Genomic DNA, 92,788 nt, shown 5'->3' with positions numbered 1-92,788 from the left:
CGTCGCGGCTGTCGCGCCTGCTTCGAAAGCAGCGCCGGCCGCAGCGGTCGCCTCACCTGCCGCAGCGACCCCGACCGCGCGCAAGAAGCTCTCGTACAAGGAACAGCGGGAACTGGAAAGCCTGCCGGCCAAGATTGCAGAGTTGGAAGCGGAACAGACCGAAATCAGCAAGGCGCTGGAAAGTGGTGCCCTCTACGCCAGTGATCCGGCCCGTGCGGCGCAACTGGGTGCGCGTCACGCCGAAATCGAAGAGGCTTGGCTCGCTGCGATGGAACGCATGGAGTCGCTTTGCAGCGCCTGATCTTCGCTTGGCTCAACGATCAGCAGTCAAGCGACTGAAAACCCGCCAGAACGTAGCGTCCTGGGTTGTGGTGAAGTTGATGCGCATGAGGGTGCTGGGCGCTCGGGCTGCGTGAAACAGGGCCCCGGGCGCGATCAGGTAGCCCTCGTCGAGCATGCGTTGGGACAGCGCATCGGTGTCTACCCCGGTGTCCACCCAACCGAACAGTCCGGAAGGCTCCGCCTTGAGCTGGCAGCCAGCGGCCAGCGCCAGTTTGACACTGCGATGGCGCGCCGCATCGAGCCTGATGCGGATGCGTTCGGCGTGTCTGCGCAACTGGCCCTGTTCAATGCAGTGCGCCAACGCCCGTTCCAGCAGACTGGGCGTGGTCAAGGTACTCAGCAACTTGGTATCCAGCAGGCGCTCCACCCAGGCGGTCGGGGCGGCCATGTAGCCCACCCGCCAGTTCGGCGCAAGGATCTTGGCAAAGCCGCTCACGTAAATGGTGCGCTGCAGGCCGTCCAGCACGCTCATGCGGGTAGCGTGCTCCGGCGCGATGTGGCTGTAGGTATCGTCTTCCACCACACAGAAATCGTGTTGCTGGGCCAGTTGCAGCACGCGATGGGCACTGGTGGGCGAGAGGCAGTAGCCGGTGGGGTTGTGCAACACACTCACGCTCACGAACAGTTTGGGCGCGTGGGCTTCGCAGTAGCGGGCCATCACGGCCAAGTCGGGCCCCGACGGACCACGCGGCACCGGCAGGATGCGCATGCCCAATGCGCCCAACCGCGCAAACTCCACCGCCCAGCCGGGCTCTTCCACCATCACGGCATCGCCGGGTTTGAGCAGGGTGCGGCTGACCACATCCAGCGCGTGAGTGGCCCCCACCGTGGTGATTATCTGGCTGGGCTCGACGGGCAGGCCAATGCCTTGCAGTCGGCCTGCGAGCACCCGACGCAGGTGACTGTCGCCCAAGGGTTCGCCATAACGAAGCGAACTGTCGGCCAATGCCTTGGCGCCCGACACCCGCCGCACCGCCGCCGCCATGAATGTGCCCTCTAGCCAGTCTGGAGGGAACACACCCATGCCCGGCTGCGGCCGTTCACCCGAAGGATGAAACATGCCGCGGATCAGCGCGGCGGCATTGATGGGAGCGGCCATGCGGTGACTGTCTTCTCCTGCAGAGCGAATCGGACGTTCCACGGTGGCGGCTTCGCCATCGTCACCGCGTGTTCTTGCAGGAGCACGCTCGCGAACAAAGTAGCCGCGGTTGCGCCGGGCTTCCACCAGGCCTTGCGCCAGCAGCAAGTCGTACGCTGAAACGACGGTGGAAGGGTTCAGACCGTGCTGGGCGGCACACTGGCGGACGCTTGGAAGGCGCGCACCAGGCGCAAGCAGGCGGCTGCGGATTCGGCCTGCAAAACGCTCGGCCAATTGCTCGGTCAACGTCTGGGCGGCGGTTCGCGAGAGCTTCTGCGGCCGCAGGGTGGGCAAGGTATCGTGATCGAGTGGCGGTTCGGTGGTCATGATCTGTATGGTCGAAAACAGCCACACAGATTCGGTTTCTGAACCACCCATCTGTATGGCCTGTGTATGGATACAAAGGATAGAGTAGCGACCATGTTCCAGCAAGCCCCCTCTCGAATCCACATGCGTGTGTCGACACCCCGCCAGGTTGACATCCGACGTGGCGTTGACACAGGTGGGCGTCAATGACGGGCGCCGAATTCAGCGCACTGCTGGTGCTCGCGACGGCCACGAGTTTCACCCCAGGCCCCAACACCACGTTGTCCACAGCCCTGGCAGCCAACCTCGGCCTGCGCCGGTCGCTGCGATTCGTGTTTGCAGTGCCTGTGGGCTGGGGCCTTCTCCTGGCACTTTGCGCAGGAGGCCTGGGTTCGATGGTGGTGGCCTGGCCAGCCTTGCACTGGGCGATTCTGTGGGGTGGCGTGGGCTACCTCCTGTGGCTGGCGTGGCGGCTGGCGGGCAGCAAGCGGCTGAGCGATGTGGATCAGGCCCGGCTGAACGTGACGTTCGCCCAGGGCGTGATGCTGCAGTTCCTGAACATCAAGGCCTGGATGCTGGCACTGTCCATCACGGCGGGCTGGATCGCCGGGCAGCCGGATGCCGTGATGCGCTTTGCACTGGTGTTTCCCTTGATGCTGGGATTCGCTTTCTTCAGCAATCTGGCCTACGCCAGCGCCGGCTCGCTGTTGAGGCACTGGCTGGCAGGCCCTTTCGAAGATGGCGTGGCCACCGGACGCCGCCTCCAGGCGTTCAACCGCTTGATGGCGCTGGCACTGGGGTTGACCGCCCTATGGATGCTGGCCAGCGGAACAGGCATGACGCCGTCGATGTCGACCGGAGGTGCCCCATGAAAAGCGCCACGCAAGCTGCCCGCCTGCTCACGCCCCGGAACACGACACGGCGCGAGACCATGGGGCTGTGGCTGGGTCTGCTGGGGGTGTTCGTGTTTGCCCTCACCCTGCCCATGACACGACTGGCCACCGGCAGCGCCGAACATCCCCAACTCTCACCGTGGTTCGTGACTTGGGGGCGCGCGGCGCTGGCGGGTGCGTTGTCGGTGGTCTATCTGCTGCTGACACGTTCACCATGGCCCACACCTGCGCAGCGCAAGCCCCTGACCATGGCCTTACTGGGCAATGTGATTGGTTTTCCGCTGCTGCTGGGTTCGGCGCTGAGGCATGTGAGCGCGAGCCATGCGGCCGTCGTCATTGCCCTGCTTCCCCTGGCCACCGCAGCGGCCGCAGCCTGGTTGCTGCACCAACGCGCACGGTTGGGCTTCTGGGTCTTTGCGGTCCTGGGCAGCCTCCTGGTGGTGGCGTACTCACTGGTGCGCGCCTACCACCAGACCGGCGGCTTCGGATGGGCCTGGGCGGACTTGTTGCTGGTGGGCGCAGTGATTGCGGCTTCACTGGGCTATGTGTACGGCGCACAGGTCACTGCGACGCTGGGAGCGGAACGGGTGATTTGCTGGGTATGCGTGATGGCATTGCCCATCACTGTGCCAGGCACCTGGCTCACCTGGCCAACGCACGCCGTCGCAGCTTCGGCATGGATGGCTCTGCTGTACGTCGGGGTGTTCTCCATGTGGGCAGGCTTTTTTGCCTGGTTCCGGGGCCTGGCCATGGGCGGCGCCCTGCGGGTGAGTCAGACGCAATTGCTGCAGCCGTTCATCAGCATCCTCGCGGCGGTGCCGCTGCTGGGTGAGCCGCTCGACATGATGACGCTGGGCTTTGCCCTGGCCGTGGTCGCCACCGTCTTCACGGGCAAGCGCTACGCCATTGCACCCAGCGGCTTGCAGCGATGAACAGCGGAGAACCTGCATGACCACCCTCAGCACCATGCCCATCCGGCGACCCTCTGAACCTCGCCACCCGAGCCGCATGGCCTCAGATCTGCACAGGCTGCTGGCGCAACTGCCTGGTCCGGTTGATGGGACCTACCCCAACGGCCAGCCATTTGTGACGGCACTGGCACACGGATCCATGCGGGTTGAACTGTTTGTGCCGGCGGCATCCGGGCTTGGTCGAGACGTGCAACAGCCCCACGCCCAGGACGAGCTGTACCTGGTCCAGCATGGTCGTGCGCGCCTGCTCATCGCCAACGAAGAACACGCCTTGAGAGCGGGCGATGTGCGCTTTGTTCCGGCGGGCGTCGAGCACCGATTTGAAGAATTCAGCCAAGACTTTGCAACTTGGGTCGTTTTCTACGGCCCGCATGGAGGAGAGCACGCATGACCTGGACCCTGGCCCGCCGGGCCCACAAGATGAACCCCTCGGTGATCCGCGAGATCCTGAAGGTCACAGAAAAACCCGGGATCATCAGTTTCGCGGGTGGCCTGCCGTCGCCGCAGACCTTCCCCATTGATGCCTTTGCGAAGGCCTGTGACCAGGTGCTGCGTGGTGGCGGTGCCGACAGCGCGCGAGCGTCGCTGCAATACGCCGCCAGCGAAGGTTACCGGCCGCTGTGTGAATGGGTGGCGGCCAGCCTGCCCTGGGACGTGTCACCCGACCAGGTGCTGATCACCACCGGCAGCCAGCAGGGCCTGGACCTGGTCGCCAAGGTATTGATCGATGAAGGCAGCCGCGTGCTGGTGGAGACCCCCACCTACCTGGGCGCCTTGCAGGCCTTCACCCCCATGGAGCCACAGATTGTGGGTGTGTCCAGCGATGCCGAAGGCGTGGATGTGGACGACCTTGAAAGGCAGGCTGCCCCCACAGACGGCGCAATTGAAGGCGCACGATTTTTCTACGTGCTGCCCAACTTCCAGAACCCCACCGGTCGCAGCATGAGCGAGGCTCGTCGTGCCGCCCTGGTGGAGCGCGCGGCGGCCATCGGTCTGCCCCTGGTGGAAGACAACCCCTACGGTGATCTGTGGTTCGACCATCCACCGCCACCGCCCCTGACCGCACGCAACCCCGAGGGTTGCATCTACCTGGGTTCGTTTTCGAAGGTGCTGGCACCTGGTCTGCGGCTGGGCTTCATGGTCGCGCCCAAGGCCATCATGCCCAAACTGCTGCAGGCCAAGCAGGCGGCTGACTTGCACAGCCCCAGCTTCAACCAGCGCGTGGTGGCCGAGGTGTTGAAGGACGGATTCCTGGACCGGCATGTGCCCGGCATCCGTGCCCTGTACAAGGCGCAGTGCGGCGCCATGCTGACCGCCTTGCAAACCGAGATGGCCGGCCTGGACGTCCAGTGGAATTCACCGGATGGTGGCATGTTCCTGTGGGTGCGGCTGCCTGAGGGAATGAATGCGGCGGAGCTGCTGCCCCGCGCGGTGGCGCACAACGTGGCGTTTGTGCCAGGCGCGGCATTTTTTGCGGCGGATCCGGACCCGCGCGCGCTGCGTCTGAGCTTTGTGACCGCAAGCGAGGAGCAGATCCGCACAGGGATTGCCGCACTGGCGCAAGCCATTCGTGAGCAAGGCCAGGGCTGACCGACATGCTGCACCTGTGGGGCCGGCTGAGTTCGATCAATGTGCGCAAGGTGGTGCTGTGTGCGCAGGTGCTCGGGCTGGAGTTGCCACGCACCGACGCAGGCCTGGCGTACGGCGTGGTGGACTCGCCCGACTACCGGGCCCGCAATCCCAACGGGCTGGTGCCACTGCTGGTGGATGGTGACTTCACGCTGTGGGAGTCGAACACCATCGTGCGCTACCTCTGCGCAAAGACAGGCAAGCTCTACCCCCAGGATCTCCAGCGCCGCTTTAACGCCGAGCGCTGGATGGACTGGCAGCAAACCACGCTCAATCGCGCCGGCAGCCCCGCCTTCGTGCAGTGGTTCCGCACGCCTGCCGAACAGCGTGACGCCTCGTTGACTGCGCAGTCAATAGCCGCCACCGAGCCGCTGTTTGCGATGCTTGACGCCCATCTGGCGCAACACGCCTGCATGGCCGGTGACGAACTCACCATGGCCGACATTCCCATCGCCTGCGAAGTGCATCGCTGGTGGGGCCTGCCACAGGCGCGCCCGGCCTGGCCCAACCTGGAACGCTGGTACGCGCGGTGGCTGAGCCTGCCCACGAGCCGTGGCGTGCTCGACCTGCCTTTGTCCTGACAGACCGGAGCCCTTTCATGATCCTGCGCCCTTTCCAGCAAGTCGATGTGTTCACCGACACCCCCTACCGAGGCAACCCCCTGGCGGTGGTGCTGGACGGCAGTGGCCTGTCCACCGACGCCATGCAGCACTTCACCAACTGGACCAATCTGTCGGAGTGCACCTTTCTGTTGCCCCCTACGGCGGAAGGCCTTGCCGCCGGCGCGGATTACCGAGTGCGCATCTTCTGTCCGGGGCGCGAGTTGCCTTTCGCCGGCCATCCCACGCTGGGGAGTTGCCACGCCTGGCTGGCAGCGGGAGGCACGCCGCGTGGCGAGCACGTGGTGCAGGAATGTGGCGTTGGGCTGGTGAGAATTCGCCGGGAGGCCAACCGCCTGGCATTTGCTGCGCCGCCACTGATCAAGAGCGGGCCGTTGCCGGAGGAAGAGGTGCAACTCATTGCGCGTGGCCTGGGCGTGGCGCGCAGCGACATCGTAGAGCACGCCTGGTGTGACAACGGGCCGAACTGGCGCGGCGTGTTGCTACGCAGCGCCGAACAGGTGCTGGCCCTTCGGCCCGATGGTGCCGTGCTGGCCGGACTGGACATTGGCGTCGTGGGCCCGCGAGGAAAAGTGGGCGTGGCTGGAACGCGCGAGCAAGAGGACACGCAGTTCGAGGTGCGGGCCTTCTTTCCCGGCAACAACGGTCTGTGCGAAGACCCCGTGACCGGCAGCCTGAACGCGGCACTGGCGCAGTGGTTGATTGGCGCAGGGCTGGCACCTGAACGCTACGTGGCGGCACAAGGCACGGCCATGGCGCGCCGGGGTCGGGTTCATGTGGAGCGAGACGCCACCGGCACTATCTGGATCGGTGGCGCGTCCGTCACCTGCATTGATGGGCAGGTCAGGCTGTGACGGCGCAGATCGACCATCTGGTGGTGGCAGCCACCACCCTTGAAGCTGGCGTGGCCTGGTGTGAGCGCACACTCGGCGTGACACCCCGCCCGGGCGGAGAGCACGCCCTGTTCGGCACACACAACCGGCTGCTCAAGCTGCACAGCGATGCCGTGCCACCGGTCTATTTGGAGATCATCGCCATCAACCCGCTGGCGCAGCCCACGCGGGCGGGCGATCTGCGTCGCTGGTTCGACCTGGACGACCCCGCCCTGCGCCAGCGACTCCAACGCCATGGACCGCAGCTCGTGCACTGGGTGGCGCGCGTGCCCGCCATCGAACCTGCTGTTGCGGCGCTGAAGGCGCTGGGCATTGATCGTGGGCAGGTGCTGCCGGCCTCGCGCCCGACACCACAAGGTCTGCTGCAATGGCACATCAGCGTCCGGGACGACGGCCAGCGGCTGTTCGATGGCGCCTTGCCCACGCTGATTGAATGGGGTGAAACCCATCCCGCGCGCATGATGCCAGACAGCGGGTTGACGCTCACCGCGTTCGAGGTGAGCCATCCCCGGACCGGCGAGCTGCGGGATGCCTTGCAGGCGATCGGGCTGGCGGGTGTGCGGGTGAGCGATGAGCCGCCGACCCTGGTGGCGCAATTGCAAACGCCGAAAGGCCGCGTCACGCTGGCCTCCACAGGCTGAACCCGGATCAGACATGAGCGATACCCTGCCCGACCTGGCTTCCATCGAGGCCGCTGCCGAAATCGTCTACCGCGACTTCGCTGCCACGCCGCAGTACCGGTGGGCCACGCTGAGCCAGCGCCTGGGCACGGAATGCTGGGTCAAGCACGAGAACCACACGCCGGTGGGGGCGTTCAAGATCCGCGGCGGACTCACGTATTTCGACGCCCTGCGTCAGCGAGGCGCACTGCCGCGCGAAATGATCAGCGCCACGCGCGGCAACCACGGCCAGAGCATGGGGTGGGCGGCGCGCGCGCACGGCGTGGCCTGCACCATCGTCGTCCCTCACGGCAATTCGGTCGAGAAGAATGCCGCCATGCGCGCGCTGGGCGTGACGCTGATCGAACACGGCGACGACTTCCAGGACAGCCGCGAACATGCCATGCAACTGGCCGAACAGCGCGGGGCCCACATGGTGCCGAGCTTTCATGCCGACCTGGTGCGCGGCGTGGCCACCTACTGGTGGGAGTTCATGCGCGCCGTGCCGCAGCTGGACGTGGTGTACGTGCCCATCGGGCAGGGCTCGGGCGCCTGCGCCGCCATCGCGGCCAAGCGGGCATTGAATCATCGGGCTCGGATCGTGGGTGTGGTCAGCGCGCACGCCACCACCTATGCCGATTCCATTTCAGCAGGTCAGGTGATCGCCTCGCCGGTGACCACCGAACTGGCCGACGGCATGGCCTGCCGCGTGGCCGATGCGGCAGCGCTGGCGGTGCTGGCGCCAAACCTGGCGCGTATCGTGAAAGTCACCGACGACGAAGTGGCCGAGGCCATGCGCATGCTGTTCGCCGACACCCACAACGTGGCCGAGGGAGCGGGTGCAGCCAGTTTTGCAGCGGCCTGGCAGGAGCGCGATCAACTGGAAGGACAGGTGGTGGGCACCACCTTGTGTGGGGGTAACGTGGACAGCACGGTGCTCGCGAAGGTCCTGAACAGGGGATGAACACCCCCGCCGCGCCTGCTTGACATCCGGTGAAGGACCGATATCCCTGGCCTGCAAAGCCGGTTCCACGGCATCCCTGGAATGGGCTCCCTTGGCGCTGGAGATGTCAACTACCCTGCCAGCCGCGCCACCACCTCGCAGAACGACTCCACCGCATCGGTCTTGAAGACCACCTCGCGCACGCCGGCGGCCAGGGCCTCGGCCTGCAGTTCGTCGGTGATGTAGCCCGAGGCCACCGCCACCGGCAGCGCCGGACTCAATGCCAGCACCTCGCGCGCCACATCCAGGCCCGACATGCCGGGCATGTTGTAGTCGGTGAGCATGAGGTGGAAGGCATCCGGTTGCTGCCGCACCGCCTCAATGGCCTCTCTCTGGTCAGTAAAGGCCGTCACCCGGTGGCCGCGCCGCTCCAGCAACCGACGCACCAGAAACACCAGGGTGTCGTCGTCGTCGAGGTACAAGATGTGGCGGGCAAGGGCTGACGGGGTTTCTGCCATCGCAGATTTCTCCTGTTGAACAGACGGCGGATTCGGTGTCGCTGACGAAAGGGCACTGCCTGACGAAACAGGCAGGTCCAGAGGCATTGTGCCGTCAAGCGATGCCGGCGGGGTGCCAACTTTATCGCGCTGAACGCCACTCATGGCGCCCAGGGCCTCCATGGCGGGAAAGTACAGGCGAAATTGTGTGCCTTCGCCCAGGCGGCTGTCGACCTCGATCACGCCGTCGTGCGCCTGCACGATGCCCAGCACCACCGGCAGGCCCAGTCCGGTGCCCTGCCCGACCACTTTGGTGGTGAAGAATGGCTCGTACATGCGCTTCAGGGTGCCCTCCGTCATGCCACAGCCGCTGTCACTGACGCTGACCGATACCACGTCCACGCCGGCTGCCTGGCAGGCCTTGGACAGCTCGCGTGGCACGCGGGCGTCGTCATTTGAGAGGTTCTCAACCCGATATTCGATACGGCCGGGCCGGCCTTCCAGCGCGTAGATGGCATTGGTCCCCAGATTCAGCAACACCTGGCCGATCTGTGTGGCGTCGGCCCGCACGGGCAACAAGACCCCCCCGGCCTGGACGACCAGTTCGATCTGTGGCGTGATGGCCGTGCGCAGCAGGCGGCAGGTTTCTCCCACGGTGTGCCCCAGGTCGAGAGAGGTGCGCGCCAGGGGTTGCTGGCGGCTGAATGCCAGGATCTGTCGCACCAGTTCCCGACCTCGTCTGGCTGCGGTGCTGATTTCATGCAGGCTTTCCCGTGCCAGCGAGCCGGGCTCCAGGTCTTGTCGGGCCAGGTCGGCATTGCCCAGAATGGCCGCCAGAATGTTGTTGAAATCGTGCGCCACACCGCCGGCCAGCGTGCCCAGCGCTTCCATCTTCTGTGACTGGGAGAGCTGCTGCTCCAGCACACGGTGTTGATCCTGCGCCTCCTTGAGCGACGTGACGTCAACGAAGGTGAACACCACATGGCGCAGGCCACCCAGCACGTCGTTTTCAGGAAAGGCATTGCACAGCGCCCAGCGAACCTGCTTGTCGGCGCCGGCCTTCACACCCATCACCACGCTTTTCATGGGCTGGCCACTGGCCAGCACGCGCTCGAACGGCACTTCATGCCGGACCATCCACTGCCCGTCTTCCCGCATCAGGCGCCAGTCGCGGGCCATGGGTTCGATCATGGCGGTGCGGGCGGTTTCCTCGTTCCAGCCCAGAAACTCCCTGGCAGCGGTGTTGATCGTCACCACCGTCCGGTCGGGCCGCAGCACGATCACACCGGCGCTGAGGTTTTCAACCAGGGTGCGCAGCTCGACCTCGCGCGACTGCAGGTCCTTGCGGGCGCGGTCGCCCTCCTGGCGCAGCCGGTAGGTCACCAATGACCCATAGAGCACGACGCGCAACAGGCGCGCGAGCAGAAAGAAGAACAGGGCGACGGAGGCCGCAACGTCGAGCGGCACCTTGAGCACGGGGGTTGCCACCAGAAAACTCGCGAGGGCACTGGCTTCCAGCACGGACAGCCATTTCAGTGCCTGCAATTCGGGAACGCGCCGCTGCGGGTCGGACAGGACAATGTCCCGCATGGAAAGCACGATGATGGCGATCGACGTGAGTGCAAAGAAGGTCTGGCGCAGCACGGGCAGATCCCACACCAGCAGGAAAACCGTCTGCCAGGCCAGCAAGATCCCCAGCGCCAGGGCGATCCAGCCCGGCGGCCGAGGGAGGTGCAGGTAACTGCGCAGGCCCATCCACGCCAGCAGGGCACTGGCGGTGAGTGCAGAGTTGGCCATGCTCACGGTGAAAAACTCGGGCGCGCTGCCGCGCAGCCACAAGCCGGCCGATCCCACGATGGACACCAGCGCAGACACCGACCACCAGCCAGGACCGCCAATGGCAGGGTAACGGCGCATCAGGGCCCAAAACGCAATGGCGATGAGGGCGTCGACGCCGATCCGCAAGGCCAACAGGGTTGGCAGGTCAAACAAGGGGGTGGGCACAGGGTATCGGCTGTTGAAACTCCCGCCATTGAAGCACAGCCATCCAGCTCAAAAACCGGAGAAAAGCCCGACTAACACTTTGGATTTCTTCGGACCAGACCATAGACACCTGGGCGACTGCCAGGGGCGACCCAGGGGGTGAAACAGTCGCTGCCGAGACAAAGTACAGACAATTGCCTGTCACAGAATGCCTGTCATGGGAACCCTCTACCTCGTGCGCCACGGCCAGGCCTCGTTTGGCGCTGAAGACTACGACCAGCTCAGTGAGCGCGGCAGGCAGCAGAGCGTGCAACTCGGCCGCTACTGGGCCGCGCGCGGGGTCGTATTCGACGCCGTGATCACCGGCACCCTCCGGCGCCATGAGCAGACCTGGGCGGGCATCGCCGAGGGTGCCGGGCTGGACACCTCCGCCCAGCCCTGGCCCGGCCTGAACGAGTACGACAGCGAAGCGGTGATCCGCGCCATCTACCCCCACGAACTGGCCAAACCGCGGCACGCTGCGGAAGCGCCCGAGTTGTTCCGCCAACACTTCCGCCTGCTGCGCGACGGCCTGGCCCAGTGGATGGCGGGTACGGTGAGCCCAAGAGGCATGCCCAGCTACGAGGCCTTCGTGCAAGGCGTCACAAGCGCGCTGGACCACGTGCGCACCCACCATGTGGACCGCAAGGTGCTGATCGTGTCGAGCGGCGGGCCCATTGCCACCGCAGTGGGTCATGTGCTGGGTCTGAGCCCGGAACGCACCATCGACCTGAACATGCGCATCCGCAACAGTGCGGTGACCGAGTTCCAGTTCTCAGCGAAGCGGCACACCTTGCTGACCTACAACGCCCTGCCCCACCTTGATGGGCCGGACTTTGCGGACTGGATAACGTATGCCTAGCCCCCCTGCGCCGCTTTGCGGCTTCCCCCGGAGGGGGACGACCCCTTGGACCGGCGGAGCCGGATCTTCGGGGTCCCTGGATGGGCTTCCCCTCGTTGGCTTGACGTTCAGGAGTGCCAGCAGCTCAAACATCTCGCAAAAGCGGGGGCGCGAGCTTCCAGTGATGCGGTGGAACCGGCTTTGCCGGGCCACTCGCATCGCCCCCTGGGGGGTGACGCGAAGCGGCGCGGGGGGAGGCCATCACTCGAATGCGGTTCGGTGTGTAAGCGTGTCTGGCGGCAGGCGGTCGATTTCTGCCAGCAGTTGGGCCAGTGATCGGCCTGCCGCCTGCAGCACGGCCTGGCCCTTGGCGGCCGTGGCGGCGCTGGCATTGCCTACAGCGCCATCGGCGTTGTAGTCCTGCATCTGCCAGGCCAGTTTGGCGGTCTTGCCGTTGCCCAGGATGGGGAAATCCGGGGAACGCTCCTGTGAGGCCGAGCGGAAATAGCTGGCGTGGTCCATGTGTACCCGCTCTGGCGACAGCGCCAACAGGAGGGAGGTTTCGATTTCGCCGCCATGGATGCCAAAACGGTGCTCTTCGGCGCTGAACTGGGCATTCACGTCCTTGCCCTGCTCATCCATCAGCGGCAGGTGGAACCAGTTCACGCTGTAGACCAGCATGCCCAGCCTGGCCCGCAGGTCGCGCGCGACCACGTCCAGCAGGCCCACCTGCCCGCCGTGTGCGTTGAACAGCACCAGCTTCTTCACGCCGCTGGCGGCCACGCACTCGGCGATCTCGGTCCACAGGCGCAGCACGGTGTCTGCCTTGAGGGTGAGCGTGCCGCCAAACCGCGTGTGTTCCGGTGAAAAGCCCACGGCCTGGGTGGGAAGGAAGAGCGCGGGCAGGTCTTCGTCCAGGTGCGGCAGGGCCGCCGCAATCACGCCGTTGACGATGTCGGTGTCGACCGACAGCGGCAGGTGCGGTCCGTGCTGCTCGATCGCGGCCACGGGCAACACGGCAATGGCGCGCGACTTGTCCAGGGCGCTGAATTCGGCGGTGGTGAGATCAGACCAGAAACGGACGGGGCGGCTCATGGACGTCATCTTACGAGGCATTGAAGGTACGGGGGGCCGAGCAGACGGGTGACCGTTCAACGCGGGCGGTGCAGCATGACACGCTCGTACAGCGCCTGCGCCGCTGAAGACAGCGTCCGGTCTGCGCGGCGCACCAGAAACACCTGGCGTGTGAGACCCTCAGCGCGCACGCGGCGCGTGTGCAGGCGCTCACTCTGGAAGTGGAACAAGGTGAGCGCCGGTACCACGGTGATGCCCAGCCCCTGCGCGACCATGCCGGCCACCGTGCTGAGCTGGTCCAGCTCCAGCAAGGTGCGCAGGCGAGCCGGGTAAATGGCGGCATCCAGGTACTGGCGCACGCTGCTGGACCTTGCCAGCTGAATGAAGGGAAAGCTCGCCAGCGCCTTCAGCGGCACCGCCCGGGTGCCCCGGTCCAGCGCGTGTCCGACCGGGAACACCACATGAAAGTCGTCGGTGCAGAAACCTTCGGTCCGCAGCTCGGGGGCGTCCAGACGCGTGGATGCGAGCGCGAAGTCGGCCTGGCCGTTGCGCACGCGTTCAATGCACTGTTCCGACAGCACGTCGGCCACGTCCAGCTCAATGGCGGGATGGTCGCGGTGAAACGTGGCCAGCAAAGGTGGCAGCCACCCCGCTGCCAGTGACGGCAGCACTGCCACAGAAGCTCTGCCGCGTCGCCGCGCCACATGGTCGCGTACGTCTTCTGCAGCGGCCTCGGCATCGCGCAGCAGGTTTTCTGCTGCGCCCAGAAAGGCGGCACCTTCCGCGGTGAGTTCCACGTGACGCGTGGTGCGATGAAACAGGCGCGCCCCCAATCCTTGCTCGAGCCCGCCGATCAAAGCCGAGAACGCTGGCTGCGACAGATGGCACTGGGCAGCGGCACGGGTGAAGTTGCGTTGCTCGGCCAGCGACACGAAGGCGCGCAGTTCGCGGGTGGACAGATTGATCGGCATGACAGATGAATATATCTTTTTTTTCTATTTCACAGATCATGAACCGCTGCCTACAGTGGCAGCCATGGCTTCTACAGACATCCTCCGCATCGGCTGCGCCGCCGGCTTCTCGGGCGACCGAACCGACGCGGCTGGCCCGGTGGTTGACGAATTGATCCGTGGCGGCACGGCGGCCTGCCTGATTTTCGAGACACTGGCCGAACGGACGCTGGCGCTGGCTCAGCTGGCACGCCGCGCCGATCCTGAACAGGGCTTCGAGCCCTTGCTGGATGAGCTGCTCACCCCCGTGCTGTCCCGCTGCCTGCAGCACGGTGTGCGCATCGTCAGCAACATGGGTGCGGCCAACCCCCGAGCCGCCGCGCGGCGCATTCAGGCATTGGCGCAGGAACTGGGTCTGCCTCGCCCGCGTATCGCCGTCATTGAGGGGGACGATGTGTCCGGGCAAGCCTGGCGCGATGCGCTGACGAGCCAGGTCGGGGACGCCTTGCGCGACCGGCCTGTGGTCAGTGCCAATGCCTACATCGGTGCTGCGGCCATCGCCGATGCCTTGCGCGCCGGTGCCGACATCGTGATCGCAGGTCGCGTGGCCGATCCCGCGCTCGCCCTGGGTCCGGCAATGGCCCATTTCGGCTGGGCACTCGACGACTGGGACCGGATCGCCGGCGCCACCATGGCCGGTCACCTGCTGGAATGCGGCGCCCAGGTCACGGGTGGCTATTTCGCCGACCCCGGCTTGAAGGATGTGCCCGGTCTCGCCCACCTCGGCTACCCCATTGCCGACCTGGAAGCCGACGGCAGTTGCACCGTCGGCAAACCACCAGGCACCGGCGGCGTGGTCAACCGCCACACGGTCACGGAACAACTGCTGTACGAGGTGCACGATCCCGCAGCCTACCTCACGCCCGACGTGGTGGCCGACATCTCACAGGCCCGGCTGGACGACCTGGGTGGCGACCGCGTGCGCCTGAGCGGCGTGCGCGGCCACGGGCGCCCGGACACGCTCAAGGTCAATGTGTGTTTTGAAAGCGGCTGGCTGGCCGAAGGTGAAATCTCCTACGCCGGCCCGCGCGCCGAGGCGCGCGCCCGTCTGGCGGCACAAGTGGTGCGCGAGCGACTGGCTGGCGTGGCACCGATTCGCATGGACCTGATCGGTGTCAGCAGTGTGCTGGCCGACGACCATGGCCGATGGGTGGCCGGTCAAGCCCCCGGCGATGCGCTGGATGTGCGCCTGCGCCTGGCCCTGCGCCACGAACACCGCGCCACCGCGCAGCGCCTGCTGCGCGAGGTCACGGCCCTCTACACCTGCGGCCCGGCGGGCGGTGGCGGCGTGCGCACCGCGCTTCGTCCCACGCTGGGAACCTTGCCAGCCCTGCTGCCGCGCGATGCGGTGCCCGTGCGCTTTGAACTGACATGACAACCACCCCCACGCTCACTTCGTTCACTGCCCCCCGAGGGGGCGCGTCAGTGCCTTCGGGCGGCCGGGCGGCACTGACATGACAACTCCCTCTACCCATCTCACCGTGCCACTCTGGCAGTTGGCCCATGGCCGCACCGGGGACAAGGGCAACCGCTCCAACATCAGCGTGATCGCCTGGGAGCCCGCGCTGTACCCGTTGCTGCTTGAACAGGTCACAGCCGACAGCGTGGCGCGGCGGTTTTCCCACCGCCAGCCCTCCCGCGTCCAGCGTTTCGAACTGCCGCAACTGCGCGCGCTGAACCTGGTGCTCGACGACGCACTCGATGGCGGCGTCAATGATTCGCTCAACCTCGACAGCCACGGCAAGGCGCTGTCGTACTGGCTGATGGACCTGCCCATTTCGGTGCCCGCCGCGCTTCAGCCATTGCTGAGACGGCCTGCCAAATAGCCCGTTCCCTATCGGCTCCCCTCACCGCTCTTTCCACAACCACAACGGAGACTCTCATGCCCCATCCTCAACGCCGCCTTGTTCTCGCTGCCCTGGCCTCGCTCGCGCTGAGTGGCCCCGCCTGGGCCCAGGCCAACTACCCCGACAAGCCCATCAACTTCGTGGTGCCCTTTGCGGCGGCCAGTGCCACGGACTCTCTGGCCCGCGCGCTGGGTCAGTCCATCACCGAACAGACCGGGCAACCCGTGGTGGCGGACAACCGCGCCGGCGCCAGCGGCATGATCGCTGCGCAGTTTGCCGCCCGCGCCCCGGCCGATGGCTACACCGTGCTCATCACCACCAACACCACCCACGCGGCCAACACCCACCTCTACAAAAAGCTCTCCTACGACCCGGTGAAGGACTTTGTACCGGTGACCGGTCTGGGCAAGGGTGGTCAGGTGCTGGTGGTGCGCAGCGATGCGCCCTACACCAATGTGGTGGAGCTGCTGGACGCGGCGCGCCAGGCGCCCGGCAAGCTGTCGTTCGGCAGCGGCAGTTCGTCCAGCCGGGTGGCCGGTGAGCTGTTCCAGCAGATGGCCGGCGTGCAATTTCTGCACGTGCCCTACCGCAGCAACCCGCTGGGCATCACCGACCTGCTGGGCGGGCAGATCCAGATGATGTTCACCGATGCTTCCACCGGCGTGCCGCAGGTCAAGGCCAACAAGCTGCGCGCCCTGGGCGTGACCTCTGCGCAACGCATGCCGGTGTTGCCCGATGTGCCCACCATTGATGAGGCGGGTGTGAAGGGCTACGACATGGGCTACTGGTTTGCCGCCTACGTGCCCGCCGGCACGCCGGCCCCCGTGGTGCAGCGTCTCAATGCCTTGCTGCATCAGGCCCTGAAGAGCCCGGCCGTGCGCCAGTTCTTTGACAACAGCGGTGGCGTGGCATTTCCCACCTCGCCAGAAGAACTGGGCAAGTTCCAGGCCGCCGAAACCGACAAATGGGGCCGCGTGATCAAGGCCGCCGGCATCGAACCCGAGTGAGGTTCGCGTCAGGCTCAGGCGCCGCTGGCTATGATCCGCCCATGACCCAGGATCTCTTTCGCCAGGACGCCTATCTTCAGCATTGCACCGCCCAGGTGGTGGCGGTCACCGAACACGGCGTCGTGCTCGACCGCACCGTGTTCTACCCCCTGGGGGGCGGGCAGGCGGGCGACACCGGGGCGCTGGTGCTGGGCGACGGCACGGAGATCGCCATCGCCGACACGCGCAAGGCCAAGGACAGCGAAGGTCACCCCACTGCGGACATCTGGCATGTGCCCCTGGCGGGCCAGAACGATGCGCTGGCCCACCTGCAGCCCGGGGTCGAAGTCATCGCACGCATCGACTGGGCCCGGCGGCACCGGCTGATGCGTTTTCACACCACCACCCACCTGCTGTGCCATCTGGTGCCGGTGCCCGTGAACGGTTGCTCCATCACGGCCGATGCCGCTCGGCTCGATCTGGTGCTCACCGATCCCCTGGACAAGGATGCCCTGACCGAGGGCATTGCCGCCCTGGTCACTGCCAGCCTGCCCGTGACCATCGGCACCATCAGCGACGCCGAACTCGACGCACAGCCCGATCTGGTCAAGAGCATGAGTGTCTCGCCGCCCCGCGGCAGCGGGTCCGTGCGAACGGTGCGCATCGGCCAGGCCACCCAGATCGACCTTCAGCCCTGCGGCGGCACGCACGTGGCCAACACCGCCGAGATTGGGGGGGTGGTGGTGACCAAAATCGAAAAGAAGTCGGCCACCACGCGGCGGGTGGTGCTGGGCTTTAGCGACTGAGGCGCATCGGCAAAGCCCTTCAGCCCTCGTACATCCAGCGCCGCGACCAGGGCAGCTCGTCAGCCAACTGGCCGGCCGGCCGGCACAACACCTGGTAAATGGACACCTCGTCGTGTGCAAAAGCCCAGGCGCAGCCCGCCAGGTACACGCGCCAGATGCGCCAGCGCCTTTCGTCCACCAGCGGTTTGATGCGCTGGGTGTTGGCCTCGAAAGCGTCGCTCCACAACTGGGTGGTGCGCTGGTAGTGGCGGCGCAGGTTCTCCACATCGAAGGCCTCGAGCCCGCCTTCCTGCAAGGTGCGCAGCACGGTGCCAATGTGCGGCAGCTCGCCTTGGGGAAACACATAGCGGTCAATGAAGCTTCCGCCACCGTGGCGCGTTTCACCGTCGTGTGCATCGGTGCTGGTGATGCCGTGGTTCATGGCCCAGCCGTCTGGCTTGAGCAGCTTTCGCACCTGCGCAAAATAGTTGGTCAGGTAGTTGAGCCCCACGTGCTCGAACATGCCCACGCTGGTGATGCGGTCGAAGGGTTGGTCACTCACATCACGGTAGTCCTGCAACCGGATGTCGATGCGGTCTTCAAGGCCAGCAGCCCTGACCCGTTCGTGCGCCAGATCGAACTGGTTCTTTGACAGCGTGATGCCCACGCAGTGCGCACCGAAATGCTGCGCGGCACGGATCACCAGACCGCCCCAACCACAGCCGATATCGAGCAGGCGTTGCCCTGGCTGCAAACGGATCTTTCGCAGGATGTGATCGATCTTCTTCAGTTGCGCCTGGTCAAGGGTCTCGTCACCATTTTCGAAATACCCGCAGGAATACACCATGCTCTCACCCAGCCACTGCGCGTAAAAATCGTTAGACACGTCGTAGTGGTACTGGATGGCCTGGCTGTCGCTTTCCTTGGAGTGGGAAAAACGCCGGCGAATGCGGCCCAGCAGCCCGCCCTCCGGCTCGGCGGTTTCTGCCAGCCGGTGGGCCACCGCCAGAATGTCGGCCAAGGAACCGTCAACATCCACCATGCCCTCCACATAGGCCTGGCCCAGGGTATCGAGCCCGGGATTGATGAGCAATGGCAGCGCCGCCGTGTCGCGCACGCGGATGTCGACCTGGGGTTCCTCGAAATCACCCAGCGTGAGCGACGAATCACCCGTCTCACCCCAGCGCAGGCGAACCGGCAGATTCACCCGCGTCTTCACCCGTTGCGCCCACGGCAGCAAAGCGCGCTCCACGATCGATCCCATGCGTCAACCTCCTGGAAGAATGCCCCACCAAAATGAGAGGCCTCTTTTTTAAACCGCATGCGCCCGCGTGTGAAGTCCATGACGCATCAATGCAATTTATGAGGCCGATAGTCATAGGCCATGACTCTTCACCCTCCACCGACAATGTCGGGTGTCGTGACCTAATATCCCCGCCATTGCGCTACCAAGCTGACCGCACGGAACTTGGTCGCGTCGGGCTTCTCATATGTCAGCGCGGCGCACGCCGCCGGTAACCCGTGCCTGCTTGTTCACCGCCCCAGATGCCCCACCGCCCACCCTCATTTGTCATCTCGTCCTTGCGCCAGGGCATGGCTTTCTTGCTGACCCTGGTATTGCCATTGGCCGTGATGGCGCAAGGCGTGCTGGGGACGTCCCGCTTGCCGAGCAAGGTGGAGAGCGACCTGGTGCGCGCCGAACTCATGGCGCACGCGCCGCAAGGGGCAGGGCCCGGGCAGGAAGTGTGGGTCGGGCTGCAACTGACCCATGCGCCCGAGTGGCACACCTACTGGAAAAACTCAGGCGACTCGGGCCTCCCCACCGAGCTGCAGTGGACGCTGCCGCTTGGGGTGAGCGCGGGCGAAGTCGCCTGGCCCACGCCGCGCAAGTTCCCACTGGGCACCCTGGCCAACTACGGCTTCAACGGCACCGTGCTGCTGCCAGTGCCCTTGACCATCTCGCCCGAGTTTCGCGGCAGCCACATCGATGTGCAGCTGTATGCAGCCTGGCTGGTCTGCCGCAAGGAATGCATCCCCGAAGAAGGCAATTTTTCGTTGCGCATCCCGGTCGATGGCTCCACGGGGCTGAACGCCCAGGCGTTTGAAGCCACGTTTGCTGCCGCGCCCACGTCTCAGCCACCCGCGGACAGCGCCATCGCGCCTGAAGAAGGCTTCATCGGCGTCTCGCTGGACGGTCTGCCCGCGGCATGGCGCAACCAGATACTGGAGTTTTTCCCGGAAAGCGGCGGCATCATCGAACCCGGTGCAGGCTGGACGCAGGCATGGACCGGCGACCGCTGGACGGCACGTGTGCCGCTTTCGCCGCACCGCAGCGACAGCCCCACCAGCATGTCCCTGGTGGTGGCGCAGGCCACCCCTCCGGGCGAAGGCCCGGGCAGCCCGGGTGTGCAGATGGACGTTCCCGTGCAAGGCACCTGGCCTGCCCCTGCCGCCCTGCCGGTGGCGGTGCCAGACAACCTGAGCGCCGCCCTCGAAGCCAATGCTGCCCGCGCCGCGGCACAAACCCCACCGGCGAACCCGTCGGGCGTGCCCATCACCCTCTGGGCGGCGCTGCTGGGCGCGCTGATCGGCGGCATGATCCTCAACCTCATGCCCTGCGTGTTTCCAGTGCTGGCCATCAAGGTGCTGGCGTTTGCCCGCCACGGCGATGGCGCCGGGGCTCAGCGCGCGCACCGCGTCAACGGCCTGGCCTACACCGCTGGCGTGGTGCTTTCGTTCCTGGCGCTGGGCGGTTTGCTGCTGGCCCTGCGCGCAGCGGGCGAGCAGATCGGCTGGGGCTTTCAACTGCAAAGCCCGGGCGTGGTGGCCGCACTGGCCGTGCTGTTCACCCTGATCGGCCTGAACCTCGCTGGCCTGTTTGAAGTGGGCAACCTGCTGCCCAGCCGCCTGGCCACGCTGCAGGCGCGCAACCCCACCGCCGATGCCTTCCTCACCGGCGTGCTGGCCACCGCCATTGCATCGCCTTGCACTGCGCCGTTCATGGGCGCCTCGCTGGGGCTGGCCATTGGTCTGCCACCGGTACAGGCGCTGGCCGTGTTCGGCATGCTGGGCCTGGGCATGGCCCTGCCTTATCTGGCGGCCAGCTGGGTACCGGCCATCGCACGTGCCCTGCCCCGCCCCGGTGCCTGGATGCAGACCTTCCGCCAGTTGATGGCTTTTCCCATGTTCGCCACCGTGGTGTGGCTGCTGTGGGTGCTGGGCCAACAAAGTGGCATCGATGGCGCGGCCGCCCTGCTGATGCTGCTGGTGGTGCTGGCCCTGCTGGTCTGGGCCATGGGCTTGCGGGGACGCAGCCGCACCGTGCTGGCAGGTGCGTCACTGCTGGGCCTGGCCTGGCTGGCCTGGGCCGTGGGTCCCAACGTCACCCGCCTGCAGGACGCAGACCCCGGTGCCGTGGTGGCCACGTCCGTTCAGGGGGTGAGTTGGGAGCCCTGGAGCGTGGGCCGGCAAGAGGCCTTGCTCGCCGAAGGCAGACCCGTGTTCATCGACTTCACCGCCGCCTGGTGCGTGACCTGCCAGTACAACAAGCGCACCACGCTGGCCAACGAAGGCCTGCTGGCGGAGATGGCCAGCAAGAACATCGCTCTGCTGCGCGCCGACTGGACGCGCCGCGACCCCGCCGTGACCGAGGCCCTGGCCCGACTGGGCCGCAACGGAATTCCCGTTTATGCCATCTACAAAAATGGACAGCCGACCCAGGTGCTGTCTGAAGTGATCTCTGTGGAGGAGGTTCGTGCGGCCCTGACCAGCCTTTGAATATGTGGTGACTGGTGCCGTTCTGCTGGTTCAGCGTTCCCCGTTTCAGGAGTCTTCACCATGCAACGCCGTCCTCTGCTCGCCATGGGCGCCCTCGCCCCGTTCGCCTCCCTGCTGCCCCTCAGTGCCAGGGCCGCCAGTGTGGGTCAGCCAGCGCCCGACTTCACCCTGATGGACACCGCCGGCAGGCCGGTGCAGCTCTCCGGATTCAAAGGCAAGACGGTGGTACTGGAGTGGAACAACCCGGGCTGCCCGTTTGTGCGCAAGCACTACCAGGGCAACATGCAGGCGCTCCAGAAGGAGGCCGTCGACCAGGGCGTGGTCTGGCTGGCCATCAACTCCACCGAAAAAGCCGCCAGCGACCACATGGCGCCCGCGACGCTGGCCGCCTGGATGAGTGAAAAGAAGGCCAGCCCGAGCGCGACGCTGATGGACGAAGACGGCAAGGTCGGCCAGGCCTACGCGGCCCGCGTGACCCCGCACATGTACATCGTCAATGCCCAGGGTGTGCTGGTGTATGCCGGCGCCATCGACAGCATCGCTTCGGCCAGGGTGGGCGACATCGAAAAAGCCACCAACTACGTGCGGCAGGCACTGGGCGAGATCAAGGACGGCAAGCCGGTGAGCGTGGCCACCAACCGGCCTTACGGCTGCACCATCAAATACAAGAGCGGCGCGGCCTGAAGGGAGCGGCGGCGTCAATCGCCCCCTCTTTCATTCAAAGCGGTAGAAAGGAAAGCGCACCCGCGCAAACAGGCCATCTTCCGCGTCCAGCACCACATTGACTGACCACGCCCGGTGGCATCTACACCCCCAGGTAGCGCCCCGGCCGGTGGTTGAGGGTGAGGATGACGCCGATGGCCACCGCGCCCACCACCGACTGCAGCACCCGTTGCGGTGGCACGACCAGCAGCGCGGTGAGCACCACCGCGATGTCGACCGACATCTGCACCTTGCCGGCACTCAGGCCGCGCGACTGCTGCAGCCACTGCGCGAGGATATTCACGCCACCCACGCTGGCCTGATGGCGCAGCAAGGCCAGCAGCCCGAACCCGATCAGGAACCCGCCCAGCACGGACGCCACCCAAGGATTGAGCACCTCGAACCGCACCACGCGAGGCGCCAGTTCGGTGCAGATCGACACCAGCGCCACCGCCCCCAGGCTCTTGAGCGTGAACGTCTGCCCCAGGCGCTGCCACGACAACACAAAGAACGGCAAGCTGAGCACGAAGAAGCACAGCGCAAGGCTCCAGCCCGTGCCGTAGGTCAGCAGAAATGCGACGCCGGCCACCCCGCCGGTGAGCAAGCCAGCGTGGGCAAACATGGTCAGCCCCAGGGCCACAAACAACGATCCGGCCACCAGGGCGTGGCCGTCGTCCAGCCAGGAATGCACGAGCAAGGAAGATGGGGCATGTGACATGCTTTCAGCGAAGCACAAGGCGTGCCGAGGGCGCGGACCGGAGCGCTCAGCGCCCAGGCTCAGTCGCTACCGGGCAGCTCACCCTGGCCTTGTGTGGCGAGGAAGCGTAGCGCCGTCAGCCCGGGCAAAAAGAAGTAACCGCCGCCCACCATCTCGGTGAACGGCGGGATGTTCACCGTGCGCTGGCCCACTGCCGGGCCTTGTACGGTGAAGGCGTTGGCACCCCGACCACCCATGATGGGATCGTTCTCCCCTGCCAGGTCGGCGAACCGCGGGTTGCCGACCCAGCGCTGCTGCACGAATTCGAACTGGCGATCCAGGTCGGCATTGAGCGCGATGAAAAACAGCCCCTGGCCGCAATCCCGTCGACCGTCCGCATGACCGCAGCCACCCTTGCCGGCCTGCTGGCATTCACCGGCGTAAATGCGGGCGCGCCGGATCAGGCGATGCCGTTTGGACTGGGCCACACCGGACGCCACGTCAAACCCTAGCGTGTCGCGCGGGTTGCCGCGGCGGATGTGCGACCCCAGGGGGCACTGGAACCCTTCTGCATCGTCAACGCGGTAGCGGAAGGCGTCCGGGTCGGGCGGCGCGAACGGGCATTTCACCAGCGGCGTACCGTCGATGCGGCGTCCCACCATTTTCTCGACCAGGCTCGGCGTGGTTGCATCGGGCGCAGGATGCGCGGCCGCGAAAGCCTTGAACCGGTCCACGTGCTGGCGAATGTGCCGCACGGCCAGGTAGCTGCCGTGGGTGGCAAAGCGCTGGGGCGGTGCGCCTTCCAGGCGTGCCGCGCGCCAGCGGGCATCGTCTGGCGCATAGGCCGGGTCGCCGTATTCATTGGGCCAACCCAGAATGAACTCGCCATCGGCCACCACGCTGTCTTCGGCCAGGTCCCCGCCCACCTTTTCGCGTCGTTTCCGTTGCATGCGTGAATCGTCGGCGGTGCTTCTCAACACCGGCTGCGACAAGCCGTCGCGAAACCCGAAGGGCTCGAAGAGTTGCGTGCCCTCGCCGTCGTTCCGGATGTAGCTCGGGCAGGTCTTGACCATCCGCACCACTTCCAGTCCGCCGCGCTCCAACGCAGGCAATGACAATGGCCCCGACTCGGCTTCAAATGCCTCTTTGCGGAAGTGCGCCAGCAGAACTTGCACATGCTGGCGGACGTCGCCACCCAGGTCGCCCCAGGCCCATTCGTCGACGCTCCGGTCTGCCAGCGCCCGCGCGCGGTCGGGCTGGTTCATTCCCTCCCGGAACGCGGTGGGAAATGGGAAGTCGTGGTCCTCTTCCAACCCCATGGCCAGCAACCCGGCGTGTGTGAAGGCCACGGAAAGCGCTTCGTCCTGCGCGTCTTCACGCCGCAGATCGGCACCGCCTTTGACCAGGCCCAGCACCTCGGGTTGCCTCAGCCAGGCACGCGCGGCATCGGCATCGCGAATGCGCAGCAAGAGGTAGCGGCAATGGCGCAGCTGGGCGAACGATGCGTAGACCAGCGCCTGCACGTCGGGGTGTTTCATGACTCAACGGCCCTTGCAATGATGTCGTCGTTGACCGGGTTGCGGGGGCCGAACAGCGCGTCGCGCAGCGCGGTGGCCCGCTCGATTTCCGCCTGGCTGTGGGCATAGGCCTGGTACAGATACAGGTGCGGCAGCATGCTGTCGCGTGCATAGGTCTTGAACCACTGCTCATGTTCGCAGCCCCCGTGCCAGGCCAGGCACCGGGTGGGCGGAAAATCGCGGGCATGCTGCACGGCCGGATGCCCGGGGGCAGCGGCCCTGCGGGGCAGCAGCCGGGTGCGCCGCCAGAACAGGTTCACGCCGACCGTGGCACCGGCAATGAACTCCCCCAGGTAGCCGCCAAAGGAGCCGTCGTAGTTGCTGCAGAAAAGCAGCCGTCGGCCGCCGTCCACCACATGCCAGTGGCCGTACTTGATGCCCCTGGCCTTGCCCAGCACGCCGTTCACAAAGCACCAGCGACCGAACCAGGTGATGACCCCGAGCCACAGGCGCAGCCACACCCCATGCCAGACACAAGGTGACCGCAACTCCGTGAGACTCACGATGTGGTTGGGGCGCTCGATCAGTTCGGCCTCGCAGCGGGCCACCATGGGATGCACCTGGTGTGCGCGCGGCACTTCGCGGGTGGCGCGGGCGTGGCGCGCGCGGTCCCAGTGTTTCAGCGACTGGCTGACGGGCCGCCACGCCCTGCGCCACGCCGACAGGGCGGAAAGGGCCAGTGGCGATAACAGGAGTGCGGCCAGTGCAGCCACCACCACCACGGCCAAAGTCGTCAATACCAGTGCCGGCCACTGCCAGTACCACGCCAGGGCTGCCGATTTCAAACACCAGGCAGCGGCAAGCCCCGCCACCAGCAGCGCGGCCACACCCCCCAACAGCGCAAGCGCCCGTCCCAGGCCACCCCGGCGGAAGAAACTGCGCGGCGCCGGTGTGCGGGCCCAGACAAATTCGTCAGCTTCAACTGCCCAGAGCGACAATCTGCGCGCCAGCTCTTCGCTGTCAAGGCGCTGTTCGGTCGTCAGCCTGGTGGCCTGATCGCGCACCGCGCGATACAGCGCATGCTCGCTGTGGATCTGCCGCACCGTGCGGTCGCGTGCGCCCACAAAGCCACCGTTTGCACCATGGGTATGCTTGGTCAGCCAATGCCGCAACCAAGTGGCCCGTGCCTCGCGCGAGGCTGGCAGGTCCGCGTCGGCATGGGCGCCGTACAGTGGCCACAGCGCCTCCAGGCCACGGGCCACCAGCAGTTCGAGCAACAAGGGGGTCTGCATGCCTTCATCGATCGCCAGTTCCAGCATCAGCGATGGCAAGGCAGTGTCGGGCTCGCCGGGCCGCGGGGGCAGCAGGGCGATGCTCGCGAAATGCACGAAGCCGAGGCTGTCGAACAGCGCGTCCAGCCCGCCCTTGAGCGCGGGCAGGGTCTGCGTGTCGCCTGTCCAGCCTGGCGTCAGCACACAAAGCATCTGCTGTCGGACCATTGCACCCCTCGAAACCGCCACCGTCCCTGCGTTCGGTATGGCGCTCCGTCTTGTTCGAATTCAGAAAACCAGATGCAGGTGCGCTGCAGCCGGGCCGTCGTACACCATCGCCTTTCGCCCTGCCAGCCGGCACGGCCGTGGCAGCATCAACAAACCCACCAACAGACTGGTGAGCATTTCAAGCGCATGCTCCCTGCCCGGGCATCGGCGGTCTCCATGGCCAAACACCATGTAGCGATCGTCTTCGTTGCGCCAGCTGCGGTAAGGCAGGAAGTCGCCCGGTCGGTCCACGGCGGCGGGATCGAACATGGCGCCGATCACCATCAGCTTCAGGGATTGCCCCGCCTTGACCCGGGCCGGACGGTCATCACCCGCCTGAAAACACGTCGCGCGCGGCACATCCCTCACCACGATCGGGAACACCGGCCTGAAGCGCAGAAGCTCCAGGATCACGTGGCGGACATGTTGGCGCAAGCCGTCATCCAACAAGGCCTTCTCGCCGGCTTCCGCCACCTGCTGCCGCAGCTTCATGTGCCAGTCTTCGCGCTCGATCAGTTCCCACATGAGGTGCACGCCGGCCTGCACCGCCACGGGGTGGGAGACCCACATCAGTCCCACCGCGTTTCGATGAACGGTGGCCTCCGGTCGATCGGGCAGACGGCTGGCAAAAGCCTGCCGGACCACGTCCTTGTGGGCGTGAACACACTGGTTCAGCGCAGCGCCTGCGGCTTCGGCGCGGCACTGCACACCAGCCGGGGCCACACCCCCCACCACCAGGTGCGAGGCCACGTGCCGCAGGTGCATAAACAGCTGCTTTTCCGCGTCTTCAGGGGCGTGGGCACCCGGATGCCCCTTCGCCAGGGCGTCACCCGCGTCACCGTAGCAGCGCTTCATGGTGCGCCACACCAGCGGCCCGAGATAGTCGTCCACCAGATCGAAGCGGCTCGCCGATGCCCCCCGCTGCAGCGCTTCGACACGTTCGCGGGCCAGTTCGGCACTGGTGCGACCCAGTTCGCCGGGCAACAGCAGCATGGCTTCCAGCGTGGCGCGCTCGCTGCGGTAGCGGGGCCCGTCCGGCATGCCGATCGAGAACGGGCCCGCCACCAGGTTCGGCGCATGCGCGGTGTTGGAGAAGCTGGTCGAGCGCAAGAACGCCGCCACCACCGCGTCGCGCCCGGCCACGATGGGCAGCGTGTTGGCCACCATGGGCCAGCGCCTGACCGCTGCAGCAAGCACACGCAACAGCCGAGGCTGCCGCATAAGGAAACACCACACTGCGTACAGCAAGCCCGATCCGCTGCCGGGGCTGGCGGCGCGCTCCAGCGTGGCCTCAGTCATCGGCCAGCTCCGTGAGGGATGCCACCCTGGCCGGCTTGGCCAGTCGTTCGGACAGCGCCTGCGCCCGTTGTGTCACGCCTTGCATGCCGCATGCCTGGGCAGCTTTCCGTGCGGCGTCCAGATGAATGAGCGCGGACGAGGTGTCGCCGGCGCTGGCAGCCACCTCGCCCATGGCGAGCAGGGCGTCTGCTTCGTGCCCCCACTGCTCGTAGCGCACCGCGTGGGCCTGCGCAGCGCTGAACTGGGCCAGCGCCTGGGCATGCTGCTGTGCCGTGGCACAGGCCACGCCCCACCCATAACGCAAGTAGAACTCGCTGTACAGGCCGGCGAGCAGGTAGGACTTGTCGGCCAGCGCCTGCTCCACCATGGCCTGTGCCTCGTCGAACGCTCCGGCCCGTCCCAGGGCCTCGGCGAGCAGGCCAACGATGCAGGGCGTCATGGTGTGGATGTCGTGCTGCTGGCAGCTCACCAGGGTTTCACGCAGGAGCGGGATGGCCTGTGCATGCAGGCCCTGACGCAGCCAGAGGCTGGTCTGGGCAAAGTCCACCAGCGTGCGCGAAAAAGCATGGTCTTGCGCCTGCAGTTCGCGGTAGGCCTGGTCGCAGACCGCTTGTGCGGCTACCGTGTCACCCATGCGGGCCAGGGCATCGGCCAGAAACACCTTGAGATTGATCGAAGGCAGCGTGGCCCAGCCGCGCATGATGCGCCGCCCGCTCAGTTCGACGGCAAAGTCGCGCTCCACGTCCCGCGCCCGCTGCACCACCTCGGCGTAGCGCCCCAGCCCATGATGCAGCATGAGTTCCAGCTGGGCGGCCGTCATCTGTGCACCCCGGCTGCCGGCCCAGAGTGCGGCCGCCTTGGCCGCCTGCGCCGCCGCCAGACCTTGGGCCGCCTTGCCTCGGGTCCAGAACAAGCCCGCCATCTGCAAGGACACCGCCGCCTGGCGTTTGGGGTCGCCCATCTGCTCGGTGATGGCCTGGGCGCGCTCCAGATGAACGAACATGGCGTCGAAGTGGCCCAGCGGCCACAGCGGTCCCAGCGCTTCGCTGCGCAGGACCAGCTCACAGGCTAGACGGGTGGGTTCGTCGTCCACACGCTGCGCCGCGTCGAGCCCGGTGTCCAGCATGCGCAAGGCGTCGCGGTTGGCCGAGCGGGCCACCGAACGCACCATCGCTGCGGCCGAAAAGCGCGCCGCGTCCATCCAGAACCCACCCTGGTAAGCGTGATGGGCCAGCACGGAAGCACGCTCGTTGGCGCGGTCGCCCAGTCGCGCCACCAGGGCAGTGAAGGCCGCCTGGTGCAACAGCTTGCGGCGCGGGCGGGTGAGCGCGGCGGCCACCACCTCCTGCACCAGGGCATGGCGGAACGCCACGGAGGCCGCCGTGGACGACGCCGCTTCGCCCTCGCCCACCGGTTTGTCGCTCTGCTGGACAACGCCGGTCTGCACCAGCAGGCCAGACGCACAACCCAGGCGAAGGTGCAGATCCACCTCGGTCGCCGGCGCCCCCAGCATGGCGGCCAGCGTTTCTGCCGTGACCACTTCGCCGAGGATCGCCATCCCTTCCAGCGTCGATTTGGCGGCGGCCGGTAGCCGGTCCACCCGGGCGCCGATCACGGCAGCGATCGAGGCGGGCACCCGCAGCTCGGCGTCGGTGCCCTGAAAACGGTAGTCGCCCGGTGATCCCATCAGGCCACCGGTGTCCACCAGGGTCAGGCTCATCTGCTCCAGAAAGAACGGGTTGCCGTCGGCGCGCTCGATCAACATGGGCACCACCGCGCTCAACGACTCGTGGCGCCCCAGCAGCGAGGTGGCCAGCGCCTCCATGTCGCGCTGCGTCAACGGCGCCACCCAGACTTCCTCAAACCAGACCGGGTCGGCCCAGCGATGCACAAAATCCTGCCGGTAGGTGACGCAAAGCAGCACGGGCAGTTCGTCGAGCTTGCGCCAGAGAACCTCGAGCATGCGAAGACTGTCGCGATCGGCCAGGAACACGTCTTCCACCACGATGAGCAGCGGCCCATCGGTCAGACGGCCGGCGATCAGCCAGAGCAGGGCCTCGCCGATGCGTGCACGCCGCTGGCTGGGTGTGAGCGCCAGCCACGCTGACGGCAAGCTGCCCAGATCAAGCAGGTCCATGGCCGCAGGCACGTGCCGCTGCGCGGCCTCACCCCAGGAAGCCACCGCCTCGCGGGCCATGTCTCGCTCGTGCTCGGGGTCGATGTCTTCGCGCAGCCCCATCAGGGCGCGCATCAGGTCGGCCAGTGCGCTGTAAGGCAGGTGGTTGGTGTACGAACGCGTCGTCATGCCGCACACATCAAAACCCATGGTGCGGGCATCCACGCAAAAACGCGCCACCACCCGCGACTTGCCGATGCCCGCGTCGCCGCGCACACCCAGCACGCGCATGCTGCCGTTGGCCACCCGGGAGGCCACGGCATGCATGGCCGTCAGTATTGCCTCGCGGCCCACCAGCGGTGACAGGTGGCGGCGCTTGGCCAGCGGCGCGGCAGCCGAGCGCTGGCTCTCAAGCACCAGCTCATGCAGCTCCACCGGCTGGTCAAAACCCCGGATGGGCCGCAGCCCGATGACGCGCGACTCCAGTTCGCCGTCCAGCAAGCGCACCGTGGCGCCGCTTACCAGAATGCCGCCGGGTGGGGCGAGCTGCTCCAGCCGCGCCGCCAGGTGGATGGCCGCGCCGTCAAGCCGGTGGTGCGAAGTGAGCAGGTCGTGGATCGAACCCACCACCACCTCGCCCGAATGGATGCCGATGCGCACCTGGGGGGATGCGTCGAATTCGTCTGTCCCCTGCCCGCGCGTGCGCCGCTGCACCGCCAATGCCGCCAGGCAGGCGCGAAGGGCGTGGTCTTCCTGTGCGATGGGCGCACCGAAGACACCCACCAGGCCATCCCCCTGCAAGCGACGCACAGACCCGCCGTAGGTTTCCACGGCCTCGGCCATGGTTTTGAGGGCCCGGTCCAGAAACCCTTGTGCCTCTTCCGGATCGGCCCTGGCCACGTGGGCGGTGGAGCCGCACAGATCGGCAAACAGCAGGGTCACGAACTTGCGTTCGGCCAGCGTGTCTTCAAACTGCAGCCCACAATGGGCGCAAAACCGGTCGGCTTTGCGCCGTGGGTGCTTGCATCGTCCACAAACACCAGCGCCAACGGCATTTGAACGCCGTTCATGGATTTTCGCGCGGGGCGAATCGGGCGCAGGATGGGACATGCGTGGACGGCACTCCAGGGGCTGAACGGTCCGCCCCTGCATGCTCTTGCAAGCAGGGCGGCAAATGCGTCGACCTTTTTCATTATGTTGGAGTGGGCCCGCGCGGGCAAGACCGCTCCTTCAGCGTTCCGTCCATGATCCGCAGGAGGTCGACAGAAAACGCTCTAGGGCCTGTTCACACTATTTTTCCGAGATGCGTTGCGGATCAAGAAGGCCATGCGCAAGGCGCGAAACGCAGCCGGGGTCGCCCCCCGGCAAGGCTTCGCAACGCCGCGCATGGCCTTTTTGGCCGCAACCCGAAGGGAATGGGTTGAAAACAGCGCCACTCGTCGTTGCACTCCTAGGCCAGACGCCCAGTCTGGCCGTCGTCGCACGCCTAGATTAGCGCTGTTTTCAACCCATTCGCACTTGGAAAAATAGTGTGAACAGGCCCTAGCGGGCCCTCTACTCCCGCAGCTGCAGTTCTGCCGCGAGTGGTGCGTGGTCAGAGAGCTGGGCCCAGGGCTGGCGGGGCATGAACAACGGCCGGTCGCCGGCCAGGCCTCGCACGTAGATTCGATCCAGCCTGAGCAAGGGCCAGCGGGCGGGGAAACTGCGGGCGTTCTGACCGTCGGCACGGCGAAACACCTCCACCAGACCCACGGGGGCGAGCAGCGCATCGGCGCGGGAGCGCCAGTCGTTAAAGTCGCCCGCGAGGATCAATGGGGCTTCTGGCGGGACTTCGTTTTCCACCAGCGTGCGCAAGACCGAAAGCTCCTGCTGCCGATGGCGCTCGCGCAGCCCCAGGTGCGTGCACATCACATGCAGCGCAGCGCGGCCGGCACCCATGTCGAGAATGCAATGCAGAAGGCCGCGCGGCTCTCCCGGACCCATCGACAGCGCATGGTTGCGGTGAGAAACGATCGGAAAATTGGACAGCACCGCATTGCCGAAATTTTTTCCGGAGACCACCGCGTTGCGACCATAGGCGTGTTCCGGCCACAGCGTGTCCGCGAGAAATTCGTATTGCACCGGTTCAACATGCAGCACGGCCTCGTCTGCTCTCCCGGTGACTTCCTGAAGAAACACCAGGTCGCTCTTGACCTCACGAATGGCGTCACGCAGTTCATGCAACATGAAGCGGCTGTTGAACAAGGTATAGCCCTTGTGAATATTCACCGTGAGCACCCTCAGGGTGGTTTCGTCCTTTTGCATGTCTGGCCTTGGTGCAACGGCTATTGCACTGCGTATCGGATCGGTTGATCTGTTGGATAGCGAACAGACCACGCCATGCGCCTACTTTAATTTGACCCATCACACCAGCGGCACCGACGCGCTGCGTCGGCCACTCACCAAGGAAAAGTGATGACCAACCTCGCACACCTCCACAGATGGCATCTGCCGCTGATCGCCCTCACGGCGCTCCTGCTTGGGGCCTGCGGCGAATCGGCCAAATTGAAGGCGGACACAGGCTACGGCATCGACCCACCGCTGCCCGAGCCGGTCAGGACCGTGATTCCCACCGTGAAGGTGGCGCCTGCCCAGCCCTGGAAAGAAGGCCAATTGCCCACCGCTGCAGAAGGCACCACGGTACGCCAGTTCGCAGGCGGTCTCGATCACCCACGCTGGATTTACGTATTACCCAATGGCGACGTGCTCGTGGCTGAGACCAATGCGCCCAAACGCCCCTTGCGTGACGAACTGCTGGGCCTCAAAGGCAAAGTCATGGGCTTCGTGATGAAGCGGGCCGGCGCCGCCACCCCCAGCGCCAACCGCATCACCTTGCTGCGCGACGCCGACGGCGATGGCGTGGCCGAATTGAAGACCGTGTTCCTGGACAACCTCAACTCGCCTTTTGGCATGGCCCTGGTTGAAGGCGAGCTGTTCATCGCCAACACGGACGCCCTGGTGAAAGTGCCCTACCAGGAAGGCGACACCAAAGCCAGCGGCCCGGTGACATCGGTAGCCGAACTGCCCGGTGGACCGCTGAACCACCACTGGACCAAGGGCCTGGTGGCCAGCCCGGACGGCGCCCGACTGTATGTATCCGTGGGATCGAACAGCAATGTGGCCGAGCACGGGATGCAGCATGAAGAGGGCCGCGCGGCGATCTGGGAATTCGACCGCACCACCGGCAGAGGCCGCATCTTCGCCAGCGGGATACGCAATCCGGTGGGCATGGCCTGGCAGGGCGACACGCTGTGGACATCGGTCAACGAACGCGACGAATTGGGCTCCGACCTCGTGCCCGACTACATGACGTCGGTGCGTGACGGCGGCTTCTACGGCTGGCCCTACAGCTACTACGGTCAGAAAGTGGACACCCGCCCCCAGCCACCGCGCCCCGATCTGGTCGCCACGGCCATCAAACCCGACTATGCGCTGGGCAACCACACCTCGTCCCTGGGCCTGGCGTCGGCCCAAGGCAACGCCCTGGGCGGTCCGTTTGCCGAGAGCGGCATGTTCGTGGGACAACACGGCTCCTGGAACCGCAACCCGCCCAGCGGCTACAAGGTGATCTATGTGCCCTTTGATGACGCACAGCCCAGTGGGCCACCCATCGACGTGTTGACCGGGTTTCTGGACGCCGATGGCAACGCCCGGGGCCGCCCCGTCGGCGTGGCCATCGACACCAAAGGGGCCTTGCTGGTGGCCGACGATGTGGGCAACGTGATCTGGCGCGTCGAAGGCACGGACAAGCTCGCTCTGAGGGACCTCGCGCCACAGGCCGGTGGCGGGCTGCCCGCGCCGTTCGAACCCGTCGTCCTGTCTTTGCCGCTGGGGCCAGTCTCGAAAGCGCCGCGCTGAATCAGAGAGCCTGAGGCGATTCGTCACCGCCTGGGCGAGGCCTGCGCGCGCCCCAGCGGGGTGGCTTCCAGCGAGCCCAGCCAGCGCGAACCCGCCCACACGGTCACCAGCAGATACACCAGACCGCCCGGTACCCACATCACCAGGCCCGCCATCTGCTGGTCTGCCATGGCCGACTGGGCCTCGCTGTAGAGCGGCAGATGGGCAAAGACGAGCAGCGCGCCCAACATGCCTGTGTGCATCACGGTGAACAGCAGCGCGCCCGCAGCCGCCAGTGTGTGTGCCCGTCCGGGCCGCAGTACCGACCACCAGAAGAGCCAGCCGCTGAGCAGAAAACAAGCGTGTTCGGTGACGTGCCACAGTGGCGACGCCAGGGCGGCGAGATAGGGCCCGGGCAAATGCCAGAACCAGATCGCCACGGCGTGCAGCATGGCGCAGGCCATGGGTCGGCGGCTCAGGCGGTGCAGCGTGCGCCAGGCCGCGTCGGCCCGCGCGCCCAGCACGGCACGCCACTGCGGCAGGGGCCTCGCCAGCACCAGCAGGGGCGCCACCACCACCATCAGCAACATGTGCTGCACCATGTGCCAGGCCGCGCTGCGTTCGGACCATTCGTCGAGCGGGCCAAACAAGGCGAGGCCTGCCACGAGCATGGCGCTGTGCAAGGCCAACCGGGGACCGAAACGCGGGCGCTGGCGCACAGCGCCCAAGGCATACATGAGCCATGCCAACAGGAACAAGGCCTGCGTGAACCAGACCGGCGCCTGGCTCGCACCGCCTTCAACACCGTGCGCCAACCCCGCCGAAGGCCAGGCGCACAGCGACGCCAGGCATGCCGCCATGGCCCATCCGGTGTCGCCACGCGTTCGGGTCTTCACACACATGGCGGCAGCACCACCGCCGGCAAGGCCACCAAAAGGGTGGATGCCGCCGAGATGACATACAGGGCGGTGGCTGCGAAGGCAATGAACCGTTGGCGCGCCTGCGTCGCACTGCCCTTCGGGTACAGCGCCCCGCGCGCGCTCATCCATGCCGCGCCGACAAAGGCCAGCGTGCAGCTGACTGCGAGCAACAACACCGCCGCGTTGATCCAGGTCCAGGCCCCCTGCGCGGGCGATGGCGGCGCCCAGGCACAGGCCACGGCCACACCGCCATAAGTGGCGCAGAACCAGGCAAACCAGAGCGTCAGTCCGATCACAAGGTGCCAGGCGTTCGGTTTCATGGCTGCGCTCCAAACGCCATGGGAAGCAAGGCCATCAGCGCCCAGGCCAGGGCGGTGGCCAGCACGCAGAATTGCCACAGCATGGTGACCACACCCGGCTCATAGGGCGCCAGCACACTCACCCGCCCGCTGCGAACACGCAAGGCCTGCAGGGCAGACAGCACGGATGCCAAAGCTCCGTGCAGCAGCAGAAAAACCAGCGTGAAGCTCAACACCGCATCTTGGGCGCGAAGCGTGGGCCGCAGCCCTGCGGTCGCCGCCAACCACACAAGGCAGAGGGCGCCAGCCACGCCGAAGGCAAAGGCCATCCACAAATAACGCTGCAACCGGGCATCGCTGCCGCCGCGCAGGCGACGCACCGCGTCACGCATGGCCCAGAGCCCCGCACCCCACAGCACCGTCACCGCCGCCAGCGGCCAGATCCCGAGCGGCGAAACCGCGTCCGGTTGACCGCCCGGCACCACGGTCCAGAGGTAGAGCCAACCAAACAGCAGCGCGCCGTACAGCGCGGCATCGGCCAGCATGGTGAGCCCCATGCCCCACAGACCCGGACCATCGAAGGTGTGTGAGTGCAGTTTCAGCCCTTCGGGAAGGTCACCGGTTTCCCCTCGCACGGCGCTGGGGTGGGAGCCGTTCTCCCAGGACCAGCGCAGCAGCACCACCACAGCCACCAGCGACAACCCGATCGCCATCGGGTACAGCTTGAGCAGCAGCGCGAGGCACAGAAACGCCAGCGTGGCGCCAGCCCCAAGTGGCCACCAGGAGTTGCCGGGCAGATGAATCACCTCACGCACCCGGCCACTGACCGGGTCCACGCCCAGCGTTTCGCGACGGCCGTGTGCCGCGTGCGGCAGCGCGTGCTGGCCCGTGGCAATCGTCTCGGGCAGATCCGGCGCGTCCCACAGCGGATGGCGAGTCGTGATGCGCGGCAGGCTGGCGAAGTTGTACGAACGTGGCGGCGTGCCGCTGGCCCACTCCAGCGTGTCGGCATGCCAGGGATTGAGCGGCGCCTTTCGACCGTAACGCCAGTGCAGCACGAGGTCGAGCAGCAGCGTGGCGATGCCAAAGGCCATCACGAAACTGAAGACCGAAGAGATCAGGTTGGGCAGATCCCAGCCCAGACCGGCCTCGTAGGTGTAGACGCGTCGCGGCATGCCGATGAGCCCGGTCCAGTGCATCACCAGAAAGGTGCCGTTGAAGCCAATGAAGGTGAGCCAGAAGCCGGCCTTTGACAACCGCTCTGATGGCAGGCGGCCGCTGAAATGTGGCAGCCAGTGGTAGATGCCGGCAATCAGCGGGAACAGCATGCCGCCGATCAGCACGTAGTGGAAATGCGCCACCACAAAGTGTGTGTCGTGCACCTGCCAGTTGAAGGGAACAAAGGCCAGCATCACCCCGGTGAGCCCGCCCACCACGAAGATCAGCAGGAAGCCCGCGATCCAGAGCATGGGCACGCTCCAGACCGGGCGACCACTCCACAGCGTGGCGATCCACGCAAAGAGCTGGATGCCGGTGGGGATGGCCACGAGCATGCTGGCCACCGCGAAAAAGGCCTGCGACAAGGCCGGAATGCCGACCGCGAACATGTGGTGCACCCACAGACCAAAACTGATGAAACCGGTGGCGATCATCGACACCACCACCCAGCGGTAGCCCACCAGTGGCCGACGTGCGTACACCGGTACCAGCATCGAAACCACGCCGGCAGCGGGCAAAAAGATGATGTAGACCTCCGGGTGACCGAACAGCCAGAACAGGTGCTGCCACAGCACCGGGTCGCCACCGCGCGTGGGGTCGAAGAAGGCCCAGCCGGCCGCCCGCTCCAGCTCCAGCAGGATGCTGCCCAGAATCAGTGGCGGAAAGCCGACGATGACCATCAGCGAGGTCACCAGCATGGACCACGCGAAGATCGGCAACTGGTGCAAGCCCATGCCGGCCGCACGTGCGCGCAGGATCGACACCGTGATGTCGATGGCCGCGGCCATGGTGGCGATCTCGATGAAGGTGATGCCCAGCAACCAGAAATCAGCGCCTTTGCCCGGCGAGTAGGCGTTGCTGGACAGCGGCGTGTACATGAACCAGCCGGCGTCGGGGGCCAGGCCCACCAGCAGGCTGCTGGTGAAGATGAGGCCGCCGAACAAATAGCACCAGTAGCCGAAAGCCCCCAGGCGCGGAAAGACCAGGTCGCGGGCGCCCAGCATCTTGGGCAGCAGGTAGGCCGCCAGTCCCTGCTGAATGGGCACGGCAAAAAGGAACATCATCATGGTGCCGTGCATCGTGAAAACCTGGTTGTAGGCCTTGGCTCCCATGAATTCCTGCCCGGGCTGCGCCAGTTGTGCGCGCAGCAGCATGCCCAGCAGACCGGCGATGAGGAAGAACACGGCACCGGTGACGATGAAACGGTTGGCCACGCTGGTGTGGTTGACCACGCTCAGGGATCGCCATCCTTTCGGGTTGCCCCAGACGGCTTCAAACTCCGCGTGCAGTTCGGCAGCGTCGCGCGCAGGCGCGTTGCCTGTGGGCTCGGTCATGGTTTGCCCCCAATGGCCACGGCTTCCGACTGCGCCGCCAGCCAGGCATCGAACTCGTCGGCCGGCATGGCGATCACGGTCATCACCATGTGGGCGTGATTCAAACCGCAGAACTCGGCGCACTGGCCACGGAACGTACCCGCCTGATCGGCCTGCAGGCGAACCACGTTGATGCGACCGGGGATGGCGTCGATCTTGCCCCCCAGGCGCGGCACCCAGAACGAATGAATCACGTCCCGGCTGCCCACATGGATATCGACGGGCTGGCCCACGGGCAGCCGCAGCTCGTTGTGAAGCTGCACGCCGTTCTCAGGGTACCGCAGCGACCAGTCCCATTGCCGGGCCTCGACATCGACGCGCAGCGGCGCCGGGCCGCCGGCACCGGTCAGGGGCAGCGGCAACTGGTGAAACCCGGCCGACGTGCCGAACACCAGCAATACCGCGATCGTCACCGACGGCAACAAGATGCCTCCGCCGACCATCCAGCGCCACCCATGGCTGGTCGCGATGTCGTCGCTGGCGTTGGCCTGTGCGTTGCGACCGCGCCGCATGGCCAGCCACCCGGCCACCATCACGCCCGCCACCACCATCACGGCCACGCCCAGCATCCACCACCACACCAGCGCGATGGCCTGTGCGGAGGGCCCCGCCGGGTCCAGCATCGACTGCGAACCGGCGCAACCCGACAGACCCAGCATCGCGACCCATCCGCCCACCGTGCACTTTGTCAAGGCAGATGGCTTCACAATGACACCATGAACCCCAGCACCAAACCCATTCTGAGTCGTGCTGCCATCGCAGGGCATCCCATCCATCCCATGCTCATCCACTTTCCGGTGGCTGCGCTGATCGCACTGGTGGCCACGGACGCGACCTATCTGTACAGCGGCGATCCGTTCTGGGCACGCGCGGGTTTGTGGCTGGCGGGTGTGGGCGCCCTCGGCGGCTGGACCGCCAGTGTGGCCGGGCTCATTGACCTGCTCACCGTGCAGCAGATCCGGCGCCTCATCACCGCCTGGGGCCACGCCATCATGGCCGTGACGATGCTGTCCGTGGCCACGCTGAACTGGCAACTGCGCATGGGTGATGACCCGGGGCAGCTCGTGATGCCCTGGGGCATGGGGCTGAGCCTGCTCACTGGGGCGTTCATATCGCTGGCTTCGTACCTGGGTGGGCGCCTCGTCTACGAGAACGCGGTCGGTATCCACACCGACAACCCGGAGTGATCCGAGCCCTGTTCGGGCCGCGCCGTGCAGCGGGATGAACGTGTTCATCGTCCTCATGCCGGTTTGCGAAGAACGAGCCAGGCAATGGCCAGCAACACGAGCAGCATCAGCACGCTCAACACACGGCACATTCGACAGGCGCCCAGCCGACCTGCTTCGGCGCGAATCACCAGCATGCCGCACACGCCATGGCACAGAACCAGCAGCCCCACGGCAGCCAGCTTGTAGGTGAGCCAGGGCTGGACCAGTGCGCCTGCCACGAAAATCACGGTCCCCGAGGCAATGGCCACCAATGCCGCTGGCGTTGCCACCTCGATGAAGACCTTGCGCGGCCACTGCCGCCACGCAGCGCCGCGTTCAGGCCCAGGTGACGCACTGTGCCTGATCAGGGTGGGCAGATACAAAATGCTGCCGCACCAGATGATGACGGCGCTGATGTGCAGCAGTTTGAGCCAGGGCACGCGCTTGCCCGGCTAACGGGAAAAGCGAAAGCTTCGCCAACGCACCAGTGGCATGCCGTTCAAACCCGGGATCATCGTTTCGCCCGCCTAGTCTCGGGAGATCTCTTCCAGCGCCTGCGCACTGACCCGCATGTCCTCCACCTCCACCGCGAAGTCGCCCAGCGACACCATGCCCACGAGCCGTTTGTCCGCGTTCACCACCGGCAGGCGCCTGATCTGACACTCGCTCATTTTGCTGGCGCCCTGGGCCACGGTGTCGTCCTCGTAGGCCCACACCAGTTCCTTGGTCATCACGTCGCGAACCGTCGAGTCGACCGACTTGCCATCTGCAACTGCACGAATCGCGATGTCACGATCGGTGATGGTACCGATCATGCGGTCGTTTTCGCCAACGGGCAGCATGCCAATTCCCTTGTTCCGCATGAGCATGGCCGCATCCTTCAGCGTCGCGTCCGGGCTGATCACCTGAACGTTGCGGCTCATCACATCTTTCATCAATTGCATTTTTCATCTCCTTGAATGGAAGTCAAAACCACCGGTCGGATCAGGCCCGGTCCTGCAGCTCGGTGATGCCGACCTGTTCCGCGCAATGGCTGCAGCAATACATGGCACCGTCTTTCTCGGCGCCATGGCCGACGATGCGCACACCACAGTGCGCGCAGGCGGGGGCCAACGTGTAGATCGCGCACTCAAAACTGTCAAACGTGTGTGTCCTGCCTTGCATGACCACTTCGAACGACTTGTCGTAGTCGTTGCCACATGTTTCGCATTTCGCCATGTCAGCTCCTTTGAAATTCCGCTGCGGTCTTTCATGGTCGCAAGGTGTTCGGCGTCCATCTGTGCGGTCGGCCACATTGGCGGCATCACGCGCCACACACCGCCCGCCAACCAGGTGCTTCCCGCTGAAGGAGGAACAGCAATTGCCCCTTCTTGAGGGCGAAAACCAGGAGCAGTTGATATGTCAAACACCCAGACCCCCCAGCCACCCACTCGAGGCGTCAACCATCCACCCCCGCATCAGGGACTGCATCAGCCACCTCCCGACCAGGCCCTGTCGGAACATCCACGCGACTACTCAGATCCGGAGCTTGCCGCCTACACCGACGAAGTGGCGCAGGACGTTCTCGAAGACGTGGTCGCCCATATGCCCATCGTGCTGCCGCTCCTGGGTGCGTTGCAAATCTTCATGCTGGCCCTCATCGCCGTCTGGCTGGCGTGAAGCGCAATGACGGCGGAGCCCGCTCAGCCGATCGCCTACGGGCCAGGTTCGATCAGCGTCCGCGCGCCAGTCGGGGCCAGGGTCCGGTGGGAGAGCACCCATGGACTGGCTGAACCTCATTCAGTGGCCTGCCATGCTGGTGACCATGGCGGCCGCTTGGCTGATCGGTTCGCAGGGCGCGGGTGGACGCAACGCCGGCTTCTGGCTCTTCCTGCTGAGCAATGTGCTCTGGATCGTGTGGGGTTGGCACGCTGACGCCCACGCGCTCATTGCACTGCAGATTGGCCTGGCGGCCATCAATGTGCGCGGCACGGTGAAAACCGAGCACCAGGTGGAATCTCAACACGCGTCCAGCGAATCGCCTCAAAAAATGGACTGATCGGCCCACCCTACCTCTTCAACACCCTCTTCTACTGAGTGGCCGTCAAACCGCCGTCGACGTAGATGACCTGACCCGTCACAAAGGCAGCTGCAGGACTGCAGAAAAAGAGAACCGGCCCAACCACATCTTCTGGCTCGGCGACACGTCCCAGTGGAATGCGTTGCAGCACGCGTTCCAACACGGGCTTGTTCTCCAGCCAGTGCCGCGCCATCTCACCTCGCACCACGGTGGGCGCCACGCCGTTGACCGTGATGCCGTGCGAACAGAGTTCGACCGCATGCTGCTTGATCAGCACCACCATCGCACCCTTGCTGGCACAGTAGGCCGAGTAGCCGCGATCGCGCAGTCCCAGTTGCGCGCGCACCGACAACAGGTGCACCTGCCGGCCGGGTGACCTGCCCGCCTCCACACCGGCCCGTTGGTGCACCGCAGCGGCCTGCGCGAGGAACATCGCCGCCTTGAGGTTGATCTGGATGACCTCGTCGAAGGCTTCTTCGGTCACGTCCTCGATGCGCTCTTCATGCTGGATACCGACACAGTTGACCAGCAGGTCAAGGCGGCCGAAATGCTGCACCACCCGGTCCGTCGCACGTTGGATGTCGGTGACCTGGTGGGCGTCCATCGCCAGACCCAGCGCCTCATGGCCAGAGGCACCCAATGACGCTGCAAGCGCTTCGGCTTTCGCGGCATCACGGCCAGCGATCGCCACGCGCGCACCGGCGGCGGCCAGGCCACGGGCCACAGCAGCCCCGATGTCGCCGTACCCGCCGGGCACGAAGGCCACCTGCCCGAACAGCGCCTGTTGAGGGAAGGAGTCTGGCATCGGCTCAATCCATGTGCAGGCCACCGTTGAGATCGATGATCTCGCCGGTGATGAAGCCAGACAGCGGCGACGCGAGGAACGTGACCACGTGCGCGAACTCCTCGGGCTCGCAGAAGCGTCCCACCGGAATCTGCTGCAGCAGCGCCTGTCGCTGCGCGTCGTTGAGCTGCTCGGTCACCATGGGCGTCTTCACGTAGGCAGGTGCGATGGCGTTCGCCGTCACACCGAAAGCAGCCAGTTCGCGCGCGAGCGAAAACGTGAGCGCGCCGATGGCCCCTTTGGACACCGAGTACGCTGTGCCCGCCGTGAGACCGCCGGTCTTGCTCGCCAGCGAGCCGGTGTTGATGATGCGACCCCATCGGCGCTCCTTCATCGCGGGCGTGACACACTGCGACCAGAACAGCGCGCCATCGAGGTTGACAGCCAGCACCTCACGCCATTCGGCCAGCGTGGTGGATTCCACCTTGTGGTTGGAAAGCACGCCTGCGTTGTTGACCAGAATGTCGACCGCCGACCACGCCTGGACAATGTCCGCATGAGCCTTGTTCACCTCCCTGGCGTCCCGGATGTCGCACACATGCACGCCCACGCTGGCGCCCAAGCGCTCGCGCACCGCCCCCATCGGGCCGGCGTGCACATCGACCATGGCCACGCGGCAGCCCTGCTGTACCAGCGCTTCCACCACCGCCCGGCCCATGGTGCCGCCGGCACCGGTGACGACCGCCACTTTTCCATTCAGGGTGTTGTTGTTCATCATGTGTCCAGAATGCTCTTGCGCCCGAAGAGGCCGCGCGCACGGAAAGTCACCACGGCGATGAACAGCAGGTACATCGACATCAGCGACCACTCCGACGCGAATGCGCCGGTCAGCCCCACCACCAACCCGACCAGCAGGCCAGCGACCACGGCGCCCCACAACGAACCGACGCCGCCCAGCACGATCACCAGGAAGGCCGGTACCACGGCGTCCACGCCCACTTGCGGCCGTATGCCCCAGATGGGCGCCATGACGACACCCGCCAGCGCCGCCAGCGCCACGCCCAGCACGAAAACCGCCGAGCGCAGCCGTCCCAGGTTGATGCCGAGCGCGCGCACCATCTCACTGTCGTGCGCACCGGCCTTGATGATGGCGCCATAAGGCGTCTTCTCCAGGAATGCCCACAGACCGGCAATGGCCACAATGGCAAAACCGCAGGCGTAGAACCGGTACTTCGAGTAGATCAGGTCACCCACCATGAACGCGCCAGAGATCGCCTCGGGCAACGCCAGTTGCTGCTCGTTCGACCCCCACACCACACGGATCGCCTCTTCAATCACCAGCGCGGCACCGAAAGTCAGCAGCAGACCATAGAGGGGATCGAGCCCGTAGGTGCGGCGCAGACAGAGTTCGAGCAGCAGCCCGAACAGACCCACCAGCACGGGCGCCAGGAACAAGGCGATGGCGTAGCGCGTGCCCACCGGCAGCGACATATAGGCCTGTTGCGCTTCTGGAAACCAGCCCAGGCTCGGCGCCATCACGAACAGGGCCGCGTACATGCCCAGTGCAAAGAGCGATCCGTGCGCCAGGTTGATGGTCTCCATCACGCCAACGATGAGCATGAAGCCCAGGGCGATCAGCGCAAACAGCAGGCCCAGCGCAATGCCGTTGACCAGATGGGGCAGCAGGTTGACGAGCATGTTGAAGCGATGGTGCGAGGCGGGCTCAGCGTTCGTAGCTGGGTGTGGCCTCGTACGACTCCAGCTTGCAGGCCACCGCGGCGCCGGGGTCCGTCACGTCCTTGGGATCGCTCTGGGTGAGCACCTTGAAGATGTCGGTCTTTTCGGCAGGCGCGTCGTTGTAGGAGGCCAGGTAGATGGTCTGTTGCACCTGGTGTGTGGCGGGGTCGATCCAGGCATCGAAGTGCTGCATGCGGTCCCGCGCGGGCATCTTGCGGCCTTCGAGCTTCTTGATGACCGCCAGGTTGTTGGTGGTGCCGGCTTCCTGCACACAGCGCAGCAACTCGCGCGTGGCCATGTAGCCGTTGTAGAACACGTTGCCCGGCACTGCGATCGCCATACCCGGGAAATTCTTCTGGTAGGCCGCCACGAACTCTTTCACACCGGGCAGGTCGAGCCGGTAGTACCAGGTGGTGCCGAACACACCGAAGATGGACTCGGGGCCCAGGCCGTAGACATCGGGCCAGTCCTGCTGGTTGTTGATCCAGGCGGCCCGGTTCTGCAGGCCAAGCTGCACCACCTGCTGACGCAGCGCCTTGATGTCGTCACCCCCCACGGCCGTGGCCACCACCTGGGGCTTGAGCTGTTGCAGCTTGAGCAGGTAAGAGGAAAAGTCGCGCGTGTTCTGCGGAATCAGCAGCTCTTCCACCACGCGCCCCCCATTGGCTTCCACCAGCGAGCGCGTGGACTTGGCGGTGTTGTGACCCCACACATAGTCGTTGGTCAACAGCACCCATTCCTTGCCGTTGGCCTGGATGGCGTTGCGAACCGTGGCCTGGGCGAAGTTGGTGCCGTTGCCGTCCCACACGAACTTGACGCGGTGGCAGTCCTTGCCGGACTCGGTGGGTGAGCTGGAGTTGGTGTTGAGGAAGATGCAGCCATACTTCTGCGCCACCTGGGAGATGGCGTTGGCCACCCCGGAGTGCACGGCGCCGATCATGAAGGCCGCCTCGTTGCGGTTGATCATGCGTTCGGCCACGCGAGAGCCGGTGGCCGGCGTGGTCTCGGTGTCCATGTGAATGGCCTCGATCGGGCGGCCCAGCACGCCCCCTTTTTCGTTGAACTCCTTGATCGCCATCATGGCGCCCAGGCGCTCCATGCCGCCGCTGGCCGCGTACTGGCCGGAGGCGTCCATGGTCAGGCCGATCACAAGGGGCTTGGCCTGTGCGCTCTGGGCCCATACGCGGTTGTGGGTCCAGGGGCCGAAGAAGCTGCTGACGCCTGCGGCGGCAGAGGCCGCGATGAAGCGGCGGCGATGGAGGGTCGGGGCTTCGCTTTCGTTGGGTGTGTCGGCGTTCGGTGCAATGTGCTTGAGGGTGTCCATGTGGTGTCTCCAATGGGTGGTGGTGAAGGGGGAAACAGCGGTCTGTCGCCGCCTGAGACTTAAGGGTTTTTCGCTTGAGGGGGCACGATGGCCACGTTGTTGACCCTTTCCTGCGCCAGCAGCAGCGAGGCGATGAACTGCTCACCCAGCCCCAGGTTGCTGGCCTGCACGAAGCTCTGGTGCGCGGCCTCGGCAATGAAGCTCGATGTGGGCAGCATCTCGGTGAGGTGCGTGTAGTACCGCAGGTCCTTCTGGCCGTTGGCGATGGCGAATTTCAGACCGGTGAGGTCACCCTGCAAGGCCTTGCCGACCATCATCTGGAAGATGCCCGAGTTCACGCCGCCGGCCGACACGACGTCAAAAAGTTTCTGCAACGACAGGCCTGACTTGGCTGCGGTGGCCATGGCCTCGGCAATGGCGGCGGCCGTGGTCATGGCCAGCATGTTGTTGATCAGCTTGAGCACATGCCCATGGCCGGGCGGTCCCACGTGGATCACGTTCTCGCAGAAGGCGGCCATGATCGGCTTGATCGTCTCGAAGTCGGCAGGATGTGCGCCCACCATGGTGTTGAGGCGACCCTCCTCCGCTTCCTTGGGCGTGCGAGCGAGCGGCGCATCCACATAGACAGCACCCCGCTGCGCGAACGCATCGCGGATGCGGGTGGTGGAGGCCGGCTCTGCGGTGGAGCAGTCGATGACGAAGAGCCCGGCTGTGGCCGCTTCCAGCAAACCGCCTTCGCCGTACACGATCTGTTCCACCTGCGGCGTGCCGGTGACACACACGATCACGGCGCTGGCGCCACGCACCAGTTCAGCGCGGCTGTCCACCTCGACGGCACCCGCCGCGAGCAGGTCGGCCAGGTTGTCGCGGTTGCGGTGCGCCATGAAGCGCAGGCCGTACCCCTTCTTGAGCAGGTTCATGGCCATGCCATGACCCATCATGCCCAAACCAATGAATCCGATGGTGCTTGCGCTCATGGCGTTGTCTCCTGTGAATCAACATGCAATGTCTGGGTTTGCCCCGGCCCGTTGGCACGGGTTTCCTGCCAGATGCGGATCAGGCGTCGGTAGCGGGTGGCCACCTCGGCCACCACACCCGAATCGTCGAGCTGTCCCGCGAACCACGCAGCCGCAGCGTCTGAGAACAAGGTGCGACCCACCGCAAAGCCCTTGCACAGCGGCTGCCCGGCCGACGCCCTGAAGCCGTGCCAGAGCTGTTCTTCGGTGGCTTCCAGCCCCAGCAGCAGCACACCGCGGCAATGCGGGTCGTGGCGCGCGATGATCTCTGCCAGCAGTGACCAACCATGCGCGTCGGGTGGCGGCAGCTTCCACCAGTCGGGCCGCACGCCAGCTTCGTAGATTTGCCGCACGCCACGCGCCACCGTGTCGCTGGCCATGGGCAGGCTGCGCGGTGGAATGAGCTCGAGCAACCATTCGTGCCCGGTCGCGCGGCAGGCCTGTTCCAGTGCCCTGACGCTGGCGATCTGCTGCGCGGCCAATGCGCTGTCGTCGTCCGGGTGGTGTGAGAGCAGGCACTTGACCACGTGCTCGGCGGGCCAGGTCCGCAGCGACAGACCGACCTGGTCCCGGTCCTCGAAGGCCAGCGGTCTGGAGCCAGGCACCTCGACCGGCCTGCCGATCCAGGTGGCCGAACCTGTCAAACGGTTGAGCACTTCGCTGCCGTAACGCCCGTCCACGATCACGCCGGCGCCCGGAAAGCCCGGCGTGCCAGACGCATGGCCCTGCGTCTGGGAGGCACGCTCCAGCGCATAGCCGTGCTCTGCGGCCTGGGCCACCAGCCGCTTGAAGTGGGCAATGCGATCAGCACCAGCACCTGACCGGGCGGCAATCTCTTCAAACTGCGCGCGATGGTCAAAGGCCAGGATGGCCAGGCAGGGCGCACCGGGCGCGCGCGTGGTGGCGTGGTGCAGGTGCTCCAGCGCTTCATCTTCGCGCAGACGGTTGTGGCGAGAACCAAGGGCCAGGAAGTGGCTGAGCTCGATCCAGCTTGGCATGGCGGGCGCACAACCATGGCGCGACACCACCAGGGCGCCGCAGGCGTTGGCATAGCGCAGCGCGTTCTCCAGAGGCTCGCCCACCACCCAGCCTCGCAGCAACCCCGCCATGAAGGCATCGCCCGCGCCCAGCACGTTGAAGACCTCCACCGGGAAGCCCGGGCCCTGCACCCCTGCGGTGAGATCTTCGGGAATCGCACCAGGGTAGGCCACACACCCCATGGGGCCGCGCTTCATCACGAGAAGCGCGGGTGTCACCTCGCGAATCCGTCGCAACGCGGTCAGTGAATCAACGGACCCACCCGCGATGTGCACCTCTTCCTCGGTGCCCACCACCAGATCACACAGAGGCAGTACGGACTGGATCTCGTCGCTCACGGCCTGCGACGCCACGAAGCGCCGTTCGCCCATGCCGGGCGAAGTCAGCCCCCACAGCACTGGCCGGTAGTCGATGTCGAGCACCACGCGCGTGCCGGCCGACTTCGCCGTGCGCATGGCCAACAGGCAGGCTTCGCGCGTGTCCGGGTGCGACAGATGTGTGCCACTGATCAACAAGGCGCGCGAGGCAGCGATCTGCTCCGCGTCAATGTGCTCTGCCTTCAAGCCCATGTCCGCGCAGTGCTGGCGGTAGAACAGCAGGGGGAAGGTGTCCTGGTCCTTGATGGCCAGAAAAACCAGTGCGGTCAGGCGTTGCGGATCGGTGCTCAGTTGCGACACATCAACACCTTCGCAGGCGAGGGCTTCTCGCACGAAGCGGCCGTTGTGCTCGTCGCCCACCCGGCTGATCATGCCCACCCGCAGCCCCAGCCGCGAAGCGCCCACGGCGGTGTTGGCTGGCGAACCACCCAGGTAGCGCGCGAACGTCTGCACGTCTTCCAGGCGTGCGCCGATCTGTTCACCATACAGGTCGACGGCGGCCCGCCCGAGGCAGACCACGTCCAAGGTACGCTCGGCGCCGAGTGGAGTTGGCGTGACGCTCACTTCTTCGCTCCCTGTTTCCTGACGGTACGGCCCGAATCTGCCGCCGCAGCGCCCTTGGGCGACGCGCCCTGGCGTCGTGTGGTCGGGGTCTTGGCCAGTTGATGTCCGGTGGCAACCACCAGGGCCTGCGCCAGACACAGCGGCGCCACCAGCGAGCGGAAGTTCGCGTCAGGCCCCTGCCCCAGTTCAAAACACAGATGCGCATGCGGCTTGAGCGGCGACAGTGCGAAGTCGGTGATGGCGACCACTGTGATGCCGCGTGCCCGCGCGTCCTCAGCCGCCTTCACCACGTCCTGCGAATAGTTCTTGAAGCTTGTCACCAGCAGCAATTCACCAGGCTCCATCTGGCGCAAGGTATCGGCCAGCATGCCGCCGACGCCATCCATCAACTGGGCCTTGATGTCCAGTTGCGAGAGCGCATAGGCGAGATAACAGGCCACCGGAAACGCACGCCGCTGGGCCAGCACCTGCACGCGCCTGGCGCGACTGATCAGGCCGGCGGCCTCGTTCAGCTCGGCGGGCTTCACGTTGTCTTCGAGCGTTCCGAGATCGGCCATGCCGTTGGAAACGAACTGGTGCAACACCCCGGCCTCGGGCGCACCGGAGCCGTTCGATCGGCGGATGGATTCGATGCGATCACGGTAGGTGCCCACACGGTCCAGCAGGCGCGCCCTGAACAGCTGCTGCATGTCGGTGAAACCGGCAAAACCCAGGGTGTTGGCAAAACGGATCAGCGCGGAAGGCTGCACCGCTGTGGCTTCGGCCACCGTGGCCACGGTGCCCAAAGCCAGATCATCCGGGTTTTCCAGCACGAACCGGGCAATCTGTTGCTGCTGTTTCGAGAGTCGCGGAAAGGCCTCGGACACTGCGTCTGCGAACGCTTCGAAGGTGGTGGCACGTGTCATGAAAATAGAATAAAAAAACTTGCTAAGACAAAGAATAGAACATACATTCTCATTTGTCCAGAATCTTTTTTTTCACCTGTACATGACACCTCACCAAAAGCCCGCACCGCTGGTCACACGCCCCATGGTGTTGACCGTGCTGCTGCTGGCCAGCACGCCTCTGTGGCTCAAAGGCGCGGGCCTGTACCAGTACCTCGCACTGGAAATCACCATCTGGATGATGTTCGCCATGGCCCATAACCTGCTCCTCGGTTATGGCGGCATGCCCTCGTTCGGACACGGTGCCTACTTCGGCGTGGGCGCCTACGCCTGTGGCCTGCTGCAACAGCAGGCGGGGGTCGATCTGCTCACCGGCCTGGCAGGCTGTGCGCTGGCCGCTGCCCTGGTGGGGGCCGTGGTGGCCAGCTTCATCTCGCACCGTCGCGGCATCTACTACGCCCTGCTGACGATCGCGTTCGGCCAGGTGATGTGGTTCGTGGCGATCAAGTGGCACACGGTCACCGGCGGCGAGGACGGCCTGCTCGGCATCCAGCGCCTGCCGCTGCAGTTGCCGGGCATTGAAATTTCTCTGGTGAGCAACGAGGCCCTGTTCTTCTTCGTGCTCGCCATCTTCTCGCTCGTGCTGGTCTTCCTCTGGCGGCTCATCCACTCGCCCTATGGCCGCGTGCTGCGGGCCATCAAGCAGAACGAGATGCGCGCGAGCTTCGCGGGCCACAACGTGTGGCTCTACAAGTGGAGCGCCTTCGTGCTCTCGGCCGCACTCTCAGGCTTGGCCGGTGGCCTGTTTGCATTGGCGCAGCAGTCGGCCTACCCGAACGTCATGAGCCTGCACAACTCCGGCTTCGTGGTGATGATGGTGCTGATCGGTGGCGGTCTGGTGAGCTTCTGGGGACCGGTGATCGGGGCACTGGTGTTCATCCTTGCCCGGGACCTGCTGGGCGCCTACACCGAAACCTGGCTGCTCTGGTATGGCCTGTTCTTCATGGCGGTCGTGCTCTACCAACCCAGCGGCATTGCCGGCGCCTGGCAGAGCGCGGTGGCCAGGTGGCGGCGCCCACGCGAAGCGTCTGGCCGGGGAGCGCCCGTTGCGCCCAACACGCGGGAGGCATGAACATGGCCTTGTTTGAAGCCTCCCAGCTCCACAAACGATTTGGCGATCAGGTCGTTCTGGAAAGTGTGTCCCTGGCTTTCGAGGAAGGGCAGCTCTCCGGGATCATGGGCCCGAACGGTGCCGGCAAGACCACCTGCTTCAACGTGCTCACCGGCCGCTTCGCCCCCAACCGCGGCACGGTGCGTTTCGCGGGGCAGGACATCACCGGCCAATCGCCCCGAGTGATTGCGCGCCTGGGCGTGGCGCGTTCATTCCAGATCATGAACCTCTTCAACGACGACACCGCGATCGACAACATCGTGATCGCATTGAAGTCGGTTCGGCACCAGGCCTGGTCTGTCTGGCGCGACCTGGGGCGCTGTACCCAGGCCTATGAAGAGGCGGCCGAAATCCTGCGCGAGATCGGGCTGGCCGGCAAGGAAAGCACGCCGTGCCAGCGGCTTTCCTATGGTGAGCGGCGTGCGCTGGAGATTGGCGTGGCGCTGGCTGCCCGACCGCGCATCCTGTTCCTGGACGAACCCACCGCCGGTCTGGGAGCCGAAGGCACCGCCCGTCTGCTCGACCTGATCGGCCAGCTCAAACAACAGATCACCATCGTCATCATCGAACACGACATGAACTTCCTGTTTCGCCTCGCCGACAAGATCTCGGTGATCCACTGGGGCCAGGTGATTGCACAGGGTTCGCCGGCCGAGTTGCGCCACAACCCGTGGGTGCAACGCTCCAACCTGGGGGCCATGGCCCCATGACCACCCTGCCCCCCGTTCACACCACCGAGCCCATCCTGCGGGTGGAAGGCATCGACACCTTCTATGGCGAGTCGCAGGTGCTCTTCGGTACGTCTCTGCACGTGGCCGCTGGCGAGGTGCTGGCCCTGCTCGGTCCCAACGGCGCCGGCAAGACCACCACCTTGCGCTCCATCCTGGGCCTCACACCCGCTGCGCGCGGCAGCATCCGCTTCGGCAGTCAGGACATCACGCACCAGGCCACGCACCGGATCGCGGCCATGGGCGTGGGCTGGGTGCCCGACGACCGGCGCGTGTTCCCCACACTGACCGTGGCGCGCAACCTGGAAATCGCGCGCAAACGCACGCGCTTTCGGGCATGGAAGCTGGGCGAGTGCTTCGAGATCTTCTCGGCGCTGGAGTACCTGATGGCGCGCGAGTGCGAAAACCTCTCTGGTGGCGAGATGCAGATGGTGGCGATCTCGCGCGTGCTGATGGGCGCACCGGGTCTGGTGCTGTTCGACGAGCCCAGCCAGGGTCTGGCGCCCAAGGTGGTGCAGGACGTGATGGGCACCATTCGCAGGCTCAAGAGCGAAGGCGTGGCCGTGGTGCTGGTCGAGCAGAACGTGGCCAGCGCCTTGACCGTCGCCGACCGCGTGTGCGTCATGCAGGGCGGACGCATCGTGCATGCCTGCGACGCAGCGCAAATGCGGCAGGACGCCTCCTTGCAACGTCGCTGGCTGGGGATCTGAAATGAACCCACCCATTCTTCAGGTACAGGGCCTGGTCAAACGCTACCGGCGGGGCTGGGTTCGACCCCGGACCACTTTCGAACTGCAGGCCGACTTCAGCGTCGACGAACCGGCCATTATCGGCGTGATGGGCGCCAACGGCGCGGGCAAGACCACGCTGTTCGAGCTCATCACCGGCGGCAATCAGCCCAGCGCCGGCCGGGTGCTGGTGAACGGCCAGGACATCCACCGCACCCGCTATGAAGAGCGCGACCGGGTGGCCCTTCACTACCACCAGAGCTACCAGCTTCGCTCGCTCAGCCGCACCCGGCCCTCGTTCATGCTGGAACGCGCACACAGCCAGCGCGCCGTCGTGCATCTGTTCGACGAACCCCAGTTCAACACACAGGACGGCTACATCGGTTTCATGCTGGATTTTTTTCGTCAGCTGCGCAGCGAGGGTCGACTGGTGGTGCTGTGCCTGCACCCCAACGAACCGGTGCACATCGACATCCTTCGGGAGGTGTGCGATCGCTTCATTTTTGTGCGCAAGGACAGCGAACAGGTGAGCCGCCTGCTGTTTGCCAACGACCTGAAGGCCCTGGTGCGGGAGCCTTCTGTGGCCGCCTACCTCGGTCACCTTGCCCAGCTCTGAGCAAGCTTCTCCTGCCTCGGTTTTCTGCGGAAGCGCCTGTCGGTCGAAGCGTCATCGGCGGACAGGGCGGGCCGCATTGGTGACAGAATCCGCGCGATGAGACCAATGTGGCGCGATGTGCGATGGTGGGTGCTCGGCGGCGGGCTGCTGTCGGTTCTGGGTGCGGTGCTCATTGTGCGCGACTCGATCGACAAGCAGCGCGCGTTTTTTGAAACCGATGCGCGCATCGTGCATCGCTTGCTGAGCCAGCAGGCCGTGCAACACGACGCCATTCTGGACACCCTTGCACTGCTGCAACCCGTGGCCGGCAGAACCGACACCCAGCCGCCCGAACTGCGCCTGCCTGCCCTGTACCCCCACATTCTGGAGGTGCAGCGGCGAGACCGTGACCAGACCTGGCCAGACCCTGCCCTTCACACGGCAGAACAGCTGTCTCGTCAGTCCCGTCGCCCCGCTTTCGCACGGTCGGCTGATGGCAGCCCCGAGCGCTATCGCCTGGTGCTGGCGGCTGAACCCACCAGCTACGCCCTCACCATCTCGGTTCACGGCATGGTGCCCTGGGCCGAATGGCCGATGAACCCAGACGCCAGCTCGGTGCGGGTAACGCTCGGCATGGACGGCCAGCGCATCCCTCTGCAGGCCGGCGCAGCGGCCATTGCGGAGAACGTCACAGGCTGGCGGTTTGGTTTTTCAAAGCCCCTGGCGGTCGCCAGCCAGCCGTTTGAAGTGATGGCGGAGCAACGGCTCGGTTGGGTGCAGTTGCCCTGGGCCCGAATGGCCGCGTGGACCGCCGCCGTCGCCGCCGCGATCGTCCTGCTGGCCCAGTTGCAGCGCCAGCGCACCGCGCGCCGCCGTGCCGAAGAACTGCTGCGCCTGGGCCATGTGACGCGCCTGAACACGCTGGGCGAGCTGGCGGCGGGCATCGCCCACGAACTCAACCAGCCCCTGACGGCGGTGCTGGCCAATACCCAGGCGTCGCAGCGGCTGCTGGACGACGACCCGGCTGACATGGCGAAAGTCCGCACCGCCCTGTCTCAGACGGTGGCGCAGGCCCGGCGTGCCGCAGCCGTGGTGGGGCGGCTGCGCTCGGTGGTGGAACAACCGATCCGCCAGGGCGTGGCGGTCAACGGTGGCCAAGTCGAGCTTGTCGACGCCCTGCGGCGCGCGTTGCACCTGCTGGAGCCGGAATGCCGGCGACGCGGTGTGGAGCCGGTGCTGCAGGGGCCGGAGCCGGTGCGTGTTCGGGCCGATCTGGTGACCCTGGACCAGATCCTGCACAACCTGCTGATGAACGCTCTTCAGTCCATGGACGGCGTCGATCCGTCACGGCGCGGCTTGACGCTGAAGGTTCAACGTACCGACGGTGAGGGCGAACTCACGGTGACCGACAATGGGCCGGGCATGACGCCCGATGTGCTCAAGCGCGTGTTCGAGCCGTTTTTCTCCACCCGCGAGGGTGGACTCGGTCTGGGCCTGTCGCTCAGTGAGACCCTGGCACATGGGATGGGCGGCTCGCTGCGCGCGGCCAACCGGCCCGAAGGCGGTGCGGTTTTTGTATTGCGGCTTCCTTTGCAACCCACGCCATGAACACGCTTTCACCGACCATCCACCTGATCGACGACGATGCTGCGGTGCGCGAGAGCCTGGCACTGCTGATCGGCACCGTGGGCCTGCGGGTGATCACCTGGGCCGAGCCAAGGGCCTTTCTGGACCACTTCGACCGAGAAGGCATCGGTGCCATCGTGCTCGACGTGCGCATGCCAGGCATCAGCGGCCTCACCTTGCTGGACACGCTGGTCGCGCAGGGTGTGGATCAGCCGGTGATCATGCTCACAGGGCACGGCACCGTGGACATCTGCCGTCGCGCGTTCAAGGCAGGCGCAGCAGAGTTTCTCGAAAAGCCGGTGAACGACGAGCTGCTGATCGAGACACTGCAGCACGCGGTTCGCCAGCACGTGCGTACGCGCGAACGCCACCAGGTGGACCGCGCCACCCGCGAGCGCTACGCCCACCTCTCCGACCGCGAGCGCGAGGTGCTGGGCCTGATCGTTTCGGGTCTGACCAACAAGGAGATCGGTCGGGCACTCAACCTTTCGCCGCGCACGGTCGAGACCCACCGGGCCAATCTGTTCGCCAAACTCCAGGTGGACTCACTGGCGCACTTGATCCGGCACTATGCGGCCCTGGTCGAAGAAAGCGACAAAACCGCTCCGTAGTTCTACGGAGTGGCGCGCGTAGCCGCCCGAATGGTCGCCAATGGTGCCTTTTCCTACAGTTCCTCCACGGTTGATCGAACCGCATTCACCCCAGGAGAACACCATGAATTTCACCACCGCCGCATCTGCGCTCGCCCTGTCCCTGCTCGCCAGCACCGCGGGCGCGCAGGCGGTTCGCACCGAGAAGACTATGTCGCTTGAACTGGCCAACCAGATCGCCACCGCCACGGTGGCCGCCTGCGCCACCAACAACCACAACGTCACCGCCGCCGTGGTCGACCGCGGCGGCCAGTTGCGCGCACTGCAGCGCGCCGACAACGCCGGGCCACACACCATCGGGGCTGCACAGGGCAAGGCTTACACGTCGGCATCGGCCCGCAACACCACTGGCGCCATACTGGAGAACGTGCAGAAGAACCCGGGCGCGGCCACGTTGGTCGATATTCCCGGCTTCCTGGTGCTGGGCGGCGGCGTGCCGATCCGGGTCGGCAACGACGTGATTGGCGCGGTGGGCGTGGGTGGTGCACCCGGCGGCCACCTGGACGAACAATGCGCCAACACCGCCCTTGCCCAGGTGGCGGACCTGCTGAAATGAAAACGCTGTGGCTGATTCTGTGGCTGGCGCTGGCCGGCGTCGGCGCGCAAGCGCAGGTAGCGCCCAGCGCTGCTGAAGCTGCCGCCTACACCGGCCTGCACGCAGCGGCCCTCCATGGCGATGTGGCCCGCATTGCGCGGTTGTCGGCATCGGGTTCCGCGCCCAACACCACCGATGGCAACGGCCGCACACCCGTGCACGTGGCGGCGTTTGCCCGCCAGCGCGAAGCGATCCGCGCGCTGGCCAAGGCCGGAGCCGACCTGAACCTGCTCGACCGCGACCGCTACGACGCCGTCACCATCGCAGCCGTGGCCGACGACGAGGCCACGCTGAGCACGCTGCTGCAACTGGGCGCCAGCGCGAAACAGGTGACCAGCCGCTACGACGGCACCGCCCTGATTGCCGCCGCGCACCTGGGACACGACGGCGTGGTGAGGCAACTGATCGCTGCCGGAGCACCCCTGGACCATGTCAACAACCTGCACTGGACCGCAGTGATCGAGTCCATCGTGCTGGGCGACGGTGGGCCGCGTCACCAGGCCACACTGAAGGCGCTGCTGGACGCCGGGGCCAGCACCCAGCTGGCAGATCGCGCAGGCCACACACCGCTGACGCTGGCAAAGGCTCGCGGTTACTCGGCGATGGTGGAAATGCTGAAGAAGGCCGGCGCGCGGTGAAGGCGTGCAAGAGCGGGGTGCAGCGACAACATGTCCCGCGAGCTCATCACCGTGAACCACAGGACACCGCTGCAGGACGCCTACACGCTGTTTCGGAGGCATCACATCAAGGCGATGCCGGTGGTGGATGCAGCGGGACACATCGTCGGAATCGTCACGCCGGCCGACTTCATGCGCGCCAACGAGGCACAGGACAGCGGGCTTTCGAGGCGGGGCTGCGCCTGTTGCGCAACTGGGCGGACGCAGCGAAGCACTTTCAAGCCTGCACCCCTCAGGCCGCTAGTGCCAGAGCTCCGCGCCCGTCGACGCCAGGGCGCCCTGTCTCCATTGCGAACTACCGCAGCACCTGCAGAAACTCTGCGTCCTCCCAGTAACGCTCAAAGTCCTTGTCGGCCATGAACTGCGTGCGGGGCTTGCCGAGGCGGCGCGCTGCAGCGGCGCTTTGCAACAGGCGCGGCTTGTCACCGCCCAGCGCGTAGTGGCAGGCCAGGTTGTACATCAGCGTCCCATTGGTCTGCAGTTGCGGATCAAAATCGGCGCCTATCAGCTTGGCCATGACACCGTCGACCAGGTCGCGGTGTGGCGGCGAGTGGATGGCAAACGCCAGCGTCTGGCTGGCGATCACGCCTTGGTTGTAGGTCTGGCTGTTGTCGCCCGTGAGGTGGCCAATGTGCGGATGCACCTGCGCCAGGTAGTGCCGCACCAGCGCGGCAGACGACACAAAGTCGCTGGCGCGGTTGAACTGGTTGATCAGCTGTGCATAGGCAGCGGTGACGTGAGTCGCCAGTACCTTGGCGCGGGTGGCGTCCTGCGCCAAGGTCTGCGCCTTGTTCAGAAAATCGGGCAAACCGGCACCAGCATTGCTGCTGGCTTCGGTCACCGCCGTCTGCAGTTGTTGCAGCAGCGCGGTGGTACCGGGAGGTGATGCGGGTGGCAGGGACGTTTGGCGATCCGCGCGCTCCACAGGCTGCACCACGTAGGTCATGCGCGCCTGCAGCAGGGGCAGTTGTCTGCGGCCACTGCGCAGCAACACCTGCCCCTGATCCAGAGGCGCCTTCAGGTCGGGCACGCGCACGACCAGTTCCAGCGGATCGCGGGCAGCCGCTGAGTCAGCGCCGCTTCTGTCTTTGCGGTCGCGACTGGCAGGCGCCCGGGTGGCGTCAGCCAGTTTCATGGCATTCGAAGCGCCCCCGCCCAACAAACGACCCAGCACCTCCTGCGTTTCAGAACGCACCAGATCGATGCGCACCACCGTGTGTTCCTGCTCCTGCCACGGTTGCCCCCAGGCCACCGTGAGTGCCGAAGGCAATTGGTGCAACGCTGGCCACAGGGCGTCCACCGGTACCGGGGGCTGGACGCCTTCGACATGCCGGCCTGGGGGCGGGCTGCGCAGCCACACATGGGCAGCAGGCAATGTGGTTTCGCCCTGCCCGGTGCTGTCCGTTGGCGGTGCGGCAAACTCCACCGTGCCCGTCACCGCGGCCCCGCGCGTGACCGGCCCCTCAAACACCGGGCGCCACGCGGGCACCGTGCGCATGGCCGCGGGCACGTCTGCCACGCCACGAGGCCGCACCACATACAAGCCAATGTCTTTCTCATAGTGGCGCAGCAGTTCGGCCTCACCCTTGTGTTCCATGTAGCCACGCATGTGCACGCTGAACCAGGGACTGGCGCCGGGCAGTGTGGAGGCGGGTTCCCACCAGCGCATGTTGTGCATGAAGCGGTACTCGCCATCCTCCAGCGGCACAAAGGCCTTGAACTGCACCACCTCGCCCCCCACACGCAATCGCGTGTGCGCATCACCGAACCAGTAGCGTCCCGGCAGCGAACCGGGCATACCCATGGCCTTGAGCGCCGCGCCCACGGTGGCACCCACCAGTTGGCCATCCAGCCCCTCCTCCAGGTGGAACCTGCGCCGGTCAAAACCCACCACGTCCACGCGCGCCTGCGTGTCGCTGATGTTCGCAAAGCTCCCCGGGTCCACCTCCACCCATGCGCGGGCGGCGGGTGGCAGCCCCTCAAAGCAGGTGGTCTTCCAGCGCAAGCCTTTGGCTGAGTGTGTGCGGCGATGGCAGTAGATGTCCACCTTGTCGATGTGTCGCGAGAGGTCCATTTTGTGGGCCTGGCCGTTGCTCCAGAGATAGGCCCAGGCGGTGGTGTCGTCGGATTTTCCGAACTCCACCACATCGGCCTGTTCGAGTGCCGTCACCACCTCGGCGTGCGACAGGGCGCTCCCGTCCACCGGCGCGCCATACGACTTGCGCTGCGCGCTGCCAGTAAATACCCAGTCCACAAAGTGCTCCGCCGTGAACACCACGCCGGAGGTGAACAGCGAACCATGCACACGCAGCGTGTCCTGCAGCATGCCCTGGTCGCTGAACTTCCACAAATAGCCACCCGCAGCCGCCACCACCTGTCGCGTGCGCGGCACCACAAACATGCCGTCCACCTGCCCCTGCAGCACCTTGCGCACCTCCAGGGTGGCAGAACCGGCGGTGTTGTCAGACAGACGGGGAAACGCATCGGATGCAGGTGGGGCGCAAAGTGCAGACGGCATCACGATCAGCATGAACAAGCCACCAAACAGGCGTAACAAAGTTGTAGACATGGGGTGCGCAGGGACTGGGTCGGACCGGACGAGAGGCTGCCGTATTGTGACCATGGCGGGCGGCAGTGAAACAAAGCAGGCAAACCGCCTGCGCTGCACCCCTCATCCAATCTCGCTTCAAAGTGAGCGGGAACACGCATTGCCCCCAAAAGGGAGGAACCATGAAGCGGCCAAAGCAGGCAACAACATTCGCGCACGCCATGACGACTGATTCATCCACAGACCACCCAGCAAACCATCTGCTCAAAACCGGCGTGCCTGGCCTCGACGATGTGCTGGGTGGCGGTTTCGCGCCCGGCCGCCTTTATCTGGCGGAGGGCATTCCGGGCTCCGGAAAAACCACCATCGCCATGCAGTTCCTGATGGAAGGCGTGCGCTCGGGTGAGCGGGTGCTGTATGTCACCCTGTCTGAAACCGAGGAAGAACTCCAGGGCGTGGCCGTATCCCACGGCTGGAACCTCAAAGGGATCGAGATACGGGAACTGCTGCCATCGACGGACGTGCTTTCGCCGGACGAGCAATACACCATCTTTCATCCCTCCGAAGTGGAACTCGGGGAAACCACTTTGCGCATCCTCGCGGACGTCGATCGTGTCAACCCGACCAGGGTCGTGTTTGATTCATTGTCGGAACTGCGCCTGCTTGCCGGCAACTCACTGCGGTACCGGCGACAGATACTGGCGCTCAAGCAGTTCTTTGCGGGCCGCAATTGCGCCGTGCTGTTGCTGGACGACATGACCGCGAATGAACACGACCTGCAGGTGCAGAGCATCGCGCACGCGGTGATTCGACTTGAACAGAACCACCCGGGTTTTGGTGTGTCCAGACGAAGGCTCGTCGTCCTGAAGTACCGGGGGCAAGCCTTCCGTGGCGGCTACCATGACTACAAGATCGTGCGTGGCGGCTTTGTTGTCTTCCCCCGCCTGGTTGCGGCCGAGCACCGGGACACCCTCGTTCCGACGAACCTACCCAGCGGCATCGAGGCGCTGGACGCCATGATGGGTGGCGGCATGGACGGGGGAACCAGCACTCTGTTGCTGGGTGCGCCCGGTACCGGCAAGTCCAGCCTGGCCATGCAGTACGCGCTGGCTTGCGCGCGCCGGGGCGATTGCGCCGCACTGTTCATTTTTGACGAAAGTGTGGCCACCCTTCGCTCCCGTGCCGAGGGCATGGGCATGCCGATCTCGACATACATCGACTCAGGGCATATCCGTGTTCGACAGGTGGATCCCTCTGAACTGTCACCAGGCGAGCTGGTTCATGAGATCCGGCAGGCCGTCACCGAACATCAGGTGAAGGTGGTGGTGATCGACAGTTTGAACGGCTATCTGAACGCCATGCCGGATGAACGCTTCCTGATCGTCCAGTTGCACGAGCTTCTCACTTTTCTTGGCCAGTCAGGCGTGGCCACCATTCTGATTGGTGCACAACACGGCATCATGGGATTGCAGATGAGCGCAGCGGTGGATGCGAGCTACCTGGCAGACACCGTGGTGCTGCTGCGCCACTTTGAGAAGGGCGGCGAAGTGCTGCAGGCTATCTCGGTGATGAAAAAGCGCATCGGCCGGCATGAGCGCAGTATCCGAAGCTTCAGCATGAGTGCCCAGGGGATTGCCGTAGGCCCGCCATTGCGGGAGCTGCGCGGCGTGTTCACCGGCATACCGGTTGACATGGGTGGTCTGGACGGCGGATCAGAAACCAGCCTCGGCTCATGAGCATGGAACTGGCGGCCTCCAACGAACTGCGCGTGCTGTTGCAGCTGATCACGTCGAGAGACACGGACATCGCGATATCCATGCTTGCGCGATCGGGCATCGCTGCCGAGGCATGCGAGGACGCTGCGGCGCTCGCACGTGAGATGTCTGCCGGAACAGGCGCCGTGGTCATCGCAGAGGAGGTGCTCGATGACCAGGGGTACAGCCGCGTGCTGCACGCCTTGCGATCGCAGCCGCCCTGGTCCGATCTGCCCGTCATCGTTGCGGCCCGCTCGGGCGCCGAGGCGCTGGAAAGCAGCGAGGCCATCGAACAACTGGGCAATGTCACCGTGCTTGAGCGGCCGATGCGGGTTTCTTCACTGGCCAGCTCGGTGCAATCGGCCCTCAAGGCCAGAAAACGCCAGTACCAGTTGCGGGCCACGCTGGAAGGCCTGCGCGAGGCGGACCAACGCAAGACAGAATTCCTCGCCACCATGGCGCACGAACTGCGCAACCCGCTGGCACCGCTGCGCACAGCCCTGAACATCGTCTCGACCCAGCACCCCACGCCGGAAAAGAGGAAAGCGCTGCACGCCATGATGGACAGGCAGGTGACCCACATGGTCCATCTGATCGACGACCTGATGGAGGTCTCCCGCGTCACCCATGGCAAGATCGCGCTTCGCTCCAGCGTCATTGCATTGAACGACGTGGTTCGAGACGCCGTCGAGGTCACCAGGGCGCTGATCAACGCAGCCCACCAGACGCTGCAGTTGGAGCTTCCCCCAGACCCGTGTCATGTGCTTGGCGACGAAGTGAGGCTGGCTCAGGTGTTTTCCAACCTGCTCAACAACGCTTCCAAGTTCACACCCTCGAAGGGAACCATTCGCGTTTCATTGAGCCAGGACGAGGACACCGTGCGCGTGCAGGTCATCGATTCCGGCATTGGCATTCCGGACGACATGCTGGAGACCGTGTTTGGCATGTTCGTGCAAATCACGGGGACACAGCGTGCGGTGCATGCGGGCCTGGGCATCGGCCTCACACTGGTGCGCAATCTGGTCGAACTGCATGGCGGGCGTGTTTACGCGTCGAGCACTGGCACAAACGAGGGCACCACAATGACTGTCGAGCTTCCACGGGTCGTCGCACCGGAAAGCGAAAACACAGCCGCCTCCGCCGGCACCGAATGGAACACGGCCGAACGCCAGAAAGTGCTGGTGGTGGATGACAACCGTGATGCGGCGGATTCGCTGGCCCAGTTGCTGGAGCTGCTGGGCGCGAACACGTCGGTGGCGTACGGCGGCGAGGAAGCGCTGAATGCGATGATGTCCTCCCACCCCACAGTGGCTTTTGTGGACATCGGCATGCCTGGAATGAACGGCTACCAGGTGGCCACAAGGGTACGTTCGACCGACTCACTGGCTGGCACCGTTCTCATTGCGCTGACGGGATGGGGCCAGGCCAACGACAGGGAGCGGATCCTGAGTTCTGGCTTTGACCACCACCTCATCAAGCCCGCAGACATTCAAACACTGACCCAGCTGTTGAATTCATTCGCCTGAACTCGTGGCTGGCAACCGTTCAACAAGCGGGCTCGCATGGGGACGAGGAGCGACGTCGAACGCCCACGCGGGCTTGCAGTTGTGCCTTCAGCGCCGACCGCGCGGCAGGCGCTCTGACTCGGCTGGATGGCCCAAATGGCCGTCCTCTTTTTCCTGTGGCGGTCGCCCGCCCGCACCTGCCACGTCGCGCTGGCGTTTTTCGGCATCCAGACCCGGTGTGGCCCGCATATCGGTGTCAACCAGACCCCGCTCCAGGTCTTTGCCTGCCTGTTGAATGACCGGTCGAATCTCACCGCCGGTCATTTCAGCGTTCTCGTCGCGCTCGTGCGGCAGCTGCAAATGCTCTTCAGAGGCATCTGCGGGCACTGAGCCCGGTGCACGAGGCGTGCGACTCACTACGTTGGCCGGGGCGGGCTGCTTTTTCTTTATCGGCGTGGCTGCACGAGATTGGGCGGCGGTGCGTGTGGGCATGGGTGATGCTCTTCAGGTAGTGGGGGATGAAAGGGGAGATGGTGCAGGTGCATCCACCGCAGCGCCGGGATCCTCTTCACCGGCAACGGAATAGGTATCAACGTTTGCACTGGCGCCATCAGGCCCGTGTGCAGGTGAACTGCTCCGGACACCCACCCGGCCCGGCGGGGGCTGCCTCACATGGCGGGCCGCCAGGCTGGCCACGACAACCGACAAGATCCCCAGACCGCCAAACAGCGCCGCCCTGGTTTTGTGTTTTTCCTTGATCATGGTGTTCCTGTTGTGGATGGCCCGACGGTTCTATCCAGGCCGCGTATCGACCCAGGGGCAATTCACGATCCTGCGAGCCCTTTTGCTGCTGCGTCCTCTGCGCAGCAGAGGTCGCAACCCAGCGTTCCCGGCGTCTATCGGTCATCAGGCGTTTATTCAGTGAAGATATATTTATCCATTGCAAACGCCTACCATCGTGGCCACCATGCCGTTCTGGCAATTTGAAGGGGATCGTATGGTCGATTCAGGCGCAGCGCCTGCCGAAGACAAATGAGGGTCACTTCCTTGCGGGAGCAGCTCGTGCGCGCTGCGGTGCTGACGACGCTGGTGGTGGTCTTGTTGAATGCCGTGGCATTGCTCACCTACGAGTGGCTGGCGTACCGGAAGGCCTGGGTCGCCAACATCGAGACCACGGCCAAACTGATGGCCGACGCCTCGGTCTCGGCGCTCCAACTCAAAGACCACAAGTCGGCGCAGAAGACGCTGGGCATGTTGCATTCGAAGCCCCAGATCCAGGCCGCTTCGCTCTACGACCTCGCCGGGGTGCCATTCGCCTCTTTCTCCCGCACCAGCGTCCTGGTGGAAGATCAAGGCATCGGCAAGGACGCACTTTTTGAACCCACTTTCAGTGGCACCACACTCAAAATCTCGTACCCCATCGAACGCGACGGCGAGTTGTTTGGCACGCTCCACCTGACGGCCCAGCACGACATCTGGACCAAGCTCGCAGACTTCTCCGTCATCCTGCTGTTGTCCAATGGACTCAGCATTCTGGTCGCGGGGTTTCTCTTCGGTCGACTCCAGCGTCACGTCATGGCGCCCATGGAAACCATGACCCAGGTGGCCCAGGACGTCATTTCAAGCCACAACTGGTCACTGAGGGCGCCCCCCACGGCCTATCGCGATGTGGGCCAGCTGGTCGACGCATTCAACAGCCTGTTGTCCGAGTGTGAAAACCGCACGAACGACTTGCAACAGGAGGCCGAGTCCCGGCGCGAGATCGAGCAACAGCTTCGCCAGGCCGACCGGCAGAAGAACGAGTTCCTGGCCACGCTGGCGCACGAGCTGAGGAATCCGCTGGCGCCCATGACGAACGCGCTGGCCCTGCTCCAGATACCGAATGCGCCCGCCGGCACCCAAGACCGCGCGGTGCTGGTTCTGGAGCGCCAACTCAGGCACATGGTCCGCCTCATCGACGATTTGCTGGATGCCTCCCGCATTTCCACCGGCCAGCTCTCGCTCACGCCGCAGCCGCTCGATGTGGCTGCCCTCGTGCACGTGGCAGTGGAGGAAGCAGAAATGCTTGCCGAACAAAAGGGCATCTCGTTGCGCCTGCACCCCACCACGGATGCCTTGCAGGTGGAGGGCGACCCGATTCGCCTGGCGCAGGTGTTCACCAATCTGCTCAACAACGCCTGTCGCTACACCCCGACCGGCGGCAAGGTGGACGTCCATATGGTGAGCGAGCATGGGTCCGTGTTTGTGTTCGTGCAGGACACGGGTGTGGGTGTCGATCCCACCATGCAAGAACGCATATTTGATCTGTTCGAACAGGCCGACAAATCACTGGAGCGTGGCAACGTGGGCCTGGGCGTCGGTCTTTCGCTTTCGCGGCAGATTGTGGAACTGCACAAAGGGCAGCTCACGATGACGAGTGAGGGACAGGGCCGCGGGTCCTGCTTTGTCGTCCAGTTGCCGAGGCTTCAAACCCTTCGCGAGCCCACCGTGATCAACGCAGACGCCAGAGCGGTCCACCTTCGTCGGCTGCAGATTCTGATTGCCGATGACAACGTGGACCTGGCAGAAAGTTTTGCAGAACTCCTGCGCGCCAGCGGCCACCAGGTGGAAGTGGCTCACGATGGCGAAGCCGCGCTGCACATGGCCCGAACCCGCGTGCCCGACATCGCGCTGCTCGACATCGGCATGCCCAAACGGGATGGCTATGAGGTCGCGCGGCAGTTGCGGCGCTCAGAGGACACACGTGAAATCCTCCTGGTGGCCATCTCTGGATGGGGCCTGGAGACCGACAAGGCCATCGCCGAGCAGGCAGGCTTTGATCATTATCTGGTCAAGCCGGTCGAACCTGCGGAACTCGTCAATATCCTGGTCGAAGCCTTTGTTGAGTTCGCTTCCTCGCGACCAGGCGAACTGCTTTGAACGTGCGGGACCCCTGGACCCGGCGCGCGATCAGGCATCGTGCCGGCGCCGGCGACCCACGGCCTCGATGCGCAGCATCTGCCGGTATTTGGTGACGGTGCGCCGCGCCACCACCAGGCCCTGCTGGCTCAACTGCCGGGTGATCTCCGCATCCGACAGTGGCTCGCCGCCCGACTCTGCCTCGATCATGTCCTGAATGAGCCCCCTGATCGCGGTGCCGGAGCATGCCCGTCCGTTTGCGCTGACCATCGCGCGCGAGAAGAAGTGCTTGAGTTCGAAGACCCCCCGGGGCGTCGACATGTACTTGTTGTTCGTGACCCGTGAGACGGTGGACTCGTGCGCGCCCACCTCTTCTGCGATCTCGCGCAGACCCAGGGGCTTCATGGCCATGGGCCCGAATTCCAGAAAGTGTCGCTGTCGCTTGATGATGGCCTGTGCGACGTCAAGAATGGTGGAGAAGCGCTGCTCCACATTGCGCAGCGTCCAGCGGGCCTCCTGCAGGTGGGCGCCCATCTCCGCATTCTCGGCCGAGCGGTGCCGCTGGAACAGGTCGGCATAGACCTGGTTCAAGCGCACCCGCGGCACGATGGCTGGGTTCAACTGCGCCTGCCACTCGCCACGGATCTTCTTCACGATCACATCGGGCACCACGTAGGCCACATGAGACGACCCCCAGCGCCAGCCCGGCCGGGGGTCCAACCGGCGGATGCGGTCGCACACGCCTTCAATGACCGCGGGCGGCTTGTCGAGCAGACGAGACAGGCCCGCCACGTCACGCGCGGCCAGCGCCGGCAGGTGATCGGCCACAATGGTCTGGGCGAGGGCCCGCATCTCCACGCATTCGATTTCGTGGAGCTGCAGTTCCAGGCACTCGGCGACACTGCGTGCACCCACGCCAGCCGGCTCGAGCGACTGCACCATCTTCAGCGCAATCTGCAATTCGACCAGTTCCACGGGCGGGTCCATGGCCACATGCTCGATCAGCTCGTGCAAAGGGGTGCGCAGATAGCCGTCGTCTTCCAGGGATTCCACAATCACATGCGCCAGCGTCAGATCGCGTTCGCCCAGCTGCATGGTGTTGAGCTGGCTGTGCAGGTGCATGCTGAGCGAGCGCTCGGCCATCATCATGTCCAGCGCTGAGGTTTCTCCGTCCGATTCCCTGCGGTTGCCCATAGCGGCATCGGCCAGCCAGAGATCGCGATCGGACTCCTCACCGCCATCGGCCGATTCATTCGGTGCCGTGGTGGTGCGCTCCTCGAAAGTGTCGCCCTCTTTCTGTGCCCCGGTTTCCAGTTCAGAACGCTCCGCGTCGTCCGCATCGTCGATGTCGTCGTCAGGTTCCAGGAACGGATTTTTCCCCAAGGTGTCGCGGACCATGAGCCCGAAATCGAGAGAAGACATCTGAAGCAGGCGAACCGCATGCTGCAGCCGGGGGGAAAGGGTCTGGGTCTGGCGCTGATCGGCGCGAACGTCCATCTGGATCACGGAATACCTCCTCTGGTAAGTGGTCTGCTTTTTCGCCCACGAAAACCGGGCCTCCGTTGACCACGCAACCACCGTGCCTCAAGCGCCCATGCGACACAATTTCAAACAATGTGAGGGGCACAAGGGCGCCACCCTTCGCGCCTGCCGTATCGCTCCCGTGCTCTCTTTTTTGCATGCCGTTGCATGCCGGACCATTTCTCACATTTGCGCCAAACATTGCGGTAAAAGTTGCCGTAAACGGGCAGCATCAGGCAAGGCCACGGACGATGGCGCACCGTTGGCTCACGCACATAAGACATGCGTGCACCAGAGCTCATACCTTGGGTGGGTCGCTTTCTCTTTCAAAGTGGCGGTGCCGTGCCAGGGCCTCAACGAATTCAGGCATGGGCAAGGCATCGGCGCCCGCGGCCAGGAAAAGCCCCGGATCTTCTTCACCATTGGGCAGGGTCGTCATGATGCCCAGGTCGGCCATCTGCACGGGCGCCCAGTCCACCAGCAAGATCGGCTTGCAATGCCGGTACTGGTCTCGCAGGAACTCGGCGAACTGACCCATGCCTCCGCTGGATGAGACCTGGGGGTGCGGGGCAAGCACCACGGTGGCATCCCACAGCACGGAAGGCATGGCCTCCAGCGTGGTCTCCACTTCCACCTGTTGGCCATCGGTGCTGGTCACCTTGCCGAGCCGGGCACCGACCCAGCGAGGAATGATCCCGGCATCATTGAAGGCCTGTTTGACAGACAGCAGGGCCTTGAGGTCCAGTCCATCAGCGATCAGCACAGCGACCCGTCGGCCGGCAGCGCCCATTTCGCCGGGCCGGGCAAACAGCGAAAGCGCGGGCGATGCATCCACCTCGCTCTTCACTTCCCGTGCCAGCGCCCGGGGTTGTGGTGCAGGCATGTCACTGAACCCCAGACCCGTGGCCACGGCTTGTGCCAACTCAGCATCCACATTCGCCAGTACCGACACCATGCGGCGCCTCACGGCCCCCACCGTCACCCGGGAGAGCTCGAACCGGAAGGCCGCGATGATGTGGTTCTTCTCGATCAGGCTCTGACTGCGCCAGAACAACTGGGCCTGGGAGTAATGATCGGCGAATTTCTCGGGCTTGCCGCGCACCTTGTCTTCGAACACGGGCTGAGGGAACGACACAAACCCTGCCGGGCCGGCCTGGAACGGGCAGCCGCCGGCCAGGGAGTTCGGCTCATAAGCCGCCCGACCCCGATGAATCGCCTTCCTGTGCATCCCATCGCGCTGGTTGTTGTGCACCTCTGTCAATGACGCGTTGATAGGGATCTCGTGGAAGTTGGCACCACCCAGGCGGGAGATCTGCGTGTCGATGTAGCTGTGGATGCGCCCCTGCAGCAAAGGGTCGTTGGTGAACTCAATGCCAGGCACCACGTGGGCGGTGCAAAAGGCCACCTGCTCGGTCTCCGCAAAGAAGTTGTCGGGGTTGCGGTTCAGCACCATCCTGCCGACCACCCGCAAGGGCACAAGCTCCTCCGGCACGATCTTGGTGGCATCGAGCACATCGAACGAGAACTGGTCGGCCTCTTCTTCCGTGAACACCTGGATCGCCAGCTCGTATTCCGGAAACAGGCCGGACTCGATCGACTCCCAGAGGTCGCGGCGATGGAAGTCGGGGTCGGCGCCTGCGATCTTCGCCGCTTCGTCCCACACCAGCGAATGGGTACCCGCCGCAGGCAGCCAGTGGAACTTCACAAAGACGGATTCGTTTCGCGCATTGACAAACCGGAAGGTGTGCACACCGAAACCCTGCATGGTGCGATAGCTGCGCGGGATGCCGCGATCGCTCATGACCCACAGGGTGTGGTGGATGGATTCGGGCATCAGGGAAATGAAATCCCAGAACGTATCGTGTGCGCTGCTGGCCTGGGGCATGCCATGATGCGGTTCGGGCTTCACGGCGTGCACCAGGTCCGGGAACTTCATCGCGTCCTGAATGAAGAACACCGGAATGTTGTTGCCCACCAGGTCCCAGTTGCCATCGTCGGTATAGAACTTCGTGGCAAAGCCGCGCGTGTCGCGCACCGTGTCGGCCGATCCACGCTCACCGGCCACGGTGGAAAAGCGCACGAACACCGGGGTTCGCTTGCCAGGTTCGGCGAACAGCTCGGCCCTGGTGATGTCAGCCAGGGACTCGATGCATTCAAAATAACCGTGTGCTGCCGAGCCGCGCGCATGCACCACCCGCTCCGGAATGCGCTCATGGTCAAAATGGGTGAGCTTCTCCCGCAGGATGAAGTCTTCCATCAGGGTGGCGCCTCGCAGGCCCGCTTTCAGGGAGTTCTGGTTGTCGGCCACCAGCACGCCCTGGTTGGTCGTCAGCGTCTGACCACTGGCGTCCACCCGCACGGCGTCGAGCGATGGGCTGTTGGCGTTTCTGCCCAGCATCGGCTGTGATTCGCCCACCTTCAATGAAGAAATGGTTTCGCTCAGGGTGCTGGCGCCCGCTGTGTCGTCTGTCAGCTCGACATGTGCACCCGCCTGCGGCGCATGGCCATTGGCCAGGCCGTGTTCGCCCGCCTTGTTCTCATTGAAAGGCATGGCGCCGGCTGTTCGTTCAAGCGCGTGCCTCTGCTCTGCCATCTCCTGAACGGAAAGGTCCACGCCAGCGACGTCGGGCAGTTGGCTCGGCCCTGAAACGGTGCTGGCAAAGGCGCCCGAAGAAGGCAGCACGGCGGGGCCGGATGTGGCCCCTCGTTTGGTGGGAGCTGGGGATTTTCTGGCCATGTCTTTGTCAGGAAGGTGGGGTTGAGGGTGTTGATGTGACAGCGAACACCCCCAGAGGGCAAAGTCGGTGCCCGGGGGGCGGCATCAACCCAGGCTGCGGCTGTGGGTCTCAGCACCCGGGGCCACTGCGTTCGGGTGGCCGGCATCTCGTGCGAGGGACAAGGCATGTGGGTTGCCGCAAGCATGGAGCCCCCTTAGTCATCGGAAGGTCTGACATGTCAGAGCGTCACTCGCGACCCGCTTTTCCCGCAGCGATCCGCATGATCCGCATGGACCATGCGCGCGTACTGGCTTGCTACCAGAAGGTGAAGCCTGGCATGTCCCCCTCGGAGCTGGGCGCCATTTGCCGCAAAATTTGCCGCATGCTGGATATTCACAACCAGCTGGAAGAAGAACTGTTCTACCCGGCGCTGCGCGAATGCGGCATGCCCCTGCCTGTGCTGGAGCGAAGCCGTAAAGACCACGCAGACATGCGCCAGCAAATGGAGCAGGTGCGCTCGCTTGCCGGAACGGCCCAGACACAGGAACAGGTCGATGCGCTCACAGCACTGATCGCCGCCGTACGCCAGCACGTTTCAGAAGAGGAGGCCCAGGTGCTGCCGGCCGCGCAGCGGCTCATGGGACCACAACGCCTGAATGCGCTGGGCGCTCAGATGACGCGCCGGCGTTTTGAACTGACCAGCCCGTACGCGGCCAGCGTGGCCACCGCGATTCGGTCCGCCCCGCTGAAGACGGCCCTGTTCACCGCGGGCACGCTGCTGGCAGGTGGGGTCGTCGTTCAGCACTTCTGGCCTGGCCGCTTCACCAGGCATTGAGCGCCGGTGAAGCGCACAGGATCGGCGCGGTCACTCAGATGGCATCGACACTGCCGGTGATGGGCAGCACGATGCCGGTGATGTAGCCCGAACAGGACGGCGCAGCCAGAAACACATAGGCAGGGGACAGCTCTTCGGGCTGTGCCGCCCGCTTCATGTCCGAATTGCGTCCGAACTCGACCACCTTGTCGGCCGAGAGGTCCGCAGGATTCAGCGGCGTCCACACCGGCCCGGGGGCAATGGCGTTGACCCGGATGCCGCGCTCGATCAGGTTGCTGGCCAGCGACTTGGTGAACGCATGGATGGCACCCTTGGTCGCCGCATAGTCCAGCAGATGGGCACTGCCCCTGAGGCCTACCACCGAACCGGTATTGATGATGGAAGACCCGCGTTTCAGGTGGGGCAAGGCCGCGCGTGTGAGTCGGAAGTAGCCGCCCAGGTTGGTGTCCCAGGTCTCGCGCAGGCGGTCGTCGTCGATGTCCTCGATGGATTCGGCGTGCTTCTGAAAGGCGGCGTTGTTGACCAGGATGTCCAGACCACCCAGGGTCTGCACGGTGCGAGCGACCGCGTCTTCACACCAGGCCGGGTCGCGCACATCGCCTTGCAGCAAGATGCAGCGCTGCCCTTCGGCCTCCACATGTCGACGGGTTTCTTCCGCATCCTCGGTGGACGAATGAAATGCCACGGCCACGTCGGCACCTTCACGCGCAAACAGGACCGCCACCGCGCGCCCAATGCCTGAATCGCCACCGGTGATCAATGCCACGCGTCCCAGCAGCTTCTGACTTCCTTTGTAGTCGGGCGCCATGAAACGTGGCCTGAGTTCCAAGTCTGCTTCGCCCTCATTCTCATCAAGGTGCTGTGCGGGCATCTCGGCCGGGTTGTTGCGGGGGCCGGCTTGCACGGCCTCGTCGTTTTTTTCTTCCTTGGCTTGCGCAGCGTCAGCGGTCTGGGCGGTGTCTGGCATGTCGGGCTCCTTTCAATTGAATACGAGACGGGGATGGATGGAACCAGACATGGCAGAACACGTGCCAGGCTTGTGAGGCCCTTTTGCTCCCGGGGGATGGAAAAGATTGCGGCAAATCTGCTCCGACCTTTTTGTCAGGGAAACGCATGGGGTGGTTCTGCTGGTGCGCAGGAGCGGCATTTGCCCCAGCCCGCCCGCACTTCATCTGATCCCCTGGAGGTTCACGACATGTTCACTTACGTCTGCCTGGGCACCAACGACATTGCGAAAGCTGCCGACTTCTACGACGCTGTGATGGGCGCTTTGGGTTTGTCCCGGTGCCTGGTGGAAGGCGATGCCAACTTCAATGGCTGGTTGGGATGGGGGCCCGACAAGACGGGCGGTGAAGCGTCATGGAGTCTGAGGATCTGCGCGCCCTTTGACCGCCAGCCGGCCGCGCCCGGCAACGGGGTCATGGTTGCGCTTCGCGCACAAAGCTGGCTGCAGGTGCAGGTGTTCTATGCGGCCGCGTTGGCCCACGGCGGCACTTCAGAAGGCGAGCCGGGCTTGAGGCCGCAGTACGGAGAACACTTTTACGCCGCCTATGTGCGCGATCCTGACGGCAACAAGCTCGCCGCCGTGTGCCGCGAGGCTCAACCGTCCGAAGCACCTGTGGAAGGGGATTCCCAGCCCGTCGGGTGATCCCGAACCGGGCCCGCTCCTGGTGCTTTCCGGTTGTGGGCATCGGCTTCGTCGGCAGGCAATTCGGATGGGTACCGGCTGGGAAACAGGATTCGGAAACAGGTGCCGTCTCGCCCCGTCTCCACCTGTATGGTGGCGTCCAGCAATTCGCACAGGCGTTTGACGATGGCCAGGCCGATGCCTTCGCCGTGGTGGAAAGGGGCGTCCCCACCTTGTTCCTGCGATACCACCGCATCGGTCGGTTCGATGCCGTCTGGCTGCGCGTGCACCACCTGACCCATCTGAGCGCCTCGGGCCACGTCACGCGCATTCTCGGTCGCGGTTTCCAGTGCATCCCGCACATCCGAACCTGCGATCGGGCCGAGCCCGGGGCCTGTGTCCTTCACCTGAAGCACCCAGCGCGCCGGATCTTTCGGACCCGACGCTTCCCAGGACACTTCCACGCTCCCGGTGGCGGTGTAGTGGATCGCATTGAGCACCAGGTTTTGAGCGATTCTCTGAAGCTTGACCGAATCGCTTTGCACCAGAAGGTCGTTCTCACCCGTCAACGCCAGCGTCAATCCTTGGGCAGCGGCGGCGACCCGCAGGTTCTCTGCCAGTTCCGTGAGGAGCGCCGCCACATCGACCGTCCCCAGGCGCCGGACTTCCCGGCCGCCCTGTAGCCTCGCGAGGCTGGTGATGTCATCCAGCAAGTTGTGCAGGGAACGCATGTTGCGCCCGAGCATGCGCAGAAAGTTGTCACGTGCGGATTCATCGAGGTTGGGGTAGCCCAGACCCACGGCAGCGTTCGTCACCACGCCAATGTTGCCGCGCAAATCGTGTGCGGCCTGCTGCCAGAGCGCTGCCCGCTGTCGCTCCAGCTCGCTCAACTTGCGCATGGCCTGTTCCAGCTCACTCACATAGCTGGCCGATTCCATCTGCTGCAGTTTGAAGTACTGCGTCGTGCTGGCGCTCACGGCAATGCTGAAAATGCTGGCCCATACCGACCGAGCGCGGGCAAGCACTTCGGGGGGGTGCGCGATGGGCAGGTGCGCACAACGGTCGATTTCCGTGACCACACATTCGTTCAGATGGCCCAGCTCACGCGTGACTTCGGCCAGACCGAAACCTTGCTGCCATCGGTGCAGCCCGTGCGCCGCAGCATCCCCCCGGTGAGAGGCATCGGACGCCGGTTCGCGCAGTTGCATCTCGAAGCCTTCGAGCAAGGCGGGAATGTGGTCGACCATCTGGGCGCGGCCCAGGGAAGCGCCGGTGGTCAGCGAATGGTCGGCTTCCACCGCGAAGCGCCAGGCGGCCACGATCTGGTCGCGTCTTGAAGCCAGGTAGTCGGCCAACGCCTGAAGACCGTGATCGTGCGATGGCATCAAGGATCCTTTGCTGCCCCTGACTTCCCAGGGGGATGTTGATCGGGTGGGTGGGGGAAACAATTATTTGCATGAACCCGCCGCCCCCGCAACAGCCGGATCACGCTGAGGATGGGGGCCGATCACGCGACCGCTCCCGATTGGCCTTGCGCACCTCCAGGCGGCGCAACCACACCAGCACCACGAGTATGAATGCCGTGGCCAGCACAGCGGTGCCCTCGCGACCCAGGCCCGCCGACATGCCCACGGCGGCCGTGGCCCAGACGGTGGCCGCCGTGGTGAGCCCATGGATGCGCCCTTCGTTGCCCATTTTCAGGACCGCGCCGGCGCCGAGGAATCCAATGCCGGAAACAATGCCTTGAATCACCCGACTCAGCTCGTCAGAGCCCATGCCGGATTCGGCGGGGACCATCACGAACAGCGCTGCGCCCAGCGAGACCAGCATGTGGGTGCGCAGACCGGCGTCCGCATCACGGCGCTCCCGGTCCCATCCGATCACCGCTCCCAGCAGCAAGGCCACAACCATGCGTGCGGTCACCCGCGTGACCTGCTCGACCTGCAGCAGGTCAGAGAACTCGGCACGCAAGGTGACGGCAACCAGTTCGAGCGCAGACATGGCAATTCCCTGCCTAGCGGGTCGAACGGCACTGGATGTGCCGCCAGGCGGCAATCCGGCAAAGCAGTTGCGACGGGGCCATGGGCTTGGTGAATTGATCGTCGAAATCGGAACCGCGCGCGCACACCCCGTCGACGGCCTCGCCGAAGCCGGTCAAGGCGACGATCAGGTTGGAGGCGCCCCAGGGCGCCTGGCGGATGCGCTGAGCCACCTTCTTGCCGTCCAACCCCGGCATGCCGATATCGAGGATGGTCACATCCGGACGAAGGAGGTCGGTGAGCTGCAGTGCCTCATCTGCGTTGCGTGCAACGGCAACGGTATGCCCTTCAAGGCTCATGACCATGGCCAGAATCTCCGCCGCATCCGCTTCCTGGTCGGAAATCAACACCCGCAGGGCGTGGCTTCTGGACGGTGGGGAATCACGACATTCAGACACATGGGGCATGGTGTTCATCGGAAGGCGCTTGAAGAGGGGGCAGAAAGGGAGTGCAAACCCTCGGCAATTGGCAATCCCGGTGCCTGCTTCAAGCAATCAGCGTCCATGCGGGTATGCCAATTGCCCGCTCCTGCGGTAACAGTTAACAGGTCGAGCGGCCTGGCCATGAACGATGAAGCACCTGCTTCCGGATGGTGGTCTGGAAGTTGTTGATGGAGATGCCGTGTTTTGGACCACACCCAGTGCGAGGACGCGGCAAATTGTGTTCCGATCTGAGATGGGTCCATCGGTGTCAAGCTTGCAGAAGCTTCTGGAAACCGGTGGCGCAGCCCATGAAGGCACAAGGAGCTCAGAAGCCATGAAGCGCTGGCCGCACAGTTTTCGGGGGCCCAATTCCATCCGATCGCGGCTGATCCTGTTGGTGCTATCGATCCTTGTTCCGGCGCTGCTGACAGGGTGGTGGGTGATGGGCCAGACCCATCGTCTTGCGAGTGAAGCCAATCGGGCCTTGCTGGAGGACACCTCCAGAGCGCTTTCCATGGTTCTGAATCTGGAGCTGGCACAGCGGGCCGGTGTGGTGCGCGGCCTTGCCCTTTCCCGCATGCTGGAGTCCGCGCCCGACGTTCCCCCGAGCACCTTGCGCGAATTCGACGACCAGGCGCGCCGCACACTCACGGGCCTGGAGGGCTGGCTGGAAGTGCGCAGCGCCGACCGCTTGCTGATCGACACCCGACAGCCTGCCGGTCAGTTGCCCTCTCTCAGGTCTTCCACACCGGGAACCTTGCTGGCTGCGCCGCAGACGTTGCCGTTGCAGCACAACGAAGAACTGGGCATCTATCACGCTTCGCTGGTGCAACCGGTCATGCGCGATGGTGAGCCCGTCCTCAATCTCACGCTGACCGTGCTGCCCAACGAGTTCCAACGCATCATCGACCAGCAGAAGATCAACCCACAGTGGGTTGCGGCCATCATCGACAGCGAAGGCCGCGTGGTGGCAAGACATCCAGGGGGCGCCGCTCACACCGGTCGCCTGGCAACCGAGGATCTGCGCCAGCGCTTGTCCACCTCGCGCGAAGGGCTCATGCACAGCCACTCGCTCGACGGGATTGCAACCACGCTTTATTTCCGGACGACGGCGCAAGGCTGGACCTACCTCACCGGCATGCCTCGCTCGCAGTTCGAGGGCGTGGTGCCAGCCGATGCGCGCAACCTGGCGCTCGGCACCCTGTTGCTCTCGACCTTGGCTGTGCTGGCTGCCCTCGGCGTTTCGCGCAGCATCGTCCGACCCATTCACATCATGAAGCAGCTGGCGCTGGACATGAAGGGCGGGCAGAGGGTGCTGCCAAAGGAGACCGGCATCACGGAATGCAACGAAGTGGCCCAGGTCATGGCGAGCGCGAGCCAGGCGATTCAGAACGCGCAGAGCGAAATGGAGCAAAAGGTCGAGCAGGCCATCGCGATGACCCGCCACGCGGAGCAGCGCATGTCGCACAGCCACCGACTGGAGGCGCTGGGTCGCCTCACGGGCGGTGTGGCGCACGACTTCAACAACCTGCTGGGCGTGATCAGCAACAGCGGTCACCTGATGCTGCGCAAGACCGACAACCCAGAGCTGACTGCCGCTCTGGAGGCCACGCTGCGCGCCGTTGACTCGGGCAGCCGGCTGACCCAGCACCTGCTGCGTTTTGCCGGCCGCCAGTCTGTGCGCCCCAGCGTCATCCCGCTGCGCGCTTTCATGACGGACACCGCCGAGCTGATCCGGGCGGTCATGGGCCACCGCATCGAGCTCACTGTGCAGGTCGATCCATTGGCTCCGGCACTCTTTGCCGACCCCAACGAGCTCGAACTCGCCTTGATCAACCTGGCGCTCAACGCCCGCGACGCCATCTCCGAGCATGGCCGCGTCGAGCTTCGTGCCGGCCCCGCCGAGCCGGAGGATGTGGTGGGGCTCCCTCACGAGGCCTACGTCGTGATCGCGGTCACCGATGACGGATGTGGCATCAGCGAGTCCATCGTCAAACGGGTGTTTGAGCCGTTCTTTTCCACCAAGGACGCGCAACAGGCATCCGGGTTGGGCCTGAGCCAGGTCTACGGCTTCTGCCAGCAATCGGGGGGCACTGTGCGGCTCGACAGCACGCAAGGTCTGGGGACCACCGTGAGCATGGTGTTGCCGTCGCTCAAGGCGGCCGCCTCAGGCATTGCAGACGCTGTCGCTGTCGATGCGCCCGAGATCCAGGGCATGCGGGTGCTGCTGGTCGAAGACAACAAGGAGTTGCGAGGTGTGACCACTGCGCTTCTGGAGTCGCTGGGGTGCGTGGTGGTGTGTGCCGCATCGGCGGCGGACGCGTTGCGCATCCTGCAGCCGCCCAGGAACATCGACGCCATGATCTCCGATGTGCTCATGCCGGGCTCCATGAACGGTGTGATGCTGGCGCAACGCGTACGCCAGATGCTGCCTGGGCTGCCCATTGTGCTGATCAGTGGACACCGCGGCGAAGTCGATGACATCGCCGATTTTCCGTTCGTGCACAAGCCCTACACGCCCGAGGCGCTGGTGGCAGCGCTCCAGGAAGCCCTGGGATCCCACCCACAGCAGCAGGCCCACCCCGCCTGAAGGAACGGGCCGGGCACGCTGATTGCCTGTATGGGGAGTCGCATGCGACCTCATGCCGGGCGCGCCATGCACCGGATTTCAACCCAACACCCTCAAAGGAATGTCATGGACAAGAAAGACGTTGTCGACACACTCAATACGCTGATCGAAACCTCCAAGGACGGCGAGTACGGTTTTCGCCTCAGCGCCGAACACGCCAAATCCCCTCAGATCAAGCAGATATTTCAGGCACGTGCAGCAGATTGCGCCCAGGCTGCGGCCGAATTGCAGACGCTGGTGATCAGGTATGGCGGCAAGGCCGAAACCGATGGCAGCACCACCGGTTCCCTGCACCGCGGATGGGTTTCGCTCAAGGGCACCCTGGCAGGGTTCTCCGACCAGGCCATGCTGGAGGAGACCGAGCGAGGCGAAGACGCCGCGCTGAAGCGCTACCGGGCCGCTTTGCAGAAGGACGATCTGCCGGCTGAGGTTCGCTCCGTCGTGGAGATCCAGTTTGAAGGCGCACAGCGCAATCACAACCAGATCCGGGCGCTGCGAGACCAGGCCCGTGAAATGAGCAACTGATTGCCTGCGTGGTGGGCCTGCAACCAGCGGGTTCACCTTCCAACCTGAAATGGGAAAGTCGCGAGACTTTCCCATTTTTCATGGCGCACGTGTGATCAGCGCTCCGGCTGCCGGACGGGCAAGGCGTAGGCGATCACGGAGTCACCCGCCTGGGTACCCAGCGAGCCATGTCCACCTGCGGCGACCACCACATACTGTCGCCCATCGCGCCCGGTGTAGCTCATGGGGGTCGCTTGTCCGCCAGCGGGCAGGCGGCTCTGCCAGCGCTGTTCACCGGTGATGACATCGTAGGCGCGGATGTAGTTGTCCAGCGTGCCCGAGAGGAAGGCCACGCCGCCAGCCGTCATGAGCGGCCCGCCCAGGCTGGGCACGCCCATCTTGAAAGGCAGGGGCAGCGGGGTCACGTCGCGAACCGTGCCGTTGCGGTGCTGCCAGACGATTTCCCCGCTCACCAGGTCCACCCCGGCCACATAGCCCCAGGGCGGCGCCTGACAAGGCAGGCCCAGGGGTGAGGTGAAAGGCCTCATCTTCACAGCGAACGGGGCACCCAGGTTCTCGTTGAGTGCCGGCAGATTGCCTTCAGGGGGTTTGTCACCCTGCACCATCAGCGCCGTATCGTCCGGCCGGGGAATGAGCTGCGACGTGAACGCGAGATAGGCCGGTGTGGTGAAGGCAACCTGGCGCACCGGGTCGACCGCGATGCTGCCCCAGTTGAACACGCCGAAGTTGCCCGGGTGCACCAGCGATCCTTTCACAGAGGGCGGCGTGAAACGCCCTTCGTAGCGCAGGCGGTGAAGTGCGATGCGGCATGCAAGCTGGTCGAACATCGTGGCACCCCACATGGACGCGCCCGTCAGCCGTTCCGGCGCGAAAGACACGGCAGACACCGGCTGGGTGGGCGCCGTGTGGTCCCCTTCGGCGGCGCCCTGCGGGGCCGGCACCTCTTTCACTTCATGCACCGGCTGGCCCGTGCGGCGGTCCAGCACGAACAGCTCTCCCTGTTTGGTCGGTTGCACCAGCGCAGGCACGGTGGCGCCGTTGATGGTGAGGTCCACCAGCGTGGGTTGCGAGGGCACGTCGTAGTCCCAGAGATCGTGATGCACGGTCTGGAACACCCAGCGCATACGGCCCGTGGCCAGGTCCAGCGCCACCACCGACGACGACACCCGCTCCACGGCTTCGCTGCGATTGCCGCCCCATTGGTCAGGCGGCGGGTTGCCCAGCGGCAGGTAGACCAGGCCCAGCGACTCATCCACGCTCATGATCGACCAGACATTGGGCGAACTGGCCGAGTAGGTCTGCCCCGGTGCCAGCGGCGTGTTGTCATCCGGCCGCGCCGGGTCCCAGTGCCACAGCAATTCACCGGTTTGCACATCGAACCCGCGCACCACGCCCGAAGGCTCGCTGGTGGTGACGTTGTCCAGCACGGTGCCGCCCACGACCAGCACCCGCTGCGACGCGACGACCGGCGACGTGGAATAGTACCCGCCCAGGCGCACATTGGGCATGCCGCGCCAGAGGTTGATCTGCCCGGTACCGCCACCAAAGCGCCGACAGACTGCGCCCGATGCCGGATCCAACGCAATGACCCGGCCGTCTGCCGTGGGCATGTAGAGCATGCTCGGGCAGTGGTCCGTGGCTGGGCTGTCCGCGGCCGCCACGGGCAGATCAGGCGCTTCGGGCAAGCCGGCGGCCGGCTCAGGTGCCGGAACCGCCGTGGGCGCGGGTGCGCTGTCGGCTGCAGGCGTGGCGCCGTTGCGTGACCAGTAAGAAAGCCCCCGACAGGTGAGGTGCTGCAAAGCCAGGCCGGAACGCACCTTCGGGTCGAAACGCCAGCGTTCTTCGCCCGTGGTGGCGTCCAGCGCAATGACATGCTGGTGGGGCGTGCAGATGAACAACTGGTCGCCCACCTTCAACGGCGTGACCTGGAAGGTGGTCTCCTCGGGATCGCCGGGTTGGCCGCGCACATCGCCCGTGCGGTAGTGCCAGGCTTCTTCCAGTTGTTCAACGTTTCGCGAGGTGATCTGATCCAGCGGCGCATAGCGCTGGCCGTGGCCTGTTCGTCCATAGGCATGCCATTCGCCCGCCGGCATCGGGTCTGCAAGGCTGGCAGGGGCGCGAGCGCCCGGCAAGGTGCCTTCAAGCGCAAAGGGGTCAACCACCCAGGAAGCCGCACCCACGCCCAGGTACAACACCAGCACGATGGCCAGCGCGCCACGGCCACCCCGCCAGCTTCTGGGCCCGCGCGTGGGCTGGTCACGCCCGGCCTGACTGTAAGAAGCGATGGGGTAGACCATGCGCCGCGCGACCCAGGGCGTCAACAGGAGCAGGCCGAACAGAAAGAACACATCCCCCCGCGCGGCCAGGCCCCACCATTCAAGCCCCACTTCCCACAACGACCAGAAAAGCGTGGCAAGCACGAGCGCCGCATACACCCACCAGGCCATCGGGCTTGCCTTGAGCAGCAAAAACGCGACCACCGCCAAGGCCAGTCCCGCCAGCACGTAGTAGGGGGAGCCTCCCAGGCTCACCAGCCACGCCCCTGCGCCCAGCAGCGCCAGCGTCATGAACGCCAGCGCAATGGCCATACCGGTGATCAGGCGGCTTCTTCGCACGCCCCCTGTCATGTCGACTTTCTGGAGCGCGGTGGCACCTTGGCGCCAGCCTCCCGCGCTTCCGACAGCCCGATCGCAACCGCCTGCTTGCGGCTTGTCACCTTCTTGCCCGAGCTGCTTTTGAGCTTGCCCTCTTTCATCTCGTGCATGGCTTCTTCCACCTTCTCAGATGCCTTGGGACCGTACTTGGCCATGGCGTCCTCCTTCATTGTTCAAACAGGGTCGATGTGCGCCTGACAGGCAGAAGCGCTCATGCGACCATCTGTCTGCATTCACCGGCACACGAACGGCAGGCTTCGGCACACGCCTGGCAGTGGTCTGCCTCGTGCCGTGCGCACTCGTCTGCGCAGGCGTCGCACACTTCGGCGCAAACGCGACAAATGGCCTTGGCGTTGACGCTTTCACGCGCCATGGCTGCCGCGGTCAGTTCGCAGAACGCGGCGCAGTCCATGTCCAGGGAAATGCATCGCGCCATGTGACTGACATCCGCTTCCTTCAGGCAGGCGGCCGAGCAGTGGTGGCAGGCGAGCGCGCACTTCACGCAGGCGTCGATGCAGCTTGCATAGGGATTGGGTTTCATGAGGGTTCTCCCTTCAAAGTGAGAAAAGTTGCGTGTGCAAGTGACAGCGAGGCACCGCAACCCGCCGGGGTCGGTCGACGCTCGGTCGGGGGCCGTGGCACGTGACCACAGGCCTTACGCCCTCCTTGACTCAACCCGGCGGGTCAGTCTTTCCGCTCCGCACGCCGCTGAGACAGGCGATCGGCCAGTTCGGCGTCGCTGTGCCCATCCCCCACGGGATCGGCCGTCTCATCTTCGACAAGCTTTCCCGCAGGGCCCTGGGACGCGGGCACCTGCGGGACCCGCCTGACGATCCCAGGGGGTGCAACAGCTGCCTTGCGCCGATGCGTAGGAATCGCATCAGCTTCGGGCTGCCCAGCACCAAGCGGCTGCGTTGGTCGGCTCACGGGTTTGGCGCAACGGGTGATCAACGGGTCACCCGGGCGATGACCGCGCCGGCCACCATGGCCAGAAGGACCGAGGTCAGCGGGTTCGCGCGAACCGTCTTGCGCAAGCCCTGCGTCCATTCATCGCCCAGCTCCCGCATGTGCTGCGCCTGCTCAGCGAGGGATTCATTGGCATGAGACACGCCGGACTCGATCTTCTCAACCGCTGGACCGGCCTTTTCGGCAAAGCGATCCACCGCATGGTGTGCGCCTTCGGTGACGCGGTTGAGTATCTGTTTGGCATGGCTGCCCCCGGAATTGGCCCCTGTGGCACCGGTCTGGCTGGCGGGGCCCTGCTGAGAGCTGAGGTCAGGGTCTCCGACAATGGCGGCACTGCGGATGTTTTCAGGCATCGTGATCTCCTAGGAAGTTGGCGTGGACAAACTCGAAGACATCACACCGTGATGCCTGAACGAGAAACCCGTTTGCGGCAATCGACGTGCCGACTGCGCTCCAACACCAGAAAGAAATCCCGAAACCTACTCTTCGACGTCCCTCTCAGCAGCGTACTGCTTGAGGCGGTTGTAAAGCGTCTTCAAGCTGACCCCCAAGGCAGCCGCCGTGCGCTCCTTCTGATGCCGGTAGTGGCGCAGCGTGGCCAGAATGAGACGTTGTTCGGCCTCGGCAATGGTGATCCCAATGGGAAGCTCGACCACGGCGCTCTGGGGCGCTGGGGCGGCTTGAGCGGTTTCGCGCTGGGGGGCTGGGACCTCGCTCTGTGGCACTGGCGCGTCCATGACAGGCGCAACGGCCATCTGCTCATCGCCGGCACCCGGTAGCCACTGCGCATCAATCTGCGTGCCTTGTGCCATGACATAGGCGCGGTGCACGGCGTTGCGCAGCTCCCTCACGTTGCCGGGCCACGAATAGCGTGCCAGCTGGTCCAGGGCTTCGGGCGTGAACGTTTTTGCGCGGCCCTCCTGCTCACCAATGCCGCGCAGGAAATGCTCTGCCAGCAAGCCCACGTCAGACAAACGCTCCCGCAACGGCGGCAGGTCGATGGGGAAAACGTTCAGGCGGTACATCAGGTCTTCGCGCAACCGCCCCGCCGCTACCGCCTGCTGAGGGGAACGGTTGGTGGCGGCCACGATGCGCACATCGGTCTCCTGGCTCTGCGTGGCGCCCACCCGCATGAAACGACCTGTCTCGAGCACCCGCAGGAGCTTGACCTGAAGGTCGAGCGGCATCTCGGTGATTTCGTCGAGAAAGAGCGTGCCGCCTGCGGCGCGTTCGAAGAAACCTTGGTGCTGGCGGTCTGCGCCTGTGAAGCTGCCCTTCTCGTGGCCAAAAATTTCGCTCTCGATCAGATGGGGAGAAATCGCACCGCAGTTGACACCGAGGAACGGCATCTTCCGTCGCCGGCTCAGGTCGTGAATGGTCTGTGCCACCACTTCCTTGCCCGTGCCGCTTTCTCCCGTGATGAACACCGTGACACCGGTGCCGGCCACGCGGGAAATCTGCTCATAGATGCGTCGCATGCTGGGCGCACGCCCCCACAGTTTCCCGAAATGACCGCTGGCTGCAAGTTTTGCCGTCAAATCTGCCACTTCTGCCTTCAGCACCGAGGGTTTTGTCACCCGCGAGAGCAGCCCTTGCAAATGCTTGTGGGTGATGGGTTTGACAATGTAGTCCACCGCGCCGAGTCGCAGCGCGAGAATGGACGTTTCCAGGCTCGCGTGGCCGGTCACCAGCACCACCTCGGAGTTCGACAACAGGTCGGGGTCGTTGAACAGGTCCATGCCGCTTCCGTCGGGAAGCTTCAGGTCCAGCAACACAATGTCGGGCGATTGAAGCGCCAGTTGCTTGCGCGCATCCAGCAGGTTGAAGGCGGTGGAAACGGTGAGACCTTCGCTCGCGATCAACGCCTTGAGCGTCACGGCCGAATCCACATCATCTTCTACGATCAGGGCGTGGGTCATGTGCATTCACCTTGAGTGGCGCGAGGGTGGCCGAGTGAGTGATGGCGCTCCCGCTGCAGTGGCACGCAATCCCACATGCCATGGCAACGCCTGTCACTGCCTCCCTGCGAAAAAATGCTCATCATGCCACTTTCCGCCCGGCATGATTGCACACCCCCGGGCCGCTGCGGTGAGCAAAATGCCTGCTTCCGAGGTTCGCCAGCCATCCCTTTGAACCGTGCCTCCCGCCATCCGCTTGGCGGGAGCGGATCAGCTCATCAGCATGCGGCAATGATCTTTCCGGGTGTTTGAGGGGGTTCCTGAATGGGTGGCTGTTCCGGGGGAACGGGCGGGTCCTCAATTTCAGGAGGCAGCTCGGTGGGCACCTCAGGGGGCGTTTCGGGGATGGGGGGCGTCGAGGGCGGGATGTTCGGTGTGTGATCCATCCGGATCGGCATTCGGGACTCATCCGGCGCGCCACTCAGGGCTTGCCATTTGTGGATGTCCGGGCAAACGAGGTTCATGGTGATCTCCTGCATCCACGCCAGCGTGGAAGGGTTTCAAGGTTGCAGACGGGCGTGTGCGGCTGTGGTGACTAAAAGACCAGCGTTCCCAGCAAAACGCCAAAAACGAGCACCACCAGGAAAATGGTGATGGCCAGAAAGAACAGAACCTTTGCAATGGTCCTGGTGCCTGAGGCAACGCCGCCAAAACCGAAATAGCCGGCGACCAGCGAGACAAGAAAAAAAATGATGGCCCATTTCAGCACGTTGGCTCCCGGTTGAGATTGACTTCCCCGATGTCGCGTATTCGATCATCTGAACGGAAGGCAATAGGTATTGCCCAATGGGCAATCCTCGTGCCAACGCATTGACTTTTCTCTGGCACCTCATTTGCCCCAACTTGTCCGGGCAGATGCGCACGGCCCCGGAAAGAGAAAACATTGAATCAAGAAAGCACGGCCGCCAGAACCCTTGTTCAAGCCTTTGTGGTCGCACTGGTTGTGCTGGCAGTGCTGCTGCTGTTGCGTGCGGCTGAGGCCTTCTTCGCGATTTTCGGAGGGCTGCTTTTCGCGATCATGTTCAACAGCGCCGCCAAATGGGTTCGTGCCATGACGGGCATGCCCTACGGCGTCTCCCTCGCCCTGTCCGTGGTGGTGCCCACCCTGCTTCTTGGCGTGGCGATTGCCTTCGGCGCTTCGGCCATGGCGGACCAGGCGTCCGAACTGGGAAAGCGCATTCCGGAGGCGGCGCGGCAGCTCGAAGACAGCCTGCGCCAGTGGCGGCTGACCCATCAACTGCTCGAACAGAAAGAGCGCATCAGGTCACTGCTGCCCGAAGGTTCAGAAGCCGCCGGTGCACTGGGCGGCTTCTTTTCGTCAAGCTTTGGCGCATTGGGCAATCTGGTCATCGCGCTGATCGTCGGCCTTTTTCTGGCCATTGATCCGCCCATGTACGTCAATGGGCTGATGCATCTGGTGCCTGTCGGCAAGAGGGACCGGGCGCGGGAAGTGTTGAATGCCGTGGGGTCTTCCCTGCGATCCTGGCTGGCTGCAAAGCTTGCGGCAATGTTGGTCATCGGGGTGATGACAACCGTCGGGCTGTGGCTGATGTCGATCGATCTTGCCCTGGTCCTCGGAATCGTGGCGGCCCTGTTGTCATTCATTCCAAACTTCGGCCCGATCATCGCGCTCGTGCCGGCTGCCCTCATCGGCTTGCTGGACGGACCGGAAAAAATGCTCTACGTGGTCATCCTGTACATGGGCATCCAGGCCCTGGAGAGCTACGTGCTCACGCCCATCCTGCAGCAACGCATGGTGGATTTGCCCCCGGCGCTCACCATCGTCGTTCAGGTGTTGCTCGGGGTGGTGGCGGGTGCAATGGGTCTGATTTTCGCGGCGCCCTTGACGGCGGCCGGAATGGTGATGATCCAGAAGTGGTATGTGCAGGATGTATTAGGCGACCGACCGCCAACGGGTTGATCAGAAAAGGAAATGACGCGGCGGGGTTCCATACACGGGCGTCTGCTTGGCAGCTTGGAATCCGACGAATGGAATCCGACAAGTGTTTTTCCCTGCTTTTTCCCCTGTTGCCTGCGCCAATCAGGACGGCGAAACGCCTTTTTTTTGACCGGGCAGAGAAGGGGTTGGCATGTCGTTTGCCATTGGTGTGCCATGACCGTGCAAATGCCCTGCATGGTGGCCTCAACCATTCTTTGAAAGGTTCAACATGCAAACCCATTCCAGCCCATTGGACAACCGCTTGCTGGCTTCACTGGGAAGTGCAGACTGGTTGCGCCTGCAACCCCACGTGGACCGCGTGGTGCTAAACCGCAAGGAATCGGTGTACGAACCGGGCCAGTCGCTGTCTCATGCCTATTTCCCCACCACGTCGCTCGCTTCCCTCATGCACGTCACGGAAGACGGCGATTGCGCCGAGTCCGCCCTCGTCGGCAACGATGGCATGTTGGGGGTGAGTCTGTTCATGAGCGGCACGCCCTCTTCGGGCTACGCGTCGGTGCTGGCCAGCGGTGAGGCCTACCGCATTCCAGCGGGCATTCTCATGCAGGAGTTCGAGCGCGCCGGGGACACCATGCGGGTGCTCCTGCGCTACACGCAGGCGCTGCTGACGCAGACCGCCCAGCACGCCATCTGTGCCCGGCACCACCTGGTCACGCAACAGGTGGCGTTCTGCCTTCTCCAGCAAGCTGATCGAACCAACAGCGATGAAGTGCTGATGACCCAGGAACAGATTGCCACGCGGCTGGGGGTGCGCCGGGAGGGCGTGACCGAAGGTGCGGGACACCTGCAAAAGCTGGGGCTCATTCGCTACGCGCGCGGCCATGTCGAGATCCTGGACCGGGAAGGCCTGGAAGACCAGGCTTGCGAATGTTATGGCGTGTTGCGCAACGAATACCAGCGGCTGCTGCCTGCCGCGCCCTGCCAGGAGTGCTTGCTGGCTGCCTGATCGGGCATCAGTTGCGCGCGCCTCACGCGCGCTTGGGCTGGGAGGCTTTGCCGGTGCCCCGGCCCGAGGTTGCTGATTTTTTCTGGTCTTTTCTGGGCCCTGGGCTCCCCTGGCGCTGCGCCAGGCTGCGTGCCAGCAGTTCGGTGAGGTCGACCACATTGGACGTCGTTGTCTTTTCCGGGGGTTCTTCGATGGGCGTCACCACCTTGGTATCACCTGCGGCAATTTTCTGTTTCACCAGCTTCTGCACGGCATCCACAAAGCGGTCCTGATAGCGTTCGGCGTCCCAGGTGGTGGTCATGTCGCCGATCAGCTGGGTGGCCATCTTCAGCTCGGCCGGTTTCACACCCGCGGCCGCTCTGCCTGCGGGCGGCAATTTCAGCTCGTCCACAGGCCGGATCTCGCTGGCCCACCGGATGGTGTTGAGCACGAGGCCAGGCCCCATCGGCACCAGCGCGGCCAGATGTTCCTTGGTGTGCATCACCACGCGCGAAATCCCGATCACCCCCGCCTCGAACATGGCTTCTCGCAGCAACGCGTACACCTTTTCACCTTTGCCGATGGGCTCCAGGTAGTACGGTTTTTCCAACAGCAGGAACGGAATCTCGGCGGCCTGTACGAAGGTCTCGATGTCGATCGACTGTGTGGAGGCGGGGTACGCCGCCTTGATCTGCTCGTCGGTGACGAGCACGTAGTCGCCATCTTCCTGTTCAATGCCCTTGACGATGTCGGTGCCCTTGATGGGCTTGCCCGTGCGCTTGTTGATGCGCTGGTAACCCACGGGATCCATGGTCCGCCGGTCCAGCCAGTCGAAATCGATCCCCGCATCCTGGGACGCGGGATACAGCGCCACCGGCACATGGACCAGCCCAAAGCTGATCGCCCCTTTCCAGATGGCGCGGGGTTTCATGGCCGGTACCCCAGCATTTTCATGGGGCCCGTGAGCGAACGCGCTGCGCGGGCATAGTCGCGCCAGGGCGCATTGCCGACGGAAAGCCGGTCCGGCACGTTCCGGATGTTCCAGTGATCGCCGCCGCTCAGTGCGTCCAGTTCTTCCCATTCCACCGGAACCGACACGCCCATGCCGGCCCGTGCCCGTGCCGACCAGGCACTGACGGTGGTGGCACCGCGGCCGTTGCGCAGGTAGTCCACAAAGATCTTGCCCACGCGGTTTCTGGGGCCACTTTTGGCCACGAAGCGCTGCGGAATGGTCTGGCTCATGTGCTCGACCACCGCCTGGGCAAAGCCCTTGACCTCGTCCCAGCCGTGTTGCTGGCGAATCGGCACCACCACATGAAGGCCCTTGCCGCCACTGGTCTTGAGGAAACACCGCAGCCCCAATTGATTGAGCATCGCCTGCGTGAGCACGGCCGCCTCCTGCACCTGCGCCCAGTCCACGCCCTTGCCCGGGTCCAGATCAAAGACCAGGCGGTTGGGCTTCTCGAAACTGCGCGCCAACGCGTTCTGGGTGTGGAGCTCGATCACGTTCCATTGCGCGGCCGCCAACAGGCCTGTGCGCTGGTTGATCGCGATCAACGGGGGCTTGCCCGGGGAGAGCTGGCGGTCCAGCTGCGCGATGCCGGGCAGGTCCGCCGACAGGTGCTTCTGGAAGAAGGTCTGGCCATCGATGCCTTGGGGTGCCCGCAGCAGCGCGACGGGTCGCTGTTTCACATGGGTGAGCATAAGTTCGGCCACGGCATCATAGTGTCGGTAAAGATCGAGTTTGGTGGCGCCGGTGCTGGCATCGATGACACGCTGCGCGTGGGTGACACGCACAGGCCGGGTCGAGGTGGGGGCTTTGGCTGGCATGGGCGGTACAGGAGAGGGAGAAGCAGACGCGGATGTGTCCGCAGGCGGTGGCCATTCGCGTTCCACGCTGCGAGCCGGCTTGTCCTCTCGCAGGCCCAGAAACACGGCATGCCGGATATGACCCTGGCTGGTCCAGTCGGAGAACGTCACCTCCGCCACCAGACGGGGTTCGAGCCAGTGAGGCCGGGCGGTCACACCAGGGCGCTTGCTGAAAGGGCTGGTCGACCGGCTCAATGGCTTCATGCGGCGCAGCAGCTGGGTGAGGGTTGAGCCGCTGAAACCGGTGCCCACGTTGCCGACATGGTTCAAGACCCCCTCTTCGTCGAACACCCCCAGCATCAGCGCGCCCAACTCGGCACGAGAATTCTTGCCCTCGGTGTAGCCACCGATCACAAACTCCTGCCGCCTGCCGCATTTGAGCTTGAGCCAGTCGGTGTTGCGTGCCGCGCGGTAGACCGAATCCTTGCGTTTGGCAATGACGCCCTCCAGCCCGAGCCGGCAGGCAGACGACAGCACGTCGGCCCCGGCGCCCTCGAACGCGGCGCTGAACCGAACCACATCAGAATCCACAGTGGCCAACAGACTGGCCAGCTTGTTGCGCCGCTGTTGCAGCGGCAGCGACCGGAGGTCGTGCCCATCCACAAAGGGCAGATCGAACACATGGAACACGACGTCCGCGGTTCGCCCGTTCTCGAAGCACCGCTGCAGGGCGCCAAAGTCCGGCAAACCTTTGTCACCCGGCACCACAATTTCGCCGTCGTACCAGCCACTGGGCAAGGGCATGTCCAGCAACACCTGGTGCAAGGGCTTGAGCCGCGCGGTCCAGTCGAGGCCGCTTCGTGTGAAAAGCTTCACCTGCTTCTTCGCCTGTGCACCTTCGATGCGTGCCAGCAGACGGTAGCCGTCAAACTTGATCTCGTACTGCCACTCGGCATCGTCGGGCGGGAGCTTTTCCGATCGCGTGGCCAGTTGTGGCGTGAGCCTTTCCGGCAGTTCTCCGGGCACGGCCTCTGCCGGCCAGTCGGATTGCCCCAAAGGCGTCTGGGGACCGGCTTCCGCAGGCATGCCGAGTGAAGCCACGCTGTTAGGTTCTGCCTCGACGATGCTGAATTCTTCTTCCGGCCGGGCGAATCCGTCGCGTTCCTTCAGCAGCAACCACGCCGGTTTTTTCGGGTCATGGCCCTTCATGCGCACCAGCGCCCACTTGCCGCGCAGCTTATGGCCCTGGAGTTCGAACTTCAGGCTGCCCTTGCGCAAACCCGCCCGGGCGTCGGCCAGGGGATGCCAATGGCCCTTGTCCCACACGACGACCCGGCCGGCACCGTACTGGCCGGCCGGGATGCGGCCCTCAAACTCGGCATAGGCCACGGGGTGGTCTTCCACCTCGACGGCCATGCGTTTGACCGCCGGGTCCAGGCTCGGCCCCTTGGGCACAGCCCAACTCCTCATCACGCCGTCGAGTTCCAGACGAAAGTCGTAGTGCAGCCGGCTCGCCCAGTGCTTCTGCACCACGAACTGCGCTGTGGCGCCTTTTTCTGCCGCCTGACCCGCTGGCTCCGGGGTGACGTGGAAGTTGCGTTTGATCCGGTAGGGCGTCAGCAGATCGCTCTCCGCAGGGGATACAGAGCCCCTGGCGCGCCTGGGCTGAGTGCCGCTGGTGGACGGTGAGCGGGAGCGTGTGGCCATGCCCGATCGGGGCAATTGGCGAGCCTGCATGGATCCCCCGTCATTAAGAGGCCCTAGGCAGGCTGCCGCCTGGCCAATGCTTCATCGAGTCCGTACGCGGGAAGGGCCAGGCACAGCGGCAAGATGTGGTGGACCGCGCGGTAGGCCAGCACCGCAGCCAGGATTTCCGAAGCGGGCAAGCGGCCGTGCAGGGCGGCTACAAACACCCCCTCCAACACGCCCAGGCCCGCCGGCACATGCGTGAGCGCACCGGCCACCGCCGCCAGCATCAGCACGCCCAGGGCGGTGGGATAGTCGATTCGCCAGCCCAGAAGATTGCAGATGCTCAGACCCATGATCATCCAGGTGACACCGCCCGCGATGGCCTGCAGGAAGGAGATTCGCAGCGGTGGCAGCTTGACGCTGTGTTCGCGCCAGGTGAGTGTTTCACCGCCCCAGCGCATGCACATGCCGTGGTAGCCGATCGCCACCACCACCAGGATCGCGCCCAGCACACGCAATGCGGTGTCCCCCTGCATCCACTCGAGTTCGACGCGCGGTGGCACCGCCATGAACGTGACACCAGCGACCCAGCACCACCCCAGCCAGTTGGTGAAAATGCTGTACATGGCGATCTGGCCCACGGTGCCGATGGCCAGGCCGCGGCGGGTGTAGAGCCGAAGACGCAAGGCCAGCCCGCCGATCAGCGCACCGAAGTTGAGGTTGAACGCAAAGCTGATGGCCGCGATGCCCCAGCTTCGCACACGACCCAGGCCGTGCCGCGTCAGGTGCCGCCCGATCACGTCGAAGCTGGCGTACAGGGCGTGGCTGGTCAACGCCAGGGCGGCCGAAAGCAACAGCAGGCTGGGCGGGAACGCCTTCAGCGACCGCCACACGGCAGGCCAGTCCACTTCCTGGGCGTATTGCACGACCAGGACCATCACCAAGCCGGCCAGGGCCCAGGGACCCACGCGCCGCAGCCAGGACCAGACCCGTTTGGCAGCCGGCTTCATGGCGTCTCTGCCTGCAAGGGAACCACCCTGGGAGCGCGCGACTGGGTCCACCTCACCCAGGCCGGGAAGCGGCGCAAGACGTGGTACACGATGGTGGTGCGAACAGCGAGCCAGATCGAACGCAGAGGGCCTGGTCGCGGCAGGTTCACGGTCACGCATTTGTTCTCGATCAGTGCATCGAGCGCCTGGCGCAATTCCGTTGCAAAGCCCTGGTCGCGCATCATCACATTGGCCTCCAGGTTCAGGCTCAGGCTGGTGGGGTCGAGATTGCTGGAACCCACGGTGGCCCACTCATCGTCAATCACGGCCACCTTGGCGTGCAGCGGGCGCTCCACGAATTCGTGAATGTGCACGCCGGCGCGCAGCAGCAGTTCGTACAGCAGCATCGTGGCGCGCTGCACCCATGGCATGTCCGGTTGGCCCTGCAGGATCAGATCGACCTGCACCCCACGGCGCGCCGCACGGCGCAGATCGCGAAGCAGGCGGTAACCCGGAAAGAAGTAGGCGTTGGCGATCACGATACGGCGTTGCGCGCTGCGGATCGCCACCCGGTACTGTCGCTCGATGTCGGTGCGCTGGCTGGAATTGTCCCTGGTGACGAACGCGGCCACCGCGCCGCCAGACGCGGTTCCAGGGGTGCTGCCGCGCCTGTCCATGCGCGCGCCCCAGCGCCGCATCCACAAACGCCTTTCTGGTTGCGGCTTTTCCAGGTTGGCGCGGCAGAAGGCATGGATCTGTTCCACCAGCGGGCCTTCGATCTCGACCGCGTAGTCCTGCTTGCTCATGGCGTCGAGCTCGACCAGATGGTCCTTCGCGTAGTTGATGCCTCCGACGAAGGCGCGGCGTGCGTCGATAACGACAAGCTTGTGATGCATGCGGCCAAGCATGTTGATGCGGGCGCCGAACAGGCGCCGGGCGGGCTCAAAGCTGCGCAGCCGCACACCGGCGTCCAGCAGAGACTGTGCAAAGGGTAAGGCAATATCGGGTGAGCCCCATCCGTCGATCAGCACATGCGTCTCGACCCCGCGCCGCGCCGCGGCGATCAGCACGTCGCGCAGCGCCTGGCCCACCTGGTCGTCAAACCAGATGAACGTCTCGATCAGCACCTCCCGCTCGGCCCCCTCGATGGCGCTGAAGACACGTGGGAAGAACTCCTCTCCGTTTTCGAGCAGCGCGAAACGGTTGCCAGGCACCCAGAGTGAGTTCACGGATCCACCTTCCGCGCTGCGCACGGCGCCAGTGCCGCAAGCGGTGCGTGCTCTGCGCGATGCAGCACAAGCTGACGAGCACCGGACAAAGGCCGCTCGCACCCTGGGCCCCTCAAACTGATGCGAAAAGCCTCCCGCAGGCCGCCGCCCATGCACCGGTCGGGAAGGCCCTGCTGGAACGCGCCGGGCTCGCCGACACCTGGCGAAAGCGTGTGGTTGATAGGGAGGGTGATCGGAAAATTTGACAAAACAGCGTTGCCGAAACATTTACGAGAGGCGTTGCCGCCACCGCTGGGCCGGGGCCAGAAGGCGTCGGCCGGAAATGGAGACCGCCCAGACGGCATCTTGCGCCTCATTCACTGTTTTTTCGCATCCTCTTCGCGTTGACCGCCAAGCCCCGTGCTCCCTGCAGGAAGCTCGGTGTTGGTGGGATCGGCCGGAGAGGTAGCCGGTGGAGACGGGTTGTCGCTTCTGCGCTCAGGCTCACCGGGGACAGCGGGAGGCGTCTCTGCCGGCTCACAGGCCGTCAGTAGCGGTACCGACATCACGGCAAGCAGCACGCAGAGGCGGGCGCCCGCCGCTGAAAGATCGGACATGAGAGACTCCTTCCAGTGTGCCGACACGCGTCGGCTGCTTCTGGCTGGCAATTCAGGTGCCCGTTGTCACCATCACCAGATGTTCAGGCCAGCTTTCATCACGGGGGACCGGGGCTGAACAGGAGCCGCCAGCGCGGCGGGAGAACGCTCAGGCCACTTCCATGCCCATGAGCGCCTCTTTTCGCGACTGCAGTTCTTCACGCATCGCCACCAGGTCGAGCCCTCGCGCGGCCCTGGCCTTGGGAAAGATCTGATTTCTTTCTTCCTTGACATGATGGTCGATGTATTCGCCCAGCACCTTGACCTTGGCATCGAACATTTCGTCTGCCTGGTCCATTGCTTCGATCTGGGCAATCAGGTCCTTGGCACCTGCGTGCTCCACCTCGGCTTCGGCGAGTGCATCGGTTTCCTTCAGTGCTTCTCGCAAGGCAGGGTAGAAGATTTCTTCTTCAATCGTGGCATGGACCGTCAGCTCCTGGCAGATTTCCTGTGCGAGTTCGCGTTTCTTCTGGTCGACATCGCGCGCTTTGGAGTGCGTGAGTTCTTCGTACGCCTTGAACAGCTTCTTGACAGCCTTGTGGTCTGTGTCGAGAAACGTGCATGCGTCTGCTTCGGGGCGGGAATTGGCCATGGAAATCTCCTGAATCGGTGTGGGATGAATGTTCGAGTGATCATGCGGATCGGCGTCTCACCCCATGCCAATCGCAAGGGGGAGGCGCCGAGCGTGCTGTTATCTGGCGTTGTCGTCCATGGGCCGGCGGGTGCCACCCCCCTGGGGGGCCGAGCGTGACCCATCCTGCTGCTGAGAGGGATTGACCTCCTTGCGCCCTTGCTGGTCAGATCCGCCCGGGTTGCTCTGCTCGCGCTGGCCGAACTGGCCGCTCTGATCCCCTTGCTGGCCGGGACTCCGTCCTGCGTTCTGGCCCTTGTTCTGGCCTTGGTTCAGCTCCTGCCCATGCTGCCCCTGCCCTTGCTGCTTCTGGCCGGCTTGGCCCTGTTCCTGCTGTTTTTGTCCCTGTGGGTCTTGCTGACCCTGCTTGTTCGATGCCATGGTTTTCTCCTGTGGAGGTAAGAGGTTGGCGCCGGCCGCCATTGACCAACGCACACCCATTCGGCAAAGCGCGTGCCCGCCCCTGGGCTCAACTCGAGTGCCCGGGGCTGCCGTTTCTCCGGCAATTGTTTCTGCAATCCCTGCTACCCCCCTCCTTCCAGGTCCAGAAGCATCCACCGGACGCCCTTGGCCATCGCAAGCGCTTCCAGGGCAGCGGGTCGCACGCGCTCCACGGTGAGGCGCCGCCTCCAGCACCCACATCTGCACAGGGAAGGTGCAGAAACCGCCCCACCAAGAGGCACTCATCGCCACACGGTGGTCCACGGCGGCTACCTCAACGGGCACCCTCCCCGTGCATGACACCTCGGGACGCCGCACCACAAATACCCTGAGCCGGTCGGTGCAGACCAGCCCTCCCGGTCGCCAGAGGGCGCTGGTGTTGGTGCAAATCTGCGAAATCCCGTTTCGGGATGTAAGAACTGAGCACCACCCAGACCCCTGTTACATCAGTGACTGCGCCTCTCTGGACTGCACTTATTTCGTGATGGGTGGCAACGCCGGCGCCGCTCGGGTGCGCTTGGTGTTGGCCAGGGCGCTGGCGGTCCAGATGAATGGTTTTGGTGTCTTCGTGGGAAGTTCGATGTACTGCGCCGTGGCTTGCTGCAATTCGCCCAGGCTGGGAAAGCTGTCGCGTCTGATGCGGTGTGCCAGCTCATCGCGCAAGAAGCGCTTGGTCCGGTTCAACCACGAGGTGTTGCCTGGGGCTGGATGGGTGACCCAGCGCGGGTGTTCGGCCAGCCAGGCCTGCACCTCGGGGTACCGCTGGGTGGCGTCGTTGTCGACGATCAGGTGCAATTTGATGTGCTTGGGTGTCCTGCGATGAATCTGCCGCAGGAACTTGAGCCACTCCGCCTGCCGATGGCGTCCCCTGGACTTCGAGATCACCGCACCGTCCAGCGCGTGAAGCGCGTTGAGCGCGGCCAGCAGGGTTGTGGTGCCACCGTGCCTGAGATGGGGGGCGGCGGTGCGGGTAACCGCCTGAACCGGGCCTTTTTCATCACAGCTGAACACCATCGCATGGACGAACGGGCTCATGTGCAGCCCCACGACATCGACCAGCATGTTTTCGACGCGTGAAGGATCCGGTGAGACCTTGAGGAGGTCCTGCAGGTGGGGCTGGATGCCGTTGCGCTGCCACACCCGCCGGATGGTCGTGGCGCTCAGACCCAGATGTGACGCCAACGTGCGCGTGCTCCAGTGAGCGCCGGCCGTCGGTTGCTCATGCAGCGTCCTGCTCAGGATGAGCGACTCGAGCGCGCGCGTCACGCTCGGTGTGCGCCCTGAACGCGCAGCGTCCTGCAGCAGCGCCTGGATACCGCCTTCAATGAAGCGC

General features: G+C 64.9%; 86 protein-coding genes (2 of these 86 only partly in view). 38 read left to right on the top strand and 48 right to left on the bottom strand.

What is annotated here, in order from left to right; translation table 11 throughout:
* A protein-coding gene (locus J2W49_RS13320; RefSeq protein WP_310316728.1) for an ABC-F family ATP-binding cassette domain-containing protein crosses the window boundary here: on the top strand, positions 1-301 show its end. It extends 1,607 nt beyond the left edge of the window; only the last 301 of its 1,908 coding nucleotides appear in the window; its start codon lies off the left edge, out of view; it ends in the stop codon at positions 299-301.
* 12 nt (positions 302-313) lie between these two features.
* On the opposite strand, the gene J2W49_RS13315 is transcribed toward J2W49_RS13320, so the two are convergent.
* Complete coding sequence (locus tag J2W49_RS13315) at positions 314-1,807, bottom strand: aminotransferase-like domain-containing protein (RefSeq protein ID WP_310316725.1); 1,494 nt, start codon at positions 1,805-1,807, stop codon at positions 314-316.
* A gap of 185 nt (positions 1,808-1,992) precedes the next feature.
* Here J2W49_RS13315 and J2W49_RS13310 point away from each other — a divergent pair, with 185 nt between their 5' ends.
* Genes J2W49_RS13310 through J2W49_RS13275 form a run of 8 tightly spaced genes read left to right on the top strand, consistent with a single transcriptional unit; the run spans position 1,993 to position 8,415 of the window.
* On the top strand, positions 1,993-2,658 hold the full coding sequence (locus tag J2W49_RS13310) for a LysE family translocator (RefSeq protein ID WP_310316722.1): 666 nt from the start codon (positions 1,993-1,995) through the stop codon (positions 2,656-2,658).
* Complete coding sequence (locus J2W49_RS13305) at positions 2,655-3,611, top strand: DMT family transporter (RefSeq protein WP_310316719.1); 957 nt, start codon at positions 2,655-2,657, stop codon at positions 3,609-3,611. Before J2W49_RS13310 ends, J2W49_RS13305 begins: the two co-directional genes overlap by 4 nt.
* A 16-nt stretch (positions 3,612-3,627) precedes the next feature.
* Positions 3,628-4,041, top strand: coding sequence for a cupin domain-containing protein (locus tag J2W49_RS13300; RefSeq protein WP_310316716.1), 414 nt, complete (start codon positions 3,628-3,630; stop codon positions 4,039-4,041).
* Positions 4,038-5,240, top strand: coding sequence for an aminotransferase-like domain-containing protein (locus tag J2W49_RS13295; RefSeq protein WP_310316713.1), 1,203 nt, complete (start codon positions 4,038-4,040; stop codon positions 5,238-5,240). The genes J2W49_RS13300 and J2W49_RS13295 overlap by 4 nt, the downstream gene beginning before the upstream one ends.
* Before the next feature lie 5 nt (positions 5,241-5,245).
* Positions 5,246-5,860, top strand: a complete 615-nt coding sequence (locus J2W49_RS13290) for a glutathione S-transferase family protein (protein ID WP_310316710.1) — start codon at positions 5,246-5,248, stop codon at positions 5,858-5,860.
* Positions 5,861-5,877: 17 nt separating this feature from the next.
* Complete coding sequence (locus tag J2W49_RS13285) at positions 5,878-6,753, top strand: PhzF family phenazine biosynthesis protein (RefSeq protein WP_310316707.1); 876 nt, start codon at positions 5,878-5,880, stop codon at positions 6,751-6,753.
* Positions 6,750-7,433, top strand: coding sequence for a VOC family protein (locus J2W49_RS13280; protein ID WP_310316704.1), 684 nt, complete (start codon positions 6,750-6,752; stop codon positions 7,431-7,433). Before J2W49_RS13285 ends, J2W49_RS13280 begins: the two co-directional genes overlap by 4 nt.
* A 13-nt stretch (positions 7,434-7,446) precedes the next feature.
* On the top strand, positions 7,447-8,415 hold the full coding sequence (locus J2W49_RS13275) for a threonine dehydratase (RefSeq protein ID WP_310316701.1): 969 nt from the start codon (positions 7,447-7,449) through the stop codon (positions 8,413-8,415).
* 110 nt (positions 8,416-8,525) lie between these two features.
* Here the strand turns inward: J2W49_RS13275 and J2W49_RS13270 are convergent, their stop codons facing one another.
* A complete protein-coding gene (locus J2W49_RS13270) occupies positions 8,526-10,895 on the bottom strand; it encodes a hybrid sensor histidine kinase/response regulator (RefSeq protein WP_310316698.1) in 2,370 nt (789 codons plus the stop codon).
* A 196-nt stretch (positions 10,896-11,091) separates the two neighbouring features.
* On the opposite strand from J2W49_RS13270, the gene J2W49_RS13265 reads away from it, so the two are divergent.
* Positions 11,092-11,775 (top strand): histidine phosphatase family protein, encoded by a 684-nt coding sequence (locus J2W49_RS13265; RefSeq protein WP_310316696.1) that lies wholly within the window; start codon positions 11,092-11,094, stop codon positions 11,773-11,775.
* 240 nt (positions 11,776-12,015) lie between these two features.
* On the opposite strand, the gene J2W49_RS13260 is transcribed toward J2W49_RS13265, so the two are convergent.
* Both J2W49_RS13260 and J2W49_RS13255 read right to left on the bottom strand, forming a co-directional pair.
* The gene (locus tag J2W49_RS13260) at positions 12,016-12,849 is read right to left on the bottom strand and encodes a creatininase family protein (RefSeq protein ID WP_405001022.1); all 834 of its coding nucleotides are present in this window, start codon (positions 12,847-12,849) and stop codon (positions 12,016-12,018) included.
* Positions 12,850-12,905: 56 nt separating this feature from the next.
* The gene (locus tag J2W49_RS13255; protein WP_310316693.1) at positions 12,906-13,799 is read right to left on the bottom strand and encodes a LysR family transcriptional regulator; all 894 of its coding nucleotides are present in this window, start codon (positions 13,797-13,799) and stop codon (positions 12,906-12,908) included.
* 64 nt (positions 13,800-13,863) lie between these two features.
* On the opposite strand from J2W49_RS13255, the gene J2W49_RS13250 reads away from it, so the two are divergent.
* The 4 genes from J2W49_RS13250 (at position 13,864) to J2W49_RS13235 (ending at position 17,477) form a co-directional block, all read left to right on the top strand.
* The gene (locus J2W49_RS13250) at positions 13,864-15,213 is read left to right on the top strand and encodes an acyclic terpene utilization AtuA family protein (RefSeq protein ID WP_310316690.1); all 1,350 of its coding nucleotides are present in this window, start codon (positions 13,864-13,866) and stop codon (positions 15,211-15,213) included.
* A gap of 79 nt (positions 15,214-15,292) precedes the next feature.
* Entirely contained in the window at positions 15,293-15,664 is a 372-nt protein-coding gene (locus tag J2W49_RS13245; RefSeq protein WP_310316686.1) for an AtuA-related protein, read from the top strand.
* A gap of 56 nt (positions 15,665-15,720) precedes the next feature.
* Positions 15,721-16,692 carry a Bug family tripartite tricarboxylate transporter substrate binding protein gene (locus tag J2W49_RS13240; protein WP_310316683.1) on the top strand — a complete coding sequence of 324 codons (972 nt, stop codon included), beginning with the start codon at positions 15,721-15,723 and terminating at the stop codon, positions 16,690-16,692.
* Between the two features lie 41 nt (positions 16,693-16,733).
* The gene (locus J2W49_RS13235; protein WP_310316680.1) at positions 16,734-17,477 is read left to right on the top strand and encodes an alanyl-tRNA editing protein; all 744 of its coding nucleotides are present in this window, start codon (positions 16,734-16,736) and stop codon (positions 17,475-17,477) included.
* Positions 17,478-17,496: 19 nt separating this feature from the next.
* Here J2W49_RS13235 and J2W49_RS13230 read toward each other — a convergent pair whose 3' ends face one another.
* Complete coding sequence (locus J2W49_RS13230; RefSeq protein WP_310316677.1) at positions 17,497-18,720, bottom strand: cyclopropane-fatty-acyl-phospholipid synthase family protein; 1,224 nt, start codon at positions 18,718-18,720, stop codon at positions 17,497-17,499.
* A gap of 329 nt (positions 18,721-19,049) precedes the next feature.
* Here J2W49_RS13230 and J2W49_RS13225 point away from each other — a divergent pair, with 329 nt between their 5' ends.
* Positions 19,050-21,233: a protein-disulfide reductase DsbD family protein gene (locus tag J2W49_RS13225; protein ID WP_405001021.1), complete on the top strand. Its 2,184-nt coding sequence runs from the start codon at positions 19,050-19,052 to the stop codon at positions 21,231-21,233.
* 60 nt (positions 21,234-21,293) lie between these two features.
* The gene (locus tag J2W49_RS13220) at positions 21,294-21,917 is read left to right on the top strand and encodes a redoxin domain-containing protein (protein ID WP_405001020.1); all 624 of its coding nucleotides are present in this window, start codon (positions 21,294-21,296) and stop codon (positions 21,915-21,917) included.
* A 121-nt stretch (positions 21,918-22,038) separates the two neighbouring features.
* Here J2W49_RS13220 and J2W49_RS13215 read toward each other — a convergent pair whose 3' ends face one another.
* The 6 genes from J2W49_RS13215 to J2W49_RS13190 all read right to left on the bottom strand — a co-directional run bounded on the left by J2W49_RS13215 (position 22,039) and on the right by J2W49_RS13190 (position 31,406).
* Positions 22,039-22,653 (bottom strand): YitT family protein, encoded by a 615-nt coding sequence (locus tag J2W49_RS13215; RefSeq protein WP_405001019.1) that lies wholly within the window; start codon positions 22,651-22,653, stop codon positions 22,039-22,041.
* Between the two features lie 59 nt (positions 22,654-22,712).
* Positions 22,713-24,170 (bottom strand): Dyp-type peroxidase, encoded by a 1,458-nt coding sequence (locus J2W49_RS13210; RefSeq protein WP_310316674.1) that lies wholly within the window; start codon positions 24,168-24,170, stop codon positions 22,713-22,715.
* On the bottom strand, positions 24,167-25,648 hold the full coding sequence (locus J2W49_RS13205; RefSeq protein ID WP_310316671.1) for a hypothetical protein: 1,482 nt from the start codon (positions 25,646-25,648) through the stop codon (positions 24,167-24,169). The genes J2W49_RS13210 and J2W49_RS13205 overlap by 4 nt, the downstream gene beginning before the upstream one ends.
* 60 nt (positions 25,649-25,708) lie before the next feature.
* The gene (locus J2W49_RS13200; RefSeq protein WP_310316667.1) at positions 25,709-26,986 is read right to left on the bottom strand and encodes a cytochrome P450; all 1,278 of its coding nucleotides are present in this window, start codon (positions 26,984-26,986) and stop codon (positions 25,709-25,711) included.
* Positions 26,979-30,044 carry an ATP-binding protein gene (locus J2W49_RS13195; protein ID WP_310316663.1) on the bottom strand — a complete coding sequence of 1,022 codons (3,066 nt, stop codon included), beginning with the start codon at positions 30,042-30,044 and terminating at the stop codon, positions 26,979-26,981. The genes J2W49_RS13200 and J2W49_RS13195 overlap by 8 nt, the downstream gene beginning before the upstream one ends.
* A 612-nt stretch (positions 30,045-30,656) precedes the next feature.
* Positions 30,657-31,406 carry an endonuclease/exonuclease/phosphatase family protein gene (locus J2W49_RS13190; RefSeq protein ID WP_310316660.1) on the bottom strand — a complete coding sequence of 250 codons (750 nt, stop codon included), beginning with the start codon at positions 31,404-31,406 and terminating at the stop codon, positions 30,657-30,659.
* A 150-nt stretch (positions 31,407-31,556) separates the two neighbouring features.
* On the opposite strand from J2W49_RS13190, the gene J2W49_RS13185 reads away from it, so the two are divergent.
* A complete protein-coding gene (locus tag J2W49_RS13185; RefSeq protein ID WP_310316657.1) occupies positions 31,557-32,999 on the top strand; it encodes a PQQ-dependent sugar dehydrogenase in 1,443 nt (480 codons plus the stop codon).
* A gap of 23 nt (positions 33,000-33,022) precedes the next feature.
* Here J2W49_RS13185 and J2W49_RS13180 read toward each other — a convergent pair whose 3' ends face one another.
* Genes J2W49_RS13180 through coxB form a run of 4 tightly spaced genes read right to left on the bottom strand, consistent with a single transcriptional unit; the run spans position 33,023 to position 37,480 of the window.
* On the bottom strand, positions 33,023-33,880 hold the full coding sequence (locus J2W49_RS13180) for a cytochrome c oxidase assembly protein (RefSeq protein WP_310316655.1): 858 nt from the start codon (positions 33,878-33,880) through the stop codon (positions 33,023-33,025).
* The gene (locus J2W49_RS13175; RefSeq protein ID WP_310316650.1) at positions 33,871-34,218 is read right to left on the bottom strand and encodes a hypothetical protein; all 348 of its coding nucleotides are present in this window, start codon (positions 34,216-34,218) and stop codon (positions 33,871-33,873) included. Before J2W49_RS13175 ends, J2W49_RS13180 begins: the two co-directional genes overlap by 10 nt.
* Positions 34,215-36,749 carry a cytochrome c oxidase subunit I gene (gene ctaD, locus J2W49_RS13170; protein WP_310316647.1) on the bottom strand — a complete coding sequence of 845 codons (2,535 nt, stop codon included), beginning with the start codon at positions 36,747-36,749 and terminating at the stop codon, positions 34,215-34,217. The genes J2W49_RS13175 and ctaD overlap by 4 nt, the downstream gene beginning before the upstream one ends.
* Positions 36,746-37,480 carry a cytochrome c oxidase subunit II gene (gene coxB / locus J2W49_RS13165; protein ID WP_310316645.1) on the bottom strand — a complete coding sequence of 245 codons (735 nt, stop codon included), beginning with the start codon at positions 37,478-37,480 and terminating at the stop codon, positions 36,746-36,748. Before coxB ends, ctaD begins: the two co-directional genes overlap by 4 nt.
* Before the next feature lie 24 nt (positions 37,481-37,504).
* On the opposite strand from coxB, the gene J2W49_RS13160 reads away from it, so the two are divergent.
* Positions 37,505-37,975 (top strand): DUF2231 domain-containing protein, encoded by a 471-nt coding sequence (locus J2W49_RS13160; RefSeq protein WP_310316641.1) that lies wholly within the window; start codon positions 37,505-37,507, stop codon positions 37,973-37,975.
* 53 nt (positions 37,976-38,028) lie between these two features.
* On the opposite strand, the gene J2W49_RS13155 is transcribed toward J2W49_RS13160, so the two are convergent.
* The 3 genes from J2W49_RS13155 to J2W49_RS13145 form a co-directional block, all read right to left on the bottom strand.
* The gene (locus J2W49_RS13155; protein WP_310316639.1) at positions 38,029-38,436 is read right to left on the bottom strand and encodes a CopD family protein; all 408 of its coding nucleotides are present in this window, start codon (positions 38,434-38,436) and stop codon (positions 38,029-38,031) included.
* Between the two features lie 87 nt (positions 38,437-38,523).
* Complete coding sequence (locus J2W49_RS13150; RefSeq protein ID WP_310316637.1) at positions 38,524-38,940, bottom strand: CBS domain-containing protein; 417 nt, start codon at positions 38,938-38,940, stop codon at positions 38,524-38,526.
* 40 nt (positions 38,941-38,980) lie between these two features.
* Entirely contained in the window at positions 38,981-39,214 is a 234-nt protein-coding gene (locus J2W49_RS13145; protein WP_310316634.1) for a hypothetical protein, read from the bottom strand.
* Positions 39,215-39,394: 180 nt separating this feature from the next.
* Between J2W49_RS13145 and J2W49_RS13140 the strand changes: the two genes are divergently transcribed.
* Together J2W49_RS13140 and J2W49_RS13135 are read left to right on the top strand one after the other, a co-directional pair.
* Entirely contained in the window at positions 39,395-39,655 is a 261-nt protein-coding gene (locus J2W49_RS13140) for a hypothetical protein (RefSeq protein WP_310316631.1), read from the top strand.
* 100 nt (positions 39,656-39,755) lie between these two features.
* Entirely contained in the window at positions 39,756-40,034 is a 279-nt protein-coding gene (locus J2W49_RS13135) for a hypothetical protein (RefSeq protein ID WP_310316628.1), read from the top strand.
* Positions 40,035-40,065: 31 nt separating this feature from the next.
* Here the strand turns inward: J2W49_RS13135 and J2W49_RS13130 are convergent, their stop codons facing one another.
* The 7 genes from J2W49_RS13130 to J2W49_RS13100 are packed head-to-tail and all read right to left on the bottom strand — an operon-like array spanning position 40,066 to position 47,800.
* Positions 40,066-40,860 (bottom strand): SDR family NAD(P)-dependent oxidoreductase, encoded by a 795-nt coding sequence (locus tag J2W49_RS13130; protein ID WP_310316626.1) that lies wholly within the window; start codon positions 40,858-40,860, stop codon positions 40,066-40,068.
* Positions 40,861-40,864: 4 nt separating this feature from the next.
* Complete coding sequence (locus J2W49_RS13125; protein ID WP_310316623.1) at positions 40,865-41,614, bottom strand: SDR family NAD(P)-dependent oxidoreductase; 750 nt, start codon at positions 41,612-41,614, stop codon at positions 40,865-40,867.
* Positions 41,614-42,537 (bottom strand): branched-chain amino acid ABC transporter permease, encoded by a 924-nt coding sequence (locus J2W49_RS13120; RefSeq protein ID WP_310316620.1) that lies wholly within the window; start codon positions 42,535-42,537, stop codon positions 41,614-41,616. The genes J2W49_RS13125 and J2W49_RS13120 overlap by 1 nt, the downstream gene beginning before the upstream one ends.
* Positions 42,538-42,562: 25 nt before the next feature.
* Positions 42,563-43,900, bottom strand: coding sequence for an ABC transporter substrate-binding protein (locus J2W49_RS13115; RefSeq protein WP_310316617.1), 1,338 nt, complete (start codon positions 43,898-43,900; stop codon positions 42,563-42,565).
* Positions 43,901-43,959: 59 nt separating this feature from the next.
* Complete coding sequence (locus tag J2W49_RS13110; RefSeq protein ID WP_310316614.1) at positions 43,960-44,877, bottom strand: NAD(P)-dependent oxidoreductase; 918 nt, start codon at positions 44,875-44,877, stop codon at positions 43,960-43,962.
* Positions 44,874-46,895: a bifunctional 5-dehydro-2-deoxygluconokinase/5-dehydro-2-deoxyphosphogluconate aldolase gene (locus J2W49_RS13105; protein WP_310316611.1), complete on the bottom strand. Its 2,022-nt coding sequence runs from the start codon at positions 46,893-46,895 to the stop codon at positions 44,874-44,876. The genes J2W49_RS13110 and J2W49_RS13105 overlap by 4 nt, the downstream gene beginning before the upstream one ends.
* The gene (locus J2W49_RS13100; RefSeq protein WP_310316609.1) at positions 46,892-47,800 is read right to left on the bottom strand and encodes a MurR/RpiR family transcriptional regulator; all 909 of its coding nucleotides are present in this window, start codon (positions 47,798-47,800) and stop codon (positions 46,892-46,894) included. Before J2W49_RS13100 ends, J2W49_RS13105 begins: the two co-directional genes overlap by 4 nt.
* An 82-nt stretch (positions 47,801-47,882) precedes the next feature.
* Between J2W49_RS13100 and J2W49_RS13095 the strand changes: the two genes are divergently transcribed.
* The 9 genes from J2W49_RS13095 to J2W49_RS13055 all read left to right on the top strand — a co-directional run bounded on the left by J2W49_RS13095 (position 47,883) and on the right by J2W49_RS13055 (position 54,909).
* Positions 47,883-48,911, top strand: coding sequence for a branched-chain amino acid ABC transporter permease (locus J2W49_RS13095; RefSeq protein WP_310316607.1), 1,029 nt, complete (start codon positions 47,883-47,885; stop codon positions 48,909-48,911).
* A 2-nt stretch (positions 48,912-48,913) separates the two neighbouring features.
* Positions 48,914-49,660, top strand: a complete 747-nt coding sequence (locus J2W49_RS13090) for an ABC transporter ATP-binding protein (RefSeq protein ID WP_310316603.1) — start codon at positions 48,914-48,916, stop codon at positions 49,658-49,660.
* On the top strand, positions 49,657-50,388 hold the full coding sequence (locus J2W49_RS13085; protein ID WP_310316601.1) for an ABC transporter ATP-binding protein: 732 nt from the start codon (positions 49,657-49,659) through the stop codon (positions 50,386-50,388). Before J2W49_RS13090 ends, J2W49_RS13085 begins: the two co-directional genes overlap by 4 nt.
* 1 nt (position 50,389) lies before the next feature.
* Positions 50,390-51,022 (top strand): ATP-binding cassette domain-containing protein, encoded by a 633-nt coding sequence (locus J2W49_RS13080; protein ID WP_310316596.1) that lies wholly within the window; start codon positions 50,390-50,392, stop codon positions 51,020-51,022.
* A 96-nt stretch (positions 51,023-51,118) separates the two neighbouring features.
* Positions 51,119-52,609, top strand: coding sequence for a sensor histidine kinase (locus J2W49_RS13075; RefSeq protein WP_310316593.1), 1,491 nt, complete (start codon positions 51,119-51,121; stop codon positions 52,607-52,609).
* On the top strand, positions 52,606-53,238 hold the full coding sequence (locus tag J2W49_RS13070; RefSeq protein ID WP_310316591.1) for a response regulator transcription factor: 633 nt from the start codon (positions 52,606-52,608) through the stop codon (positions 53,236-53,238). Before J2W49_RS13075 ends, J2W49_RS13070 begins: the two co-directional genes overlap by 4 nt.
* Before the next feature lie 103 nt (positions 53,239-53,341).
* Entirely contained in the window at positions 53,342-53,833 is a 492-nt protein-coding gene (locus tag J2W49_RS13065; protein WP_310316586.1) for a GlcG/HbpS family heme-binding protein, read from the top strand.
* On the top strand, positions 53,830-54,510 hold the full coding sequence (locus tag J2W49_RS13060; RefSeq protein ID WP_310316583.1) for an ankyrin repeat domain-containing protein: 681 nt from the start codon (positions 53,830-53,832) through the stop codon (positions 54,508-54,510). The genes J2W49_RS13065 and J2W49_RS13060 overlap by 4 nt, the downstream gene beginning before the upstream one ends.
* A gap of 30 nt (positions 54,511-54,540) precedes the next feature.
* Positions 54,541-54,909, top strand: coding sequence for a CBS domain-containing protein (locus J2W49_RS13055; RefSeq protein ID WP_310316580.1), 369 nt, complete (start codon positions 54,541-54,543; stop codon positions 54,907-54,909).
* On the opposite strand, the gene J2W49_RS13050 is transcribed toward J2W49_RS13055, so the two are convergent.
* Complete coding sequence (locus J2W49_RS13050; protein ID WP_310316577.1) at positions 54,845-57,118, bottom strand: TPR end-of-group domain-containing protein; 2,274 nt, start codon at positions 57,116-57,118, stop codon at positions 54,845-54,847. The genes J2W49_RS13055 and J2W49_RS13050 overlap by 65 nt on opposite strands.
* Before the next feature lie 200 nt (positions 57,119-57,318).
* Between J2W49_RS13050 and J2W49_RS13045 the strand changes: the two genes are divergently transcribed.
* Positions 57,319-58,833 (top strand): ATPase domain-containing protein, encoded by a 1,515-nt coding sequence (locus J2W49_RS13045; protein ID WP_310316574.1) that lies wholly within the window; start codon positions 57,319-57,321, stop codon positions 58,831-58,833.
* Entirely contained in the window at positions 58,830-60,377 is a 1,548-nt protein-coding gene (locus J2W49_RS13040; RefSeq protein ID WP_310316572.1) for an ATP-binding response regulator, read from the top strand. Before J2W49_RS13045 ends, J2W49_RS13040 begins: the two co-directional genes overlap by 4 nt.
* A gap of 87 nt (positions 60,378-60,464) precedes the next feature.
* Here J2W49_RS13040 and J2W49_RS13035 read toward each other — a convergent pair whose 3' ends face one another.
* Positions 60,465-60,848 carry a hypothetical protein gene (locus tag J2W49_RS13035; RefSeq protein WP_310316570.1) on the bottom strand — a complete coding sequence of 128 codons (384 nt, stop codon included), beginning with the start codon at positions 60,846-60,848 and terminating at the stop codon, positions 60,465-60,467.
* Between the two features lie 12 nt (positions 60,849-60,860).
* A complete protein-coding gene (locus J2W49_RS13030; protein WP_310316567.1) occupies positions 60,861-61,118 on the bottom strand; it encodes a hypothetical protein in 258 nt (85 codons plus the stop codon).
* 270 nt (positions 61,119-61,388) lie between these two features.
* Here J2W49_RS13030 and J2W49_RS13025 point away from each other — a divergent pair, with 270 nt between their 5' ends.
* Entirely contained in the window at positions 61,389-63,275 is a 1,887-nt protein-coding gene (locus J2W49_RS13025) for an ATP-binding protein (RefSeq protein WP_310316564.1), read from the top strand.
* Between the two features lie 30 nt (positions 63,276-63,305).
* Here the strand turns inward: J2W49_RS13025 and rpoN are convergent, their stop codons facing one another.
* The gene (gene rpoN / locus J2W49_RS13020; protein WP_310316561.1) at positions 63,306-64,760 is read right to left on the bottom strand and encodes an RNA polymerase factor sigma-54; all 1,455 of its coding nucleotides are present in this window, start codon (positions 64,758-64,760) and stop codon (positions 63,306-63,308) included.
* A 313-nt stretch (positions 64,761-65,073) separates the two neighbouring features.
* A complete protein-coding gene (locus J2W49_RS13015) occupies positions 65,074-67,512 on the bottom strand; it encodes a catalase (protein WP_310316558.1) in 2,439 nt (812 codons plus the stop codon).
* 215 nt (positions 67,513-67,727) lie between these two features.
* On the opposite strand from J2W49_RS13015, the gene J2W49_RS13010 reads away from it, so the two are divergent.
* Complete coding sequence (locus J2W49_RS13010) at positions 67,728-68,327, top strand: hemerythrin domain-containing protein (protein WP_310316553.1); 600 nt, start codon at positions 67,728-67,730, stop codon at positions 68,325-68,327.
* Positions 68,328-68,361: 34 nt separating this feature from the next.
* Here J2W49_RS13010 and J2W49_RS13005 read toward each other — a convergent pair whose 3' ends face one another.
* Complete coding sequence (locus J2W49_RS13005; protein WP_310316548.1) at positions 68,362-69,294, bottom strand: SDR family oxidoreductase; 933 nt, start codon at positions 69,292-69,294, stop codon at positions 68,362-68,364.
* A 228-nt stretch (positions 69,295-69,522) separates the two neighbouring features.
* Between J2W49_RS13005 and J2W49_RS13000 the strand changes: the two genes are divergently transcribed.
* The gene (locus tag J2W49_RS13000; protein WP_310316545.1) at positions 69,523-69,975 is read left to right on the top strand and encodes a VOC family protein; all 453 of its coding nucleotides are present in this window, start codon (positions 69,523-69,525) and stop codon (positions 69,973-69,975) included.
* Here the strand turns inward: J2W49_RS13000 and J2W49_RS12995 are convergent.
* The 3 genes from J2W49_RS12995 to J2W49_RS12985 all read right to left on the bottom strand — a co-directional run bounded on the left by J2W49_RS12995 (position 69,927) and on the right by J2W49_RS12985 (position 72,409).
* Entirely contained in the window at positions 69,927-71,339 is a 1,413-nt protein-coding gene (locus J2W49_RS12995) for a sensor histidine kinase (protein WP_310316540.1), read from the bottom strand. The two genes, J2W49_RS13000 and J2W49_RS12995, sit on opposite strands and share 49 nt — an antisense overlap.
* A 100-nt stretch (positions 71,340-71,439) precedes the next feature.
* Complete coding sequence (locus J2W49_RS12990) at positions 71,440-71,955, bottom strand: MgtC/SapB family protein (protein ID WP_310316538.1); 516 nt, start codon at positions 71,953-71,955, stop codon at positions 71,440-71,442.
* A 13-nt stretch (positions 71,956-71,968) separates the two neighbouring features.
* The gene (locus tag J2W49_RS12985; protein WP_310316537.1) at positions 71,969-72,409 is read right to left on the bottom strand and encodes a response regulator; all 441 of its coding nucleotides are present in this window, start codon (positions 72,407-72,409) and stop codon (positions 71,969-71,971) included.
* Between the two features lie 520 nt (positions 72,410-72,929).
* Between J2W49_RS12985 and J2W49_RS12980 the strand changes: the two genes are divergently transcribed.
* Both J2W49_RS12980 and J2W49_RS12975 read left to right on the top strand, forming a co-directional pair.
* Positions 72,930-75,005: an ATP-binding protein gene (locus J2W49_RS12980; protein ID WP_310316534.1), complete on the top strand. Its 2,076-nt coding sequence runs from the start codon at positions 72,930-72,932 to the stop codon at positions 75,003-75,005.
* Between the two features lie 105 nt (positions 75,006-75,110).
* Positions 75,111-75,569: a PA2169 family four-helix-bundle protein gene (locus J2W49_RS12975; RefSeq protein ID WP_310316531.1), complete on the top strand. Its 459-nt coding sequence runs from the start codon at positions 75,111-75,113 to the stop codon at positions 75,567-75,569.
* Between the two features lie 95 nt (positions 75,570-75,664).
* Here J2W49_RS12975 and J2W49_RS12970 read toward each other — a convergent pair whose 3' ends face one another.
* The 6 genes from J2W49_RS12970 to J2W49_RS12945 form a co-directional block, all read right to left on the bottom strand.
* A complete protein-coding gene (locus J2W49_RS12970; protein ID WP_310317323.1) occupies positions 75,665-78,157 on the bottom strand; it encodes a membrane-bound PQQ-dependent dehydrogenase, glucose/quinate/shikimate family in 2,493 nt (830 codons plus the stop codon).
* Positions 78,158-78,192: 35 nt separating this feature from the next.
* Positions 78,193-78,378, bottom strand: coding sequence for a DUF6496 domain-containing protein (locus tag J2W49_RS12965; RefSeq protein ID WP_310316528.1), 186 nt, complete (start codon positions 78,376-78,378; stop codon positions 78,193-78,195).
* Between the two features lie 56 nt (positions 78,379-78,434).
* Positions 78,435-78,764: a four-helix bundle copper-binding protein gene (locus tag J2W49_RS12960; protein WP_310316526.1), complete on the bottom strand. Its 330-nt coding sequence runs from the start codon at positions 78,762-78,764 to the stop codon at positions 78,435-78,437.
* A gap of 406 nt (positions 78,765-79,170) precedes the next feature.
* Positions 79,171-79,542 (bottom strand): hypothetical protein, encoded by a 372-nt coding sequence (locus J2W49_RS12955; RefSeq protein ID WP_310316523.1) that lies wholly within the window; start codon positions 79,540-79,542, stop codon positions 79,171-79,173.
* A 126-nt stretch (positions 79,543-79,668) separates the two neighbouring features.
* Positions 79,669-81,108: a sigma-54-dependent transcriptional regulator gene (locus tag J2W49_RS12950; protein ID WP_310316520.1), complete on the bottom strand. Its 1,440-nt coding sequence runs from the start codon at positions 81,106-81,108 to the stop codon at positions 79,669-79,671.
* Between the two features lie 574 nt (positions 81,109-81,682).
* A complete protein-coding gene (locus J2W49_RS12945; protein ID WP_310316518.1) occupies positions 81,683-81,856 on the bottom strand; it encodes a DUF1328 domain-containing protein in 174 nt (57 codons plus the stop codon).
* 219 nt (positions 81,857-82,075) lie between these two features.
* Here J2W49_RS12945 and J2W49_RS12940 point away from each other — a divergent pair, with 219 nt between their 5' ends.
* On the top strand, positions 82,076-83,068 hold the full coding sequence (locus tag J2W49_RS12940) for an AI-2E family transporter (protein ID WP_310317319.1): 993 nt from the start codon (positions 82,076-82,078) through the stop codon (positions 83,066-83,068).
* A gap of 247 nt (positions 83,069-83,315) precedes the next feature.
* Positions 83,316-84,053, top strand: coding sequence for a Crp/Fnr family transcriptional regulator (locus J2W49_RS12935; RefSeq protein WP_310316514.1), 738 nt, complete (start codon positions 83,316-83,318; stop codon positions 84,051-84,053).
* Between the two features lie 22 nt (positions 84,054-84,075).
* Here J2W49_RS12935 and ku read toward each other — a convergent pair whose 3' ends face one another.
* From ku to J2W49_RS12895, 8 genes are all read right to left on the bottom strand, one after another.
* Positions 84,076-84,963 (bottom strand): non-homologous end joining protein Ku, encoded by an 888-nt coding sequence (gene ku, locus J2W49_RS12930; protein WP_310316511.1) that lies wholly within the window; start codon positions 84,961-84,963, stop codon positions 84,076-84,078.
* Entirely contained in the window at positions 84,960-87,548 is a 2,589-nt protein-coding gene (gene ligD, locus J2W49_RS12925) for a DNA ligase D (protein WP_310316508.1), read from the bottom strand. Before ligD ends, ku begins: the two co-directional genes overlap by 4 nt.
* A gap of 53 nt (positions 87,549-87,601) precedes the next feature.
* The gene (locus tag J2W49_RS12920; RefSeq protein WP_310316505.1) at positions 87,602-88,540 is read right to left on the bottom strand and encodes a lysylphosphatidylglycerol synthase domain-containing protein; all 939 of its coding nucleotides are present in this window, start codon (positions 88,538-88,540) and stop codon (positions 87,602-87,604) included.
* On the bottom strand, positions 88,537-89,748 hold the full coding sequence (gene clsB, locus J2W49_RS12915; RefSeq protein ID WP_310316502.1) for a cardiolipin synthase ClsB: 1,212 nt from the start codon (positions 89,746-89,748) through the stop codon (positions 88,537-88,539). Before clsB ends, J2W49_RS12920 begins: the two co-directional genes overlap by 4 nt.
* A 356-nt stretch (positions 89,749-90,104) precedes the next feature.
* Complete coding sequence (locus tag J2W49_RS12910; RefSeq protein ID WP_310316498.1) at positions 90,105-90,344, bottom strand: hypothetical protein; 240 nt, start codon at positions 90,342-90,344, stop codon at positions 90,105-90,107.
* A gap of 148 nt (positions 90,345-90,492) precedes the next feature.
* The gene (locus J2W49_RS12905; protein WP_310316496.1) at positions 90,493-90,975 is read right to left on the bottom strand and encodes a hemerythrin domain-containing protein; all 483 of its coding nucleotides are present in this window, start codon (positions 90,973-90,975) and stop codon (positions 90,493-90,495) included.
* A gap of 99 nt (positions 90,976-91,074) precedes the next feature.
* Positions 91,075-91,395 (bottom strand): hypothetical protein, encoded by a 321-nt coding sequence (locus J2W49_RS12900; RefSeq protein ID WP_310316493.1) that lies wholly within the window; start codon positions 91,393-91,395, stop codon positions 91,075-91,077.
* 534 nt (positions 91,396-91,929) lie between these two features.
* A protein-coding gene (locus J2W49_RS12895; protein ID WP_310316491.1) for an IS630 family transposase crosses the window boundary here: on the bottom strand, positions 91,930-92,788 show its 3' portion. The gene runs 194 nt beyond the window's last position; 859 of the gene's 1,053 nt are visible here — the last part of the coding sequence; its start codon lies beyond the right edge, outside the window; the stop codon is at positions 91,930-91,932.

Source organism: Hydrogenophaga palleronii (assembly GCF_031457455.1).
Taxonomy (GTDB): Bacteria; Pseudomonadota; Gammaproteobacteria; order Burkholderiales; family Burkholderiaceae_C; genus Hydrogenophaga; species Hydrogenophaga palleronii_A.
The sequence above is the reverse complement of the archived record's forward strand: the minus strand, read 5'-3'. Positions and strand labels throughout refer to the sequence as shown.

Coding starts and splice junctions, on each gene's coding strand:
- J2W49_RS13315 (WP_310316725.1), bottom strand. CDS start 1,807: ATGACCACCGAACCGCCACTCGATCACGATACCTTGCCCACCCTGCGG.
- J2W49_RS13310 (WP_310316722.1), top strand. CDS start 1,993: ATGACGGGCGCCGAATTCAGCGCACTGCTGGTGCTCGCGACGGCCACG.
- J2W49_RS13305 (WP_310316719.1), top strand. CDS start 2,655: ATGAAAAGCGCCACGCAAGCTGCCCGCCTGCTCACGCCCCGGAACACG.
- J2W49_RS13300 (WP_310316716.1), top strand. CDS start 3,628: ATGACCACCCTCAGCACCATGCCCATCCGGCGACCCTCTGAACCTCGC.
- J2W49_RS13295 (WP_310316713.1), top strand. CDS start 4,038: ATGACCTGGACCCTGGCCCGCCGGGCCCACAAGATGAACCCCTCGGTG.
- J2W49_RS13290 (WP_310316710.1), top strand. CDS start 5,246: ATGCTGCACCTGTGGGGCCGGCTGAGTTCGATCAATGTGCGCAAGGTG.
- J2W49_RS13285 (WP_310316707.1), top strand. CDS start 5,878: ATGATCCTGCGCCCTTTCCAGCAAGTCGATGTGTTCACCGACACCCCC.
- J2W49_RS13275 (WP_310316701.1), top strand. CDS start 7,447: ATGAGCGATACCCTGCCCGACCTGGCTTCCATCGAGGCCGCTGCCGAA.
- J2W49_RS13265 (WP_310316696.1), top strand. CDS start 11,092: ATGGGAACCCTCTACCTCGTGCGCCACGGCCAGGCCTCGTTTGGCGCT.
- J2W49_RS13260 (WP_405001022.1), bottom strand. CDS start 12,849: ATGAGCCGCCCCGTCCGTTTCTGGTCTGATCTCACCACCGCCGAATTC.
- J2W49_RS13255 (WP_310316693.1), bottom strand. CDS start 13,799: ATGCCGATCAATCTGTCCACCCGCGAACTGCGCGCCTTCGTGTCGCTG.
- J2W49_RS13250 (WP_310316690.1), top strand. CDS start 13,864: ATGGCTTCTACAGACATCCTCCGCATCGGCTGCGCCGCCGGCTTCTCG.
- J2W49_RS13245 (WP_310316686.1), top strand. CDS start 15,293: ATGACAACTCCCTCTACCCATCTCACCGTGCCACTCTGGCAGTTGGCC.
- J2W49_RS13240 (WP_310316683.1), top strand. CDS start 15,721: ATGCCCCATCCTCAACGCCGCCTTGTTCTCGCTGCCCTGGCCTCGCTC.
- J2W49_RS13235 (WP_310316680.1), top strand. CDS start 16,734: ATGACCCAGGATCTCTTTCGCCAGGACGCCTATCTTCAGCATTGCACC.
- J2W49_RS13230 (WP_310316677.1), bottom strand. CDS start 18,720: ATGGGATCGATCGTGGAGCGCGCTTTGCTGCCGTGGGCGCAACGGGTG.
- J2W49_RS13225 (WP_405001021.1), top strand. CDS start 19,050: ATGGCTTTCTTGCTGACCCTGGTATTGCCATTGGCCGTGATGGCGCAA.
- J2W49_RS13220 (WP_405001020.1), top strand. CDS start 21,294: ATGCAACGCCGTCCTCTGCTCGCCATGGGCGCCCTCGCCCCGTTCGCC.
- J2W49_RS13215 (WP_405001019.1), bottom strand. CDS start 22,653: ATGTCACATGCCCCATCTTCCTTGCTCGTGCATTCCTGGCTGGACGAC.
- J2W49_RS13210 (WP_310316674.1), bottom strand. CDS start 24,170: ATGAAACACCCCGACGTGCAGGCGCTGGTCTACGCATCGTTCGCCCAG.
- J2W49_RS13205 (WP_310316671.1), bottom strand. CDS start 25,648: ATGGTCCGACAGCAGATGCTTTGTGTGCTGACGCCAGGCTGGACAGGC.
- J2W49_RS13200 (WP_310316667.1), bottom strand. CDS start 26,986: ATGACTGAGGCCACGCTGGAGCGCGCCGCCAGCCCCGGCAGCGGATCG.
- J2W49_RS13190 (WP_310316660.1), bottom strand. CDS start 31,406: ATGCAAAAGGACGAAACCACCCTGAGGGTGCTCACGGTGAATATTCAC.
- J2W49_RS13185 (WP_310316657.1), top strand. CDS start 31,557: ATGACCAACCTCGCACACCTCCACAGATGGCATCTGCCGCTGATCGCC.
- J2W49_RS13180 (WP_310316655.1), bottom strand. CDS start 33,880: ATGTGTGTGAAGACCCGAACGCGTGGCGACACCGGATGGGCCATGGCG.
- J2W49_RS13175 (WP_310316650.1), bottom strand. CDS start 34,218: ATGAAACCGAACGCCTGGCACCTTGTGATCGGACTGACGCTCTGGTTT.
- ctaD (WP_310316647.1), bottom strand. CDS start 36,749: ATGACCGAGCCCACAGGCAACGCGCCTGCGCGCGACGCTGCCGAACTG.
- J2W49_RS13160 (WP_310316641.1), top strand. CDS start 37,505: ATGAACCCCAGCACCAAACCCATTCTGAGTCGTGCTGCCATCGCAGGG.
- J2W49_RS13150 (WP_310316637.1), bottom strand. CDS start 38,940: ATGCAATTGATGAAAGATGTGATGAGCCGCAACGTTCAGGTGATCAGC.
- J2W49_RS13145 (WP_310316634.1), bottom strand. CDS start 39,214: ATGGCGAAATGCGAAACATGTGGCAACGACTACGACAAGTCGTTCGAA.
- J2W49_RS13140 (WP_310316631.1), top strand. CDS start 39,395: ATGTCAAACACCCAGACCCCCCAGCCACCCACTCGAGGCGTCAACCAT.
- J2W49_RS13135 (WP_310316628.1), top strand. CDS start 39,756: ATGGACTGGCTGAACCTCATTCAGTGGCCTGCCATGCTGGTGACCATG.
- J2W49_RS13130 (WP_310316626.1), bottom strand. CDS start 40,860: ATGCCAGACTCCTTCCCTCAACAGGCGCTGTTCGGGCAGGTGGCCTTC.
- J2W49_RS13125 (WP_310316623.1), bottom strand. CDS start 41,614: ATGAACAACAACACCCTGAATGGAAAAGTGGCGGTCGTCACCGGTGCC.
- J2W49_RS13120 (WP_310316620.1), bottom strand. CDS start 42,537: ATGCTCGTCAACCTGCTGCCCCATCTGGTCAACGGCATTGCGCTGGGC.
- J2W49_RS13115 (WP_310316617.1), bottom strand. CDS start 43,900: ATGGACACCCTCAAGCACATTGCACCGAACGCCGACACACCCAACGAA.
- J2W49_RS13110 (WP_310316614.1), bottom strand. CDS start 44,877: ATGAGCGCAAGCACCATCGGATTCATTGGTTTGGGCATGATGGGTCAT.
- J2W49_RS13100 (WP_310316609.1), bottom strand. CDS start 47,800: ATGACACGTGCCACCACCTTCGAAGCGTTCGCAGACGCAGTGTCCGAG.
- J2W49_RS13095 (WP_310316607.1), top strand. CDS start 47,883: ATGACACCTCACCAAAAGCCCGCACCGCTGGTCACACGCCCCATGGTG.
- J2W49_RS13090 (WP_310316603.1), top strand. CDS start 48,914: ATGGCCTTGTTTGAAGCCTCCCAGCTCCACAAACGATTTGGCGATCAG.
- J2W49_RS13085 (WP_310316601.1), top strand. CDS start 49,657: ATGACCACCCTGCCCCCCGTTCACACCACCGAGCCCATCCTGCGGGTG.
- J2W49_RS13080 (WP_310316596.1), top strand. CDS start 50,390: ATGAACCCACCCATTCTTCAGGTACAGGGCCTGGTCAAACGCTACCGG.
- J2W49_RS13075 (WP_310316593.1), top strand. CDS start 51,119: ATGAGACCAATGTGGCGCGATGTGCGATGGTGGGTGCTCGGCGGCGGG.
- J2W49_RS13070 (WP_310316591.1), top strand. CDS start 52,606: ATGAACACGCTTTCACCGACCATCCACCTGATCGACGACGATGCTGCG.
- J2W49_RS13065 (WP_310316586.1), top strand. CDS start 53,342: ATGAATTTCACCACCGCCGCATCTGCGCTCGCCCTGTCCCTGCTCGCC.
- J2W49_RS13060 (WP_310316583.1), top strand. CDS start 53,830: ATGAAAACGCTGTGGCTGATTCTGTGGCTGGCGCTGGCCGGCGTCGGC.
- J2W49_RS13055 (WP_310316580.1), top strand. CDS start 54,541: ATGTCCCGCGAGCTCATCACCGTGAACCACAGGACACCGCTGCAGGAC.
- J2W49_RS13050 (WP_310316577.1), bottom strand. CDS start 57,118: ATGTCTACAACTTTGTTACGCCTGTTTGGTGGCTTGTTCATGCTGATC.
- J2W49_RS13045 (WP_310316574.1), top strand. CDS start 57,319: ATGACGACTGATTCATCCACAGACCACCCAGCAAACCATCTGCTCAAA.
- J2W49_RS13040 (WP_310316572.1), top strand. CDS start 58,830: ATGAGCATGGAACTGGCGGCCTCCAACGAACTGCGCGTGCTGTTGCAG.
- J2W49_RS13035 (WP_310316570.1), bottom strand. CDS start 60,848: ATGCCCACACGCACCGCCGCCCAATCTCGTGCAGCCACGCCGATAAAG.
- J2W49_RS13030 (WP_310316567.1), bottom strand. CDS start 61,118: ATGATCAAGGAAAAACACAAAACCAGGGCGGCGCTGTTTGGCGGTCTG.
- J2W49_RS13025 (WP_310316564.1), top strand. CDS start 61,389: ATGAGGGTCACTTCCTTGCGGGAGCAGCTCGTGCGCGCTGCGGTGCTG.
- J2W49_RS13015 (WP_310316558.1), bottom strand. CDS start 67,512: ATGGCCAGAAAATCCCCAGCTCCCACCAAACGAGGGGCCACATCCGGC.
- J2W49_RS13010 (WP_310316553.1), top strand. CDS start 67,728: ATGTCAGAGCGTCACTCGCGACCCGCTTTTCCCGCAGCGATCCGCATG.
- J2W49_RS13005 (WP_310316548.1), bottom strand. CDS start 69,294: ATGCCAGACACCGCCCAGACCGCTGACGCTGCGCAAGCCAAGGAAGAA.
- J2W49_RS13000 (WP_310316545.1), top strand. CDS start 69,523: ATGTTCACTTACGTCTGCCTGGGCACCAACGACATTGCGAAAGCTGCC.
- J2W49_RS12995 (WP_310316540.1), bottom strand. CDS start 71,339: ATGCCATCGCACGATCACGGTCTTCAGGCGTTGGCCGACTACCTGGCT.
- J2W49_RS12990 (WP_310316538.1), bottom strand. CDS start 71,955: ATGTCTGCGCTCGAACTGGTTGCCGTCACCTTGCGTGCCGAGTTCTCT.
- J2W49_RS12985 (WP_310316537.1), bottom strand. CDS start 72,409: ATGAACACCATGCCCCATGTGTCTGAATGTCGTGATTCCCCACCGTCC.
- J2W49_RS12980 (WP_310316534.1), top strand. CDS start 72,930: ATGGTTCTGAATCTGGAGCTGGCACAGCGGGCCGGTGTGGTGCGCGGC.
- J2W49_RS12975 (WP_310316531.1), top strand. CDS start 75,111: ATGGACAAGAAAGACGTTGTCGACACACTCAATACGCTGATCGAAACC.
- J2W49_RS12970 (WP_310317323.1), bottom strand. CDS start 78,157: ATGGCCATTGCGCTGGCGTTCATGACGCTGGCGCTGCTGGGCGCAGGG.
- J2W49_RS12965 (WP_310316528.1), bottom strand. CDS start 78,378: ATGGCCAAGTACGGTCCCAAGGCATCTGAGAAGGTGGAAGAAGCCATG.
- J2W49_RS12960 (WP_310316526.1), bottom strand. CDS start 78,764: ATGAAACCCAATCCCTATGCAAGCTGCATCGACGCCTGCGTGAAGTGC.
- J2W49_RS12955 (WP_310316523.1), bottom strand. CDS start 79,542: ATGCCTGAAAACATCCGCAGTGCCGCCATTGTCGGAGACCCTGACCTC.
- J2W49_RS12950 (WP_310316520.1), bottom strand. CDS start 81,108: ATGACCCACGCCCTGATCGTAGAAGATGATGTGGATTCGGCCGTGACG.
- J2W49_RS12935 (WP_310316514.1), top strand. CDS start 83,316: ATGCAAACCCATTCCAGCCCATTGGACAACCGCTTGCTGGCTTCACTG.
- ku (WP_310316511.1), bottom strand. CDS start 84,963: ATGAAACCCCGCGCCATCTGGAAAGGGGCGATCAGCTTTGGGCTGGTC.
- ligD (WP_310316508.1), bottom strand. CDS start 87,548: ATGGCCACACGCTCCCGCTCACCGTCCACCAGCGGCACTCAGCCCAGG.
- J2W49_RS12920 (WP_310316505.1), bottom strand. CDS start 88,540: ATGAAGCCGGCTGCCAAACGGGTCTGGTCCTGGCTGCGGCGCGTGGGT.
- J2W49_RS12910 (WP_310316498.1), bottom strand. CDS start 90,344: ATGTCCGATCTTTCAGCGGCGGGCGCCCGCCTCTGCGTGCTGCTTGCC.
- J2W49_RS12905 (WP_310316496.1), bottom strand. CDS start 90,975: ATGGCCAATTCCCGCCCCGAAGCAGACGCATGCACGTTTCTCGACACA.
- J2W49_RS12900 (WP_310316493.1), bottom strand. CDS start 91,395: ATGGCATCGAACAAGCAGGGTCAGCAAGACCCACAGGGACAAAAACAG.